This window comes from Micromonospora fulviviridis, from assembly GCF_014648395.1.
GTDB classification, from domain to species: Bacteria; Actinomycetota; Actinomycetes; order Mycobacteriales; family Micromonosporaceae; genus Micromonospora; species Micromonospora fulviviridis.
In genome coordinates this window covers 114,968-226,806 of record NZ_BMRA01000010.1, presented here as the reverse complement: position 1 = coordinate 226,806, position 111,839 = coordinate 114,968, and the positions used below count along the sequence as shown (strand labels likewise).

The 111,839-nt window shown below is 72.7% G+C and carries 109 protein-coding genes and 1 pseudogene (2 of these 110 running past the window's edge); 42 read left to right on the top strand and 68 right to left on the bottom strand.

Annotation, left to right across the window (positions count from 1 at the left end):
• Positions 1-2,159 carry the 3' portion of a hypothetical protein gene (locus IEY96_RS25075; protein ID WP_189197269.1) on the top strand. Its footprint begins 115 nt before the window's first position, so 2,159 of the gene's 2,274 nt are visible here — the last part of the coding sequence; its start codon lies off the left edge, out of view; its stop codon occupies positions 2,157-2,159.
• On the opposite strand, the gene IEY96_RS25070 is transcribed toward IEY96_RS25075, so the two are convergent.
• Positions 2,132-3,700 carry an FAD-dependent monooxygenase gene (locus tag IEY96_RS25070; RefSeq protein WP_229791875.1) on the bottom strand — a complete coding sequence of 523 codons (1,569 nt, stop codon included), beginning with the start codon at positions 3,698-3,700 and terminating at the stop codon, positions 2,132-2,134. The two genes, IEY96_RS25075 and IEY96_RS25070, sit on opposite strands and share 28 nt — an antisense overlap.
• A gap of 144 nt (positions 3,701-3,844) precedes the next feature.
• Between IEY96_RS25070 and IEY96_RS25065 the strand changes: the two genes are divergently transcribed.
• Positions 3,845-4,543 (top strand): cation diffusion facilitator family transporter, encoded by a 699-nt coding sequence (locus tag IEY96_RS25065; protein ID WP_189197268.1) that lies wholly within the window; start codon positions 3,845-3,847, stop codon positions 4,541-4,543.
• A gap of 451 nt (positions 4,544-4,994) precedes the next feature.
• On the opposite strand, the gene IEY96_RS25060 is transcribed toward IEY96_RS25065, so the two are convergent.
• The 4 genes from IEY96_RS25060 to IEY96_RS25045 all read right to left on the bottom strand — a co-directional run bounded on the left by IEY96_RS25060 (position 4,995) and on the right by IEY96_RS25045 (position 7,545).
• Positions 4,995-5,831 (bottom strand): peptidoglycan-binding domain-containing protein, encoded by an 837-nt coding sequence (locus IEY96_RS25060; protein ID WP_229791874.1) that lies wholly within the window; start codon positions 5,829-5,831, stop codon positions 4,995-4,997.
• 59 nt (positions 5,832-5,890) lie between these two features.
• A complete protein-coding gene (locus tag IEY96_RS25055) occupies positions 5,891-6,634 on the bottom strand; it encodes a hypothetical protein (protein WP_189197267.1) in 744 nt (247 codons plus the stop codon).
• Positions 6,635-6,736: 102 nt separating this feature from the next.
• Positions 6,737-7,225, bottom strand: a complete 489-nt coding sequence (locus IEY96_RS25050; RefSeq protein ID WP_189197266.1) for an SRPBCC family protein — start codon at positions 7,223-7,225, stop codon at positions 6,737-6,739.
• Positions 7,222-7,545, bottom strand: a complete 324-nt coding sequence (locus tag IEY96_RS25045; protein WP_189197265.1) for an ArsR/SmtB family transcription factor — start codon at positions 7,543-7,545, stop codon at positions 7,222-7,224. Before IEY96_RS25045 ends, IEY96_RS25050 begins: the two co-directional genes overlap by 4 nt.
• A 95-nt stretch (positions 7,546-7,640) precedes the next feature.
• Here IEY96_RS25045 and IEY96_RS25040 point away from each other — a divergent pair, with 95 nt between their 5' ends.
• On the top strand, positions 7,641-8,012 hold the full coding sequence (locus tag IEY96_RS25040; RefSeq protein ID WP_189197343.1) for an ArsR/SmtB family transcription factor: 372 nt from the start codon (positions 7,641-7,643) through the stop codon (positions 8,010-8,012).
• 12 nt (positions 8,013-8,024) lie between these two features.
• Here the strand turns inward: IEY96_RS25040 and IEY96_RS25035 are convergent, their stop codons facing one another.
• Positions 8,025-9,086, bottom strand: coding sequence for a saccharopine dehydrogenase family protein (locus IEY96_RS25035; RefSeq protein WP_189197264.1), 1,062 nt, complete (start codon positions 9,084-9,086; stop codon positions 8,025-8,027).
• A gap of 96 nt (positions 9,087-9,182) precedes the next feature.
• Here IEY96_RS25035 and IEY96_RS25030 point away from each other — a divergent pair, with 96 nt between their 5' ends.
• Positions 9,183-10,133, top strand: coding sequence for a helix-turn-helix domain-containing protein (locus IEY96_RS25030; RefSeq protein ID WP_189197263.1), 951 nt, complete (start codon positions 9,183-9,185; stop codon positions 10,131-10,133).
• 12 nt (positions 10,134-10,145) lie between these two features.
• On the opposite strand, the gene araA is transcribed toward IEY96_RS25030, so the two are convergent.
• The 9 genes and pseudogenes from araA to IEY96_RS24985 form a co-directional block, all read right to left on the bottom strand.
• Positions 10,146-11,648 (bottom strand): L-arabinose isomerase, encoded by a 1,503-nt coding sequence (gene araA, locus IEY96_RS25025; protein WP_189197262.1) that lies wholly within the window; start codon positions 11,646-11,648, stop codon positions 10,146-10,148.
• Between the two features lie 26 nt (positions 11,649-11,674).
• Positions 11,675-12,664, bottom strand: a complete 990-nt coding sequence (gene yjfF / locus IEY96_RS25020; RefSeq protein WP_189197261.1) for a galactofuranose ABC transporter, permease protein YjfF — start codon at positions 12,662-12,664, stop codon at positions 11,675-11,677.
• Positions 12,661-13,731, bottom strand: coding sequence for an ABC transporter permease (locus IEY96_RS25015; RefSeq protein WP_189197260.1), 1,071 nt, complete (start codon positions 13,729-13,731; stop codon positions 12,661-12,663). Before IEY96_RS25015 ends, yjfF begins: the two co-directional genes overlap by 4 nt.
• Complete coding sequence (locus IEY96_RS25010; RefSeq protein WP_189197259.1) at positions 13,728-15,269, bottom strand: sugar ABC transporter ATP-binding protein; 1,542 nt, start codon at positions 15,267-15,269, stop codon at positions 13,728-13,730. The genes IEY96_RS25015 and IEY96_RS25010 overlap by 4 nt, the downstream gene beginning before the upstream one ends.
• Positions 15,270-15,396: 127 nt before the next feature.
• Positions 15,397-16,386 (bottom strand): ABC transporter substrate-binding protein, encoded by a 990-nt coding sequence (locus IEY96_RS25005; protein ID WP_189197342.1) that lies wholly within the window; start codon positions 16,384-16,386, stop codon positions 15,397-15,399.
• A gap of 127 nt (positions 16,387-16,513) precedes the next feature.
• Positions 16,514-17,206, bottom strand: a complete 693-nt coding sequence (locus IEY96_RS25000) for an L-ribulose-5-phosphate 4-epimerase (RefSeq protein WP_189197258.1) — start codon at positions 17,204-17,206, stop codon at positions 16,514-16,516.
• A complete protein-coding gene (araB, locus tag IEY96_RS24995; protein WP_189197257.1) occupies positions 17,203-18,885 on the bottom strand; it encodes a ribulokinase in 1,683 nt (560 codons plus the stop codon). The genes IEY96_RS25000 and araB overlap by 4 nt, the downstream gene beginning before the upstream one ends.
• A gap of 490 nt (positions 18,886-19,375) precedes the next feature.
• Positions 19,376-20,362: a LacI family DNA-binding transcriptional regulator gene (locus IEY96_RS24990; protein WP_189197256.1), complete on the bottom strand. Its 987-nt coding sequence runs from the start codon at positions 20,360-20,362 to the stop codon at positions 19,376-19,378.
• A 393-nt stretch (positions 20,363-20,755) separates the two neighbouring features.
• A pseudogene (locus tag IEY96_RS24985) lies at positions 20,756-22,279 on the bottom strand (non-reducing end alpha-L-arabinofuranosidase family hydrolase).
• A gap of 734 nt (positions 22,280-23,013) precedes the next feature.
• Here IEY96_RS24985 and IEY96_RS24980 point away from each other — a divergent pair.
• Positions 23,014-24,189 carry a low temperature requirement protein A gene (locus IEY96_RS24980; RefSeq protein ID WP_189197255.1) on the top strand — a complete coding sequence of 392 codons (1,176 nt, stop codon included), beginning with the start codon at positions 23,014-23,016 and terminating at the stop codon, positions 24,187-24,189.
• Between the two features lie 215 nt (positions 24,190-24,404).
• Positions 24,405-25,568, top strand: coding sequence for an FUSC family protein (locus IEY96_RS24975; RefSeq protein ID WP_229791873.1), 1,164 nt, complete (start codon positions 24,405-24,407; stop codon positions 25,566-25,568).
• Positions 25,569-25,598: 30 nt separating this feature from the next.
• Here IEY96_RS24975 and IEY96_RS24970 read toward each other — a convergent pair whose 3' ends face one another.
• Positions 25,599-26,246 carry a TetR/AcrR family transcriptional regulator gene (locus tag IEY96_RS24970; protein WP_189197254.1) on the bottom strand — a complete coding sequence of 216 codons (648 nt, stop codon included), beginning with the start codon at positions 26,244-26,246 and terminating at the stop codon, positions 25,599-25,601.
• A 132-nt stretch (positions 26,247-26,378) separates the two neighbouring features.
• On the opposite strand from IEY96_RS24970, the gene IEY96_RS24965 reads away from it, so the two are divergent.
• The 7 genes from IEY96_RS24965 (at position 26,379) to IEY96_RS24935 (ending at position 33,386) form a co-directional block, all read left to right on the top strand.
• The gene (locus IEY96_RS24965) at positions 26,379-27,512 is read left to right on the top strand and encodes a VOC family protein (protein ID WP_189197253.1); all 1,134 of its coding nucleotides are present in this window, start codon (positions 26,379-26,381) and stop codon (positions 27,510-27,512) included.
• Entirely contained in the window at positions 27,509-28,447 is a 939-nt protein-coding gene (locus tag IEY96_RS24960; protein WP_189197252.1) for a fumarylacetoacetate hydrolase family protein, read from the top strand. Before IEY96_RS24965 ends, IEY96_RS24960 begins: the two co-directional genes overlap by 4 nt.
• Positions 28,444-30,327, top strand: a complete 1,884-nt coding sequence (locus tag IEY96_RS24955; protein ID WP_189197251.1) for an acyl-CoA synthetase — start codon at positions 28,444-28,446, stop codon at positions 30,325-30,327. Before IEY96_RS24960 ends, IEY96_RS24955 begins: the two co-directional genes overlap by 4 nt.
• Complete coding sequence (locus tag IEY96_RS24950; protein ID WP_189197250.1) at positions 30,324-30,680, top strand: DoxX family protein; 357 nt, start codon at positions 30,324-30,326, stop codon at positions 30,678-30,680. The genes IEY96_RS24955 and IEY96_RS24950 overlap by 4 nt, the downstream gene beginning before the upstream one ends.
• Positions 30,677-32,185 (top strand): bifunctional 3-(3-hydroxy-phenyl)propionate/3-hydroxycinnamic acid hydroxylase MhpA, encoded by a 1,509-nt coding sequence (gene mhpA, locus IEY96_RS24945; RefSeq protein WP_189197249.1) that lies wholly within the window; start codon positions 30,677-30,679, stop codon positions 32,183-32,185. The genes IEY96_RS24950 and mhpA overlap by 4 nt, the downstream gene beginning before the upstream one ends.
• Before the next feature lie 145 nt (positions 32,186-32,330).
• Positions 32,331-32,609 (top strand): zinc finger domain-containing protein, encoded by a 279-nt coding sequence (locus tag IEY96_RS24940; protein WP_189197248.1) that lies wholly within the window; start codon positions 32,331-32,333, stop codon positions 32,607-32,609.
• Between the two features lie 315 nt (positions 32,610-32,924).
• Positions 32,925-33,386: a nitroreductase/quinone reductase family protein gene (locus IEY96_RS24935; protein WP_189197247.1), complete on the top strand. Its 462-nt coding sequence runs from the start codon at positions 32,925-32,927 to the stop codon at positions 33,384-33,386.
• 86 nt (positions 33,387-33,472) lie between these two features.
• On the opposite strand, the gene IEY96_RS24930 is transcribed toward IEY96_RS24935, so the two are convergent.
• Positions 33,473-33,874: a hypothetical protein gene (locus IEY96_RS24930; protein ID WP_189197246.1), complete on the bottom strand. Its 402-nt coding sequence runs from the start codon at positions 33,872-33,874 to the stop codon at positions 33,473-33,475.
• Positions 33,875-34,492: 618 nt separating this feature from the next.
• Here IEY96_RS24930 and IEY96_RS24925 point away from each other — a divergent pair.
• Positions 34,493-35,695: a D-alanyl-D-alanine carboxypeptidase family protein gene (locus IEY96_RS24925; protein ID WP_373293641.1), complete on the top strand. Its 1,203-nt coding sequence runs from the start codon at positions 34,493-34,495 to the stop codon at positions 35,693-35,695.
• Between the two features lie 64 nt (positions 35,696-35,759).
• On the top strand, positions 35,760-36,179 hold the full coding sequence (locus IEY96_RS24920) for a PPOX class F420-dependent oxidoreductase (protein ID WP_189197245.1): 420 nt from the start codon (positions 35,760-35,762) through the stop codon (positions 36,177-36,179).
• A gap of 45 nt (positions 36,180-36,224) precedes the next feature.
• Here IEY96_RS24920 and IEY96_RS24915 read toward each other — a convergent pair whose 3' ends face one another.
• Together IEY96_RS24915 and IEY96_RS24910 are read right to left on the bottom strand one after the other, a co-directional pair.
• Positions 36,225-36,683: a PPOX class F420-dependent oxidoreductase gene (locus IEY96_RS24915; protein ID WP_229791872.1), complete on the bottom strand. Its 459-nt coding sequence runs from the start codon at positions 36,681-36,683 to the stop codon at positions 36,225-36,227.
• The gene (locus tag IEY96_RS24910) at positions 36,680-37,273 is read right to left on the bottom strand and encodes a dihydrofolate reductase family protein (protein ID WP_189197244.1); all 594 of its coding nucleotides are present in this window, start codon (positions 37,271-37,273) and stop codon (positions 36,680-36,682) included. The genes IEY96_RS24915 and IEY96_RS24910 overlap by 4 nt, the downstream gene beginning before the upstream one ends.
• A gap of 89 nt (positions 37,274-37,362) precedes the next feature.
• Between IEY96_RS24910 and IEY96_RS24905 the strand changes: the two genes are divergently transcribed.
• Complete coding sequence (locus IEY96_RS24905; RefSeq protein WP_189197243.1) at positions 37,363-37,815, top strand: winged helix-turn-helix transcriptional regulator; 453 nt, start codon at positions 37,363-37,365, stop codon at positions 37,813-37,815.
• Between the two features lie 61 nt (positions 37,816-37,876).
• Here the strand turns inward: IEY96_RS24905 and IEY96_RS24900 are convergent, their stop codons facing one another.
• Positions 37,877-39,190, bottom strand: coding sequence for a M48 family metalloprotease (locus IEY96_RS24900; RefSeq protein WP_189197242.1), 1,314 nt, complete (start codon positions 39,188-39,190; stop codon positions 37,877-37,879).
• Between the two features lie 160 nt (positions 39,191-39,350).
• On the opposite strand from IEY96_RS24900, the gene IEY96_RS24895 reads away from it, so the two are divergent.
• The gene (locus IEY96_RS24895) at positions 39,351-40,580 is read left to right on the top strand and encodes a PucR family transcriptional regulator (RefSeq protein ID WP_189197241.1); all 1,230 of its coding nucleotides are present in this window, start codon (positions 39,351-39,353) and stop codon (positions 40,578-40,580) included.
• A 4-nt stretch (positions 40,581-40,584) separates the two neighbouring features.
• On the opposite strand, the gene IEY96_RS24890 is transcribed toward IEY96_RS24895, so the two are convergent.
• Both IEY96_RS24890 and IEY96_RS24885 read right to left on the bottom strand, forming a co-directional pair.
• Positions 40,585-40,815 carry a cation:proton antiporter regulatory subunit gene (locus IEY96_RS24890; protein ID WP_189197240.1) on the bottom strand — a complete coding sequence of 77 codons (231 nt, stop codon included), beginning with the start codon at positions 40,813-40,815 and terminating at the stop codon, positions 40,585-40,587.
• Between the two features lie 54 nt (positions 40,816-40,869).
• Positions 40,870-41,094, bottom strand: a complete 225-nt coding sequence (locus IEY96_RS24885; RefSeq protein WP_189197239.1) for a hypothetical protein — start codon at positions 41,092-41,094, stop codon at positions 40,870-40,872.
• Between the two features lie 527 nt (positions 41,095-41,621).
• Here IEY96_RS24885 and IEY96_RS24880 point away from each other — a divergent pair.
• Both IEY96_RS24880 and IEY96_RS24875 read left to right on the top strand, forming a co-directional pair.
• Positions 41,622-42,437, top strand: coding sequence for a rod shape-determining protein (locus tag IEY96_RS24880; RefSeq protein ID WP_189197238.1), 816 nt, complete (start codon positions 41,622-41,624; stop codon positions 42,435-42,437).
• Positions 42,438-42,469: 32 nt separating this feature from the next.
• Positions 42,470-42,784 (top strand): TraR/DksA family transcriptional regulator, encoded by a 315-nt coding sequence (locus IEY96_RS24875; RefSeq protein ID WP_189197237.1) that lies wholly within the window; start codon positions 42,470-42,472, stop codon positions 42,782-42,784.
• A gap of 16 nt (positions 42,785-42,800) precedes the next feature.
• On the opposite strand, the gene IEY96_RS24870 is transcribed toward IEY96_RS24875, so the two are convergent.
• A complete protein-coding gene (locus IEY96_RS24870) occupies positions 42,801-43,976 on the bottom strand; it encodes a hypothetical protein (RefSeq protein WP_189197236.1) in 1,176 nt (391 codons plus the stop codon).
• Positions 43,973-44,497 carry a SigE family RNA polymerase sigma factor gene (locus IEY96_RS24865; protein ID WP_189197235.1) on the bottom strand — a complete coding sequence of 175 codons (525 nt, stop codon included), beginning with the start codon at positions 44,495-44,497 and terminating at the stop codon, positions 43,973-43,975. Before IEY96_RS24865 ends, IEY96_RS24870 begins: the two co-directional genes overlap by 4 nt.
• Before the next feature lie 215 nt (positions 44,498-44,712).
• Between IEY96_RS24865 and IEY96_RS24860 the strand changes: the two genes are divergently transcribed.
• Positions 44,713-45,270, top strand: coding sequence for an alpha/beta hydrolase (locus IEY96_RS24860; RefSeq protein ID WP_189197234.1), 558 nt, complete (start codon positions 44,713-44,715; stop codon positions 45,268-45,270).
• Positions 45,271-45,285: 15 nt separating this feature from the next.
• Here the strand turns inward: IEY96_RS24860 and IEY96_RS24855 are convergent, their stop codons facing one another.
• Positions 45,286-45,465: a hypothetical protein gene (locus IEY96_RS24855; protein WP_189197233.1), complete on the bottom strand. Its 180-nt coding sequence runs from the start codon at positions 45,463-45,465 to the stop codon at positions 45,286-45,288.
• A gap of 144 nt (positions 45,466-45,609) precedes the next feature.
• On the opposite strand from IEY96_RS24855, the gene IEY96_RS24850 reads away from it, so the two are divergent.
• Positions 45,610-46,422 (top strand): arsenate reductase/protein-tyrosine-phosphatase family protein, encoded by an 813-nt coding sequence (locus IEY96_RS24850; RefSeq protein WP_189197232.1) that lies wholly within the window; start codon positions 45,610-45,612, stop codon positions 46,420-46,422.
• The gene (locus IEY96_RS24845; RefSeq protein WP_189197231.1) at positions 46,379-46,786 is read left to right on the top strand and encodes a VOC family protein; all 408 of its coding nucleotides are present in this window, start codon (positions 46,379-46,381) and stop codon (positions 46,784-46,786) included. Before IEY96_RS24850 ends, IEY96_RS24845 begins: the two co-directional genes overlap by 44 nt.
• An 83-nt stretch (positions 46,787-46,869) precedes the next feature.
• Here the strand turns inward: IEY96_RS24845 and IEY96_RS24840 are convergent, their stop codons facing one another.
• On the bottom strand, positions 46,870-48,111 hold the full coding sequence (locus tag IEY96_RS24840) for an MFS transporter (RefSeq protein WP_229791871.1): 1,242 nt from the start codon (positions 48,109-48,111) through the stop codon (positions 46,870-46,872).
• 71 nt (positions 48,112-48,182) lie between these two features.
• Here IEY96_RS24840 and IEY96_RS24835 point away from each other — a divergent pair, with 71 nt between their 5' ends.
• On the top strand, positions 48,183-49,025 hold the full coding sequence (locus IEY96_RS24835; RefSeq protein WP_189197230.1) for a LysR family transcriptional regulator: 843 nt from the start codon (positions 48,183-48,185) through the stop codon (positions 49,023-49,025).
• Between the two features lie 31 nt (positions 49,026-49,056).
• Here IEY96_RS24835 and IEY96_RS24830 read toward each other — a convergent pair whose 3' ends face one another.
• Positions 49,057-49,956: a LysR family transcriptional regulator gene (locus IEY96_RS24830; protein WP_189197229.1), complete on the bottom strand. Its 900-nt coding sequence runs from the start codon at positions 49,954-49,956 to the stop codon at positions 49,057-49,059.
• 184 nt (positions 49,957-50,140) lie between these two features.
• Here IEY96_RS24830 and IEY96_RS24825 point away from each other — a divergent pair, with 184 nt between their 5' ends.
• Entirely contained in the window at positions 50,141-50,950 is an 810-nt protein-coding gene (locus tag IEY96_RS24825; protein ID WP_189197228.1) for a GNAT family N-acetyltransferase, read from the top strand.
• Between the two features lie 296 nt (positions 50,951-51,246).
• Positions 51,247-52,062 carry an alpha/beta fold hydrolase gene (locus tag IEY96_RS24820; RefSeq protein ID WP_189197227.1) on the top strand — a complete coding sequence of 272 codons (816 nt, stop codon included), beginning with the start codon at positions 51,247-51,249 and terminating at the stop codon, positions 52,060-52,062.
• A gap of 163 nt (positions 52,063-52,225) precedes the next feature.
• On the opposite strand, the gene IEY96_RS24815 is transcribed toward IEY96_RS24820, so the two are convergent.
• From IEY96_RS24815 to IEY96_RS24760, 12 genes are all read right to left on the bottom strand, one after another.
• Entirely contained in the window at positions 52,226-52,828 is a 603-nt protein-coding gene (locus IEY96_RS24815) for a LutC/YkgG family protein (protein ID WP_189197226.1), read from the bottom strand.
• Positions 52,825-54,234 (bottom strand): lactate utilization protein B, encoded by a 1,410-nt coding sequence (locus tag IEY96_RS24810; protein ID WP_189197337.1) that lies wholly within the window; start codon positions 54,232-54,234, stop codon positions 52,825-52,827. The genes IEY96_RS24815 and IEY96_RS24810 overlap by 4 nt, the downstream gene beginning before the upstream one ends.
• Positions 54,235-54,287: 53 nt before the next feature.
• The gene (locus tag IEY96_RS24805; protein WP_189197225.1) at positions 54,288-55,061 is read right to left on the bottom strand and encodes a (Fe-S)-binding protein; all 774 of its coding nucleotides are present in this window, start codon (positions 55,059-55,061) and stop codon (positions 54,288-54,290) included.
• A gap of 170 nt (positions 55,062-55,231) precedes the next feature.
• Positions 55,232-55,921 carry an alpha/beta hydrolase gene (locus tag IEY96_RS24800; protein ID WP_229791870.1) on the bottom strand — a complete coding sequence of 230 codons (690 nt, stop codon included), beginning with the start codon at positions 55,919-55,921 and terminating at the stop codon, positions 55,232-55,234.
• 82 nt (positions 55,922-56,003) lie between these two features.
• Entirely contained in the window at positions 56,004-56,357 is a 354-nt protein-coding gene (locus IEY96_RS24795) for a cupin domain-containing protein (RefSeq protein WP_189197223.1), read from the bottom strand.
• A 265-nt stretch (positions 56,358-56,622) separates the two neighbouring features.
• Positions 56,623-57,792: a M20 family metallopeptidase gene (locus tag IEY96_RS24790; RefSeq protein WP_189197222.1), complete on the bottom strand. Its 1,170-nt coding sequence runs from the start codon at positions 57,790-57,792 to the stop codon at positions 56,623-56,625.
• A complete protein-coding gene (locus IEY96_RS24785) occupies positions 57,792-58,553 on the bottom strand; it encodes an amino acid ABC transporter ATP-binding protein (RefSeq protein WP_308429948.1) in 762 nt (253 codons plus the stop codon). The genes IEY96_RS24790 and IEY96_RS24785 overlap by 1 nt, the downstream gene beginning before the upstream one ends.
• Positions 58,550-59,404 carry an amino acid ABC transporter permease gene (locus IEY96_RS24780; protein WP_189197221.1) on the bottom strand — a complete coding sequence of 285 codons (855 nt, stop codon included), beginning with the start codon at positions 59,402-59,404 and terminating at the stop codon, positions 58,550-58,552. Before IEY96_RS24780 ends, IEY96_RS24785 begins: the two co-directional genes overlap by 4 nt.
• A 116-nt stretch (positions 59,405-59,520) precedes the next feature.
• Positions 59,521-60,468 (bottom strand): ABC transporter substrate-binding protein, encoded by a 948-nt coding sequence (locus IEY96_RS24775; protein ID WP_189197220.1) that lies wholly within the window; start codon positions 60,466-60,468, stop codon positions 59,521-59,523.
• 94 nt (positions 60,469-60,562) lie between these two features.
• Positions 60,563-61,447, bottom strand: coding sequence for a MurR/RpiR family transcriptional regulator (locus tag IEY96_RS24770; protein WP_229791869.1), 885 nt, complete (start codon positions 61,445-61,447; stop codon positions 60,563-60,565).
• A gap of 95 nt (positions 61,448-61,542) precedes the next feature.
• A complete protein-coding gene (locus IEY96_RS24765; protein ID WP_189197219.1) occupies positions 61,543-62,967 on the bottom strand; it encodes a hypothetical protein in 1,425 nt (474 codons plus the stop codon).
• 193 nt (positions 62,968-63,160) lie between these two features.
• The gene (locus IEY96_RS24760; RefSeq protein ID WP_189197218.1) at positions 63,161-64,414 is read right to left on the bottom strand and encodes a cyanophycinase; all 1,254 of its coding nucleotides are present in this window, start codon (positions 64,412-64,414) and stop codon (positions 63,161-63,163) included.
• 202 nt (positions 64,415-64,616) lie between these two features.
• On the opposite strand from IEY96_RS24760, the gene IEY96_RS24755 reads away from it, so the two are divergent.
• Positions 64,617-65,267, top strand: a complete 651-nt coding sequence (locus IEY96_RS24755; protein WP_189197217.1) for a fasciclin domain-containing protein — start codon at positions 64,617-64,619, stop codon at positions 65,265-65,267.
• Positions 65,268-65,342: 75 nt separating this feature from the next.
• Here IEY96_RS24755 and IEY96_RS24750 read toward each other — a convergent pair whose 3' ends face one another.
• From IEY96_RS24750 to IEY96_RS24710, 9 genes are all read right to left on the bottom strand, one after another.
• Positions 65,343-67,853 carry a glycoside hydrolase family 38 N-terminal domain-containing protein gene (locus IEY96_RS24750; protein WP_189197216.1) on the bottom strand — a complete coding sequence of 837 codons (2,511 nt, stop codon included), beginning with the start codon at positions 67,851-67,853 and terminating at the stop codon, positions 65,343-65,345.
• Positions 67,850-68,539 carry an N-acetylmannosamine-6-phosphate 2-epimerase gene (locus tag IEY96_RS24745; protein ID WP_189197215.1) on the bottom strand — a complete coding sequence of 230 codons (690 nt, stop codon included), beginning with the start codon at positions 68,537-68,539 and terminating at the stop codon, positions 67,850-67,852. Before IEY96_RS24745 ends, IEY96_RS24750 begins: the two co-directional genes overlap by 4 nt.
• Positions 68,536-70,203 carry an FAD-dependent oxidoreductase gene (locus IEY96_RS24740; protein ID WP_189197214.1) on the bottom strand — a complete coding sequence of 556 codons (1,668 nt, stop codon included), beginning with the start codon at positions 70,201-70,203 and terminating at the stop codon, positions 68,536-68,538. The genes IEY96_RS24745 and IEY96_RS24740 overlap by 4 nt, the downstream gene beginning before the upstream one ends.
• Positions 70,190-71,665: a DUF4127 family protein gene (locus tag IEY96_RS24735; RefSeq protein WP_229791896.1), complete on the bottom strand. Its 1,476-nt coding sequence runs from the start codon at positions 71,663-71,665 to the stop codon at positions 70,190-70,192. The genes IEY96_RS24740 and IEY96_RS24735 overlap by 14 nt, the downstream gene beginning before the upstream one ends.
• Positions 71,665-72,603, bottom strand: coding sequence for an ROK family protein (locus IEY96_RS24730; protein ID WP_189197212.1), 939 nt, complete (start codon positions 72,601-72,603; stop codon positions 71,665-71,667). Before IEY96_RS24730 ends, IEY96_RS24735 begins: the two co-directional genes overlap by 1 nt.
• Complete coding sequence (locus IEY96_RS24725) at positions 72,600-73,328, bottom strand: GntR family transcriptional regulator (RefSeq protein ID WP_189197211.1); 729 nt, start codon at positions 73,326-73,328, stop codon at positions 72,600-72,602. Before IEY96_RS24725 ends, IEY96_RS24730 begins: the two co-directional genes overlap by 4 nt.
• The gene (locus IEY96_RS24720) at positions 73,325-74,230 is read right to left on the bottom strand and encodes a carbohydrate ABC transporter permease (RefSeq protein ID WP_189197210.1); all 906 of its coding nucleotides are present in this window, start codon (positions 74,228-74,230) and stop codon (positions 73,325-73,327) included. The genes IEY96_RS24725 and IEY96_RS24720 overlap by 4 nt, the downstream gene beginning before the upstream one ends.
• On the bottom strand, positions 74,227-75,111 hold the full coding sequence (locus IEY96_RS24715) for a carbohydrate ABC transporter permease (protein ID WP_229791868.1): 885 nt from the start codon (positions 75,109-75,111) through the stop codon (positions 74,227-74,229). The genes IEY96_RS24720 and IEY96_RS24715 overlap by 4 nt, the downstream gene beginning before the upstream one ends.
• 73 nt (positions 75,112-75,184) lie before the next feature.
• Positions 75,185-76,492, bottom strand: coding sequence for an ABC transporter substrate-binding protein (locus IEY96_RS24710; RefSeq protein ID WP_189197209.1), 1,308 nt, complete (start codon positions 76,490-76,492; stop codon positions 75,185-75,187).
• A 168-nt stretch (positions 76,493-76,660) separates the two neighbouring features.
• Between IEY96_RS24710 and IEY96_RS33210 the strand changes: the two genes are divergently transcribed.
• Entirely contained in the window at positions 76,661-79,069 is a 2,409-nt protein-coding gene (locus IEY96_RS33210; protein WP_189197208.1) for a glycoside hydrolase family 10-like protein, read from the top strand.
• A gap of 214 nt (positions 79,070-79,283) precedes the next feature.
• Positions 79,284-80,189 (top strand): alpha/beta hydrolase family protein, encoded by a 906-nt coding sequence (locus IEY96_RS24700; RefSeq protein WP_189197207.1) that lies wholly within the window; start codon positions 79,284-79,286, stop codon positions 80,187-80,189.
• A 54-nt stretch (positions 80,190-80,243) separates the two neighbouring features.
• Here IEY96_RS24700 and IEY96_RS24695 read toward each other — a convergent pair whose 3' ends face one another.
• The 3 genes from IEY96_RS24695 to lysX all read right to left on the bottom strand — a co-directional run bounded on the left by IEY96_RS24695 (position 80,244) and on the right by lysX (position 85,403).
• Positions 80,244-81,296, bottom strand: coding sequence for an FAD-dependent oxidoreductase (locus tag IEY96_RS24695; RefSeq protein WP_189197206.1), 1,053 nt, complete (start codon positions 81,294-81,296; stop codon positions 80,244-80,246).
• Positions 81,297-81,414: 118 nt separating this feature from the next.
• Positions 81,415-82,071: a DUF998 domain-containing protein gene (locus IEY96_RS24690; RefSeq protein ID WP_189197205.1), complete on the bottom strand. Its 657-nt coding sequence runs from the start codon at positions 82,069-82,071 to the stop codon at positions 81,415-81,417.
• Positions 82,068-85,403, bottom strand: a complete 3,336-nt coding sequence (lysX, locus tag IEY96_RS24685) for a bifunctional lysylphosphatidylglycerol synthetase/lysine--tRNA ligase LysX (RefSeq protein ID WP_229791867.1) — start codon at positions 85,401-85,403, stop codon at positions 82,068-82,070. Before lysX ends, IEY96_RS24690 begins: the two co-directional genes overlap by 4 nt.
• 610 nt (positions 85,404-86,013) lie before the next feature.
• Between lysX and IEY96_RS24680 the strand changes: the two genes are divergently transcribed.
• Entirely contained in the window at positions 86,014-86,715 is a 702-nt protein-coding gene (locus IEY96_RS24680) for a DUF5994 family protein (RefSeq protein WP_189197203.1), read from the top strand.
• A 169-nt stretch (positions 86,716-86,884) separates the two neighbouring features.
• Positions 86,885-87,073, top strand: coding sequence for a hypothetical protein (locus IEY96_RS24675; RefSeq protein ID WP_189197202.1), 189 nt, complete (start codon positions 86,885-86,887; stop codon positions 87,071-87,073).
• Positions 87,074-87,345: 272 nt separating this feature from the next.
• Here the strand turns inward: IEY96_RS24675 and IEY96_RS24670 are convergent, their stop codons facing one another.
• On the bottom strand, positions 87,346-87,768 hold the full coding sequence (locus tag IEY96_RS24670) for a winged helix-turn-helix transcriptional regulator (protein ID WP_229791866.1): 423 nt from the start codon (positions 87,766-87,768) through the stop codon (positions 87,346-87,348).
• Between the two features lie 96 nt (positions 87,769-87,864).
• On the opposite strand from IEY96_RS24670, the gene IEY96_RS24665 reads away from it, so the two are divergent.
• From IEY96_RS24665 to IEY96_RS24655, 3 genes are all read left to right on the top strand, one after another.
• Positions 87,865-88,746, top strand: coding sequence for an NAD(P)-dependent oxidoreductase (locus IEY96_RS24665; protein WP_189197201.1), 882 nt, complete (start codon positions 87,865-87,867; stop codon positions 88,744-88,746).
• 232 nt (positions 88,747-88,978) lie between these two features.
• The gene (locus tag IEY96_RS24660) at positions 88,979-89,530 is read left to right on the top strand and encodes a DUF3995 domain-containing protein (protein ID WP_189197200.1); all 552 of its coding nucleotides are present in this window, start codon (positions 88,979-88,981) and stop codon (positions 89,528-89,530) included.
• Complete coding sequence (locus IEY96_RS24655) at positions 89,503-90,108, top strand: YdeI/OmpD-associated family protein (RefSeq protein ID WP_189197199.1); 606 nt, start codon at positions 89,503-89,505, stop codon at positions 90,106-90,108. Before IEY96_RS24660 ends, IEY96_RS24655 begins: the two co-directional genes overlap by 28 nt.
• Before the next feature lie 42 nt (positions 90,109-90,150).
• On the opposite strand, the gene IEY96_RS24650 is transcribed toward IEY96_RS24655, so the two are convergent.
• The 3 genes from IEY96_RS24650 to IEY96_RS24640 form a co-directional block, all read right to left on the bottom strand.
• Entirely contained in the window at positions 90,151-91,140 is a 990-nt protein-coding gene (locus tag IEY96_RS24650; protein ID WP_189197198.1) for a BtrH N-terminal domain-containing protein, read from the bottom strand.
• Entirely contained in the window at positions 91,137-91,994 is an 858-nt protein-coding gene (locus tag IEY96_RS24645; RefSeq protein WP_189197197.1) for a MerR family transcriptional regulator, read from the bottom strand. Before IEY96_RS24645 ends, IEY96_RS24650 begins: the two co-directional genes overlap by 4 nt.
• A 253-nt stretch (positions 91,995-92,247) precedes the next feature.
• Positions 92,248-92,817, bottom strand: a complete 570-nt coding sequence (locus IEY96_RS24640) for an alpha/beta fold hydrolase (RefSeq protein ID WP_229791865.1) — start codon at positions 92,815-92,817, stop codon at positions 92,248-92,250.
• A 1,143-nt stretch (positions 92,818-93,960) separates the two neighbouring features.
• On the opposite strand from IEY96_RS24640, the gene IEY96_RS24635 reads away from it, so the two are divergent.
• Complete coding sequence (locus IEY96_RS24635; protein WP_189197195.1) at positions 93,961-94,533, top strand: GNAT family N-acetyltransferase; 573 nt, start codon at positions 93,961-93,963, stop codon at positions 94,531-94,533.
• 176 nt (positions 94,534-94,709) lie between these two features.
• Here IEY96_RS24635 and IEY96_RS24630 read toward each other — a convergent pair whose 3' ends face one another.
• The gene (locus IEY96_RS24630) at positions 94,710-94,988 is read right to left on the bottom strand and encodes an antibiotic biosynthesis monooxygenase family protein (protein ID WP_229791864.1); all 279 of its coding nucleotides are present in this window, start codon (positions 94,986-94,988) and stop codon (positions 94,710-94,712) included.
• Between the two features lie 31 nt (positions 94,989-95,019).
• A complete protein-coding gene (locus IEY96_RS24625) occupies positions 95,020-95,742 on the bottom strand; it encodes a flavin reductase family protein (RefSeq protein WP_373293639.1) in 723 nt (240 codons plus the stop codon).
• Positions 95,743-95,816: 74 nt separating this feature from the next.
• Here IEY96_RS24625 and IEY96_RS24620 point away from each other — a divergent pair, with 74 nt between their 5' ends.
• Positions 95,817-96,356 carry a GNAT family N-acetyltransferase gene (locus IEY96_RS24620; protein WP_189197194.1) on the top strand — a complete coding sequence of 180 codons (540 nt, stop codon included), beginning with the start codon at positions 95,817-95,819 and terminating at the stop codon, positions 96,354-96,356.
• A 42-nt stretch (positions 96,357-96,398) separates the two neighbouring features.
• Here the strand turns inward: IEY96_RS24620 and IEY96_RS24615 are convergent, their stop codons facing one another.
• The 4 genes from IEY96_RS24615 to IEY96_RS24600 form a co-directional block, all read right to left on the bottom strand.
• Entirely contained in the window at positions 96,399-97,037 is a 639-nt protein-coding gene (locus IEY96_RS24615) for a DUF6069 family protein (RefSeq protein ID WP_229791863.1), read from the bottom strand.
• A gap of 95 nt (positions 97,038-97,132) precedes the next feature.
• The gene (locus IEY96_RS24610) at positions 97,133-98,131 is read right to left on the bottom strand and encodes an RNA polymerase subunit sigma-70 (RefSeq protein WP_189197193.1); all 999 of its coding nucleotides are present in this window, start codon (positions 98,129-98,131) and stop codon (positions 97,133-97,135) included.
• Positions 98,132-98,312: 181 nt separating this feature from the next.
• Complete coding sequence (locus tag IEY96_RS24605) at positions 98,313-99,482, bottom strand: YbfB/YjiJ family MFS transporter (protein WP_189197192.1); 1,170 nt, start codon at positions 99,480-99,482, stop codon at positions 98,313-98,315.
• Positions 99,479-100,324: an alpha/beta hydrolase family protein gene (locus IEY96_RS24600; RefSeq protein ID WP_189197191.1), complete on the bottom strand. Its 846-nt coding sequence runs from the start codon at positions 100,322-100,324 to the stop codon at positions 99,479-99,481. Before IEY96_RS24600 ends, IEY96_RS24605 begins: the two co-directional genes overlap by 4 nt.
• 76 nt (positions 100,325-100,400) lie before the next feature.
• On the opposite strand from IEY96_RS24600, the gene IEY96_RS24595 reads away from it, so the two are divergent.
• Both IEY96_RS24595 and IEY96_RS24590 read left to right on the top strand, forming a co-directional pair.
• Complete coding sequence (locus IEY96_RS24595) at positions 100,401-101,033, top strand: TetR/AcrR family transcriptional regulator (protein WP_189197190.1); 633 nt, start codon at positions 100,401-100,403, stop codon at positions 101,031-101,033.
• Positions 101,034-101,046: 13 nt separating this feature from the next.
• Complete coding sequence (locus tag IEY96_RS24590; RefSeq protein ID WP_189197189.1) at positions 101,047-101,388, top strand: avidin-fold protein; 342 nt, start codon at positions 101,047-101,049, stop codon at positions 101,386-101,388.
• Positions 101,389-101,652: 264 nt separating this feature from the next.
• On the opposite strand, the gene IEY96_RS24585 is transcribed toward IEY96_RS24590, so the two are convergent.
• Positions 101,653-102,213: a TetR/AcrR family transcriptional regulator gene (locus IEY96_RS24585; protein WP_189197188.1), complete on the bottom strand. Its 561-nt coding sequence runs from the start codon at positions 102,211-102,213 to the stop codon at positions 101,653-101,655.
• Between the two features lie 89 nt (positions 102,214-102,302).
• On the opposite strand from IEY96_RS24585, the gene IEY96_RS24580 reads away from it, so the two are divergent.
• Entirely contained in the window at positions 102,303-103,172 is an 870-nt protein-coding gene (locus IEY96_RS24580) for an alpha/beta fold hydrolase (RefSeq protein ID WP_189197187.1), read from the top strand.
• Positions 103,173-103,176: 4 nt separating this feature from the next.
• Positions 103,177-103,674 (top strand): HPP family protein, encoded by a 498-nt coding sequence (locus IEY96_RS24575; RefSeq protein ID WP_189197186.1) that lies wholly within the window; start codon positions 103,177-103,179, stop codon positions 103,672-103,674.
• Between the two features lie 233 nt (positions 103,675-103,907).
• Here IEY96_RS24575 and IEY96_RS24570 read toward each other — a convergent pair whose 3' ends face one another.
• The 3 genes from IEY96_RS24570 to IEY96_RS24560 form a co-directional block, all read right to left on the bottom strand.
• On the bottom strand, positions 103,908-104,270 hold the full coding sequence (locus tag IEY96_RS24570; RefSeq protein ID WP_189197185.1) for a hypothetical protein: 363 nt from the start codon (positions 104,268-104,270) through the stop codon (positions 103,908-103,910).
• A 12-nt stretch (positions 104,271-104,282) separates the two neighbouring features.
• Positions 104,283-104,495, bottom strand: coding sequence for a hypothetical protein (locus tag IEY96_RS24565; RefSeq protein WP_189197184.1), 213 nt, complete (start codon positions 104,493-104,495; stop codon positions 104,283-104,285).
• 71 nt (positions 104,496-104,566) lie between these two features.
• Positions 104,567-105,979 carry an MFS transporter gene (locus tag IEY96_RS24560; RefSeq protein ID WP_229791862.1) on the bottom strand — a complete coding sequence of 471 codons (1,413 nt, stop codon included), beginning with the start codon at positions 105,977-105,979 and terminating at the stop codon, positions 104,567-104,569.
• A gap of 63 nt (positions 105,980-106,042) precedes the next feature.
• On the opposite strand from IEY96_RS24560, the gene IEY96_RS24555 reads away from it, so the two are divergent.
• Together IEY96_RS24555 and IEY96_RS24550 are read left to right on the top strand one after the other, a co-directional pair.
• On the top strand, positions 106,043-106,669 hold the full coding sequence (locus IEY96_RS24555; RefSeq protein ID WP_229791861.1) for a TetR/AcrR family transcriptional regulator: 627 nt from the start codon (positions 106,043-106,045) through the stop codon (positions 106,667-106,669).
• Between the two features lie 227 nt (positions 106,670-106,896).
• Entirely contained in the window at positions 106,897-108,399 is a 1,503-nt protein-coding gene (locus IEY96_RS24550) for a copper resistance CopC/CopD family protein (RefSeq protein ID WP_229791860.1), read from the top strand.
• A 113-nt stretch (positions 108,400-108,512) separates the two neighbouring features.
• Here the strand turns inward: IEY96_RS24550 and IEY96_RS24545 are convergent, their stop codons facing one another.
• Positions 108,513-109,934 carry a DHA2 family efflux MFS transporter permease subunit gene (locus IEY96_RS24545; protein WP_189197182.1) on the bottom strand — a complete coding sequence of 474 codons (1,422 nt, stop codon included), beginning with the start codon at positions 109,932-109,934 and terminating at the stop codon, positions 108,513-108,515.
• Positions 109,935-110,179: 245 nt separating this feature from the next.
• Here IEY96_RS24545 and IEY96_RS32870 point away from each other — a divergent pair, with 245 nt between their 5' ends.
• The gene (locus IEY96_RS32870; protein WP_189197181.1) at positions 110,180-110,461 is read left to right on the top strand and encodes a heavy-metal-associated domain-containing protein; all 282 of its coding nucleotides are present in this window, start codon (positions 110,180-110,182) and stop codon (positions 110,459-110,461) included.
• 99 nt (positions 110,462-110,560) lie between these two features.
• Here IEY96_RS32870 and IEY96_RS24535 read toward each other — a convergent pair whose 3' ends face one another.
• Together IEY96_RS24535 and IEY96_RS24530 are read right to left on the bottom strand one after the other, a co-directional pair.
• Positions 110,561-111,484, bottom strand: coding sequence for a M56 family metallopeptidase (locus IEY96_RS24535; RefSeq protein ID WP_189197180.1), 924 nt, complete (start codon positions 111,482-111,484; stop codon positions 110,561-110,563).
• Positions 111,481-111,839, bottom strand: partial view of a BlaI/MecI/CopY family transcriptional regulator gene (locus IEY96_RS24530; RefSeq protein ID WP_189197179.1) — the 3' portion only. Its footprint extends 4 nt past the window's final position; the window shows 359 of its 363 coding nt (coding positions 5-363); its start codon lies beyond the right edge, outside the window; its stop codon occupies positions 111,481-111,483. The genes IEY96_RS24535 and IEY96_RS24530 overlap by 4 nt, the downstream gene beginning before the upstream one ends.

Below are 111,839 nucleotides of genomic sequence, written 5' to 3'. Positions count from 1 at the left end.
CCCACCAGGTCGCCGGTGACCGCAGTGGCGGCTTCCACCGTCCCCGGCCGGGCTACCCGGACACCCGAGGGGCGGGCGGGGTGGTCCTGGAGGCGTACCGCTGGAGCGACCTGCCGTCGGGAACCGCGGTACGCACGTTGTCGCTGGTGTTCCTGCTGCCCTTCATGCTCTGCAACGTGGCGCTCTGGATGCGTCCGGCCAGCCACGGCACGGGCGCGGCGGTGGTGAAGGCGCTGTGCCGGACGTTGGCGCTCACCATGACCGCGCTCTACGTGCTCTCCATCGTCGGGGTGGCGCTGGACCAGGTCGCCTGGAAGTGCATGGCCCTGCCGAGCTGCCTGTCGGGACGGAGCTGGATCTCGTGGCTCGGCGGGCGGCCGACGGGCCTGCGGCTGGCGGTGCTCGCGCTCGTCCCGGCCGCCGCCGTCGGCCTGGTCTGGTGGCTCGGCGCGGGTCGGAGATGGAACTTCCCGGCGTTCCGCGGGCCCACGACCATCTCCGGTACGCACCAGCTCAGCGCCGTGGGGCAGTGGGACACGGCGCCCCCGGTCGCGCGGCTGCGCGAGATCCACGTCGCCGCCGCGCTCGCCACCCTGGACCTCAGCCTGCTCGCCGCCCGGGCCGGCGGTGGCGCCTCCGCGAGCACGGTCGCCCTGGGGGTGGCGACCGCCGCGGTGCTGGCCGCCTGCGTCGCGCTGGTCTGCGCCCATCCGGTCATCGACGAGCCGAAGCGGGTGGCGGCCGTCGACCGGGCGACGAGAGGACTGCGCACCGTGGCGTGCGCGCTCACCGCGCTGGTGCTCGTCGCGGTGGCGGCGGATCCGGCGCCCTGGTCGTCCGGCGACGGCCTGCCCGGATACGCCCTGCTGGTGACGTGGCTCCTGGTCGCGCAGACCGTCCTGCTGGTCGTGCTCTGGGCCGTGGTGCTGCGCCAGCGCCGCGCGCTGCGGGGCGGTTCGAAACTGCGCGGGCTCGGCGCGCCGGTCCTCGGGGCGGCCGCCACCGGGGTCGCGGTGGCGTTCTCCGCCGAGCTGGTCTATCGGGTGGCGGACCTGCTCGATCGCGGCACGCCGACGCTGCACCGCTCGCCCATCGGCCCGCCGCTGGCGTACAAGTGGGCGATCTTCGCGTTCTTCCTGGCGGTGCTGGCCGCACTGGTCTTCGACGCCGTGGTCGTCCTGGTGTCCAGACCCGGGCGGCGCCGCGCCGCCGCAGCCACGGTCGCCCGCGACTTCCCGGACGCGCCGCCCGAGGCCGCACCCCGGCTGCGGCAGGTCGAGAGGACGATCGCCCGGGCCTGGTTCACCGAGCGGCTGGAACTGCTCGCCGTGGTGTACGCCCTGCTCGCCGGGCTCGGCCTGGCCAGCAGCACCGTGGGGCTGCTGGAGCTGTACCCCGGGGACGTCATCGAGCGGTGGACCGGGGTGCCCGCCGCACTGATCAATTTCGGTACCGCGCTGGGCAGCTATGTCATCGCGGCGCTCATCGTCGCGCTCGTGGTCGCCGGCATCTTCGCGTACCGGACGGCCGAGTTCCGCCGCTACGTCGGCGTGCTGTGGGACCTGGGCACCTTCTGGCCGCGGATCGCCCACCCCTTCGCGCCCCGCTGCTACGCCGAACGTGCCGTGCCGGAGCTGACCCGGCGCATCTGCTACCTGACCTCCCGCGGCGACTCGGTGCTGCTCACCGGGCACAGCCACGGCTCGGTGCTGCTCGCCGCGACCGTGCTCCAGCTGCCACCCGGCGTCGGCGACCGGGTGGCGCTGCTGACCTACGGCTCACCGCTGCGCCGCCTCTACGCCCGGCTCTTTCCGGCGTACGTCGACGACGAGGTGCTACGCGAGGTGGGCCGGCGGGTCGGGTGGCGGTGGCGGAACCTCTGGCGCGACACCGACCCCATCGGCAGCTGGGTCTTCTCCGGCCACCGCGACGGCCAGCCGCCCGGCGTCGCCGGACCGGCCGGTTCGGTCGACCGACGACTGCGCGACCCGTGGGACGTCGTCGTCCCGCCGAGCGACACCGTCGCGCCCCCCGTCGTCGGACACTGGCCGGGCGAGTCCGATCCACGCTTCGGCGACGCCGTCCGGGAGCTCGCCGAGCGGTTGCGCCGCGAAGGCCCACCCGGTTCGAGTCAGGACGGCACCCAGCGTCCCAGGTAGGACATGAGCGGAGTCAGGTCGTCGCCCCCGGCCCGGTAGCCGATGTGCCCGTCGGGGCGAACCAGGAACAGGCCCGACGCCCCGGGGCGGACGCCGAGCCGACGGAGCGCCGCCGCGGCTCCTGCCGAGGCCAGGCGGTGCACGGTGACCCGACTTGAGTACCGCTGCGACAGGGCCGCCACCTCGCCGGTGGGCCACGCGGAGGATGGCCCGCACAGCAGCAGGTGCCAGCCGCGCGCGGACGTGAGCCGATGCAGCGAGCCGCCGTCGGGCAGCGGGGCGTCGGGCAGCCGGTCACCGGCCCGGGGACCGGAGCGCGGCCCGTGCGGCCCGTCCGTCGACAGCGGACTGCGGCGGTAGCTGATGCCGAGCTGCGACACGGTGCGGAAGGCGGCGGCCCGTACGAACCTGGGGGCGAGCGCGGCGGGGAGCAGCGCGGGCGCGACCCGGGTGCGAGCGAACCGGATGAGCGGGTTCGTGGAGGTGGCCACGGTGAAGGCCCGGTCGGTGAAGCGCAGCACCATCCGGCCCACCGGCGCCCGCTCCGTCTCGTAGGTGTCCAGCAACGCCGGGTCGGCGCCGTCGCGCAGAACCTGGGCGAGCTTCCACCCCAGGTTGACCGCGTCCTGGATGCCGGTGTTCATGCCCTGCGCACCGGCCGGGCTGTGGATGTGCGCGGCGTCGCCGGCCAGGAACGCCCGGCCGGCCCGGTAGCGGGTGGCGGCCCGGTGGTGCAGCCGGAAGTTGGTCATCCAGACCGGATCGCGCAGCCGCACCGTCCCGCCCGTGTAGGTGTCGGCCAGGGTCTGCACCTCCTGCAGGGTGACCGCCGCGTCGGCCGGGGGCGCGTCGGCCGGTGGACGCATGGCCAGCGCTCGCCAACCGGCCGGCTGCCGGAGCGGGAACAGGAACAGCATTCCCCGTCCGGAGAGGAACACGTGCGCGGCGCCCTCGGCGACACCGTCGGCCTCCAGGTCGGCCAGCACGAAGGTCTGCGGATACGAGCCGCCCTCGAAGCCGATCCCGGCGAGGTGGCGCACGGGGCTGTGCGCGCCGTCGCAACCCACCACGTAGGCGGCCGACACGTGTTCCTCGCGGCCGTCCCGATGGCGCAGGGTCGCCACCGCGTCGTCGGCGGTCTGGGTCAGCCCGACCAGCTCGACGCCCCGCTCCACGTCCACCCCCGCCGTCGCCAGGTGCTCCCCCAGGATGCGTTCGGTCTCGGCCTGCGACAGGAACAGCAGATGGGGGTACGCGGTGTCGGGCAGGCCCAGATCGAACAGCGGCACCTCGCGCTCGCGGCCGCCCACGTGCAGGCACAGCCGGACGGCGGTGTTGCCGCAGGCCACCAGGTCGTCGGTCACGCCGAGGCCGGCGAGGACCTCCAGGGTGCGCGGCTGGACACCCAGCGCCCGCGACTCGTGAACCCGGTCGAGAGCCCGATCGACCACGCGGACCCGCACGCCGAAGGCGGCCAGCTGACCGGCCATGGTCAGCCCGGTGGGTCCCGCCCCGACCACCAGGACCTCGACCGCGTTCACGGGGACACCACCCACGGGATGCTCATGCCTCGACGGTAAGCCCGGACCCGGGTGTCGGAGGCGGCCCGGGCGCGGTGAACCCCCGCGTCGGCTTCCGACCACCACGGCAGGAACCACGCCCCTGCCCGGATAACATCGGTGGGCGTGAGCCTGTCACTGCTGTCCCCGGAGCGTCGGGCGGTGCTGTCGCGGCGCAGCCTGTGGCTCGCCTACGCGACCGCCGGCTACAACCTGCTGGAGGGCCTGGTCGCGATCGCCGCCGGCGCGGCGGCCTCCTCCACCGCCCTGATCGGCTTCGGTCTGGACTCGTTCGTCGAGGTGTCCAGCGCCGCCGTGCTGATCTGGCAGTTCCGCTCCCGCATACCGGAGGACCGGGAGCGGCTCGCCCTGCGGCTCATCGGCCTGTCGTTCTTCGCCCTGGCCGCCTGGGTGACGGTCGACGCCGTCCGCTCGCTGCTCGTCGGTGGCGGCGCCGACGCCAGTCCGGTCGGCATCGGCCTGGCCGTGGCATCCCTGATCGTGATGCCACTGCTCGTGGCCGCCAAGCGCCGCACCGGCCGGGAACTGGGCTCGGCCACCGTGCTGGCCGACTCCACGCAGACCCTGCTCTGCACGTACCTGTCCGTGGTACTGCTCGCCGGCCTGGTCCTCAACGCCGCGTGGGGTTGGTCCTGGGCCGACCCGCTCGCCGCGCTCGTCATCGCCGGGGTCGCGGTCAAGGAGGGCGCGGCGGCCTGGCGCGGCGAGCACTGCGACGACTGCTCGCCGCTGCCGTCCGCCGACGCGGGTGTCCGCCCCGCCACGGACTGCGCCGACGGCTGCTGCGCCGACGGGAAGGCGTGACCACCCGCGGTGGTCGTGTCCTCAGGCGACGGAGGAGTCAGACGGGGGTGGCGGGCTGGCACAGCCGCTCGCCCGTGGCGGGATCCTGGCACAGGTATCCGCTGGTCGTGTGCATCCAGCCCCACAGCCAGTCCTTGAACACCGGCTGCCGGCAGTGCTGGCAGGTCGACCTCTGCCGTTCCTCGGGCTCGGGCTGTTGAACCTGGGCCCCGGTCTCCGATTCGGTTGGCTCCACCGCTGTGGCCTCTGGCCGTCGCTGCGGGCGTGGGATGGGCGGTGCGGGCTCGGCCATGAGTGCTTCCTGTGCTGTTCGAGTGGACCGGGCGGCGCCTCGGGGCCCTGAACCTCGATCGTCCGCCCGCCCAAGGGAGGGTCCTGTCAAGCGTTCTCTGCACAGGAAGAGCGCTGTGGGTCGCGGTGCCGTTACGCGATCGCGCGACGACGGCCCGGATCAGCTCCGCTGGTACTCCTCCCAGGTGAGCACCGGGCTCACGGCCGGCCCGTCGTCGGGGCCTCGGTTCGCCAGCCCGTTGAGCCCGAGGTAGTAGTCACCCGCCTGGTGCTGCGCCGGCGCCGACTGGTCGGTGTCGGCCAGCGCCACGGCGTGGATGTGGTAGGGCCAGTTGCCCTGCGCCGGCGTCCGCAGCCAGGCGGCGAAGCCGACCCGGCGCAGGTGCCGTACCACCGTCGTGCGGTAGGTGCCGGACATGCCGTCGACCGCGAGGTCCAGCGCGCCGCCGCCGTCGTGGGTGCCGGCCGAGGTGGGGTCACTCGTGCTGTACGAGCCCTGGCTGATCGCCATCTGGCGGCCGAGCAGCCGCTCCGCCTCCAGCAGCATCGCCCTGGTCCGGCTGTTCACGCGCGCGCCCCGGAAGTCCAGGACACCACCCGGGGTCAGTGGCCGGACCACGGTGAACCGCTGGTCCCCCAGTGCCCGCAGCGAGGTCAGCCCCGGCAGGCCGGTGGCGTCGAGGCCCGCGTACCCCAGCGATCGCTGGTAGGCGGCGTACGCCGCCACGGTGCTGGTGCCGAAGTGACCGTCCACGTAGGTGGCGCCGAGCAGGCTCCGGTCCCGCAGCGCCCGCTCGACGAGGAGCACGCTGTCCCGGCTGCCGGCCGTGATCGCGGTGTCCGCGCGCCGCGGGTCGATCTGCGCCGCCTTGATCAGCGCCTCCATGTCGACCTCCGGCAGGGCCGCCCTGCCCGGACCCGCCGCGAGCAGCCCGGCACCGACCGCGCCGAGCGTCGCCGCGGCCGCCCGGCCGAGCAGTCGCCTCCGGTCCAGCACGGCCTCCGGTCGATCGCTACGCCCGGGTCGCCGCCCCGGCCCGGCCGACGTCCCCGGCATCACCAGGCCGCCGGCAGGTAGGCGACCGACCAGCCGCGGTACGAGCCGTGGTCGAGGTAACCGGCCACCCCGACCCCGCCGCCGACGGAGGTGCCGATCACCTTGCCCTCCCCCAGGCTGATCGCCACGTGTCCGGTGCCGACGGAGTTGTGGTACCAGACCAGCGCGCCCCGCGGCGGGATGCCGGAGCTGTTCAGGTAGCCATGGCTGCTCTCCCAGTCACCGCCGATCTCCGCGGTGTTCCAGCCCGAGCCGCCCCATCCGTACGCCTGGGCGACGAAGGCCAGGCACAGGTTCTCGTAGGCGGTGGAGCGGTACCGCTGGAAGGCCCAGTCGATCGCGCCGTTGGGCGATCGCGGGTTCGCCTTGGACGACGGCTCGTCACCGACGTAGGCGCAGCTGTTGACGACCTGGCCGTCCGAGCCGGTGTGCACGTAGGCGTCGGAGACCATGCCGCCGTTGGACAGCAGGTCCCACAGCGTCGTCGTGCCGTAGGTGCCGGTCACCGACTGGCCGGTGGTCTGGCACAGCAGCGTGACCGTCGACCCGTCGGACACCGTGCGCCACGCCGCGTAGCCGGTGCCGGGCCCCGACCGGACGCTCAGCGCCGTACCGGAGGTGTTGATCGTGCCGGTGGCCGAGTCGGCGTACGCGTACGCCGTGCCCGGCACGGCCCCGACCAGGACGACGGAGAGCGCGGCGGCGGTGACCGCGGCGACCGGGCCGCGCGGTCGCCCGCGCAAGACATCGACAATCTTCCACATGATTGAGGAAGCTAGCGGCTGCCCGCGGCCCGGTCCACGCCCGTTTGGATATTCTTGCCGTGGATGCTGATTGACCCGAAACTAACCTTCACGTACTCCGGTGAACAGCGCGGCGTACCGGGTGAGGTAGAGCGGCCATCCCTCGTCGTGGCCGACGCCGTCACTGACGGCCTGCCAGCCCGGGCCGTGCCGGTCGAGGTGGCGGTGTTCCAGCTCCACCCGGGTGCGCTGCGGGGCCTCGGCGACGAATCGGACCTCGACCTCGCTGGTGTTGTCCGGGTCCGTCTCGACCTGCCACCGGGGATTGATGTCCCAGCTGAACACCACCCGGTTCGGCGGTTCGTAGGCGAGCACGCGCGCCCAGCGGCATTCGCTGCCGTCGACACCCCGGTCGTAGATGTGGCCGCCGACCTTGGGCTCGAACACCGTCTCCGCGATCGCCGCACCGAGCAGGTTGTGCTCCGGCGGCTTGAAGTCACCGAACCGCTCGGTGAACACGGCGAACGCCCGTTCGAGCGGCGCCTCGACGACGATCTGCCGGCGGACCACCGCGGCAGTTGTTCCGGTCATGGGATCTCCTCGGTCGGTTCTTCGACGACGTCCTGATAGCTGTCCAGCGCGCGGTGCCAGAACGTCTCCAACTGGTCGCGCAGCGCGGCCACCCCCGCCGGGTTGAGCCGGTAGACCCGGCGGGTGCCGGCCGCCTGGTCGGTGACCAGCCCGGCGTCCTTGAGGACCTTGAGGTGCTGGGACACCGCGGGCCGGCTGACCGGCAGTTCGTCGGCGAGCTCGCCGACGGCGCGGGGTCGCTCGGCCAGGCAGGCGACGATGGCGCGCCGGGTGGGATCACCCAACGCGTCCCACCCATCGGCGGTTCGGTAAGTAGCCACGAACGGTACACTACGGCTTACCGATGCGGCGCGTCAAGGTCGCGCGCCGGCCGCGGATCCGGTTCCACCTTCGTATCGATGGCGTTGGTGAAACGATGGAAGACGTGGGAACTCCGAAAACTGCTGCACCCGCCATGTCGCCGCTTGCCGGCGAGCCGATCAAGCGAGCCGATGCCGAACGGCTCGCGGGAGTGCTGAAGGCATTCGCCGACCCGGCCCGGCTGCGACTGCTCAGTCTCATCCAGTCCGCTCCGGAGGGCGAGGCGTCCGTCAGTGACCTCACCGCGCCGCTCGGGCTCTCCCAGCCGACCGTGAGTCATCACCTTCGGATCCTCACCGAGGCCGGCCTGCTCGAACGCGAGAAGCGCGGGGTCTGGGCGTACTACCGTCTGGTGCCGTCCGCGATCGCGGCGGTCGCCGACCTGTTGACGCCGCCCCGCAAGCGGGCAACGAAGAAGGCCCGCTGATCGGGCGGGGGGTCAGGCGAACTGTGGCGCGGGAGTCTCGGGGCAGGGTTCGAGCGAGAGGTGCGCGGACAGCGCGCGGAGGAAGTCGGGCGCGTCGAAGATCCGGCCGGCGGAGGCGACGCCACTCGTCCTCGTCCGGCCGTCGAGGATGCGCTGGACCGCCTCGACCGCCAGCGGCGCGCTGATGGCGTAGATGTCCCGGCCGTGGGCGACGACGCGTCGTCCCGTGTCGCCCGAGCGCACGACGACGTCCACGGTGAACGTCTGCGCCGACCGGCCGTGCTCGTCGACCGCGGTCGGCGCGGGGGTGTCCGGGCCGGCCAGGTCCTGGGCCGCGCCGGTGGTCATGTACGTGGTCACCTCGGGGATAGACAGGTGGCTGGGGACGGTCACGACGTCGGCCATCGTGAACCCACCGAGGACGGTGCGGCGGCCCATCGGGGCGGGGAACTCCCATTCCACGGCCGGCAGCCCACTCTCGTCCACGTGGTACTCCAGCCGGCCACCCGTGTAGCGGACCCGCCGGCCGGCGCGCCGCTCGCGGGAGACCGTGCCGGAGGCCAGCGTCCCGGCCGTGGGGTGCCAACTGCTCAGCCCGTACGCGACGTGCGCCTCGTCGGCCGCCGTCCAGTCGCCCATCGCCGTCGTGACCAGCAGGTCGCCGAGTCCGCCGAAGAAGGCCATCGCCGGGACCACAGCGACGCCCGCGGCCCGGGCGCGGTCGGTGAAGTGCGTGAACGTGTCGACGTTGGCCTCGATCTCGGCCGCCACGTCCACGTACGGAATCCCGGCGCGCAGCGCGGCCTCGATCACGGGGGCCGCCGTCGAGGCGAACGGGCCGGCGCAGTTGACGACCGCCGCCGCGCCCGCCAGGGCCCGGTCGAGCGAGGCCGGATCGTCGACCGACGCCACCCGGTGTGCGAGCCCCGGATGCGACGCCGCCAGCGCCTGGAGCCGGCCCGCGTCACGACCGACGAGAAGCGGGACGAACCCGCGCTCGCGCAACTCCGCCACCACGAACCGCCCGGTGTGCCCGTACGCGCCGAACACCGCCACGGTCTGACCCGATTCCATCTGTGACTCCTCCGAAAAGATCGACTGAGAAGAGCCTCCCAGGGGCGGCCGGCCCGGGACAGTGTCTGGAACGCCATGCCCCGTACAATTTCGGACATGACCACTGTCGCACTCGCCGCCACCGAGGCGATGCTGCACTTCGAGCTCGCCATGGCCTGCGAGGTCTTCGTCCGCGACCCCTCCGGCCTGGCCGACCCCTGGTACGACCTCGTGGTCTGCGGCCCGGGCCCGGTCCGGATCGGCAGGTTCCGGATGGACCCTGACGACGGGTTGGACCGGCTCGCCCGCGCCGACACCGTGATCATCCCCGCCGTGGAGGACATCGACGCGGACCTGCCACCCGACCTGCTCGACGCCGTCCGCGCGGCCCACGAGGCGGGCGCCCGGATGGTCTCGCTGTGCACCGGCGCGTTCGTGCTGGCCGCCGCCGGGGTGCTGGACGGGCTGCGCGCCACCACGCACTGGGCCCACACCGAGGCGCTGGCCGCCCGCTATCCCCGGGTACGGGTCGACCCGGACGTGCTCTACGTGGACAACGGCAACGTGCTCGCCTTCGCCGGCAAGGCCGCCGCCATCGACCTGTGCCTGCACCTGATCCGCCGCGACCACGGGTCGACGGTCGCCAACGCCGTCGCCCGCCGCCTGGTCGTGCCCCCGCACCGCTCCGGTGGCCAGGCCCAGTTCGTCACCACCCCGGTCCCCGCCCGCGACGACCACCCCCTCGGCAACCTGGTGCCCTGGGCGATGGAACGGCTGGACCATCCGCTGACCGTGGAGGACCTGGCCCGCCAGGCCAACATGAGCTCGCGCAACCTGGCCCGCCACTTCAAGTCGGTGACCGGCACCACCCCGCTGCAGTGGCTCTCGACGCAGCGGATCCGCCGGGCCCAGGAGCTGCTGGAGAACACCGACGACAGCATCGACGCCATCGCCCACCTGGCCGGCATGGGGACCGCCACGACACTGCGCCGGCACTTCAACCGCACGGTCGGCGTACCCCCGGACGTCTACCGTCGCACCTTCCGCAGCGCCCCGCCCCCGGCCTGAACGACCGCCGCCTCAGAACCCCCGGGCGAGCCGGTGGTACGCCTGGCTCCAGCGGATCTCCTGGGCGAACCGGCGCGGGTCCGTGTCGGCGTCGATGACGACCAGCTCCGTCCGGCTCATCTCGGCCAGATCGTGCAACTCCTCCACCCCCACGGCCCGCGACAGCACGGTGTGGTGCGGGGCGCCCGCGGTGATCCACGCCTCGGCGGAGCCGGCAAGGTGCGGACGGGGGCGCCAGACGGCCCGGGCCACCGGCAGCCGGCGCAACGGCTGCGGCGGCGACACCACGTCGACCTCGTTGGCGACGAGCCGGAAGCGCTCACCCATGTCGGCCAGGCCGAGCACGACCGCGGGACCCGGCTCGGCGTCGAAGACCAGCCGGACCGGGTCCTCCCGCCCGCCGATGCTCAGCGGGTGGATCTCCACGGAGGGTACGTCCGCGGCGATGCTCGGGCACACCTCGAGCATGTGCGCGCCGAGGACCAGTTCCCGGCCCGGCGTGAGGTCGTAGGTGTAGTCCTCCATGAACGACGTCCCGCCGTCGACCCCGACCGCCATCGCCTTGAGGGCGTGGACCAGGACGGACGTCTTCCAGTCACCCTCACCGCCGAAGCCGTAGCCGTCGGCCATCAGGCGCTGCACGGCGATGCCCGGCAGTTGGCGCAGCCCGCCCAGGTCCTCGAAGTTGGTGGTGAAGGCGCGGAAACCGCCGGCTTCGAGGAAGGCACGCAGGCCGAGCTCCAGCCGGGCGGCGTAGCGCAGGGACTCGTGCCGGTCGCCGCCGGGGCGCAGCTCGGGGACCACCCGGTAGCTGTCGTCGTACTCCTTGACCAGGTCGTCCACCTGCGCGTCGGTGACCTCGCCGACCACCCGGACGAGGTCGTTGACCCCGTAGGTGTTCACCGAGACGCCGAAGCGCAGCTCCGCCTCCACCTTGTCGCCCTCGGTCACCGCGACGTCGCGCATGTTGTCGCCGAAGCGGGCCAGCCGCAGCGACCGCATCGCCGACCAGCCGATCGCCGCCCGCGCCCAGGCTCCCACGCGGGACACCACGCGCGGGTCGCTGACGTGCCCGGCGACGGTCTTGCGGGCCACCCCGAGGCGGGTCTGGATGAACCCGAACTCCCGGTCGCCGTGCGCCGCCTGGTTGAGGTTCATGAAGTCCATGTCGATCTCGTCCCACGGCAGCAGGACGTTGGCCTGGGTGTGCAGGTGCAGCAGCGGCGTCCGCAGCGCGTCCAGGCCGGCGATCCACATCTTCGCCGGCGAGAAGGTGTGCATCCAGGCGATCACCCCGATCGCCCCCTGCGCCGCTGCGTCGCGGCAGACCCGCAGGATGTCGCCGCTGGTGGTCAGGACCGGTTTCCAGACGACCCGGGCGGGGATCTGCGGCGAGTCGTGGAGCGCCGCCGCGATCTGCCGTGACTGGTCGGCCACCTGGCGAAGGGTGTCCTCGCCGTACATGGCCTGACTGCCGGTGAGGAACCAGATCTCAGGCTCAGCGTGCGTTGCCATGGAGTTGCCTTCCGCGAGGTGGTCGGTCACTTGTAGCGGATTCCGATCAGACGTTGGAGCAGGATGAACGCGAAGAGCAGGCCGCCGATCACGATCTTGGTCCACCAGGAGTTGAGGCTGCCGTCGAAGGTGATCAGCGTCTGGATGACCCCGAGGACCAGCACCCCGAGCACGGTGCCGAAGACGTAGCCGGAGCCGCCGGTGAGCACGGTCCCGCCGATGACCACGGCGGCGATGACGTCGAGTTCCATGCCCACGGCGATCAGCGGGGCGCCGGAGAGCGTGTAGAAGGACAGCAGGATGCCGCCGATCGCCGCGCAGAGGCCGCTGATGGTGTAGACGGCGATCCGGGTCCGCCCCACCGGAAGCCCCATCAGCAGCGCGGACTGCGGGTTGCCGCCGATGGCGTACACGTTGCGGCCCAGCCGGGTGTACGCCAGCGTGTACGCGGCGACGGCGACCACCACGAAGGCGACGAGCACGCTGATCGACACGAAGTTGCCGCTGGGGTCACCGATCCGTTCCTGCGACATGCGCGTCCAGAACCCGTCGGTGATCGGGATGGACGAGCCGCTGATGAAGGTGCACATGCCGCGGGCGAGGAACATCCCGGCGAGGGTGACGATGAACGGCTGGATGTCGAAGAAGTGGATCACACAGCCCATGAGGAAGCCGAGCGTCGGCCCGATGAGCAGCGCGGTGAGCAGCACCAGCGCCGCCGGCAGCCCCTCCCTCAGCAGGAACGCCGACACCATCGCGGTCATGGCGACGACCGAGCCGACGGAGAGGTCGATCCCGCCGGTGAGGATCACGAAGGTCATGCCGACCGCGACGACGAGCAGGAAACCGTTGTCGATGAAGACGTTGAAGACGACCTGGACGTTGGAGAACGCGCGGTACTGGGACACCCCGACGCCGTACAGGACCAGCAGCAGAACGAGCGTGGCCAGGACCGGGACGTGCCGCCGGGGCAGCCGCGACCAGGTGCGGGTGGCCATCAGGGACAGGGTTGTCATGCCGGCACCTGCTCCTTCGGCTGCTCGCTCACGGGGGCGGGGGCGGCCGCCGGGGCTCGGCGTCGGGCGAACCGGGCCCGGAAGCCCGGCGCCTGGATCAGGCAGACCGCGATGACCACGACCGCCTTGAACAGCAGCGAGGTCTGGGGCGAGATGTTCATGGCGTACACCGTGGTGGTGAGGGTCTGGATGAGCAGCGCGCCGAGGATGGTGCCGCTGAGCGAGAACCGGCCACCGGCGAGCGACGTGCCGCCGATGACGACGGCGAGGATGGCGTCGAGTTCGACCCAGAGGCCGGCGGCGTTGCCGTCGGCGCTGGACACGTTGGCCGTCATCATGAACCCGGCGACCGCGGCGCAGGCCGCGCTGATCACGTAGACGAGGAAGGTGATCCGCCCGGACCGGATGCCGGCCAGGCGGCTGGCCCTGGCGTTGCCGCCGACGGACTCGATCATCAGGCCGAGGGCGGTCCGCCGGGTCACCACGGCGACGACCGTCGCGGCGGCGAGGGCGAGGAAGATCGCCAGCGGCAGGGTCAGCAGGTGACCGACGCCGATCGCCTTGTACGGCCCGGAGTTGATGGTCAGGATCTGCCCCTCGGTGATCAGCTGGGCCAGGCCCCGCCCGGCGACCATGAGGATCAGCGTGGCGATGATCGGCTGGATGCCGATGACGGCGACCAGCACCCCGTTCCAGGCGCCGAGCACCAGGGCCACCCCCAGGCCCAGGGCCAGCGCGGTCAACACGCCGCCGAGGTCGTTCTGGTCGGGCTGCCGGCTGATGTGCAGGCAGGCGATGGCGCCGCTGATCGCGCAGAGCGAGCCGACCGACAGGTCGATGCCGCCCGTGGCGATCACCAGTGTCATGCCGAGCGCGACCAGGATCAGGGGCGCGCTGAGCCGCAGGATGTCGATCAGGCTTCCGTACAGGTGACCGTCCCGCATCTGCACCGAGAGGAAGCCGGGCCGGTAGACGGTGTTGGCGGCCAGCATGACGACGAGGACGGCGACCGGCCAGAAGAGCCGGTGCGTCGTCAGCGCCCGGTAGCCGGCCTTCCGGTTGCTCATGACGGCATCCCCTCCTGCCCCGCGCCGGCGGCGATGCTCTGCATGATCCGGTCGGCGTCGACGCTCTCGTCGTTGGTGAGTTGCGTGACCATCTCGCGGTCCCGCATCACGGCGATCCTGTGGCTGAGGCGCAGCACCTCCTCCAGTTCGGCGGAGACGAACAGCACCGCCATACCGCCGTCGGAGAGCTGGGCGACCAGCCGCTGGATCTCGGTCTTCGCGCCGATGTCGATGCCCCGGGTCGGCTCGTCGAGGATCAGCAGGCGAGGCTCCGTGATGAGCCAGCGGGCGAGCAGCACCTTCTGCTGGTTGCCGCCGGACAGGTTGCCCACCGGGATGTCGGGGTCCGCCGGCCGGATGCTCAGGGCCCGCACGTACCGCTCGACCAGTTCGTCCTGGCGGCGGCGGGGAACGGGGCGGAGCCAGCCCCGGGCGGCCTGCAGGGCGAGGATGATGTTCTCCCGCACGGACAGCTCGGCGATGACGCCCTCGGCTCGCCGGTTCTCCGAGCAGAAGCCGATGCCGCGGGCGATGGCGGCCACCGGCGTACGCAGCGACGTGGGTGAGCCGTGCACCCGGACGCTGCCGTGGTCGGCGCGGTCGGCGCCGAACAGCAGCCGCGCCACCTCGGTACGGCCCGAGCCGAGCAGGCCGGCGAGGCCGACCACCTCCCCCTCGTGGATGGTCAGGCTGAACGGCGCCACGGCGGAGCGGCGTCCCAGCTCGCGGGCGTCCAGCAGCGGCGTGCCCTCCGCCCGGTCGGCGGGGTCGTGCCGGGGGTGCTCGTCGAGTCGCTCCAGCACGCGCAACTCCTTGCCGATCATCTTCTCCACCAGGCCGAGCTGGGGAAGCTCGCTCGTCGCGTACTCGCCGACGAGCTGGCCGTTGCGGAGGACGGTGATCCGGTCGGCGATGCCGTAGACCTGGTCGAGGAAGTGGGTGACGAACAGGATCGCGATGCCGTCGTCGCGCAGTTGCCGCATGACCCGGAACAGCTGCGCGACCTCACCGGCGTCGAGACTGGAGGTCGGCTCGTCCAGGACCAGGACCCGGGCCTCGATGTCGATGGCACGGGCGATCGCCACCATCTGCTGGACGGCCAGCGAGTAGCTGCCGAGCTGCGCGTTGACGTCGATGTCCAGGTCGAGCCGGGCGAGGAGGCTCCGGGCCCGGCGACGCATCTCGCTCCACCGGACCGCGCCGAGCCGGCGGGGTTCCCGGCCGATGAAGATGTTCTCCGCCACCGAGAGGTTGGTGCAGAGGTTGACCTCCTGGTAGACGGTGCTCACCCCGGCGGCGGTGGCCTGCATCGGGCCGGTGAACGACACCTGCTCGCCGCCGAGCGTGACGGTGCCCTCGTCGGTGCCGTAGACACCGGTCAGCACCTTGATGAGGGTCGACTTGCCGGCGCCGTTCTCGCCCATCAGGGCGTGCACCTCGCCGGGGAAGAGGCGGAAGGCCACGTTGTCGAGCGCGCGTACGCCGGGAAAGGACTTGCTGATTCCCGTCATTGTCAGGACTGGATGGCTGCCTGTCATGCCACCGGACCTTTCCTGAGTGGGGTGAGAGGGCACGCGGGCCCGGGTCGGTGGGGCCGGCGCGGCGGCCGGGCCCGAGGCCCGGCCGCCGCATCGGATGCCGGGGGCGTCGGCCCCCGTGGTCCGGTCAGTACTTGCGGTTGGGCAGCGCCTCCTTGGCCTGCTCCTGGGTGAAGGTCGTCTCCTGGGTCTCGATCCGGGCCGGGACCTGCTCGCCGTTGTGCACCTTCTTGACCAGGTCCATCAGCTGAGGACCGAGCAGCGGGCTGCACTCGGCGATGAAGTTGAACTTGCCGTCGGCGAGGGCCTGCATGCCGTCCTTGACCGCGTCGACGGTGATGATGGTGATGTCCTTGCCGGGCACCTTCCCGGCCGCGGTGATCGCCTCCAGCGCGCCGAGGCCCATGTCGTCGTTGTGCGCGAACAGCACGTCGATCTTCGGGTTGGCCTTGAGGAACTGCTCCATCACCTGCTTGCCGCCCGCCCGGGTGAAGTCACCGGACTGCGAGGCGATGATCTTGAGGTTCGGGTTGGCCGCGATCGCCTCGGCGAAGCCCTTCTTCCGGTCGTTCGCCGGCGCCGAGCCGGTCGTGCCCTGCAGCTCGACGATGTTGACCGGGCCGCCGGCGGCCTTCTTCTGCTCCACCAGCCACTCCCCCGCGAGCCGGCCCTCCTTCACGAAGTCCGATCCGAGGAACGTCTTGTACAGGGACTTGTCGGCCGAGTCGACCGACCGGTCGGTCAGGATCACCGGGATCTTGGCGTCCTTGGCCTCCTTGAGCACGGTGTCCCACCCGGACTCCACCACCGGCGAGAAGGCGATCACGTCGACCTTCTGCTGGATGAAGTTGCGGATGGCCTTGATCTGGTTCTCCTGCTTCTGCTGCGCGTCGTCGAACTTCAGGTCGATCCCGGCCCCCGTCGCGGCCTCCTTGATCGAGGTGGTGTTCGCCGTACGCCAGCCGCTCTCCGCGCCCACCTGGGAGAAGCCCAGCGTGATCTTGCCGTCGTCGCCCTTGTCACCCGTGTCGCTGTTGCCGCAGGCCGCCATGCCGGTGGCGAGCAGCGCGGCGGTGAGCACCGCGATGGCCTTCCGGGACGGCAGGTGGGTCCTCATTCTCTTCACCGCTATCTCCTCGGGGTGAGCGTTCCGCGAGCGGCACGCCGCTGCGTTGGTGGTGGTGTCCGGGGGTGGTGCGACGCGGACGGCCCGGGTCGGGGGCGCCGCGCGATCGGGGCGGCCGTCAGGGGCTCGCGGGTGAGGGGGGTCGCTGTCCGTAGACGTTCTGGTAGCGGTCGTGCAGAGCGTCGACGTCGACCGCCGCCATCGGCAGCGGCTCGCCGAGCGCGCGGGCCAGGTGCGCGGTGCGGGCGATGTCCTCGCACATCACCGCGGCCTTCACCGCTGCCCGGGCGTCCCGGCCGATGGTGAACACGCCGTGGTTGCGCATGAGCACGGCCGGCGAGCGGTGCCCGGCGAGGGTCTCCACGATCCCCTTGCCGATGTCGTCGCCGCCGATCAGGGCGAACGGGCCGACCGGGATCTCGCCGCCGAACTCGTCGGCCTGCGCGGTGAGGTGGCAGGGGATCGGCTCCCCGCGGGCCGCCCAGGCGGTCGCGTACGTGCTGTGGGTGTGCACCACCCCGCCCACCTCGGGCAGCGCCCGGTAGACGTAGGCGTGGGCGGCGGTGTCGCTGGACGGCGCGAGGTCGCCCTCGACCACGACACCGTCGAGGTCGCACACGACCATGTTCTCCGGCGCGAGGTCGTCGTAGTCCACGCCGCTCGGCTTGATCACCATGAGGTCGTGGCCGGGCACCCGGGCGGAGACGTTCCCCGCCGTCCAGGCGACCAACCGGTAGCGGGTGAGTTCGGCGTGCAGCCGGGCGACGCTCTCCCGGAGCCGCCGGATCTGCTGACCGGGCTCGGCACTCATGCGACCACCTCCAGCGGCGTCGTGGCCCGTGCCGCCGATCGGTCGAGGGCGGCGTTGCGGATCGCGCGCAGGCGGGACATGACGTCGTCGCCGCCGCGACCGAAGTGGTCGTGCAGGGACCGGTACTCGGCGTAGAGCGCGTCGTAGGCCCGCGCCCGCTCGGGATCCGGCCGGTACGCGTCGCGGTCCACCCGGCCCATCGCCGCGGAGGCCGCGTACACGTCCGGGTACGCCCCGGCGGCGACCGCGGCGTGGATCGCCGACCCCAACGCGGGTCCCTGGGCCGACCCGATGAGGCTCAACGGGCGGTTGGTGACGTCGCTGTAGATCTGCATGAGCAGCCGGTTGGCGGTCAGGCCGCCCGCGACCACCAGTTCCCGGACCGGCACCCCCGCCGCGACGAACGCTTCGATGATCATGCGGGTGCCGTAGGCCGTCGCCTCCAGCAGCGCGCGGTAGACGTCCGCCGGGCGGGTGGCCAGCGTCAGCCCCACGACGAGACCGCTCAGGTCGTGGTTGACCAGCAACGAGCGGTTGCCGTTCCACCAGTCCAGCGCGATCAGCCCGTGTGCGCCAACCGGCTGCGCCGCGGCCAACTCGGAGAGCCGCTCGTGCGAGTCCGCACCGGCCGGGGCGGCGTGCTCGACGAACCAGCCGAAGATGTCGCCGACGCCGCTCTGACCGGCCTCGTACCCCCAGGCTCCGGGGCTGAGTCCACCCTCGACGACGCCGCACATGCCGGGCACCTCCGCCAACGCGGCGCCGTTGACCACGTGGCAGGTGGAGGTGCCCATGATGGCGACCAGGTGGCCGGGCACCAGGGCCTGCGCGGAGGCGGCGGTGACGTGGGCGTCGACGTTGCCGGCCGCGACCGCGATGCCCTCGGGCAGCCCGGTCCAGGCCGCGGCCTGGACCGTCAGGGCGCCGGCCCGGGCGCCCATCGGCAGCAACGGACCGTCCAGCTTGGCCACGAAGTCGGCGAACCCCGGGTCCAGTGCCGCCAGGAACTCCCGGGACGGGTACCGGCCGTCCTGCCGGATGCCCTTGTAGCCGGCGGTGCAGATGTTGCGGGTCTCCACCCCGCACAGCTGCCAGACGATCCAGTCGGCCGCCTCGACGAACCGCGCGGCGCGCCGGTAGACCTCCGGATCCTCGTCGAGGATCTGCAGGCCCTTCGCGAACTGCCACTCGGCGGATATCTTCCCCCCGTACCGGTCGAGCCAGGGCTCGCGGCGCTCGTGCGCGAGGGCGTTGATCCGGTCGGCGTGCGGCTGCCCCGCGTGGTGTTTCCACAGCTTCACCCAGGCGTGCGGCCGGCTCCGCAGCTCCGGCACCTCGCAGAGCGGGGTGCCGTCCACCAGTGTGGGCAGGACGGTGCAGGCGGTGAAGTCGGTGGCGACGCCGATCACCCGGGCCGGGTCGATGCCCGCGGCGGCCACGGCGGCGGGCACCGCTTGGCGCAGCACGTCCCGGTAGTCCTCGGGGTCCTGCAGGGCCCAGTCGGGCGGGAGTGGCACCCCGTCCGGGAGCCTGGACTCCATCACCCCGTGCCGGTACTCGTGGACCGCGGTGCCGAGTTCCGCCCCGTCACCGACCCGGACCACCAGCGCCCTGCCCGACAGTGTTCCGAAGTCGACCCCGACGACGTACCGGTCCCCCCGTCCGTCCACACCCGTCATCTCCACCTCCGCGTGCCGTGGCTCACATTGTTAGCGCTCACATCGGCGTCGGTCAAGATGCGATCGCAACAGGTCCGTAACAGGGCGGCTACCGACCCCAGCGGGGCGCCACGATCGGGTCGAGCCGCTGCGATGATTGGGTGTTAACGTTCACACCCATCGATTCGTCTCGCCAGTCCTTCTGGGACTGTCACGGCGACGGCGGCCGGCCGGAGGGTCTGTTAGCGCTAACCTGCACGCTCGTCGCCGCAGCGGTTTCGATCCGCCACGGGCGGCCCGGCGGACCCGCCCGGCGCGAGCTGCGCACCGTGGCGCACCGAGCGTGTCGGCCTCACCCGACCACGCGCGGTGGCTCCGGTACGGAGCCTGGCCAGGTCACCGCTGTGAACGGTCACAACTGGTGCCGCTCGGTCGGGTCGGTCGCCTCGGGCTGCGGCACGGCGCGGCGTGGCGGGCTGCGGATCCGGCGCGGCCTACGGCTGCGACCGCGTCAGCGCGGCGGGGCGGCGACGCTCTGCCGGGAGATGAGAGTCGGCGCGACGGTCTGCCGCGACTCGCCCACCGCACCCGACTCGATCTGCGCGAGCAACAGGTCGAGGCTGGCCTGGGCCACCGCGGCGAAGTCCGGCCGGACGGTCGTCAACGGCGGGATGAAGTACGCCGCCTCCGGCACGTCGTCGAAGCCCACCACACTGATCTCGTCCGGCACCCGGCGGCCGTACTCGTGCAGCGCCCGCAGCACACCCAGCGCGAGGTGGTCGTTGGCCGTGAAGATCGCGGTGACCTCGGGCATCCGCGCCAACATCTGCCCGCACCGGTAGCCCGACGCCGCCGACCAGTCCCCCGGCACCAGCGGAGGCACCTCGACACCCGCCGACCGCAGCGCCTCCCGCCAGCCCTCGATCCGCCCGGCGCTGTCGAACCAGTCGGCCGGCCCGGACACGTGCCACACCGTGCGGTGACCGGCCTCCAACAGATGCTGCGTGGCATCCCGCGCCCCCGCCACCTGGTCCACCGTCACCAGCGGCACCGGGCGGCGCGGGTCACCGTCGACCGTCACCAGGGGAACATCCTTCGGCAGGTGCTCCAGCGCCTCACCGGCGGACTCGACGGGGGCGATGACGACGATTCCGGCCACCCGGTGTGCCAGGTGCCGCTCCACCGCCTCGGAGATGGAAACCCGGTCCAGGTCCCGCACGCTGCCCACGGTGACGGCGAAGCCCTCCTCGGCGGCGGTCTGCTCCAGCGCCGCCAGCAACGACGCCGGGCCGTACAGGGTGGTGTTCTGCGCGACCACGCCGATGACCTGTGACCGGCCGGTCACCAGCGCGCGAGCGGCCCGGTTGGGCCGGTAGCCCAGTTCGGCGATCGCCGCCTGCACCCGCAGCCGGGTCTGCTCGCGGACGTTGGGGTGCCCGTTGAGCACCCGCGACACGGTCTGATGGGAGACCCCGGCAAGGCGGGCCACATCCGTCATCGCGGGACCCCGCACGGCCCTCACCCTCCCCGCCAAGCCCCGGCCGCGCTCCGGCGGTCGACGCCGGAGCGGCTGGAGGCACCATCCGCAGCCCTGCCCCGCCCTGGCCGAGCACCCGCGGCAGCACGGCACAAGACCAGCGCCAGTGTACGCCCGGGGCCCCGTCCCGCCCGTCGAGGCAGCGCCTCCCCCGCTGGCCGACGCGGCACGGTCGCCCCCCTCCCCCGCAGATCCGCCCCGGGCCCGTACGGCCGGGCGGGCTCGGCCGTACGCCGAGCCCGCCCGCTCCCGTTCCATCCGATCCTGCCCGCGAGCCGTGGGAACGCCGATCCGATCCCGCACCCGCCGTTGCCGGGGAGCCACGAGCACCCGGGCCGGACCCGCGTCACGCCACTAGCGCTGCAGCGTCAGCACACCCGGCCGGTACGGCAGGAGGCCGTAGTCGCCGCCGGAGTTCGGGGCACGTCCCTGGTAGAGCAGCTGAAGGTTGCAGGGATCGATCGTCATGGTCTGATCGGGGTTGTTGCGCACCAGGTCGCCGTGGCTGATGTCGTTGGTCCAGGTGGCGCCGCTGTTGGCCTTGCCGGCGAAGGGATTGCCCTCGCTCGCGGCCTGCGGCGTCCAGGTGCCGCCCAGGCTGCTGGCCGTGAACGAGCGGAAGTAGCGGCCCTGGGAGCCGATCGCCTCGACCAGCATGAGGTACTGGTTCTGGCCCTGGACCTTGTAGACCTGGACTCCCTCGAAGAGGTTGTTGGTCGAGTCGCTCATGATCACCGTCGATGACGTGCCGAAGGTGCCCGGGAAGTTCCCGATGGGCATGCTGGCCCGGTAGATCTTGCCGTTGTCGCCGGCGAAGAACAGGTACATGTTCGTGCTGTCACCGATGAGCGTCTGGTCGATGGGTCCCGTACCGGAGCCCGAGATGCTTCCGGAGAAGAGCGTCTGCTGCGACGACCACCCGTTCACGTTGGTGGGGTCGCTGGACGTCCGGTAGGAGAACGCGGTGCCGCCCCACTGGTAGGCGAGCACCCAGATGTTCTTCGGGGCGAAGTAGAACAGCGTCGGCGCGACAGCGGAGAAGGGCATCGCGTTCTGGCTGGCCGAGGCCATGTCGGACCAGTTCGTGAACGGGCTGAAGTTCATCGAACCCCACGACGTCCCGGTGTCGTGCGTCGTGGCGTAGACCAGGTGCCGGCCGTTGTACACGACGTGGGTGAAGTCCTTGAGCGAGACCCACCCCGACCTCGGGTTCGCCAGCGCGCCCGTCGACGACCAGCGGTACGTCGACGGAAGAGTGCACGAGCCGGTCGGCGGCGGCGTGGTGGGGGTACCCCCACCGTCGACCCGGACGAGCTGCCACTGCTGGTTGGCGCCGTTCCAGTCGTTCTACTGCACGATGCTCCCGCCGTCGGCGGTCGAGGCGCCCTGCACCTCCACCACCTTGTTGCTGTTCCGGTTGATCAATCGGACGTAACCGCTGTCGGAGTCGGCCAGCCGGAACTGCTGGTTGGCCTGATTGCCGTCGGTCCACTGCACGATGTTGGCGCCGTTGGCGGTCGACCAGTTGTAGACGTCCAGCACCTTGCCGGACAGCCGCGACCGCAGCCGGTAGTAGCCACCGCCCGAGTCCACGAACTGCCACTGCTGCTGGTTGCCGTTGTTCCGCGACCACTGCACGATCCGTGCGCCGTCATTCGTGGCCAGGTTGTACACGTCCAAGGCCTTGCCACTGTTGCGGTTGACCAACACGTACCAGGCGCTCGTGTCGACCGTCGCCGCGGCGGCGGGCGTCGAGACCGCCACCGCGGCGGCACCGCCGACCACCACCGCCGTCACGGCAGCGGCGACGACCCGCGGCAACCACCTTCGCCGCCGCGACGGCGGCGCGACCGATGGAGACCTACCCAAGGCAGACATGATCCTCCTCCTATGACCAAGAGCCGAACGGTCCACCCGGCGACGGGCGCACCGCGACGCACGGCTGGACGCACACGCCGGGTTTGTCAGCGCTGGCGGGTCGCCCGCGTGTCCGAGCCCGCGCCTGAACCAAGGCCGGACGATGCGGGCCTGCCCGGTGAGCCACTGGCATCGCCGTCCTCGTTCATCGACTGTGAGCGATAACATTGTCGTCGTCAAGTCGCAATGTTCCAGATCCAGCACGAGACGGAATCGCATCGACCGACGCCTTAGCCCTTGAATGCCGGGAAACGATCTGGCAACGTTGACGGCCTTGTTGCATGTGCATTCGGCGCGCGCCCGCACACCTCGGGATCTCCGGACCACCGCCGCTCACACCGCACGTCGACGGGTGTTGTTAGCGATAACAGCCGGTCGCAACTCCCGACCGGAGGGAACACCCCCATGACCGTCGACGGCACGGCCCCACCGGCCACCGACGTGGCCGACGTCCGGGTTGGCCATCGCCGCTGCCGTGACCTGCTGCGAGCGTCGGCGCCGCCGCGCTGAACGCCACCGAGGCGGCCCCGGCGTCGGTGGAATCCGGGGCCAACGGCCGACGGGGGCGTCGTGACCGGCAGGTTTATCGCGTTCCGCCCCGGATACTCCGCCTCGTGTTCCTGGCTCGAGGTGTGGGATTGCCGAGGCAGGCGAACGCCGTGCGTGCCCGCGGCGGCGATCCGGACTGATGACGGATGGATGAGCCGGACCGCGCGCGGCGCGTACGGGAAGAGACCACCTGGCACCGGGCGACGATCCTGGAGCTGTTCTTCGATCTCGTCTTCGTGTTCGCGCTGAATCGCATCAGCCTGCGGCTCCTGGACGACTTTCACGCCGGGGGCCTCGGGTTCGGCGAGTTCGCCGAGACCCTGCTGCTGTTCCTGGGGCTCTGGTTCATGTGGCAGACGACTGCCGCGCTGACCAGCCGGGTGCATCCGGATTCGCCGCCGGGTCAGTTCATCGTGTTCTCCTCGATGGCCGGTGCCACCGTGATGGCCGTTTCGGTCCCGCAGGGGTTCGAGGGACGAGCTCTGCTCTTCGCCGGCGCCTGGGTCGCGGTCCGGACCAGCCGCGTGCTGCTCTACCTCTCGGTCAAACGGGTCAGGACCGGCGGCTCGGCGCTACCGGGCCTCCTGTCGCTCGCCGGGAGCAGCATTCCGTGGCTCGCCGGGGCGCTGGTGCACAGCCCGCTCCTGCGGGGCGGGCTCTGGACACTTGCGCTGGCCATCGAGTTCCCCGGGTTCGTGGTGGGCTTCAGTCAATGGGCCGGCAGACAGGTCGCGGGCAAGCACCTGGCCGAGCGATTGCAGCAGATCTTTCTGATCAGCCTGGGTGAGGCCGTCTTCGTGTCCGGCCGGGCGTTCTCCGACAGCGACCTCACCTTCTTCCACGGGGTGGGGTTCGCGCTGGCCTTCGTCGGCATCGTGCAGCTGTGGCGCATCTACTTCTACCGCGCCGGCCTGATCCTGCCGCTGGCCATCGCCGCCGCCCGGGATCCGACCCGGCAGTCCGTGGCGGCCGCCCTGAGTCATCTGGTCATGGTCTCCGGCGTCGTCCTCGCCGGCGTCGGCTTCGAGCTGTACATCGACGGTCCCACCGGGCGACCGGAACCGAACTGGCTCGTGGCGATCCTCGGCGGTCCGGCACTCTTCCTGCTCGGGCGGGCTCCCTTCGAGCTGCAGGTCTTCGGCCGGATCTCCCTGTCACGGCTGATCGGGCTCCTCGCCCTCGGCCTGCTGGTCCCGGCCGTGTGGCATGCTGCTCCGCTGGTCGCGGGTGCCGGCGCCACCGCGGTGCTGTGCGGGATCGCTGTCGCGGACGCGCGGCGTGCCCGGAGGCGAGAGCCCGAGCCACCGGCCCCGCTGATGTGAGTGCCGCCTCTCCGGTCACCCGCGGCATCTCTGGTTCGCTGCGTGCCGATCGTGTTCGGCACCCTCGTGCCGGGCGGGCCCGAGCTTCGCTGGCACGTACCTCACCGCCGCCGCACTCGTCCTGACCGGTGTGGCGTGGCCGCGTCGGACGATCGCTCTGGGCAGCGACAGGAGGGGTCGGAGGTTTGTGAGGGGCGGGTCGGGTAACCCGCGCCATGGCCGCTGACCGGCGAGACCTGACTCGTCCCGGCGCCGCGACCGAGCATGCCAAGGCCTTGGCGGCGCGGGCCCGGCGCCGCGGTGGCGAGGCAGGCCGGCTGAGGCTGCGGCTGTTCACGATCATCCTGCTCGTCGCCGCTCAATGTGGGCTTGCCGCGACGTTGTCCTGGGGGCTGGCGCACGACGTCCTGGGGCGCCCCGCGCCGATCTTCGCGCCCAGCGCGGCCGTCGGCACGATCGTCGCCGCGCTCGGGCAGCGCGCCCTACGCACCGCCGAGATGATGCTGGGCGTGGGGCTGGGCCTGCTCGTCAGTGATCTTCTGATCCGCTCCATCGGGTTCGGGCCCTGGCAGATCGGCCTGGTGGTCATGCTGTCCATCGCCGTCGCCCTGTTGATGACCGGGCGCAGCGGTGCGCTGGTCGCTCAGGCGGGCAGTACCGCTGTGCTGATCGCCACGTTCTCCCACGTAGAGCAGGGACTCGAATGGCAGCGCATCGTCGACGCGGGAGTGGGCGGTGCCGTCGGGCTGGTGGTGGTGGCGTTGCTGCTACCGATCAACCCGATGCGCATTCTTGAGCGGGCTGTCGCACCGGTCGCCGCTACCCTCCACACGCAACTCCGGGAGGTTGCACACGCACTCGCCCAGCGTGACCCGGAACGCGCGGTGCGGGCGCTGGACCGGTTCGGCGGGATGGAGCCCGACGTCACCCGGATGCACGAGGCCCTGGCCGGCGCCGAGGAGGTGACGACCATCGCGCCGGCGCGGTGGAAGCGCCGGACCGATGTCGAGCACTACCGGCACGGCATCCAGCACATCGATCGAATGACCCTCGGGTGCCAGGCCCTGGCCCGCTGGGCCGCGACCACGCTCCAATACGGCGAGCCGGTGCCGGAGGAACTACCCGCCGCCGTGGAGAGGCTCGCCGCGGCGATCCAGCTGCTGCCGCGAGAGGCACGAACGGGTGGGCCGTTCGACAAGACCCGCGCTGCGGTACTGGACTGCGCCCGCCTGGCCGGTCAGGGGTACCAGAGGGGCGCCAAGCCGTTCGCGGACGCCCTGGTGATCCAGCTTCGCACGCTGGCGAGCGACCTGCTGCGGTCGACCGGGTACGAGCCGGCGACGGCCAACCAGATGGTGCGCGAGGCGGCCACGTCCTAGGAGCAAGCTGCACGGGCGGACGAACATCGCCTACGGGCGACGGCCATCCAGGTCGGGCAACGGGCGCTGGCAGATCTCGTGGGCCTCGTCGGCCGCGAGGCCGAGCATGCGCAGCACGTCCTCCGTGACCTGGTCCGTGGCGGCGGCGTCGTCACGTTCGGGGTGGTCGTGCAGCAGTTGCCCGAGGCACAGTGCGGCGCCGGCGACGATCACCGTCGCCAGCTCGGGGTCGCGCACGCTGAACCGGCCCGCGCGGACGGCGTCCTCGATGTCGCGCCGGGCCCGCGGTGCGAGTCCCTTGTCCGAACCCGCCAGGGCCAGGCCGTTGTTGAGCAGGACCTTGCTCAGCTCGGGACTGCGGCGGTGGAGGCGTCCGGTCAGCCGGAAGCTCTGCGCGAAGACCTGTGCCGGGTCGTCCAGCCCCACGGTCAGCTCGTCGAGCAGCGCGCCGTGGCGCTCGAGGGCGTCCTCGACGGCGGCGCGGAAGAGCTGCTCCCGGCTGTCGAAGTGGTTGTAGAACGACCCCATCCCCACGTCCGCGGCCTGGGTGAGCTCCAGGATCGGGACGTTGAGCTTGCCGGCGGCCAGGAATGCCTGGGCCGCGCGCACGAGCGCGAGACGGGTATGCGCTTTGCGCCGTTCCAGGCGGTTCGGGGCGTGCCCTGTCTGCTGCGCCATGCCTGCTCACCTCTCCGGTCTCCGGCCCACCTTACCGCGACCAGCATCAGACATGACGGAATCGTCACCCGCTCTTGACTGACGCTAAACTCGTCAGTGACGATTTCGTCAGAAGCTTGAAAGGAGCCGGACATGATCGACCGGCAGGACCCGCACACGGGTCTGCACAGCGAGCAGGGTGGGCTGCCGGGCGAGCACCCGGGGCGTGCCCGCAACCCGATCGTCAAGGTGCACGACCTGGCCTGGCTGGAGTTCCAGAAGCCCGATCTGGAGCGGGCCCAGCTGTTCGCTCAGGCCTTCGGCTTCACGACGTCGCTGCGCACCCGGGATGAGCTGCACCTGCGGGGCACCGATCCGGGCTCGCCCTGCGTGCTCATCCGCCGGGGGCCCCGTTCGCGGTTCGTCGGCCCCGCCTTCAGGGCCGCCGAGCCGAACGACGTGCTGCGCCTCGCGGAGGCGACCGGGCGGACGATCACCGGTCTGCCGGAGAGCCTCGGCGGGGTGACGGTGGATCTGGCCGACCCGAGCGGGGCGCAGGTCCGCGTGGTCGCGGACACACACGAGCTTCCCGCACTGCCCACACAGCAGCCCCTGACGCTCAACGTCGGGCCGGACGTGGCGCGGGTGAACGCCACCCAGCGGCCGCCGCGCGAGCCGGCCAGGGTGCAGCGACTCGGTCACCTCGTGCTGCAGACCACCAGATACCTCGAAACGCTCAACTGGTACCTCGAACACCTGGGCCTGATCGTCAGCGACTTCCTCTACCACCAGGCACAGCGCGAGCGCGGTCCGGTCATGAGCTTCATCCGCTGCGACCGCGGCAGCACGCCCACCGACCACCACACGCTCGCGATGACCCTCGGCCCGGCCAACCGGTACGTGCACTCGGCCTACCAGGTCCCGGACCTCGACTGCCTGGCCGCCGGAGGGGAGCACCTCCTCGACCGGGGCTATCGACGGTCCTGGGGAATCGGCCGGCACATCCAGGGCAGCCAGATCTTCGACTACTGGCGCGACCCGGACGGCTTCCTGGTGGAGCACTTCACCGACGGCGACCTGTTCGACTGCTCGCTCGAGCCGGGCTGGGCGCCGATGGCCGCCTCCGCGCTCGCCCAGTGGGGTCCGCCGGCCACCAAGGACTTTCTCGGCATGAGACCCGGCCGGGAAGCACTTCGCGAGCTGCGCGCGGTCATCGGCGCGCTGCGCGAGGACAACGAATTCGACCTCCACCGCCTCCGCGGCCTGATGAAAGCGTTCACCTCATGAGCACCTCTGTCCTGCGCACCGCCGACGCCTGGTGGGTGCTCACCCCCACCGGCGCCGCCAGGGTGCACACCAGCGCCACCACCACCGCCGAACTGCTGGCCGACCGGCCGGCGATCGCCGTGGCCGCGACGAGCGGCGAGACGGTACCGGTCGACGACCTCGCCCTGGTCTCCCCGGTGACGGCGCCCTGCCGCGTCGTCGCCCAGATGACGAACTTCGCCTCGCACGTCAAGGACAGCGGCGGAGATCCCGCAACCACCCCCTTGACCTTCTTCCGCAAGACCTCGGGCTCGATCAGTGGGCCGTTCGCCGACGTGGTCCGCCCCGCCCATGTGCGTCTGCTCGACTACGAGGTGGAGATCGGCCTGGTCTTCGGCCGCGAGATGCCGGTCGGCACGACCGTCACCGATGACAACCTCGCGGAGTACGTCGCTGGCCTGGTGGTCACCAACGACATCTCGGCACGCGACGTGCAGCTGCCCAAGACCCAGTTCTACGAGGGCAAGTCCTACCCGACCTTCACCCCGGTCGGCCCCGCGCTGGTGCTGCTCGACGCCGACGAACTCAAGCGGTTCGCCGACCTCCGGCTGAAGCTGTGGGTCAACGGCGAGCTCCGGCAGGACATGACCGTCGCCGACATGATCTACCGCCCGGCCCGGGCGCTGCGGGCGCTGACCCGCTTCCAGCGGCTCGACCCGGGTGACCTGCTGCTGACCGGCACGCCTGTCGGAACCGCCCTGAGCGCGCCGCCGAAGCCGGTCATGTTCCTCGTGTCGCTGCTGCCGCCCGCGGTGAAGTGGAAGATGTTCTTCAAGGGTCAGGCCCGCAACCCCAGGTATCTCAAGGACGGCGATGTCGTCGAGGCCGCCATCGCCACCGACGACGGCGCGATCGATCTGGGCCGGCAGCGCACGGTCGTGAGGTACGCCGAATGACCGGCCCCCTGCTGTGGCCGGACTACGCCACGCCCGCCGACCTGGCCGCTGTCGAGGCCGTGCCGCTGGCGGCGCGGGGCCTGCCCGAGTCGACGTACGCGCTGCTCGCGCGGGCGGCGACGCGCTGGCCGGACCGGACGGCGATCAGTGTGCTGCGGGACGCCGCCCACTGGCGTGAGCCGCTGGGCCGTACCTTCGCCGAACTCCTGGCCGACGTCCACCGGTGCGCGAACCTGTTCCACGAGCTCGGGGTGCGGCGGGATGACGCGGTCGCCCTGATGGCACCCAACTGCGCCGAGCTGATCACCGCCACGCTGGCCGCGCAGCTCGCCGGAATCGCGGCGCCCCTGGGCGGCGGCCTGTCGCGGGAACACCTCGCCGAACTCCTCCGGCGCTCCGGCGCCCGCGTGCTGGTCACGGCCGGGCCCGACCTCGCGCCGGAGACGTGGCACACCGCGCGGTCGTTGGCCCGTGACGGACTGCTCGACGCGATCGTCGTGCTCCGGCCCACCGGCGCGGCGGGCGCCCCGGAGCCGCTGCCCGCCATCGACGGCGTACGTGCCGGCTACCTCGGTGAACTCGCCGCGGCCATGGATTCCTCCGCCTTCCACGGTGACCTGCCCCGGTCAGCCGACCTGGCCGCGATGTTCCACACCGGCGGCACGACCGGCGCCCCGAAACTCGCCGCGCACACCCACGCCAACGAGGTCACCGACGCGTGGATGCTGGCCGCCAGCGCGCTGTTCGACCGGGAGACCGTGGTCTTCGCGGCTCTTCCGCTGTTCCACGTGAACGCGCTCGTGGTCACCCTGCTCGCGCCCCTGTTCAAGGGGCAGGCGGTGGTGTGGGCGGGTCCACTCGGCTACCGCGACCCGGCACTGTACGGCGCGTTCTGGAAGCTCGTCGAGCACTACCGGATCGGCGCCATGAGTGCCGTGCCCACCGTGTACGCGACGCTGGCGCGGTGCCCGGTCGACGCCGACATCAGCAGCCTGCGGTATCCGATGGTGGGCGCCTCGCCGCTGCCCGCCGCGGTCCGGGACGGCTTCCAGGCCCACACCGGTGCAGCCCTCATCGAAGGTTACGGGCTCACCGAGGCCACCTGCGCCAGCGCGCGCGGCTTCGCCGATGCGCCGCGGCCGGGCTCGGTCGGCCAGCGCCTGCCCTATCAGCGGGTTCGGGTGGTCGCCGTGGACGGAACCTGGGAGGACGTGCCCGTGGGCGAGACCGGCGTGCTGGCGATCAGCGGTCCGACGGTCTTCCCCGGCTACGTCGTCGACCGGAACGACGACGGCCCGGTCCTGGATGGGCTTGGCAAGCTGGTCGACGGCTGGCTGGACACCGGTGACCTCGCCCGCATCGACGACGACGGCTTCATCTACCTCACGGGCCGGGCCAAGGACCTCATCATCCGCGGCGGGCACAACATCGATCCCGCCGTCGTCGAGGACGCGCTGCTGTCCCACCCGCAGGTCATGGCCGCCAGCGCGGTCGGGCGCCCCGACGCCCACGCCGGCGAGGTACCCGTCGGCTACGTCACCCTTCTGCCCGGCGCCACCGTCACGGAGACGGAGCTGCGCGACTGGGCGAGCGATCGGGTGCCCGACCGCACCGCGGCGCCCAGGACCGTGACCGTCCTCGACGAACTGCCCGTCACCGCGGTGGGCAAGCTCTACAAGCTCGCCCTCCGGACGGACGCGGTCCGCGAGGAACTCCGTGCCGCGCTCGACCAGATCGCCGGAGTACAGGACATCCAGGCCTCGATCGAGAGCAGCTCCGTCGTGGCCACGGTGAAGATTCATCCCTCTGTCCAGGAGGCGGCCGTCAGGGCGATCCTGGGCCGTTACGCCATCGAATGGCGATTGGTGGTTGTGTCATGACGCTCGCTGCCGGCATCCTGGCGGTACTGCTCGCCCTGATCTTCCTCGCCCTCGGCACGGCCAAGATCCTGGCCGTGCAACCCATGCGCGAGCTGGCCGCCGAGGCCGGTTTCTCCGTCGCCGCGTACCGCCGCATCGGCCTGCTCGAGGCGGCCGGAGCGATCGGGCTGCTCATCGGCCTGATCGTGCCGTTGATCGGCACCCTGGCCGGCGCCGGGTTGCTGCTCCTGCTCGGCGGGGCCGTCGTCGTCCACCTGCGCAAGGGTGACGGCCCGCGCAGGTACGCCCCGGCGGTCGTCTGCGGACTCCTCGTCGCCGCCTACCTCACCCTCCACCTCGTGGCGGCCCGATGAGGACGGCTCCCGTGGTCATCGTCGGCGCGGGCCCCACCGGGCTCACGGCCGCGACGCTGCTCGCCCAGTACGGCGTCGAGTGCCTGGTCCTCGACCGCTGGGAGTCGATCTACCCGCAGCCCCGGGCCGTCGCCCTGGACGACGAGGTCCACCGCATCCTGGCGCGGCTCGGGCTGCGCGACGAGTTCGCCGCGATCTCCCGGCCGCACCTGGGTCTGCGCCTGCTCGACCGGAACATGCGGGTGCTGGCCGAGTTCCGGCGCGACGTCGCGCAGGGCCGGCACGGCTACCCCCAGGGGAGCATGTTCGACCAACCGGAGCTGGAGACGATCCTCCGCCGAAATCTCGAGCGATACGGCGGCGTCACCCTTCGTGGCAACGCCGAGGTCACCGCGCTGACCCAGGACGCCGGCGGAGTCCGCGTCGACCTCACCGACACCGCCACGGGCGAGCACGAGTCGGTCCGGGCCGCGTACGTCCTGGGATGCGACGGCGCCAACAGCCTGACCAGGGCCTCGATCGGCGCCACCATGCAGGACCTGGGCTTCACGCAACGCTGGCTCGTCATCGACGTGGCCACCGAGGCCGACCTCGGGCAGTGGGAGGGCGTGCACCAGCTCTCCGATCCGGCCCGCGCCGGCACCTACATGCGAATCGGGAACACCCGCTACCGCTGGGAGTTCCAGCTGACGCCCGGCGAGACCCCCGACGACTACCGCGACATGGGCCGCCTGCATCCGTTGATCTCCCGGTGGACCGGGGACATCCCCGCCGTGGAGCTGGAGATCATCCGCGTCGCCGAGTACACCTTCCGCGCGCAGGTGGCCGACCGGTGGCGCGACCGGCGGATGTTCCTGCTCGGCGACGCCGCCCACCTCACCCCACCGTTCATCGGCCAGGGCATGTGTGCCGGGCTGCGCGACGCCATGAACCTGGCCTGGAAGCTCGCCGGCGTGCTCGACGGGGCCCTGGCCGAGACCGTGCTGGACACGTACGAGATCGAACGCAGGCAGCACGCCCGCGCGATGATCAAGCTGGCGAAGCTCATCGGTACGGCGATGACGGCCGGCGGCGAGTTGGGCAATGTCATCCGGCGCGCCGTGGCGCCGCGGCTGCACCTCGTGCCGGGCCTCACGGACCTGGCCACGGACAGCCGGACACCGCCGCTGCACCGCTCCGACCTCGTGGTGCGGCCGCGCCTGCGCCGCGGCCTCGCCGGCGGGCTGTGCCCGAACGCGATCATCGACGGCGACCGGCGTTTCGACGACCTGGCCGCCGGCCGGTTCGCGATCGTCACGTCCGTCGAGCCGTCCGCCGCACAACGTGCCGACATCGAACGGCGCGGGGTGGTTGTCGTCGTCGCCCGGCCGGGCAGCGAACTGCGCCGGTGGTTGGCGTCAGGCGCTGCTCGCGCCGCCGTCGTCCGCCCGGACGGCGCCGTTCTCCATGCCGGCCGCCGGCTGACCTGCCGGACGATCGACGCGATCCGCCCGCTCGGCGGGTGATCAGGGACCCGGACGCTCCGCGGTGCTGGTCAACGGCCCCGGCCCGGGGTTCGATGACCGGGCACCACCACCACTACCGGTGGGAGCGCCGCCCGGCTGGACCGGCCAACGGGTTTCGTTTCCGCACGACCGGGAAGCGGATGACATGGCCTCTGATCCAGGCGCATCGGCGAAGCGCACGCTGGGGCGGGCGCGAGAGACGGTTCAGAAGATCCACCAGGCCGCCGTCCGGCACCAGGACCCACACCTGCACCAGTTGGCCGACGACATCAGCGAGATCGCCCTGACGCTGGGGCATGACGCCGGCCCGGTCCAGGAGTGGCGTGTCTGCCCGGTGTGCGGCGCCGAGCCGGGATCGCACTGCATCCGCAAGCCGGGGCACGAGTTGGTGGACGGGATGCATCCGGAGCGGACCAGGCTGTAGCGCGAACACCTGCACGCCACGCATCGGTACCTGACCCACTGTGGTGCGACAGCGGTTCGCCGGGACGTTTCGAGCACACGGTCCGGCGCGAAGGGCTACCCCACCGGCCACCACCGCGACACTCCCGGCAGCCGCGTCGTCGCGATATGGTCAGGCGGCTGGGGTGGCCTTCGACAGGGCCCGATCGGGCCCCCGGACCGGCCCTCCGCACACCAGCCCGACCACCGGCGAGGAGATGCCGGGGAGGCCGGGCATCGCCCGCGACGGGGAGTCGGAATGCCTGGATGGCCGGTGTCGGACGGCGCGGCCCGGAAGATGTACGCCGGCGGCCGGGGCGATGCCACGGCGCGGCGGTTCGCGCGGTTCTGGGCGGCGGTGTTCCGCCTCGGTCTGGCACCGAAGCGGTGGGTGACGTTGGAGGTCCCGGGACGCCGCACCGGGCGGGTCACCGGTTTCCCGCTGGGCATGGCCGACCACGACGGCCACTGGTTCCTCGTGTCGATGCTCGGGGAGCAGTGCAACTGGGTCCGCAACGTCCGCGCGAACGGTGGCCGGGCGGTCATTCACCGGCGTCGCCGTACGCCCTGCCAGTTGATCGAGGTGCCGGCAACCGACCGCGCGCCGATCCTGCAGCGCTATGTGCGAAAGGCGCCGGGTGCTCGCCCGCACATCCCCGTGGACCCGACCGCACCCGTGAGCGAGTTCGAAGCCGTCGCCGCGCGCTACCCCGTCTTCCGGGTCGAGCGCCAGCCGACCCGCGACCGGCCGGGGGCGTGATCAGCGGGTTCTTCCCGCTGATCGACCCACGACCGGTCGACGGGCAGCTCCGGCGCGGCCGACGGCCGTAGCGGCGGCAGGGAGGCTCAGCCGCAGTTGCCCCAGCTGGACCGTCCCGCGCCCTGCCAGCTGGTGCCGTAGAGGACCTCACCGCGGTACATCACACACTTGTCGACGGCGGAGCGCTGGATCGCGGCGTAGTACTTGAAGCTTCCGGAGTCGTCGACCCAGGAACCGCCCTCCACCCGGATCCCGGCGGAGACCCCGGTGGTCGAGCCGACGGCGACCCGCTTGAGGGTGGCGACACAGTTGTACCCGCTCGCGCTGTTGTACATCAGGTAGACGTCGCCCACCTTCGTGCCGTCCGAGGCGTAGATCGACCGGTGGCCGTCACTGGCGTAGGCCCACGAGCCACCGAAGTCGTTGTTGCACGCCTGTGCCGCGGTGAACGGGTTCGTCGCTGCCTGCGCGGGCGATGCGATTGTCACCGCCGCAACGGTCGCGGGGAGAATTGCCATGGCCAGTCGTCGCGCTGATCCGCGCACACGTTCCTCCAGATGCTCCGGCGCGGAAACCGCGCACACGAGCCCTCATGATCCCACAGTGGACAGCGCGCAAGATCACCGACTCGACGGCGCACGCGTCCGCCGCGGGTGGCGCCCACGACGACCGCGCGCCGGCCTGGCGAAGCGGTCCTGGCCGTCGCCGGCGGGCTGCTCACCGGCCTGCTCGTCGTCATGTTGGACGGCCTGCGCTTCCTGTTCGACCCGTCCGGCCGAACGTAACCTCCGCGCCGGTCCGGCCGACATCCGAACCAAAAGCAATTCCGCTGATATCTGTTCGCGACCGTTTCGACGAAATGAGCGACAGACGGCTCCCGCATCCCGTCCTGGCCTCGCCGCGCGTTTCGCGACAGGCCGGAGGAAATCCCAACTGTGCCGATTCACCGTCAGGAGCGCCGTTCGTCGCATCGGTCGGAGCCTCGCGAAACGGCACAAGGCGATCGAAGGAGTGCCGCCCGGATCGAGGCCGGAATTCTCGCCCTTCACGGACCACTTTCGGTAACCGGGCCGTGCCCGCACGGTTGGCGATTACGGTGCATTGACGTGACCATCATTCGCCCTGTCGTGGTGGCGCTCAGCGCCTTCCTGGCCGCGCCCGCCGTAGTACCCGCGTCGCCGGCGCGGGCGGTCGCGCCGTACGTGCCGTGCCCGGCCGCGAAGCCGCCGGCGCCCCCGCCCGCCGCACCGTCGCCGCCACCGGTCGGATCCGCCGACCGCGCCGTCGGCGGTGAGTCGCTGGCGACGCCGGGACTGTCCATCCCGGCCGGTGCGCCGATGGCCCCGGCGGTGACCGCCACCTCGTGGGTCGTCGCCGACCTCAACAGCGGCATGGTCCTGGGTGGATGCGGCCCGCACGAGCACCGGACGCCGGCCAGCGTCCAGAAGATGCTGCTCGCCGCCGCCCTGATGCCCCACCTCGACCCGACCCAGGTGGTCGAGGTGACCCGGGCGGATCTGCAGGATCTCGACCCGGCCAGTTCGGTGATGGGGCTGGTGCCGGGCGGCCGTTACTCGATCGAGAGCCTGTGGCTGGGCCTTCTCCTCAGATCGGGGAACGACGCCGCCAACGTGCTGGCCCGCGTCGGCGGCGGCGCCGCCGGCCGGCAGGGCGGCGTGCAGGCGATGAACGACGAGGCACGCCGGCTGGGCGCCAACCAGACCCACGCGGCGACACCGTCCGGCCTGGACGGTCCCGGTCAGTACACCAGCGCGTACGACCTGGCGCTGATCGCGCGCGCCGCCTACGCCCGCGCGGACTTCCGGCGGTACATCGCCACCCGGGTGGCGGAGATACCGGCGGAGCCGGGACGGCCGGGCTTCGCCATCACCCACGACAACACGCTGCTGGACCACTACCCGGGGACGCTCGGCGGGAAGACAGGCTTCACCGACCTGGCCCGGCAGACGTACGTGGGGGTGGCCGAACGCGACGGGCGGCGGCTCGCCGTGACCCTGCTCGGCGCGGAGACCGCGCCGCTGGGCAGCCTGGGCGAGGCGGCGGCGCTGCTGAACTGGGGTTTCGCGCTCTCCCCCGACGCGTCGGTCGGTCGCCTGGTGGCCCCGGACGAGAAGAAGCACGACCGTCCCGTGGCCCAGGTCAGGGCCGGGCAGCACGGGCAGGCCACGACCGGGCGGTCGACGCCGTGGGCCTTCATCCTCGGCCCGGGGGCCGCCGGCGCCCTGGCCGTCCTGCTCCTGGCGGCCCCGTGGCGACGACGGGCGGCGCGCGCGGCGGCCAAACCGTAGCGGGCCCGATCGGCCCGGCGGTTGCGTACATTGCGGAGGTCACGCCGCCGCGAAGAGGAGAACCATGTCGAAACCGCCGCTGCCCGAAGCCGCGATCACCATGCTCCGGAAGGCGAACCCCGCCGTCATCGCCACGCTCCGACCCGATGGCCAGCCGGTCTCCGCGGCCACCTGGTATCTGTGGGAGGACGGCCGGATCATGGTGAACATGGACGAGGGCCGCCGCCGGCTGGACCACGTCCGCAACGACCCCCGGGTCACCCTCACGGTGCTGGACGAGCAGGGCTGGTACACCCACGTCACGATCGTCGGGCGCGTGGTCGAACTCCGCGACGACGAGGACCTGGCGGACATCGACCGGCTCTCCCAGCACTACGCGGGGAGGGCGTACCCGCGTCGGGACCGCCGGCGGGTCAGCGCTCTGATCGAGATCGACCGCTGGCACGGGTGGGGCGCGCTGAAGGACAACAGCCAGGTCGGCTGAGCCGGCTGTGCCTCAGGAGCCACCGGCACCCCGTGCCGCTGCCGGTCAGCCGACGCCCACCTGCTGCCGCTCCGGTTCGATGACCGCCACGACGCGCGCTTCCCCTCGCGGGTACGACTGGCCGGTGTACTTGGTGGCCAGCCGATCGACGATCGACCAGGCCGCGTCGCCGTCGAGCCACTCGACGACGCGGCCGCGGACGACGACGGGCTGGAACGGGTCGTCGGGTGGCGTCATGGACAGCGCGACCCGCGGATCGCGGCGCAGGTTGCGGGCCTTGCGCGTGCCCGGTCCGGTGAGGATCACGACGTGGTCGCCGTGCGTGCCGATCCAGACGGGGACGCAGTGGGGTGCGCCGTCGGGCAGGACGCTGGCGAGGTGGGCGATCGGGGTGCCGTCCAGCACGCGGCGCACATCGGGGTCGAGCATCGGGATCATCTCCTGGCGTGGGTTCGCGGTGGGCTGCTCGGCAAGGGACGCGGCGGTGCCGATGACGAAGGTCATCGTTCGACCTCGTAGTGGAGGTGGGTGACGCCGGGCGCCGCGACGGCGTCGACGAGGCGGAGACGCACGTGCCCGGGGAGGGCCTGGAAGAAGGGCCGGCCGCCGCCGAGCAGGACCGGCACCTGGTGGAGGACCACCGCGTCGACGAGCCCCGCCGCCAACGCCTCGGTCACGACGCCGCCGCCCATGAGGCCGACGTCCTTGTCGCCGGCGGCCCGGCGGGCCGCGGCGATCGCGTCCGCGATGCCGGTGGTGACGAGGGTCTGCCGCTCGGTCATCTCCGGTGCCGGCCGGTGGCTGAGGACGAACAACCGGGCCGCCGGATGGGGGCTGCCGCCGCCGAAACGGTCGGAGTCCTCGTACGTGTTGCGGCCGGCCACGATCGCGCCCACGCGCCCGGCGAGGGCGTCGAAGACCCGGGCGCTGGGTTCGCTCAGCCGGAAACCGTCGAACACCTGGCTGGGGGTGTCGCCGTCGAAGTACCAGTCGAAGAGCATCGTCCCGTCGCCGAGCCCACGCCCGGCGCCGGGCTCGCGGCCGGTGATGTAGCCGTCGACCGACACGGCGTGGGCGCTGAAGACCTTGCTCATGTCCGTGATCCCTCCTGGAGTTCCTTCAAGAGACCCTGACCATAGCAACCTCAGTTCCTTGAGGGAACCCCGATTGCTAGACTGGGTCCATGCAGCGCACGGACTTCAGCAGGATGGCGTGCTCGATCGCGCGCACGCTCGACGTCATCGGGGAGCCCTGGTCGCCGCTGATCCTGCGTGACGTGTGGGTCGGGCTCACCCGCTTCGAGCAGCTCCAGGGCGACCTCGGGATCTCGCGCAAGGTCCTGACCGAGCGACTGAACCACCTGGTCGACCAGGGCGTGCTCGAGCGCCGCCCCTACGACCAGCGACCGCGCTACGAGTACGTCCTGACCGAGAAGGGCGCCGAACTGGTCGACCTGCTCATGGTCATGACCCGCTGGGGAGACAGGTGGCTGGCCGGCGAGGCCGGCCCGCCCGTGCTCTACCGCCACCACGCGTGCGGCGAGGTCGCCGGTGTCGACCTGCGCTGCGACCACTGCGGCGAGCCGATGCACGCGAACGACGTCGACCCGCTGCCCGGCCCCGGTGCGGCCCGGTGACCGGGACGCGCGTGGCGGGCCGGCACGAACAACCGCCACCCGCCCCGGTGGCGCACGTTCGCTAGAAGCGGTCCCGGGTGCCGAGGAGGACGTGGTGGGCGAAGCGGTGCCACGGCGCGAGTTCGGCGTCGATCTCGGCCCAACGGGCATCGTCCACGTGGAGCACACCGTCGACGCGCGGGAGTGCCTCGATCAGCCGCATTCGCTGGTCCTCGCTGGGGTGGGTGCTCCACAGGTCGGTGGTTCGCCGGCTGAGCTGGCGGGCCAGCGGTAGGTGGCCGGCCAGGTGCTGCCGGGTTTCGGCTGCCGTCGGCTCGAGCTGCTCACTGCTCAGGCGGGGCGCGAGGTGCCACAGGTCCTGCCAGATCCGGCCGGCGAGCAGGACCGTCTCGGAGGACTGGAGGAAGGGTCCGGTGCCGGCCACCCGGCGGGCGATCAGGTCCGCGCGATACTCGGCACGGCGACTGTCGGGCATCGCGACGCTGTCGACGAGCAACTGCGCGGTGGCCCCGGCGACATTGACCAGAGCGAGGACTCCGTGCACGGCCATCCCGAGGAGGACGGTCGTCCCGCTTCGCTGCTCGGCCAGCGCGTTCGCGGCGTGCAGGGTGCGCCGCCAGGGGTTCCGCCCGCCCGTGGCGGCCACCGCCCGGGCACCGAACGCCCTCGCCGGCAACGTCCGCCGCACCCGGAGCGGATCGCCGTTGGCGAGGTGGCCCAGCTCGTGGGCCAGCAGCGAGACGCGGGCCGGTCGCGGCAGCATGAGCCACAGGGGAATCCCGATGACGAGCACCGACCGCTGGCGCAGGCCCAGTCGGGCGACCCCGGCGTTGATGCTCAGGTCCGCACAGATGACGTCGGGCACCGGGGTCCCGGCGGCGTCCGCGACCTCCCGCACCAGACGGTGCAACTGCGGGGCCTCGCGCTCGGCGATCACCCCGCTCCTCGGGACCCGCCCGAACGAGGGCTTGACGAGCAGCAGGACGAGCACGGCGGGAATCGCCAGCACCAGCCGGACCCCCGGCGGCAGGGCATCGGCCACGACCAGCCAGCCGAGGTAGCCCACCGCGGCCACCCCGATCAGGGTCAGCACCACGGACACCGCCACCAGCCAGACCTCACCCGGTGACGGCCCGGTCGGGCGTACCTCCGGGTCGGCGAGCAGCTCCTCATGCGTCGCCCGGTCGAGCTCCAGCCCACGCCGGAACCCCCACCGGCCGATCATCGTGGTGCCGCGCCACGGCGCCAGGGCCGGGTCGTACACGTCGAGGTTCCACCGGCAGGCAGGACACCAGGAGACCGCCGCGGCGTCGACCAGGACCAGGTCCTGGGCACACGCCGGGCATCTGCTCGGCATCGTCGTCTTCGTCGGCACGAGGCCGGAGTGTAGATCGCGATGCCCGGAATGGATGTCCCGTTCCGGCGCGGGACGCGGACCGCTTCGTCGACCCGCGAGCCCGTCGGCGCCGTGCCCGCCCCCATAGGCTGGACGAATCGGGCCGGTGTCCGATCCGGCGACGCCCAGGGAGACCGCGATGACCGAGAGCACCCGCCGACCGGCTGCGGCCGGGGCCCGCGGCGATGACGGGTGGCTGACCGAGGTGGCCCGCGGGGCCAGCGCCGACGCCGGCGGCGTGCCGGTGGAGTTGCTCGGCGACTACCTGCGGCTGTTGACGGACGCGGCGGTGACCGGCCGCCGGCCGCGCCGCGGCGAACTCGACGCGGTGGGGGCGCTCGGCCGACGCGCCGCCGAGCAGGGCGTGTCGGCGGGCCGGGCCGTCCGCCTGTACCTGTCCGCGGCACGGCGGCTCTGGCGGCACCTGCCGCACCTGGCCCGTTCCACCGACAGCGAGACGGTACGCGCGGCGGCGGACGCCGTGCTCCACGTGGTTGACGCCGCCGTGGCCACTCTCGCCGAGGGTTATGCGGCGGCCCGCCGGGAACTGGTTCGCCGGGAGGAGGCCCTGCGCCGGGAACTCGTCGACGACCTGCTGCGCGGGGACTCCGACCTCGGCGGGTTGGTGGAGCGGGCCGAGCCGTTCGGGCTGGATCTGGCCCGCGTGCACCAGGTCGCGCTGGCCTCGCCGGGTCATCGGCTGCCGGACACCGAGGCGGCGATCAGCGCCCTGGAGCGGGTCATCTTCGACCGGTTGGGCGATCGGGACGTGCTGGTGGCCACGAAGGAGGGCTTGCTCGTGGTGATCGCCCCGGCGGACACGGTGACGCCCGACCGGGGCGGGGGCGACGGCGGGCCGGTGGCCGATCTGGGGCGGCTGATGCACGGCGAGTTGGACCGTCTGGTGCGGGGCCGGCCATGGCAGGTGGCGGTGGGCCGCCCGCACCCGGGCCTGTACGGCATCGCCCGCTCCTACGAGGAGGCCCGCGAGGCGCTGACCACGGCGCGGCGACTGCACGCCGACACACCCGTGATCGACGCCCACGACCTGCTCATCTACCGGGTCCTGCTGCGGGATCAGGCGGCGATGGTGGACCTCGTGCAGGCCGTGCTGACGCCGCTGAGCCAGGCCCGGGGCGGCGCCGAGCCGCTGCTGGACACCCTGAACGAGTACTTCGCCTGCGGCGAGGTCGCCACCGACGCGGCCCGTCGCCTGCACGTGTCCGTCCGCACCGTCACCTACCGGCTGGACCGGATCCGGGCGCTGAGCGGCTACGACCCCGCCGATCCGCGGGACAGGTTCACCCTGCACGCCGCCGTACTCGGCGCGCGGGCCCTGGACTGGCCTCGCCGGCCGCTGCCGGCGTAGCGGCTCAGGCCGGGACGGCGACCAGTTCCGGGAAGCCGAGCAGGGCGGCCAACGCGCTGGCCTCGGTACGGGTGAGGGTGAAGCTGATCATGCGGTCGGGATCGTCGGGGTCATCGTGGACGACGTCCCGGCGGTCGCCCGCCTGGTACTCCACGATGCCGATCCGGCGGCCCTGTCCGGTGGTGAAGGTGTGTCGTACTCCGATGCCGGGCAGGGTCGTGCGTTCGATGTTCACGGGGAAAGCTCCTTGCGGGACGGCTGCCCAGGGCCGGCCGGGAGCGGGTCGGCGCTACGGCAACGCGGTGGACGGTCGAGCGGCTGTCCCGACCTCCGGCGGCGCCCGATCGGCCGACCAGGCGGGAACGCAGCCCGCGACGGCGCGGCTCAGGCGGACCACGATGCACACACCGAGCGCGCGGCCGGCACGAACCGCCGCGACGACAACCGCCAGCACGGCCAGCATCGACAGCGCGAGGGGCCGCCCTACGCCGACGGGGTGCTGCTGGTTCCGCATGCGGCCAACCATAGCGTCCGCCGAATCTCGCTCCGGGGGCCCGACGCAGGGACGCCCCCAGGGGGCCGGCCGCGGATCGCGGGCCGCCACGAGCGGTGACGGCAGCCGGACGGCACGCGATGGAGTTCTCCGGCGGCCGGCAATGAAGCGGGCTTTTATTGGCCGGTCGCGCGCAATGCCAACCCTCTGCTTCCGGGCGACGCTGGAGGTCCGACGCGGCACCCGAAACAGCGAGGAGGCGGTGATGATGACCCGCACGCCGGTGGCTACGCCGCCCGTGTCCGCCGGTTGTCCGCCGCTGTCCCGGCGTGGACCGGCCCGGATTCCAGGTCCGGCCGGCGGCGTTCCCCTCCGGGATCGGCCACGTCTCCCCGCCGCCGGCGGACTGCCGACGCCCTGTGCCCCCGGCGGGCTGACGCCGTCGAGCGCAGCGGCCTGACGGTCGCCCAGCACGACTCGGCCACCCGCCCACCGCATCCCGCCCCGTCCACCGGACGGCTGTGCATCGCTACGTAAAAGAGGTCGGTATGTCCGGCAACGTCACTTCCGTTCCCCCTCCGGCACGCACCGGGATGCTGGTCGGCCGGTCCCACACCACCCGCCCGGTGGTGGCCGTCCGTCCCGAGCCGATCGCCGTGGACCTCGGCAGCGCCCAGCTGCGGATCTGGCTGGGACCCGGCGGGGTGCTGAGCGTCCCGGTCGGCCAGGGCCTGCGGACACCGGTCGTGCGGCGCGGCCGGGTCGTCGACGGCCCGGCCTGCGCCACCGAGCTGAGGCGGCTACTGCGCGAGCACCGCACCCCGGTGCCGGTGGGGGCGCTCGTCGTGGCCTGCCGTCCGGTGCTCGCCACTCCGGCCGACCAGGAGGTGACACGCCGCGTGCTCAACGCCGTACTCGCGCCGTCCCGAATTCTCTTCGTCGACAGCGTCCGCGCGGGCGCCATCGGTGCCGGCGCCGCCGCCGGCACCCTGCTGCTCGCCGACATCGGCGCGCAGCTCACCGAGGTGGCCCTGCTGGAGGACGGCCGGGTGGTGGCGGCCCGGCGCGCCGAGGTGGGCACCCGCGACCTGAACCACGCGGTGACCGCCGCCATGCTCGCTGAGACCGCGACCAGGCTGATCCGCGAGCTGCGACAGGAGCCGGCGGTGCGGCCGCTGATCCGCGCCTCCCTGGCCCGCGGCGTGATCGTGGTCGGGGACGGAGCCACCCGGCCCGACCTGACCGCCCGGCTGGTCGCCACGTTGGGCGCGACCGTGCACCGCGCCGCGTCACCGCGCACCGCCGCGCTGACCGGCGCCGGCATGGCGGCCGTCGCGGCGACCCGACACCCCGCCAGCGACTGAACCCGACCTTCCACCAGAGAGGACCACCGACCATGACACACACCCTCGACGACCGCACCGAGACGCTGCGCGAACTGCTGGAACGCCAGTTCGGGGAGCACACCGACCAGCTCACAGAGCTGACGCTGCTCTCTCGGCAGCGTGACCACGGCGGCCACGACCCGGACACCCTCCGCCGGCTGATCGAGGTGGCCCAGCAGGGCATCGCCGACACCGCCCAGGCGCTGAGGCGCATGTCCGAGGGCAGCTACGGCGTCTGCGAGAGCTGCGGCCAGGACATCCCGTCGGCCCGGCTGGAGATCCTGCCCTCAGCTCGCTTCTGCGTACCGTGCCAGGAGCGTGGCTGACCGGGCGGCGGGTGCGTCAGCACCGCCACACCCGCGGACCGGCGTTCTCCGCGTCGCCGCCGGGCCGCGCGTGCCCAACGACCAGTCCGGTGTCGGACACGGCCACGGCCAGGTCCTCCTGCCCGCCGGGCATCCGCAGCTCGACCGCCGCGCCGTCACGCAGGAGGAGGCCGCCGGCGACCACCCAGCCGGCGGCGTTGACCGCGTCGCCGGGACCGTCCGCCGTCAGCGGAGTGAGCGCACCGGTCCGCAGGTCCCACAGGGCCGCGGACCTGGACGGCCACAGGCCGCCCGTCGCCCAGTCGCCCTGTGCCGCGTAGCCGGCGGCGGTCTGACCGGCCGGCGCCGTCAGCTTCCGGCCCCTGCCCTGCTGGTCCCAGGCGTACGCCGCGCTCGCGACGCCCTTCCGGTACATCGCGCCGACGACGGTCCCGTCGTCGGTGATGTCGAAGACGTTGGCGCCGTCCGGGAGGGGCAGCTTGACCGCTTCCGTCGAGCCCGCCCGCCAGAGCAGCACGATGCTGCCCTCGCCGCCGTGGTTGCCGCTCGGCTCCGCGTTGATGACGACGTCACCGGCCGCGTTGATCCCGGGCGTCGGGTACACGTGCCAGTTCCCCGGCGGGGTGCGCAGCCGGGTGTAGGCACCCTTCTGGTAGCGGAAGACGTACTCCTGCCGCCCGTCCTCCACGAGGCCGACCGCGACGCCGGCGGCGTTGACGGCGGTCACCTGGACGGATCTGCCGGGCACCGGCAGCGCCTGCGGCTTCCCGTCCGTCCACAGGACCGGCCGGAAGTCCTGCCCGACGACGTCGTTGCCGACCACGTACCGTCCGGTGGGGTCGACGCCCGCGGCCGTGACGTTCTTCATCCCGGCCGGGAGGGGCAGTTCGCTCGGCTGGCACGCTGCGGCCGGGGCCGTCGCGGTCCGGTCCGCGCCGGCCGGCTCCGGCGCTCCGGTCGCGCCCGGCGCGGGGCCGGCCGGGGCGGCGTCCGGCCGCGCGCCCGTTGTCGTCAGGATCGACGGCGCCGTGAGCAGCAGCGCTGTCGCCAGCGCCACGCCTCCGGCCCCCACAACCGAGCGGCGGCGAAAGGCGCGCCGGCGGCCGGCGCGCACCAACCCGTCGATCTCGATCCGGCTGGCCGGCACCTCGATGGCGCGCAGCCGGTTCCGCAGTTCCTGTTCGTCGTTCATGGCCGAGCCCTCTCCCCCTGTGCGATCACGACCGGACGCCCGGTGCCCAGCGCCACACGCAGCGCGGCGAGTCCCCGTGCGCACTGGCTCTTGACGTTGCCCGCCGAGCAGCCGAGAGCCTCCGCGGTCGCCTCGACCGAGAGGTCACCGAAGTAGCGCAGCACCACGACCGCGCGCTGGCCCCTGGGCAGCGACCGCAACGCCGCCAACAGCGTGTCCCGCTCCTCGATGCCCTGTTCCGCGGGGACGGGGAGATCGGGCAGCCGGTCCCCGAGCAGCACCTTCGACCACCCGCGTCGCCGCTCGTCGAGGTATCGGCGCACCAGGATCCGGTGCACGTAGCCGTCGAGGTTGTCGGCGCCGGCGGCCCGCGTCCAGTTGAGGTAGAGAGCGGTGAGCGTCGCCTGGACGATGTCGTCCGCCTGGAAGGCGTCGGCGCAGAGGAGGTACGCGGTGCGATGCAGCCGCGGTAACCGCGCTGTCACGTACTCGACGTACTCCCGTTCGAGGTCGGGCCGCATCCTGCTCCCTTGTTCCGCGGGCGTGGGCCGTGGTGCTCCGGTCGTCTCTATGTCGCCGGCCGCCGGCAGGAAGGTTGCACCGGGCGCGGATTCGGTTCGCGGACGGGTCCGACTCCGCAGGGCGCCCACGGGCCCCGGCCCGCGCCGCCGCGGCACACCGGCCGGCGCGTCGACGGGTAGGTTGCCGAGGGGGTTCCTGGCCACGGGGAGGTGCCATGTCGGCGCGCCGAGCGGTGCTGGTCATTCCGGGTAGCGGTGGCTGCTGCCATGTGCCCCACCAACTCTTCGCCGCGGACGCGGCGCGGATGCGCGGTGGCGACCTGCACCGCGTGTCGTGGCGGGAAGACGTGCCGGCTGAGCCGGCGGCACGCGGCCCGTGGGCCGTCGCACAGATCGCGGCGGCGCTGCGCGACCTGCCCGAGCCGCTGATCATCGCCAACTCGCTCGGCACGCTCGCCGCCGGTCTCGCCGCCGAACGACGGCTGCCGGCCATCTGGATCACGCCGCTGCTGCACCGCCCGGAGGTGGTCGACGGCCTCCGCCGGGCCGGCGCGCCGTGCCTGCTCATCGGTGGTACGGCGGACCCCAGCTGGCGCCCGGACCTGGCCCGCGAGTTGTCCCCGTACGTGTGCGAGGTGGCCGGCGCCGACCACGGGCTGCGCGTACCGGGTCCGCTGGCGAGGTCGGCCGCGGTGCTGGCCGAGACCGCCACGGCGGTGGAGGACTTCCTGGACGGAGTGCTCTGGCCCACCGCCGCGCCCGCCCGGGGCTGACACCGCCCGTTCCCGTCAGTCCGTCGGCGGCGCGATCAGGTAGCCGATACCGCAGCCGGTGAAGGAACCGCGGGCGATCCGGCGGGCGTGCTCGTCGGCCACCCCGAAGAGGTTGGCGGTCCAGACCAGACCCACGAAGCCGAGCAGCAGGGCGAATCCGATGAGGCCCAGCCCTCGCTGGATGTGCAGAGGCATGGCGCGGCTCCCGAAGGGGTGACGGGTCCGGTGGCGTGGGTGCCAGGGTAGGCGACCATCGGTGCCCCCAGGTGCGACGCCTGGCGGCCGTCAGCCCTTCCGATCGCACTATCGATCAAACAGATTTGATGTATCGTCCGAGTCATGAGTGCGTCCGGGCACGCCGCCCCCGCGTTCCTGCGGTTGGCCGCTCATCCGTTGCGCTGGCGGCTGCTGACCGAGCTCGCCGGCAGCGACCTGCGGGTCCGGGAGCTGGCCACGCTCACCGGCGAGCCGCCGAACCTGGTCTCCTACCACCTGCGGCTGCTGCGGGACGGCGGTCTGGTCGCCGCCACCCGGAGCAGCTTCGACGGCCGCGACAGCTACTACCACCTCGATCTGGACCGCTGCGCCGAAGGGCTCGCCGGCGTGGGCGCCGCCCTGCATCCGGCCCTGCGTCCGGGCAGCGGCACACCACCGCCGCCCGCCCGGCGGCCGCGCCGCCTCGCCGTGCTGTTCGTGTGCACGGGCAACAGCGGCCGCTCACCGATCGCGGAAGCCCTGCTCCGCCGGCACACGGCGGGACACGTCGAGGTGAGCAGCGCCGGGAGCCGGCCGGGCCCACGACTGCATCCCGGCGGCGTGCGGGTCCTCCGCGACCGGTACGGCATCGATGTCTCCGACCAGCGCCCGCGCCACCTGGACACCCTGAGCGGCCGCCGGTTCGACTACGTGATCACCCTGTGCGACCGGGCCCGCGAGGTCTGCCCGGAGTTCCCGCAGCACCCGCGCCGCATCCACTGGAGCATCCCCGACCCCGCGTCGGCCGGTGACAGCGAGCAGGCCGGCCATCGGGCCTTCACCCGCACCGCGGCCGACATCGACAACCGCATCCGCCATCTGCTACCCGTCCTCGAGCAAGGGGGTTCGCGCCATGACCGCAAGCCACGAGTACGCCAGCGTCCGCTACCTGGTTGACGACGTCGCGGCAGCCGTCGACTTCTACACCACCCACCTCGACTTCCGGTTGGGCGCCGACGCCGCACCCGCCTTCGCCGAGGTGGTCCGCGGCCCCCTGCGACTGCTGCTGTCCGGGCCGGCCAGCTCGGGCGCCCGGGCCACGCCCGAGGACGCCGCCGACCCTGGCCGCAACCGCATCCACCTCATCGTCGACGACCTGGCTGCCGAGATCGAGCGGCACCGGGCGGCGGGGCTGCCCTTCCGCAGCGAGGTCGTCGCCGGCCCGGGTGGGCAGCAGATCCTGCTGGCCGACCCCGCCGGCAACCTGATCGAGCTGTTCCAGCCGGCCGGTCAGGCGCGCGCCGGGACAGCCGTACCGTGACCGGCCGGTCGCCGGCGGAGGTCAGGTCGTCCGGGTCGGACAGGTCCCGCGTGGACACGAGCCGCTAGGCAGGAGCCCGTACCTCATGTGCCGGGCCGGGCGCCGGCCCCGCGCGGTTCGAGGCCCGGCGCCCCGGCGCCACCGGGATGGATGAGCGGAGACCGCGTTCGGGGCGAGCGGCGGGACAGCACGCATCCGGTCAGCGCGGCGGCGAGGCCGGCCAGCCCGGCCGCCGCGAAGCCGCCCGCCGGCACGGAGGCGTCGATCGCCAACCCGACGAGCGGGGATCCGAGCGCGAAACCCGCGCTCTGCGCCGAGGATTGCAGGCCGGTGGCCTCACCCCGCGCGCCGGCGGGCGCCAGCCGGCTCACCGCGTCGGCCACCGTGGACAGCGTCGGCGCGGTGAGAAGCCCGGCGCCGACGACGGCCGCGCACAACCAGGGCCAGTCGTGGGCGAGCCCGGCGGGAATCGTCACGAGCCCGAGCAGGCCGAGCAGCAACCACGTGGGCAGCGGCCGGGACAGCGCGCCGTAGATCAGCCCACCGGCGACGGAGGCGACGCCGAAGACGGCGACGACCACGGCGGCCCAGGACACCTGACCTGCTTCCCGAAGCGTGGCGACGATGGCGAGGTCCACGCCGCTGAGCAGCGTCGTGGTGCCGAACGCCATGGTCAGGGCGGCAACGATGCCGGCGCCCAGCCGCTCCCGGCGCGGGGGCCGTCCGCCCGCGCCGGCATCCGCCTCGCCCTCGGCACGCAGCGGCGGATTGAGCAGGGCGATCCCGGCTCCACCGGCCGCGATGGCGGCGCCGACCCCCCACGCCACCACCGAGGGGGACGTCATCGCCGCACCGAGGATCACCACCGCCGGGCCCACGATGTACGACAACTCGCCCTGCACCGCCTCCAGCGCGAACGCGGCCCGGCGGAGTCCCGCCGTCGTCATCGCGGCGATCGCCTGCCGGGTCACCGCCTGGGCCGGCACCATCAGCAGACCCGCCGCGAAGGCGGCGCCCAGCAGTACCGCGTACGGCAGGATCGGCACGCTCAGCCAGAACACGACCTGGAGGGCGACGGTGGCCAGCAGCACGATGCGCAGGCCCCGCCGGTCGATCATGCGGCCGAGCAGCGGCCCGCCCAGCGCCACCCCGGCGGTCAGAGCCGCCGCCACACCGCCCGCTGCCGCGTAACTCATGCCCAGGCCGAGCACGACATACATCGTCAGCGCCATCACGTCGGCGGTGATCGCGGCGCGGGCGAGCAGCGAAACGCCCAGCAGCGCCGCCATTCCGGGCAGGGCGAGCACTTCTCGGTATCTCGTCACCGCATGACGCTAGATCCTCGGCAGGGCCATAGGAACCACTTGATTTGTTGGAGCGCGCATAATCGATTCTTATGGCCAGGGATCTCGAGACCGCGTTGCTCCGCACGTTCGTCACCGCCGTACGGGCGGGCAGCATCAGCCGCGCCGCGACCGCGCTCGGACAGACCCAGCCCGCGCTCAGCCAGCAGTTGCGCAGGCTCGAGAGCGTCGTCGGTCGTCCGCTGCTTTACCGGTCGCCGTCCGGCGTCTCGCCGACCCGGGCGGGTGCGGAGCTCCTGCCGTACGCCGAACGCATTCTCGCGCTCTCCGCACAGGCGCTCACCGAGACCGGGCGCGCGCTCACCGGCCGCTGCGGCATCGGGCTGCTCGAAGACCTCGCCGCGTCCCAGCTTCCGCAGGCCCTCGCCGACCTCGCCCGGCTGCACCCCGGCGCGACCCTGGAGGTGCTCAGCCTGTCCGGCACCGCGATGCGGGAGGCCTACGACGCGGGCCGCGTCCACCTCGTGCTCGACGAGGTGCCGGACCTCCCCGGGTCGCCGCGCTGGACGGTACGCCGCCCGCTGGTCTGGGCGATCGGCCCGGGGGTGGACGTGGCCGCCGATCCCCTGCCGGTGGTGCTGTTCTCGAACACGTGCGCCTGGCGTACGTCGGTCCTGGAGACGCTGGAACGTGTGGAGCGGCCCTGGCGGGTGGCGTTCGAGAGCAACAGCCTGGTCGGGGTGCTCGCCGCGGTACGGGCCGGGCTCGGCGTCGCGGCGCTCATGCCCACGAACCTCGAACCGGCCATGGCCTGCCACGACGCAGACGTCCTGCCCACCCTGCCGGACGTCGAGCTCGGTCTCGCACGGCACCCGCGGACCGACGGTGATCCGCTGATCGACGCCGTGGAGACCGCGCTACGGCGCACGATCTGAGGCTGTGCGGCGCCGCACCGGGCAGGCGCGGTCAGGCCGCGCCATGGGTGTGGACGGGCGCGTCCCCGGCGGCCCGGAGGAAGGCGCGGACCAGCGGAGTCTCACCGGTGCTGCGCCACACCGGGGCGTAGCGCATGATCGGCCCGTCGATGATGGGCAGGAACGTGATGTCGCGGCGCAGCCGGGAGGCGGCCGTGTACGACCCGATGGGTGAGATGACGCCACCGGCGCTGATCGCCGCGAAGGCCTCCGCGAGGGTGGTCACGGTGGCCCCGGACCGGATCGGCCGGCCGGCCGGTGTCACGGATGCGGTGTGCGCCTCCCACACGTAGTCCGGAACGGGCCCGTCCGGATACACCACCGGGTAGTCGCCGAGATCCTCCATCTCGACCTGGCCCCGCCCGGCGAGCGGGTGATCGGGCGCGACGGCGAGCACCAAAGGCTCGGTGAACAGCTCCGGCCCCACGACGAGGTCGGGCTCGCGGACCGGTAGCCAGAGCAGTCCGACGTCCACCCGACCGGAGCGCAACCCGCCGAACGGGTCGGTGGGGAGGATCTCGCGCATGCGCACCTCGCACTGCGGATGCCGCTGCCGGAACAGGTCGAGAACGGCGGCGATCTCCTGGGCGTGCGCGTCGAACGTGCCGATGGTCAGCGTGCCGACCTGCCCGCGAGCGGTGGCGGCAGCCTCGTCGAGGCCCGCCATGATCTCGCCGTAGCCCACGTCGAGCCGGGCGCGGAGCCGCTCGCCGAGCGGGGTGAGCCGCACGCTGCGGCTGGTCCGCTCGAACAGGGCACCGCCGATCCGGCGCTCCTGCTGCTTGATCGACTGGCTGACCCGCGCCTGGGACACCCGGAGGCGTTCGGCCGTACGCCCGAAGTGAAGCTCCGCGGCCAGCGTCAGGAAGATCTCGATGTCGCGCAGCTCCACTCGGCCGTCTCTCCCCCTTGCTCAGCGTCCGAAACCGTCATGACGTACGCCGCCCGGAAGTCTACGGCGGTCGCGAGGGCGCGACCGTGGAGCGGCGGGCGCCGGTCAGCGATAACCGGTGGCTAATGCGGCGATTCGATCTTTCACATTGTTCGGCACCGACGGTCGGGCGATGGTTCTTGCCATGGAACCTCTGCTGGACATCGTGGCGGCACCGGAGTCCGGTGCCCCGCGGTGGCGGGCTCTGGCGCAACGCGGGGTCGTGGCCGGGGTGGCCGGCCTGTGGCCGATCAGCCCCCTCGGGCTCGACTTCCTGCTGCCCATCGCCCCGGCCACGGAGCCGGGCGCCGCCGAGCTGAGGCTGTACGTGCAGCCCGAGTGGCGGCGTCGCGGGGTCGGCTCGCGGCTCCTGACCGCGGTCCGGGAGCAGGCCACCCCGCCGCGCCTGGTCACGAAGGTGGCCGTGGGCTCACCGGGACAGGCGTTCTGCCGGCGGCACGGCTTCCGGCACACCCGATCCTGGCGCCACGAGCTGCTCACCTACTGCGACGTCCACCAGGCATGGCTGGGTGAACTGGTGGACGCCGAGCACCCCGGCTACCGCCTGACCCACTGGACCGGCGACCTCTTCGCCGCGCCTCGCGTCGAGGATCTGATCCGGAGCCCGAGCCGGCCCGGCAACGCCGTGTTGACCGCCGCGGACGCGGACGGCGAGGTGGCGGCCTACGCCCTGGCGGTCGTCGGCGCGCCCTCCGATCCCCGCGCCCACCAGTACGGACCGGCCGTGCTCCCGGGCCACCGCGGACGGCGGCTGAGCCGTTGGGTCAACGCCGCCCTGATCCAGCGGCTGCGCGAGGTCCACCCCCACGTCGACGAGATCGAGACCGCGGGCGCCGAGGACGACCCGCGCCTGGTCGCCACACGCGAGCACCTCGGCTTCCGCACTCTCCGCCGGGTGCACATCTACGAACTGTCGGAAGGAGGCCGGTCCTGAACAGACCCCACCTGGCGCTCCTCGCCGCCACTGCGCTGTTCGCGCACCGTCGTCGGCGAGGTCAGGGCCGTTCGATCCCCCTGCGCGAGCAGATCCGCCGAACCGCCCCACCGGCTCCCCGGTGCCCGCCGGGACGCGGGCGGGCGACACCCGCGGCGCCGGCCGGCCCGGGCCGGGCGAGAGCTCCGCCAGGGGCCCGGACGCACGGGGCCCACGGCGACATCCCCACCCGAACCAGCACTGCCGGCCCGCCCGCCGCAATGTCCGAGACGCCCCCGCACGACCAGGAGACACACATGACGAAGAACGGCACCCGTACGACGTGGACCGGCATGGTCCCGGTGGACGACACGGCCCTGGCCGTCACCGACACCGGCGGTCCCGGTGTCCCCGTGGTCTACCTCAACGGTCAGTTCGCCACGCAGGGATACTGGCGGCGGGTCGTCGCCGACCTGGGGACGGGGTGGCGGCACATCACCTACGACGAGCGGGCACGCGGCAGGTCGAGGCGTTCGGCGGACTACTCCTTCGAGGCCGCCGTCCGGGATGTCGATGCCGTGCTCGCGGCCCGGGGCGTGGACCGGGCGCTGGCGGTGGGCTGGTCCTACGGGGCGGTCGTCGCGGCGCACTGGGCCGGCCGGAATCCGGACCGTGCCGTGGGTGCGGTCATGGTCGACGGCGCCTTCCCGTACGACTGGCTCGACGAGGCCATGGAGCAGCGGATCCGGAAGTTGTTCCGGCGGATGAGCTGGTTCCTTCCGCTGCTGCGCCCGACGGGCCTGGCCCCGCGGATGACCGCCGGACAGCAGGCGGACAGCAACATCGAGCTCGGCAGGCTCTCCCGCGAGCGCGAGCTGGGCCCCGTGCTGGACACCATCGCCGTCCCGGCACGGTACGTGATCGCCTCGGGCACGTCCTTCGGAAGCCGCGGTGACGAGCAGGAACGGATCCGCACCGGCCTCGACGCGGTGACCGCCCGCAACCCGAACATCCGGATCAGCGCGAAGGTCGCCAGCAACCACGGCGCACTGCTCAAGAAGGACTTCCGGGCCATCACCGCGGCCGTACGCGAGATCGCGGCTCTGGACCGGGGTACCGCGAAGCAGAGGTGATGCGGCGGCGGCCGCGGTCGTTCGCGGCGCGCCCGGTGACCGGGTCGGCGTCTTATTGGCAAAGAGGACCGGTCCGGCGAGCGGGTGCCGGCCACGCCAGGGTGGCCCAGCGCGCGGTGCGCTCGACACGGCCGGCCCCGGTCGTGACGCCCGCCGGCCCGGTTCACGCCGTGATGACCACGTGCAGGTGGCGAGGCCCGTGGACGCCCTCCACCCGGTTGAGTTCGATGTCGCTGGTGGCCGACGGCCCGCTGATCCACGTCAGCGGCCGGTGCGGATCGACCCGGGCGAGGGCGTCCGGCACGGTGGCGACGACCTGGTCGGCCCGCAGCACGCACACGTGCACGTCGGGCAGCAGCGTGATGACCCGACGGCCCTGGTCCGGGCCACCGTCGAGCACGATGGTGCCGGTCTCGGCGACGGCGACCGCCGCCGCCGTGACGACCCCGTCCACGGCGGCGACCCGCCCCGTCGGGAGGTCGTCGTCCGGCAGCACGTCGACGCTGTCGGGCAGCCAGTGCCGGGGCAGCCCGGCCGGCACGACGACCTGCCGGCCGCCGAGCACGTCGTCGACCACCCGGGCGACGTCGGGCGTGGCGCACCGGTGCACGGTGGCCCGGTAGTCGGTGAGGCGGTCCACGAACAGGTCGACGTCGGCGGCGACGGCGCCGGCGGGCCGGTAGTCCCGGGGCACCTCGACCGGTGCCGGCCGTGGCTCGCCGAGGGCGGACCGGAGCCGACCGAGGATGAGGTCACGGGAGCTCACCGCTCGACCCACCACTCACGGAAGGTCTGCGGCGGCGGGGCCGGCAGGTCGCGGCTGGCCGTCCAGCCGGACAGTGGAGGCGGCAGACCCCGCCCGCGCGGACCCGCGAGCCGGGCGAGCCTCGCGCCACGCTGCGCGGCCGCGTACAGCGCCGGGTGGTCCATCGTGTACGCGGCGGCGGCCATGGTCGCGGCCTCGGCTCTCGGGTGCGGGGCCTCGGCGCGCAGGTGGACCAGGATCGACGGGATGTCGATCATCACCGGGCAGGCGTCGTAGCAGGCCCCGCAGAGCGACGAGGCGTACGGCAGGGAGGCGTTGTCGGCGACGCCGGTCAGCTGCGGGGAGAGCACCGCCCCGATCGGCCCGGGATAGACCGACCCGTAGGCGTGCCCGCCGGTGCGCTCGTAGACCGGGCAGACGTTGAGGCAGGCCGAGCAGCGGATGCAGTGCAGCGCCTGCCGGCCCACCTCGTCGGCGAGCACCGCGCTGCGCCCGTTGTCGAGCAGCACCAGGTGCACCTGCTGCGGGCCGTCGCCGGGGGTGACGCCGGTCCACATCGAGGTGTAGGGGTTCATCCGCTCCCCCGTCGACGCCCGCGGCAGCAGCTGGAGGAAGACCTCCAGGTCCCGCCAGGTGGGGATGACCTTCTCGATGCCCATCACGGTGATCAGGGTTTCCGGCAGGGTGAGGCACATCCGCCCGTTGCCCTCGGACTCGACGACCGCGACGGTGCCGGTCTCGGCCACGGCGAAGTTGGCCCCGGAGACGGCCACCCGCGTGCTGAGGAACGTCTCCCGAAGGTGCCGGCGCGCGGCGGCGGCCAGGGCCGCCGGCTCGTCGGTCAGCCCCGGATCGACGCCGGGCATCTCGCGCAGGAAGATCTCCCGGATCTCGGCCCGGTTGCGGTGGATGGCCGGCACCAGGATGTGGCTGGGCTTGTCCCGCCCGAGCTGGACGATCAGCTCGGCCAGGTCGGTCTCGACCGGCTCGATGCCGGCGGCCTCGAGGGCCTCGTTGAGGCCGATCTCCTGGGTGGCCATCGACTTGACCTTCATGACCCGGTCGGCGCCCGTGGCCCGGACCAGATCGGCGACGATCCGGTTGGCCTCGACGGCGTCGGCCGCCCAGTGCACCGTGCCGCCGGCCGCGGTGACCGCCGCCGCCAGCTGTTCGAGCAGCTCGGGAAGGCGGGCCATGGTGTCGGTCTTGATCGCCCGGCCGGCGGCGCGTAGCTCCTGCCAGTCCGGCACCTCACCGATCACCGCACCCGATTTGTCGCGGATCGTCGTGGTGGCGTGCCGCAGGTTGCGGCGAAGCTGGGCGTCACCCAACGCCCGCCGGGCCGCGGCGGGGAACGGTTCGTCGCCACGCAGGTGGCCCACCCCGGGCGGGGCGGTCGCCGGCATGCCCAGGAACGTGGTCCCATCTCCGGTGGCGCCGGCGGGCCGGCCCGGGGCCGTCACCGGGCCACCCCCGCCGCGTCCCGGCCGGCGCCGCGGGCATCCGCCTCGGTGCTGGCGAGGATCTCCGCCAGGTGCACGGTCCGCACCCCCGCCCGCAGCCGGGACAGCCCGCCGCCGATGTGCATGAGGCAGGAGGCGTCCCCGGCCGTGCAGACGTCCGCCCTCGTGGCCAGCACGTTGCGCATCTTGTCCGCCAGCATGGCGGTCGAGGTGTCGGCGTTCTTCACCGCGAACGTCCCTCCGAAACCGCAGCACTGCTCCGCCTGCGGCAACTCCACCAGTTCCAGACCCCGCACCGCGCGCAGCAGCCGCAGCGGCTTGTCCCCCACCCGGATCATCCGGAGGGAGTGACAGGTCGGGTGGTACGTGACCCGGTGCGGGAAGTACGCCCCGACATCGGTCAGCCCCAGCACGTCGACCAGCAGTTCCGACAGCTCGTGCGTCCGCGCGCCCACCTCCTCCGCGCGGCTCGCCAGCCGCTCGTCCCCGGCCCGGCGCGCCACCGTCGCGTGCTGGTGCCGCACCGAACCCACGCACGAGCCGGACGGCGCCACCACCACGTCGTACGGGGCGAACACCCGCACGTGCCGGCGCACGAGGCGCAGCGCCTCGTCCGGATAGCCGGTGTTGACGTGCATCTGCCCGCAGCACGTCTGGTCCTCGGGGAAGACCACCTCGTGGCCCAGGCGTTCGAGCAGCCGTACGGTCGCCTTGGCCGCCTCGGGGAAGAGGGTGTCGGCGAGGCAGGTGACGAACAGTGCGATCCGCATCCTCAGCCGCCCATCCTGGGTCTCGCGAAGGAGGACCCGCGGTGCCGGAGTCCCGCCCCTGCATCAGGATGGTACCGAGTGCGCTCGCCCCGACCTGTCCGGCGACCACCGGCAGCCCGCAGGCTTCGGCGGTCAGCTGACAGCGCAGGGCTTGTGGGTATGGGTACGGCTTACCGGGAGAGACCGTCGAGGGCCTGCATGATGACGTCGGTGACGGCCTGCGGCTGGGTGACCATGACGACATGGGAGGCGTCGATCCTGGTGATCGTGGCACCGGCGCGTTCGGCCATGTGGAGCACCACGTCGCTGCCGGCGGCCTTGTCGCCGGTGGCGACGGCGGCCCAGGAGGGCAGCTTCTTCCAGGCCGGGTTCGTCGTCGGTGTGGAGAAGGCCAGCGAGGAGGCGGGGCGTTGCGTGACCGCCATGACCGTGGCGTCCTCCGGAGCGACGTCGGCGGCGAACGCGTCGTGGAACTTCGCCGGGTCGATGAGGAACTCGGCCTCGGTCCCCGACGCGGTCGGGTACTGCGCGGGCGCCAGCGCGGAGGTCAGGACGCTGTCCTTGGAGTTGCCCTCGATGTCCATCAGGGTTTCGCCCTCGTCGGGGGCGAAGGCCGCCACGTAGACCAGGCCGACCACGTTGTCGACCCGCGACGCGGCGTTGGTGATGACGGCCCCGCCGTAGGAGTGGCCCACGGCCAGCACCGGACCCTGCGTCTGCTGGAACGCGCTCGCCACATACGCGGCGTCCTCCGCGATGCCGCGCAACGGGTTCGGCACCGCCTTCACCGCGACGCCGGCGGCCAGCAGCCGCGCCACGACCCCGTTCCACGAGGAACTGTCGGCGAAGGCGCCGTGCACCAGGACAACCGTGGGCGCGCCGGGACGCGAAGTGGCCGTGGACATCATTTCTCGGTTCATCGAGGGTGCGATCCCTCTTCGGTCAGTGGCACTGCGTCACCAGCGGCTCGTTCTCGTCGACGAAGTACGTCGAGAGCATCATGGTGGTGACGTCGTCGGTGATGTTCCGCGCGTTGTGGACGACTTCGGGTGGGATCAGGAAGGGCTGCCCGGCGTGGATGGTCAGCGTGGGCCGGTCGTCGAACTCCATGGCGACCGTGCCGTGGATGAGGAAGCCCACCTCCTCACCGGGGTGCCTGTGCCGGCCCGACGCCAGCCCCACCGGGATCTCGAACAGCGTCTGGACGATCAACCGGCCCGGTACGGAGGCCGGGTGCCGCTGCAGCTCGGTACGCCGGACGGCCGGTGGTTGCCCGACACCAGGAGGCTGCGACATGTACGTCTCTCCTGTCCTGTCCCGTCGATCGCCGGCGCTCGTGCTCACCCGGTGACGAGCGGCATCCGTCCATCCCGCGCACAAGGCGGAGACCGGTGACGCCACCCGGCCCACCGAGGATGGCAGGCGGCGCAGCGACCAACCCCTGGATCACGCGGTGGTCATCCGTTCGTGCGGCAGCGGAACGTGGCGCTCCATCCCGGGCGCGACGAGCAGAGCCGCCGTCCGGTGACCGGAGGGCGGCTCTGCTCGTGTGCGGGCGGCCTCAGGGCCGGTCGGCCGTGCCCACCAGGTTGATGAGGCCGGCCAGCAGCGCCACGCGTGGGACGACGGAGTCGAGGTCGAGCCACTCGTGCGGGCTGTGGTCGGCGCCGCCGATCGGCCCGAGCCCGTCCAGGACGGCCGCGCCCGCCTCGGCCAGGAGGTTCGCGTCGGCGCAGCCGCCGGTGGCGGTGTGCGACACGGGCACGCCGAGCCCGGCACCGACCTTGGCCGCCAGCTCGGTCAGCCAGCGCCCGCCCTCGCCCGGCTCCCACGGCGGCGTGGGCGCGTGCACGGCCAGCTCGGCGCGGACTCCGGAGACGGGCGGGGCGGCGACCAGCCGGCGGATCTCGGCGAGCGCGGCCTCGTACTCGCCGGTGTGCCAGGCGCGCAGGTCGATCAGCATCCGGGCGTGGTCGGCCACCACGTTGGGCCGCCCGCCGGCCTCCAGCAGCCCGACGTTCACGGTCACGCCGGGCCAGCGCCCGTTGAGCTGGTCCAGTGCCACGGTCAGCCGGGCGGCGGCGAGCAGCGCGTTGGCGCCGCGTTCGGGCTCGATGCCGGCGTGGGCGGCCCGGCCGCGCAGGGTCACCTCCAGGTCGGCGACGCCCTTGCGCGCCGAGACCAGGTCGCCGTTGTCGCGGGCGCACTCCAGGCAGAGCGCCACGTCGGCCGCGGCACCGAGGGTACGCAGCAGCGGCCGGCTGCCGGGCGAGCCGATCTCCTCGTCCGGGGTGCAGACCAGCGTCAGTTCCTCGTACCCGTCGAGGTTCAGCGCGGCCAGCACCTCGACGGCGGCGAGGCCGGCGAGCAGGCCGCCCTTGTCGTCGCTGACTCCCGGCCCGTACGCGCGGCCGTCGTGGATCCGGAACGGCCGGGCGGCGGCCGTGCCGGGCGGGAAGACCGTGTCGAGGTGCCCGGCGAGCAGGATCCGGCGGCTGCCGGTGCCCCGGCGGCGGGCGATCAGCACGTCGCCGAGCGGCGTGCCGGCCGGGTCGGTGACCGGTTCCCGCTCGACCGCCAGCCCGGCGGCGAGGCACCAGGTCTGGACGAGGTCGGCGGCGGTGCGCAGCCCGTCGACCTGCCGGGAGCCGGAGTCGACGGCGACCAGCTGGGCGAGGCGGTCGTGGTATGCGGCCAGCCGGTCGCCGGCTGCCGCGAGCAGCGGGTCCATCAGAGCACCTTGTCGAGGAAGGCGCGGGTGCGGTCGTGGCGGGGGTTGCCGAGCACCTCGGTCGGGGTGCCGGACTCGACCACCACTCCCCCGTCGAGGAACGCGACCTGGTCGGCGACCTCGCGGGCGAAGCCCATCTCGTGGGTCACCACCACCATGGTCATGCCGTCCGCGGCGAGCCCCTTCATCACGTCGAGCACCTCGCCGACCAGCTCGGGATCGAGCGCGGAGGTGGGCTCGTCGAAGAGCATCAGCTTGGGGCGCATGGCCAGGGCCCGGGCGATGGCGACGCGCTGCTGCTGGCCGCCGGAGAGCTGGCTCGGATAGTTGCCGGCGCGCTCGGTCAGCCCGACCCGGTCGAGCAGCCGCATGGCCTGCTCCCGTGCCTGCTCGCGCGGGATGCCGAGGACGCGGACCGGCGCCTCGATGACGTTGCCGAGCGCGGTCAGGTGCGGGAAGAGGTTGAACCGCTGGAACACCATGCCGATGTCCCGGCGGCGCACGGCCACCTCGCGGGCCTTGAGCTCGTGCAGCTTGTCGCCGTGGCGGCGGTAGCCGACCAGTTCGCCGTCGACCCAGAGCTGGCCGCCGTCGATGCGCTCCAGGTGGTTGATGCAGCGCAGGAAGGTGGACTTGCCGGAGCCGGAGGGGCCGAGCAGGCACGCCACCTCGCCGGGCCGGACGGTCAGGTCGATGCCCTTGAGCACCTCGACCGGGCCGAACCGCTTGGTGACGCTCTCGGCGCGCACCATCGGAGTCATCGCACGCCTCCCCGGGTGAAGCCGCGCCCGAAGCGCCGCTCGATCAGCCACTGGCCGGCCGAGAGCAGGCTGACCAGGGCGAGGTACCAGATCGCCGCCACCACGAGCAGCGGGATCACCTTGTAGTTGTTCTGGTAGACGGTCTGCACGGCGGTCATGAGGTCGCGCCCGGCGATGATCGACACCAGGGCGGTCGACTTGAGCATGGTGATGGTCTCGTTGCCCATCGGCGGGATGATCACCCGCATGGCCTGGGGCAGCACCACCCGGCGCAGGGTGAGCGTGGGGCTCATGCCGAGCGCGGCGGCGGCCTCGGTCTGTCCGCCGTCCACGGCGAGGATGCCGCCGCGGATCACCTCGGCGGCGTACGCCATCTCGTTGAGCGACAGGGCGAGTACGGCGGCGACGGTTCCTGTGACCACCACGCTGGTGGGCCGGTCGAAAAGGACGGTGCCGGTGAACGGCACGGTCAGGGTGATCCGGGGGAAGAGCGCGCCGAGGAAGCCGAAGAAGATGATCTGGACCAGCAGCGGGGTGCCCCGGAAGACCCAGATGAACGTCCACGAGACGCCGCGGAGCACGGGGTTCTCCGACAGCCGCATGACGGCGAGCACGATGCCACCGGCGGTGCCGAGCAGCATGGCCAGCAGGGTCAGCCAGAGGGTGGTGACCACGCCGTCGAGGACGTAGTCCTTGAACAGGTAGTGGGTGATGGTGCCGGGTTCGAGGTTGGGGCTCGTGAACAGCGCCCGGAGGAACAGGGCGGCCAGCCCGAACACGATCAGCGCGGTCAGCCAGCGCCCGTAGTGGCGGACGGGAACGACGCGTACCGCGGTGGTGTCGGTGGTCATTCTGCGGTGCCTCCTGCGGAGGAAGATGGCGGCGGTCGCCGGGCGCCTCCGGGCCCGCCCTCACGGAAGTGGAGGGCGCCCGGCGACCGCGGATCAGGGGTGGTGGTCCGCCGGGGTCAGTCGATGGCCTGGTCGATGGTGGCCTGCTTGACCGCGATCGGGGTCTGCTTCCACCGGGCGAGGATCTTGTCGTAGGTACCGTCGTCGATGAGCGACTGCACGGCGGCCTGGTACGCCCCGGCCAGTTCCTTGTTGGCCTTGAGGAAACCGAACCCGTTCGGGCTGGCCAGCCAGCCGTTGGGCGCCGACGGGTCGTCGACCAGCTCGGCCTTGCCGCGCAGCGAGGCGGCGGTGTCCACCAGGTTGACCTTGGTGGCGGCGACCGCGTCGACGTTGCCGGCGATCAGCGCCTGCACGGCCTGCGGATTCTCCGGGTACTCCTTGACCTCGACGGGCTTGCCGCCGCAGCTCTCCTTGGCGTACGCGGTGAGGTTCTTCGCCTGGTTGCTGGCCTTCTGCACGGCGACCTTGCGGCCGCACAGGTCGGCGACGCTCTTGACGGCGAGCGGGTTGCCGGTGGCCACCAGGAACCCGGTGCCGGAGGCGGAGTAGTCGACGAAGGTGGCCACCTGCTGGCGCTCCTTCTTGTCGGTGATGCCGCCGGCGATGGCGTCGTACTTGCCGGCCTGGAGGCCGGGGACCAGACCGTCGAAGGGCTGCTGGGAGAAGGTCGCCTTCAGCCCGAGCCGGGCCGAGGCGGCCTGGAACAGGTCGTAGTCCAGCCCCTTGAACTCGTCGGTCTTGCCCTCGACCTTGAAGTCGATGAACGGCTGGTAGGGGGCGTTGGTGGCGACGGTGAGGCTGCCCCGGTCGCGCACCTCGGCGGGGACCTTCTTCGCGAGCTTGTCGTCGGTGTCGACCGCGCCGACGCCCTCGATGGTGACGGAGACGGGCTTGATCTGGTCGCCGGAGGTGCCGGCGGAGGTGGTGGAGCCGCCGCAGGCGGCGGTGGCGGCGAGCAGGGCCGTGGTCGCGCCGACCAGGGCGAACTGGCGGATGCGCATGGGGTGTCCTTCCGGGGGCCAGGTGTCAACCAGCCCCCGGACTGTAACCCACGTTACGATCTCGGCGAGATTACAATTTTCTGTAACGTCGTCGTCAGCCCTCGCCGAGGGCCTGCTGGGCCGCCTCCATGGCCTTGAGCCGGGCGCCGGCCACCGGACCGAGCCGGTCGATCAACGCCGCGACCAGCGTCTCCACCAGCGCCAACGTGGGCGTGAAGCTGTCGTACGGCGAGGGGGACTCGACCCGGCTGGGCAGCACCACCTCGGCCAGGCCGGCCACCGGGGACAGCCACCGGTCGGTGAAGAGCACCACCTTGGCGCCCCGCGCGGTGACGTTGCGAGCCAGCGCGAGGGTCGCCTCCTCGTAACGGCGGAAGTCGAAGAGCACGACGAGGTCGCGTCGGCCCACGTCGACCAGCATGTCGGTGCGCTCCACCGGGCCGGCCGGCAGCAGCCGGCTGTTGCCCCGCACCTGCATGAGGTGCAGCACCAGGTAGTGGGCGAGCAGCGTGGAGAAGCGACCGCCGGCCGCGGTGACCCGCAGCTGCTGGTCGGCGAAGAGACGCACGGCGGCGTCCAGTTCACCCTGCGGCAGCTCGGCGAGCGTCCCGGCGACCGCCTCGGGCAGGGTCGCGGCGGCCCGGGGCAGCGCACCCTCCGGCGGCACGCCGGTGCGCTCGGTCGCCCGGTACGCCGTCAGCGGCGAGGTCTCCCGCTCGGCCAACTCCTCGCGCAGCGCCCGCTGGAACTCCGGGTAGCCGCCGAACCCGAGCCGGGACAGGAAGCGCAACACCGTCGGAGCGCTCACCTCGGCCCGCTCGGCCAGCGCGGCGACCGTGCCCAGCCCGGCGGACGGATAGGAGGCGAGCAGGGCGCGGGCGACCCGGCGCTCGGCCGGGCTGCACTCGCCCAGCCGCTGGCGGATCAGCGCGGCGACTCCCACGCCGTGGGGTTCGTCGACAGGTTCGGGGTTCGGCACGCGCCGAGCCTAACGGCCCTCGGTCGGGGCGTCGGGGACGGCGGGTCCGCGGGGCGGGCGGCACCCCGCCCCGCGGACCCTGGGGGGGTGCCGGGTCAGGACCGGGTGAGTGCGCAGGAGTAGTCCGCGGTGCCGGAGCCGGAGTACGCCTCCAGGTCGAGGTAGTAGGTCGCCGAGCCGGACGCGGTCCGGGTCAGGGTGATCGACTCGTCCGCGCCGGCGCCGTCGTTGACCGACCGGGTCAGCGTGCTTCCGGTCGAGCTCAGCAGGTAGAGGTCGGCATCGTACGCGGTCGGGATCGCGCAGGTGGCGGTGAGCGTCTGCCCGCCGGCGAGGGTCAGCGCGAAGTAGTCCCGGTCGGTGCCGCTCTTCATGTCGCCGGTGACCGTGGCCGGGTACGTCAGCGCGGCGATGTCGTTGGCCGCGGTGCGCGAGTCGTTCGGCTCCACCTCGACGTAGCTGGACCCGCCGGAGGGCGGCGGGGCGGAGCAGTCGGTGACCGGCGTGCCGCTGTAGAGGCTGCCGTCGGGCACCCCGGCCCGCACGCTCTTGAGGTAGTAGCCGCAGGTGGGACGGTTGGCGAAGTCGTACGTCTGGCCGCCGCTCAGCTTCCAGATCTTGAAGTTGGTGTAGGTCAGCGGCTGTCCGGAGACGGCGACCTCGGGCTGGTGGTCGCCGAGCACCACGTACGCGCTGGGACCGCTCAACGTGGCCAGACCGTTGCGGTCGATGTAGAGCGAGGCGCCCTCCTCGACCCCGACGCCCCACGCCTTGCCACCGCTCGCCAGCCCGTCCTTCACGGCTCGGGCGACGAACGCCATGGTCCGGCCCATCCGGTCGCGGGTGACGAAGTGGGAGTCGTTGACGGTGTTGGCGTAGTTCGGCCAGCGGAACATGCCGGTGGTGAAGGTCAGGGACCGGTCGTACGGGTTGGCCAGCGCGGTCGACGAGGTGGCGCTCGCGGCGCAGGCGTCGTAGACGATGTCGCTGTTGACGTGGTGACCGGCGCTGCCGCCGCCGACCCCGCCGCCCTTGGCGACCACCGACTCCACCGACGCCTCCAGCGCGGTGCCCTTCCAGGCCACGTAGTTGCACTGGTCGCCGCCGGCGAAGTAGACGAACTCGGCGTTGCGGATGTCGGTGTTGACCTGGCTGTCGTTGCCGTCGCGGGCGGCGGTCAGGGTGAGGGTGGTGCAGGAGTTGATCCCGGCCAGTCCGGTGATGACGTCGCACTCCGGGGTCCCCGACCCGGAACCGGCGACGACCACCACGTCGATCGCCCCGGTGCCGCCGCGGATGGCGTCGACCGCCCTGCTCATGGTCGCGGTGACGATCCCGCCCGAGCCGTTCATCGTGTACGCCGGGCCGGACCAGGCCGCCCGGCTCACGTCGGTGGCGCTGCCCTGGCGGACCCTGGTGACCTGTGCGTGCGCGGCGGTGGCCCCGATCGGGGCGATGGTGAGGAGCGCGGCGGCGGCCGCCACCAGGGCGACGCGGCGGGGGTTGCGGGCAGGGAACATGGGCACCTCCAAGGGGCCACGGATCAATGAAACAGAAGTTACATCCAGCTATCACAACACTCAATACGTAACCTCTGTTACAGCGCCGCGACCGGCTGCCGATGGTCCGGGCCGGGACGACACCGACCGGCGGTGCGCTGCCGCCACGGGGGCGGGAGCGCACCGCCGGTCAGGACGGCGGGTGCCTACCGGGTCACGCCGGCGCGATGCCGATCACCACGTCGGTGAACGTGGTCGCCGTCGCGCCCCGGTACGCCGCGAAGCCGTGGCCGCGCGTCAGGTGGGCCTCCCACTGCGGGTCCTTCTCGTACGACGTGCCGCCGACGGACGCGCAACCGGCCTGGGCGGCCAGCCCCTCGACCAGTTCGACCATGGCGTAGTCGTAGAAGACGTCCGTGGACGGCGCGACGGCACACGGACCCTCCGCCGGGGTGACCGGCGGCTTGCCCGCGCCCACCACGGTCCGCCACCCGGCGGCCCGGTACGCGTCCCCCGCGGTGAGCCGGCTCCACCGCACGCCCTCGATGCCCCACACCCCGCCGTGGTCGGTCACCCGGGCGCGGCGCAGGTCGAGCACGCTGACACCGCGCTGCCCGAGCACCCGCAGCGCCGGGCCGTGCCCGCCGACGCCCGTCACCTCCAGGGCGGTGTTCTCGTCCAGCCCGAAGACCCGTGGGTGGTGGGTGTCCGAGGCGAGCCGGATGGAGCGCGCCTCGCGGCCCCGGCGGGAGAAGTGGGTGTCCACCAGGCCGGCCGTGAAGAACCCGAACCCGCCGTGCGGCAGGTAGCCGAGCGTGTCCGGGTCGTCGAAGTAGCCGGGCTTCGCGCCGTCCCGCAGGCCCGGCTCGGTCGACCCGCCGGTGATCATGTCCCGACCGGCCATGATCTGGGCTCCGGCGCTGGTGCCGGCGACCACCGCCCCGTGCCGCAGCTTGCGCCGGACGGCGGCCAGCGCCGCGCTGTCGCGCTGCGACGCGCCCCTCGTCATGGTGGTGACGTAGCGGTACTGGTCACCACCACCGAAGAAGAACCCGCTCATCGACTCGATCTGCCGGACCACGGCCGGGTCGTCGGCCGCGGTCGGATGGTCCAGGTCGATCGGGATCCACTGGGCGTCGGCCACGCCGTACGTCCGGAACAGGTCCGCGTAGTAGTCGCCGTTGCAGACGCTGTTGTTGCAGTCGGGGGTGCCGGCGTCGGGGTCCTCGGAGGGCACCGGGGCGGCGGCGGTGAAGATGCCGATCCGGGCCTTTCCGGGGCCACCGGCCAGCCGGACGATGTCGCCGTAGATCTCGCTGTTGTCGTCGGCGAGCGCGCCGCCGACGAGCACCAGGCTGCCGCCGGTGCGGTGGGTGGACGGGGCAGCCGTCGCGGAGGCGGCCGGCAGGGTGAACGTGACCACCGCGCAGACGCCGACCCCCAAGGTCAGCAGGCGGTTCAAGGGCATGACTGCTCCTCACAGGACCGTGAGGGCGGGCCGAGCACGAGCGTACGGCAGCGGCCCGGCAGCCGACAATGATCGACCGACCGGGAACGTGCCGGGCGGGGATGACGATCCGTGGCATCGGGTGCATCCACCGGAGACGTTCGGGCCGAACAAGGGTCGTGACGACAGTCACCGCTTGGGTCCATCGACGAAGGGCTTACCCATGAACTTCTCTCGCGTCGCCGCCCGCGTCGCGGTGGGCGCCACGGCTGCGGCCATGGCCACCACCGCCGTCGCCGTGCCCGCGCAGGCGGCCACGTCGCAGTCCGGGACTCGCTCGCTGGCCGCCGTTCTCACGGCCGACACCAGCGGCTTCGACCGCAACCCCCGGGACTTCGACGTGCTCACCGCGGCGGTGCTGGCGGTGTTGCAGGCGAAGCCGGACTCCCCGGTGAAGGTGCTCACCGACGGCTCGGTCCCGTTGACCGCGTTCGTGCCGAACGACTACGCCTTCCGGGAGCTGGTCCGCGACATCACCCACGCCCGCACGCTCCCCGGCGAGCGGGCGGCGTTCGACGCCGTCGCCGGCCTCGGCACGGACACCGTGGAGGACGTGCTGCTGTACCACGTGGTGCCGGGCGCCACGATCGACCGCAGGGCGGCGCTCAAGGCCGACGGGGCGGAGCTGACCACCGCGCTGGGCGCGACCGTCGAGGTGGACGTCAAGCGCTGCTGGTACGGCCGGCAGGTGCGGCTGGTCGACGCCGACAGCAGCGACCGCGACGCCCGGGTCGTGCGCTTCGACCTCAACAAGGGCAACAAGCAGATCGCCCACGCGGTCGACCGGGTGCTGCGCCCGATCGACCTGCCCTGACGCGCGCGGCCGGCGCCCGGCACCCGCCGGGCGCCGGCCCTCGCGCTCGACCTCGATGCCGGCGCCCGTCCGGTGTCATCCGGTGACGCGGAAGCTGCGGGTCGCGAACGGGCCCAGGGTCACCCGGTGCCCGATCGGCGTCGCCCCGGTCGGCCGCTCCGCGAGGTCACACTCGACCAGGGCGCCGTCGACACCGGACACCGTGGCCACCACCTCGGCGGAGGTGGGGTTGGACAGGCGCAGCACCGCACCGTCGCCATCCTCGGCCGGCTTGTACGCGCACACCTGCGCCCCGTCCACCCGCAGCCCGGAGACCGGCGCGGGCGCCGGCGCGCCCGGCCGCAGCTGCCAGGCGCGCAGCGGCGCTCGCCGCCGGGCCGCCGCGGCCGTCACCGAGCTCTCGTCGGCGTCGAGGCGCAGGCCGATGGCGGCGGTGATCCGCCGCCGGCACTGAGCCTCCGGGGTGGGCAGCTGGGGGCCGGCGCCCGCCGTCCGGGCTCGCAGGTCCGGTCGGGAGAGCCAGCCGACCCCGCGGAGCACGGTGACGGCGAGCGACGGCCGCTCCCCCTCGATGCCCTGCACCTCCGGCAGGCCGGGGGCGAGGACGGCCAGCCCGGGCAGGGTGGCCAGGGACCGGACCGGCGCCACCCCGGCGTCGGCCTCGTACCCCCGCTGCTCGGGCAGCGGCCCGAGTGGTGCCTTGAGGGGCCGTTCGAGCAGGCTGAAGTGGGTGTCGGCGACCCACGTCGTCGCCGTGGCGTCGGTCGGGAAGTGCGCCTGGAGCCGGTGGTCGTCGGCGGTGTTGTCGAACTCCAGCCGCCAGTCGAGCTCGGGCACGCCGGCCCAGATGGTGGCCGTGATGGTCAGCGGCAGCACGACGCGGTCGGTGGAGCGGGCGGCGCGGTCGGCGGTGAGGCCGGCCGGAATGTCGAGGTCGGCGCGGACGACGATCCGGGAGGCGACGTCCGTCTCGTGGACGCGGGCCTCCCGCAGCACGGGTACGACCGCCTCGTCGGTCCGTGGCGGGTCGTAGGTGTAGGTGTCCCCCGCGTCGCCCACGTCGACGAGGCGGCCCAGCCCGGGCAGGTTCCGTCCGGTGGCCGCGTCGACCAGGGTGAACGAGGCGTCCCCGGCGACGGTCAGGGTCCAGCCGTCCCGGGTCACGCTCCGCCCGGCCGACCCGGCCGGCACGACGGCCGGCTCGCCCGGGGCGACGGGGGCGGTGTAGCCGGTCCAGCCGCCGGCCGGCGCGTCGGCGACGAACGCGATCCGGTGCCGGACGGTGTCCCGGGTGTCGGGCAGGATGTCCAGGTCGGCGCAGAACAGCGGGGTCGACTCGGTCTCCAGCAGCTCGTACGGCACCGGGTGGCCGGTGGCGTCGTACAGGCCGGCGAGGGTGTGCCCGGGAGCGGTGTGCACGTCCACGGTGACCGGTCCGGTGACCGGCGCGGCGTGCGGGTTGACCACCACCACGGCGGCGGCGTCGGTGACCGGGTCGCCGGCCGGCCGGGTGTCCAGACCGAGGTCGAGCAGCGCCCGCTCGACGAGGTGCTCGCCCACCTGCTGTGCCCGGGCGAAGCGGACCTCGTTCTCCCGGTGCACCTCGTCCACCGAGCAGCCGCAGATGGAGTCGTGGGGAGCGTTGGCGAGCAGCAGGTCCCAGGCGTGCCGGAGCAGGCCGGTGGCGGTGGCGCGTCCGGCGCGGACGGTCAGCGGCTCGGCCCAGGACTCCAGCAGCGTCTCGGTGGCCGCGTTGGCCTGCTTGAGATACAGCCGGGTGGAGAGGGTGCCGGCGAGCACGAAGGTCAGCCAGTCGCCGGGGTGGCGCAGCTCGCCGGTGACCACCGCCTCGGTCGGCACGGCGTCGCGGACCGCGGCGAAGTACTCGGCGAGGGTGCTCTCCACGGCCGCGCCGTCGCCCAGGCCGGCGGGCAGCGGGCGCGGCGCCAGGTGGTCGCCGCCGTTGAGCAGCAGGTACGGCCCGTCGGCGTCCCGGCCGGCCTGCTTGTCACGGAAGGTGGCGAGCCGGTCGGCCGCGGAGGCCGCCTCCCAGAGCACCTCCGGCTCGTAGTAGCCCTGGTTGACCGCGAGGACCTCGGAGCCGTCGGGGGAGCGCCAGCGGAACCGGCTCCGCTGCGGCGGTGCCCCCCGCCAGACCAGCGCGGTGTCCAGGCCGAAGCCGCGGAGCACCCGGGGCAGGTCGGCGGGGTGGCCGAAGGCGTCCGGGCAGTAGCCGACGTCGGCCAGTCGCAGGCCGAGCTCGGCGGCGACCCGGCGGGCGGTCAGCAGGTTGCGGATCAGATTCTCGCCGGAGACGAGCTGGTTGTCGGCGAGCACGTGCCAGGGGCCGACGCAGAGCCGGCCGCCGGCGGCGTGGGCGCGTACCCGCTCGGCGAGGTCGGGACGGACGGCGAGCGCGTCGAGCGCGGTGACGGTCTGCCCGTCCAGGTGGAAGCGGCGCAGCTCACCGGTGTCGAGCTGGTCGCAGACCCGGGCGACCAGCTCGGCGAGGCGGGCGCGGAACGATTCCATCGGCCGGTACCACTCGCGGTCCCAGTGCGTGTGGTTGACGACGTGGACGGTCATGACATCTCCCGGCTGGTGACGAGGGCGGCGGCGAAGCGTGCGGTGACCACGGCGGGCCGGGTGATGGCGGTGCCGACCACCACGGCGTGGGCGCCTCGGCGCAGCGCCGCCGCGGCCTCCTCGGGGGTGTTGATCCTGCCTTCGGCGATGACCGGCACGGGCAGGGTGTCGGCCAGCGTGCCGACGAGGGCCAGGTCCGGGTCGCGCGGCACCGCGCCGCCGGTGTAGCCGGACAGGGTGGTGCCGACCAGGTCGACGCCGGCGGCCACGGCGGCGTGCCCGTCGGCCGCGTCGGCCACGTCGGCCATCACCAGCACCGTGGGGTGGGTCTCCCGCAGCCGGGCGACGGTCTCGGCGAGGGTGAGCCCGTCCCGCCGGGGCCGACGGGTGCCGTCGAGCGCGACGATCTCCACGCCGGTGGCCGCCACCGCCTCGGCGTGCGCCAGGGTCGGGGTGATGTAGACGCCGGAGGCGCCGCTCTTGACCAGGCCGATCAGCGGGGTGTCGGGCAGTGCGGCGCGCAGTGCCCGCAGGTCGGGCAGGCCCTGGGCGCGGATCGCGGCGGCGCCGCCGCGCAGCGCGGAGCGGGCGAGCGCCACGATGTGCGTCGGGTCGTCGAGCGGTTCGCCGGGGTCGGCCTGGCAGGAGACGACCAGCCGGCCACGGATCGTGTCGAGCACGGTCATCGGGTGATGTCCTCCAGTACGGCGCCGAACGGGCGGTCGGTGTCCACGGCGGACGGCGCGGCGCCGAGGGCGAGCGCGGCCTCGCGGGCGGCGACCACGTCGGCCGGTCCGGCGGGCCGGTCCGGCTCCACGGCCAGGTCACGGGCCCGCTCCCCGTCCAGGGCGCCGTGGGCGGCGGCCAGTTGCACGGCGGCGAAGCGCGGATGCTCCGCCGGCACGTCGGCGACCCAGGCCAGCGGCACCCCGGCGGCCACCAGGTCGCGCTGGACGGTGATCAGGAACGCCGGGTCCCGGACGTCGGACACCGGCCGGCGGTCCAGGGCGGCGCGGGCCGCGAGCGCGCCGGCCGCCTCGCCGACCGCCCACTCGCCGTGGTGCACCCGGTACGCCGCGGCCGCGACCTGGGTGGCGCCGAGGTTCTTGGCGGCGGCGAGCAGGTTGACCGCGCCGCGCGGAACCAGGCTCGCCGCGGGGATGGTGAACGGCGCGGTCTCCCGGTAGACGGGGGCCGGGTGGCCGGTGCGTTCGTGCAGGTCGACGTGGTACCAGGTGACGCCGAGCGAGCCGGGCAGGTGCCGGGCACGGGCACGCCCGGGCAGCGGCGCGAGGTCGTGTCCGGTGACCGGCCGGTCGACCACGATCCGCCGCGCCTCCCGCAGGTACGGGGCCTCGGCGAAGCCGTCGGGCGTGCCGGCGGCCTCGGGCGCCAGGCGCAGGCCGGGAAAGCCGCGCCCGCCGTCCTCGCGGGGCGCCTCGGTGCGCAGCCAGTGCACGAACGCGGCGGTCAGTTCCCGGCCGGCGCGCTCCGCTCCGGCCGGGTCGCCGATCGGGTCGTGTCCCGCGCAGTCGTTGGTCGCCCAGTTGAGCACCACCAGCTCGGGTGCGGTGGCCCGCAGCCGGCGGTAGGTCCAGAACGGCGGCTTGCCGTCGGGGCCGTCGGTGAACATCCGGTACCGGTGGACTCCGCCGTCCCAGCCGGGGATGTCGAAGGAGAGCCGGTCCCGCAGGGCGGCGTAGTCGGCCGGGGCGGGGCCGGTGTGGTCGGCGCCGGGGTCGTGTTCCACCAGGGCGCACCAGGTGAACGACTGCTGGGCGGCCGGATCGGGACCGCCGGGCACTGCGTCCGGTTCGCCGTACGCGTCGCGTCCCTCGGAGCCGGTGACGGTGGCGAAACCCGCGAGAGGGGCGAGGTCGCCGCGTTCGGTGGCGTCGCAGAAGACCGCGGCGGCCAGCACGGTGCCGTCGGAGAAGGTGACGTCGCGGACCCGGCCGGCCTCGACCCGGGCGGCCACCGGCGCGAGCCCGGTCAGCACGGTCACCTTCGCGTCGGCGAGGCTCGTGTCCAGCACCCGCTGGGCGACGGCCGGTTCGAAGCAGAGCCGGCTGACCCAGCCGCCACCCGGGTTGGCCACGCCGCCGTAGTGGGCGCGGACGGTGTCGCGGAACGCGCGGTAGCTGGCCGAGGCGCCGAAGCTCTCGATGTGCGGGTGCTCGTCCAGGGCCGGCAGGGCCTGGGTGGTGACCTGACCGCCGACCCGGGAGTGTTCCTCGACCAGGACCACGGTGGCGCCGGCCCGGGCCGCGGCGAGCGCGGCGGCGACGCCGCCGAACCCGCCGCCGACCACGGCCACGTCGGCGGTCAGGGTCGGCTCAGGGCTGCTCACCGGTGTCCTCCAGGGTGAAGTCGATCTCGTAGGTGCGGTGCCAGGGCAGAGTCACCGAGGCGGGGGCCACGGCGAGGCCGGGCACCGCTGACAGCTGCCGCCACCGTTCGCCGAGCAGCTGCGCGATCCGGGCGGTGACCGCCGGGACGTCGGCCTCGGCGATGTGGTCGTGCCGGGTCGGGTCGGTGCCCAGCTCCCGGCGCAGCCGCGGTCGGGCGTACGACATCCAGACGTGGTCGTCGACGAGCCGGTGGGCGAGCAGCCGACGGGCGGCGGCCTCGTCCAGCGTGCCGGCGGCCCGTCCGACCTGGTACGCGACCAGGGTGGCGAGGGCGCTGCCCACCGTGTTGCCGGCGGTGTTCCAGCCGGCGAATCCCGCCAGCGCGGCGTACGCGCCGTCGCGGGCGAGGTCGGCGACGAGGCGGGGGTCGGCGCCGTTGCCCAGCGCGCAGTCGGCCAGGGCGACCGGTCGCCCGTCGGCGAGCAGCCGCCGGACCAGCGCCGCGGTCCGGGCCGCCGGGGCCGGGTCGGTGTCGTCCGGCGGGGCGGTGGCCCAGTCGGCGTCACCGGGCTGCGGCGGGTGGACGACCAGCACCGTGTCGGCGTCGGCGAGGTCCACGATGCCCGCCCCGGCGGCGGCGGCCTGACTGGCGATGCCCGCGCCGACCGGGACCGGCTCGTAGCGGGCCACCCGGTCCAGGCCGTCGGGTTCGGCGCAGGCGACCGCGACGCGGGGCGCGTGTCCGGCGGCGGCGGTGAGGGCCCGGGCCACCAGCACCGCGCCGATCTCGTCGGCGCCCGGGTGGGCGAGCACCCGGTCGGTCACCTCCAGCCAGCCGGTCCAGGTCCGCAGCCACTCCCACTCGGCGGTGCCGACGGCGGCGACGGCGGTGTCGTCCGCGCCGATGACGAGGGTGTCCAGCACCCCGTGCGCGGCGAGCCCCAGCGCGGCCTGGTTGAGCACGTGGTTGCGCTGCCGCCGACGCAGGAAGTCGCGCCGGATGTCCTGCGGCACCTCGGTGTGCGGCCGCTCCGGCGCGCCCAGATCCCGGTGCAGCGCCGCGGAGTAGGCGTGCAGAGCCCGCCCGTACCGGGCCCAGTAGTCGGGTTCCTCGCCGGCGTCGTCCGCGTCCGGGGTGCGCTGCACGACGGTCGCGGCGTACACCGGGGAGGGCCCGTCGGAGAGGGCGGACCACCGGTTCAGTACCGCGGTGGCCGGGTCGTCGTGCAGTCGGGAGGCGATCAGGCCGCCGAGGCCGAGCGTCTCCAGCGCGACGACGGCGGCGTCGGCCCGGCGGCTGCCGAGCCAGCCGGCGAGCCCGTCCGGGTCACCGGGGCGGCGGCTGGCGGGCAGCAGGTCGGCCGGCGGCACCTCCACGGCGGCGCCGGCGACGGCGGCGACCATCGCCGGCAGCGACCGGCAGACCGGCCGGTCGTCGAGGGGAACCAGGGCGAGACGCATCACCGGCCGGCCTCCCCGCCGTCACGGCCCGCGTCGCTGGTGAGGCCTAGCCCCCGGCAAGCCGCCTCGGCGGCGCCGACCAGCGGAGCGTCGCCGCCGAGCGCGGCGGGGACGAGCGGCACCGCGCCGAGCACCGGCATGCAGGCCGCCGCGAAGGCGGGTTCGGCGGCGGCCACCAGTTCGGGTACGGCCGCCCCGCCGCCGAGCACGATGCGGTCCGGGTCGAGGGCGTTGGCGAGGCCGGCGAGCGCGGTGCCGAGGGCCGCGCCCGCCTCGGCGAGCACCCGTGCGGCGGTGGCGTCGCCACGGTGGGCGCGGCGCACCACCTCCGGCAGCGCGATGACGTCGCCGGTGTGCTCGGCGTAGGCGGCAGCGATGGCCGGGCCCGCGGCGACCGCCTCGACGTGGCCGGTGACGCCGCACGGGCAGGGTCGGCCGACGGCCTGCGGGACGGGGATGTGACCGAGGTGGCCGGCGGCGCCGCGCCGTCCGGTGAGCAGCGTCCCGGCGACGTGCACCCCGCCGCCGATCCCGGTGCCCACGGCGACCCCGATGACGATCGGTAGGCCGCGTCCGGCGCCGTGCACGGCTTCGCCGAGGGTGAACGCCTGCACGTCGTTGAGTGCCACCCCGGGCAGGCCGAGGCGGGCGCGCAGCGCCGCGGGGACGTCCACGCGGGACCAGTCGCTGATCGAGGAGGTGGCGGCGGTGAGCAGCCCGGTGGACGGGTCGACCAGTCCGGGAGCGCCGACGCCGACGGCCACCGGCGCGTCGCCGAGGGATCGGACGAGCGCGGCGACGTTGTCGAGAACGGCGGCGGCGCCGTCGCGGGCCGGGGTGGGCGCCTGGGTACGGGCCAGCACGGCTCCGTCACGGACCAGCGCGACTGCGGTCTTCGTGCCGCCGATGTCGACGGCGGCGACGAGGGGGTGGGTCATGACGTCCTTCGGATCACGGTGATGCGGAAGTCGTACCGGTCGGCGCGGTACATGCTCTCGGCGCGCTCGATCGCGACGCCGGCCTGGTCGTAGGTGATCCGGTCGACCCGCAGCGCGGGCGAGTACGGGGCCACACCGAGCAGCGCGGCCTGGTCCGCGTCCACCACGGTCGCGGCGATCACCTGGTCGGCGTGGTGCGGCTGGACGCCGCGCGCGCCGAGCGCGCCGTAGAGGGAGCCGCCGACGACGGCGGCGTCCAGCTCCCCGACCCGTTCGGTGGGCAGCCAGACCTCCTCGATGCACATCGGGAGCCCGTCGGCGAGCCGGAGGCGGCGGATGTGCGCGACCTCGGCGCCGGGCGACAGGGACAGGTCGCGGGCCACCGCCACCCCGGCCTCGGTCAGCGTGAAATCCAGCAGCCGGGAGTCCGGGGTGAGGCGGCGGCTGCGCATGTCCTCGCTGAACGAGGTCAGCGCGAGTGACTTGGAGATGGTGGCCGGGTCGGCGACGAAGGTCCCCGAGCCCTGGGCCCGGTAGACCAGGCCCTCCTCCTCCAGCCGGCCGACGGCCTGCCGCACGGTGGCCCGGCTGACCCCGAACCGGGCGACGAGTTCCCGTTCGCTGGGCAGCGGGTCGTGCGGCCGCAACGTCGAGCCGATCTCGGCGCGTAGTGCGGTGTACAGCGCCTCGTGCTTCCACGCGGTCTTGCCGGTGTTGGCGGTCACCCCTTCACCCCTCCCTCTCCGATCCCCCGGAAGAACATCCGCTGCAGGGCAAAGAAGACCGCCAGCAGCGGTATGACCGCGATCATCGTGCCAGCGGCGACGACCCGTTGGTCGTTGGTGAAGGTGCCGGAGAGGTACTGGAGCCCGACGGTGAGGGTGAAGTTGTCGGGATTCTTCAGCACGATGAGCGGCCAGAGGAAGTCGTCCCAGGCGAACAGGAAGCTGAACACGCCGACCACGGCGAGGGAGCCGCGCACGCTGGGCAGGGCGACCCGCCAGAAGCGGGCCCACTCCCCCGCGCCGTCGATGGCGGCGGCCTCCTCGGTCTCCTTCGGCAGGGCGAGGAAGGCGGTGCGCATGACCAGGATGGACAGCCCGGAGACCGCCCCGGGCAGCAGTACGCCGAGGAGGGTGTCGACCAGCCCGAGGCTGCGGACGGTGAGGAAGACGTTCACCATGATCACCTCGAACGGCACGACCAGCGAGGCGAGTACGGCGGCGAACACCGCGCCCCGGCCGCGGAAGCGCATCCGGGCCAGCGCGTAGCCCGCCATGGCGCCGAAGAGGCAGTTGGTGAGCACGCTGGCGAACGCGACGATCGCCGAGTTGCCGATGTAGCGCCACACCGGGATGACGTCGGCGACCTTGCCGAAGTTGACGAGCGTCGGGTGGGCCGGCAGCAGGGTCGTGTCGGGGCCGTAGATCGGCTCGCCGGTGCTCTTGAGCGCGGTCGACAGCTGCCAGAGGAAGGGCCCGACCAGCAGGACGGTCATCATCAGCAGCAGGACGTAGCGCAGTGCCGGGACGGCGATCCGTCCCGCGCGGCCGCCTCCCCGCGTCGGCCTTCCGCCCCGGGGCGCGGCGGCGGCGCGCGGGTGGTCCGTACGCTCACGCACGCTCATGCCTCGTTCCTTTCGCCGCGGCGGCGCAGCACGAGCGCCAGCACGGAGAGGCCGAGGGTGCCGACGAAGAGCACCAGGCTCATCGCCGAGGCGTACCCGACCTCCCCGTCGACGCCGAGGCCGACCTCGCGGATGTAGTAGACGATCGACTTGGCCTGCCCGCCGGGTCCGGCGGTGCCGGAGGACATCACGTAGATCTCGGCGAAGACCTTGGTGGCGGAGATGGCGGACAGGGTGCCGACCAGCAGCATGGTGGGTCGGACGGTCGGCACGGTGACGGACCGGAACCGGCGCACCGCGCCGGCGCCGTCGACGCGGGCGGCCTCGTACAGCTCGTTCGGCACGTTCGACAGGGCGGCCAGGTAGATGACCATGTAGTAGCCGAGGCCCTTCCAGACCGTCACCAGCATGCAGGAGAACAGCAGCAGGGTGGCGTCGGTGAGGAAGGGCAGCGGCTCGGCGACCAGCCGCAGCTTCACCAGCACGGCGTTGACCAGGCCGTCGGAGGAGAGCAGCCAGCTCCAGATCAGCCCGACCACGACCATCGAGGCGATGACCGGCGAGTAGAACACGGCCCGGAACGCCCCGATGCCGGGCAGCTTGGCGTGCACGAGCTGGGCCAGCAGCAGCGGCAGCAGCACCAGGGCGGGCACGACGACGACCAGGTAGAGAGCGGTGTTGCCGAGCGCCCGGAAGAACTCGGTGTCCTCGGCGAGGCGGGTGAAGTTCTCCGCGCCGGTGAACTGCCCGCCGCCGAGCGCCTGGGCGTCGGTGAAGGCGAGGACGCTGGTGTTGGCCAGCGGGCCCCAGGTCATCAGGGCAGTGACGAGCAGCGCCGGGGCGAGGAAGAGCCAGGGTACGTACCAGCGACGGCCGATCACGTCGGTGAGCTCCTGTCGTGGAGGGGTGGCGGCGCCGCCCGGCGGGTGACCGTCGGGCGGCGCCGGTCGTCGGTCAGCGGGCGAGCAGCTTGTTGGCCTCGTCCACGGCCTGGTCCAGGGCGGTCTTGGGGTCGAGGTCGCCCTGGACGGCGAGCTGGATCTTGCCGATGACCACCGCCTTGGTCCGGTCGTCCCACTGGACCGGGGTGAGGTTCCGGGCCTTGGCGATCTGCTCGGCGGAGATCTTCCGCGCCAGCGAGGTGGGGTCGGCGGTGTCCACCTGGCTGAAGTACGGGTCCTTCAGAGACTCGGCGGTGGACGGCAGGATCGTGACGATCTTGGCGAAGGCGAGCTGGTTCTCGGCGTGGCTGACGAACTTCGCGAACTCCAGCGCGGTGGCCGGGTTCTTGCTCTTCTTCGGCACCAGCAGGCCCATCACGGACATGTTTGTGGTGCCGTCGGCGCTGGCGATCTGCGGGGCGACGGCGGTGGCCTTGGCGACGGCCGGGGCGTTCTGGCCGACCACCTTGAGGAAGTTCGGCCCGGACGGGAAGAGCGCGACGCGGCCGGCCGAGTACGCCTCGGTCTCCTTGGCGTGGTCCTGGGTCAGCCAGTCCGGCGCGATGGCCTTGCTGGCGTACAGCTCGCGCACCCGGGTCACGTACTGCACGGCCTCGGGGGTGTTGAACGTCCACTTGGTGGCGCCGTCGTTGAGCAGCGGCACGCCGAGCTTGGCCAGGTTGGGGACGAAGCTGTTCTCCAGCGCCGGGTGCCAGCCGTAGAACTGCCCCTTGCCGGCGGCGGAGAGCTGCTTGGCCTGGGTGAGCAGTTCGTCGATGGTCTTCGGCGGGGTGTTCGCGTCCAGCCCGGCCTTGGCGAACAGGTCCTTGTTGTACATGGTGATCTCGCTGGTGAGGTACCACGGCAGGCCGTAGGAGCCGGCCTGGCCCGGGACCTTGAACGCGTCCCACGCGCCGGGCACGAAGTTGGCCTTCACGTCGCCGGCGTTGGCCTCCATGTCCACGAAGACGCCCTGCTTCTCCAGCTTCTGGGCGAAGTTCGGGTTGAGGTTGACCACGTCGGGCAGGGTGCCGGCCTGGGCGTCGTTGGTGATCTTCTCCTGCGCACCCTGGAACGGCAGGTCGACCCATTTGACGGTGGTGCCCGGGTGCTTGGCCTCGAAGCTCTTGATCAGGCCGTTGATGTAGTCGTCGAAGGTCGGCTTGAGCGCCAGGGTGGCGAAGGTGATCTCACCCTTCACCTCGCCCTCGATCTTGCCGGAGCCGGCCGAGCCGGCGTCGTCACCGCTGGACAGGCCGCAGCCGCTGAGCAAGAGCGCGGCCGCCAGCGCGGCGGCGGCGAAGGCGCGGGTACGCCTCATGAGGGTCCTCCATGCATGGGGGGTAGTGGTACGGACCAGTTGGGCAGAGAGTGGACCACGATCACCATTCAGGTCAAGTGCGAGCTCGGTTTTCGGGACCAGTTGTCCGGTTTGAGTCTCGAACCGAAGTCTTGACTTGTCCGTACCACTCGGCTCACGATGAGGCGCATGCCTTCCCCCACACACCTGCGACGGGCCGCCGTCAGCGGGGCGGCCGGCGCGATCCTGCTCGGCCTGCTGACCGCCCCCGCCGCAGCGGAGACCGCCGCCGCCGAATCGGGCCTGCCCACCGTCGTCGCCGCCGACGGCGCCACGGCCACCATCGATGCCATCGACCCCTCCTCGCGGGCCGCCGGCGTGCTCGCCCTCTACACCCCGGACTCCGGCGCGGAGACGAAGACCAACGCCTTCGGCGGCGAGGCGGTGCTACGCGCCGCCGGCGGCGGGACGTACGAGGTGCTCAGCGTCTGCACCGCCTTCGACCCCTGCCCCAAGCCCGGCAACAACGCCATCCCCGCCGACGGGGTGGTGCTGTCGGCGTCCCCGCCCGAGACCGGGGGCACCGACGACCGGCGGTGGCTGCGCGACAAGCTGCACGCCGGCGACCGGGTGCAACTGCGTAACCTCCTGATCCGGCGGGCCGCCACCACCCTCGACGCCACCGACCCGACCGCCGCGACCAACCCCGACGGGGTCGACCCGGCCAAGGGGCAGTGCTTCCCCGGCTGCCGCGGCGCCGAGCAGCTCATCGCGTACACGCCGGCCGCCGGCCGGGAGCGCACCGGCACCAACGACTACGGATACGAGATCACCGTCCGGGACGGGCGGGTGGTCTCGCGCCAGGGCGGCAACAGTGTCATCCCGGCCGACGGCTTCGTGCTCTCCGGGCACGGATCGCGGGGCTCCTGGCTGGAGGGGAACGCCCCGCTCGGCGCGAAGGTGACGGTCACCGGCGCCACGGTCACGGTCGACGTCGACGCGGACAGCTTCCTGCTCGGCGCGGAGCGGGCGGTCACGGCCGCCCGGCAGGCGAAGGGCGCCGCCACCGCCACCTGCCTGAAGATCGACCCGGCCGCCGTCGACGCCGCACTGGCCGAGGCCGGCGACCTGCTCGACCAGGCGCGCGAGGCCGCCGCCGGCGAGCCGGAACGCTCGGCACAGCTGGCCCGCGACGCCGCTCGGCGGGCCGACGTGGCCGGGTACCGGGCCCGCGAGTCCCGCCCCGTCGAGGGCCGGGGCCTGTGGGTGCGCCCCATCGAGACCAGCCCGGAGCAGATCCGCGCCTCGCTGGACCGGATCGCCGCCGCCGGGTTCAACATGGTCTTCCTGGAGACGGTCTGGGGCGGCTACACCATCTACCCGAGCGCCGTCGCCGAGCAGGCAGGCATGCCGGCGCAGCGGCCCGAGATGCGCGGCTTCGACCCGCTGAGGGTCTGGATCGACGAAGCGCACTCCCGGGGCATCGAGCTGCACGCCTGGACGCACACCTTCTTCGTCGGCATCGAGGCCGGCGGCGGGCCGGTGCTCAAGGCCCACCCGGAGTGGGCGGCGGTGGAGCGGGAGGACGTCGGCAAGGCCGGCCCGCAGCCGTCCCGGATGGAGCCCGGCTACTACTGGATGGACGCGGCGATCCCCGCGGTGCGCTCGCACGTGCTGGCGATGTTCGAGGAGATCCTGCGCGGCTACGCCGTGGACGGGCTGCACCTGGACTACATCCGCTACCCGGTCTCCCTGCCCTACGGCGCCGACTTCTCCTACTCCGAGTACAGCCGCCGGACCTTCGCCGCCGAGCACGGCGTCGACCCGTACACCCTGACCCCCGAATCGCCGCAGTGGCCCACCTGGAACGCCTGGCGGGAGAAGCAGGTCACCACCTTCGTCGACCAGGTACGCACCCTGCAGAAGCGGGTGGCCGCCGAGCGGAAGCTCTCCGCCGCCGTCTTCGCCGACCCGACCGACGGGCTGGCCAAGAAGTTCCAGAACTGGGGCGCCTGGGTGGACGCCGGAACGCTCGACTTTCTCACCGGGATGTCCTTCGGCACCTCCGCCGACTCCGTCGGCCACGACACCGCCGTCATGCGCCGGCGGGTCGGCGCGGTGCCGCTCTACACCGCCACGTACGGGCCGCTGCGGGGCTCCTCACCCGACCTGATGCTCGATCAGGTGCAGGCGGTCAACGACGCCGACTCCGACGGCGCCGCCCTGTTCGCGTACAACCAGCTCAACGCCCGCCAGCAGGAGGCGCTGCGCGAGGGGACGTTCCGGGCCCGCTCGGTGGTCCCCCACGCCAACTACCGCGCTGCCGCCCGTACCGGCGTCGCGGCGCTGCGCGCCACCCTGGCGGAGGCCACGGCCTGCGCCCCGGCGGCCACCACGGCCGAGGTCCGGTCCCGCCTCGACGCCGCGGAGCGGCTGCTGGCCGACGGGTTGCCCGCCCAGTCGGTCGACGTGGCCGCCGCGCAGCTGAGCAAGGCGGCCACCGCGGCGGGCCGTTGGGGCGACGCGGTGCAGCCGGACCTCACCCGACGCACCGTACGCGACCTGCACATGTACGGCCGATGGGCCGAGCTCGCCTGATCCTCCAGCAGCAGGGTGCGTCGACTGTCGACGCGCCCTGCTGCATCTCCATCGCCCGGCGGTCACCGCCCCTCGACCAGGGCACCGCCGGCGTCGCGACCCTCTCGCCAGCGGTCATAACACCCGCGTTATTGCTCAACCGGGCTGTGCGCGCGGCACCGTGCCGGTGCTGTCCTTCATAGACGTTCGTGTCCGTGAACCGAAGGAGGTAGCCGTGTTCAGGAGACTCGTGACGGCCGGCGCACTGGTCGTCGCCCTGGTGCTCTCCGCACCCGTCGGCGTCGACGCGGCCGTGCCGGATCCGGGAAGCCCGGGCGGGTACGCCGCCGGCTACGTCGACACCACGGTCCAGGCCAACGGACGAAGCTTCTCAGCCCGGATCTACTACCCGGCGACCGCGGCCGGCAACGCCCGACCCGTCGCCCCCGGCCGCTTCCGCGCCATCGCCTTCGGGCACGGCTTCCTCCAGGGGATCTCCCGCTACTACTCGACCCTCAGCCACCTGGCCACGTGGGGCTTCATCGTCGTCGCCCCCGGTTCCCAGGGCGGATTCTCGCCGGATCACAGCGCCTTCGCCGACGATCTGAACGCCGCACTCGCCTGGACGGCGGCGCAGGACACCACGACCGGATCCCGTTTCGCCGGGCACGTCAACACCGACCGGTTCGCCCTGTCCGGGCACTCGATGGGCGGTGGGGCGAGCCTGCTCGCCGCGGCGCGCAACCCCCGCGTCGTGACCGTGGCGAACCTGGCCGCGGCCGAGACGAACCCCTCCGCCAAGGCGGCCGCGGCGACACTCGGCATCCCGGTGCAGCTGGTCGCCGGCGACCGCGACACCATCGCCGGGGTCGCCGGCCACCAGCGGCCCATCTACGACAGCAAGCCGCCCGCCAAGCAGCTGCGAACCATCCGGGGCGGTTACCACTGCGGCTTCATGGACAGCTCGTCCCTCTTCTGCGACAGCGGGGGCGTCAGCCGAGCCACCCAGTTGCAGCTCAGCCGGCGGCTGCTCACCCAGTGGTTCCTCCGCCACCTCAACGGTGACGCCACGTACGACGAGGCGGTCTGGGGCGGGGCCGCGCAGACCGATCCGGCCATCGCCTTCGAGGGCGTGCGCTAGGGACCGGGCCCGGCCGTCGTGTTCGTCGGCCCGGCCCGCGCCCCGCACGTGCGGTCAGACCGTGGCGGGCGCCGCCAGGAGTGTGCGCAGCTCGCGGACGGCGGCCCGGCCGGCCCGGTTGGCGCCGACCGTGCTCGCGGACGGCCCGTAGCCGACCAGGTGGATCCGGGGGTCGGCGACCACGCGGGTGCCGTCCATGACGATGCCGCCGCGGGGCCCGCGCAGCCGCAGCGGGGCCAGGTGGTCCAGCGCCGGCCGGAAGCCGGTGCACCAGAGAATGACGTCCGCGTCCTGAGCCGTGCCGTCGCGCCACCGGACGCCCTCGGGCACGATCCGGTCGAACATCGGCCGGCGTACGAGGAGACCGCGGTCCCGGGCTTCGCGCAGCAGCGGTGTCCACGCGAGCTCGGACGCGCTGACGATGCTGCCCGGAGGCAGGCCGGCCCGTACCCGTGCGTCCACCCTGGCGACCACCTCGCGTCCGTAGTCCGGGGTGAACGGCCCGTCCCGGAACACCGGCGGCCGGCGGGTGACCCACGTCGTCGACGCCGCGACGTCGGCGATCTCGATCATGAGCTGCACGGCCGACACTCCGCCCCCGACGACCACCACCCGCTTGCCGGCGAACTCCGCCGGCCCCCGGTAGTGGGCGGTGTGCAGCTGCCGCCCGCGGAACGACTCCTGCCCGGGGTAGTACGGCACGAACGGCCTGGTCCACGTTCCCGTGGCGTTGATCAGTGCCCGGGTGGTCCAGGTGCCGTTGTCCGATTCCACGAGGAGGCGACCGTCGCCGGCGTCCCGGACGGCCGTGACGGCCACCGGGCGCCGCACATCGATGCCGAATTCCCGCTCGAAGGCGGCGAAATAGGCCGGCACCGCGTCGGCGGCCGGCTCGTCCGGCGACGGCGGCGGGAAATGCATGCCCGGCAGGTCGAAGATCCCGTTCACGGTTGCCATCCGCAGCGTCGGCCACCGGTGCTGCCAGGCCCCGCCGGGCGCCGGGTCGGCGTCCAGAACCACGAAGTCGAGACCGGCGGAGCGCAGGTGGTACGCGCTGGAGAGCCCCGCCTGCCCAGCCCCGACAACCACCACATCCGTATCCGGCATGTGCGGCACAACGTCCCGGGCTGGTCCGGGCCTTCCCAGGGCAATGGATCTCACATTCCCCGCGCCCGCCGCCGGCCGAGGTGGGGGTGAGCCGTCCCGACCACTTCTCCCGGCCGGCCTAGGACCCGGTGTCACCCGGCGCGGCAACGGTGCCGCCGGCGTAGAGCAGCCAGCCGGAGAGGCCGAGCAGCTGGACCCGCTGCCAGGCGCCCAGCGCCGCGTCCGGGTGGATCAGCTCGACCAGCGTGCCGGCGGTGCCCACCAGCAGCACCGCGGCCACCGCCAGCCCCCAGCGGAACGACGCGCGACGATCGCGCCGGCTCACCAGCAACGCGAGCAGTGAGGCCAGCGCGGCGGTGATCGCCACCGACGAGCTGACCGAGTGCCCCTGGTCCCGCCAGGACAGCGCGCCCAGCTCCGCCAGCCGGGCGCAGCGGGCGTCGGCCGAGGGCGCGCAGTCCATCGAGCTCACCGTGCCGTCCAGCGCGGTGGCCACGCCGAAGGCGACCAGCCCCCACCAGGCCCACCGCGGCCAGCCCCGGGCCCGCCGGGCCAGCGCCAACCCGGTCGCCGACGCGAGCGCGCCGACGACCAGGTCACCCAGGCCGAACACCAGGTGGTACGGCTGGTCCCGGGCGGCCAGCTCGCTGGCGTACCCGTCGAGGAGGCCGAACGACGGGTTCAGCAGCGGTCCGATCAGCCACGAGGAGTAGAGGACCGCGGCCAGCCCGAGCGCCAGCCCCGGCAGCGCCCGGGCCCGGTCGAACCGGCTCACGAGGATTCCCGGACCAGCGGGAAGGGCAGCGTCTCCCGGATCGACCGGCCGGTCAGCAGCATCAGCAGCCGGTCCACGCCCAGGCCCAGGCCGCCGGTGGGCGGCATGGCGTACTCCAGCGCGGTGAGGAAGTCCTCGTCCAGCTCCATGGCCTCGGGGTCACCGCCGGCCGCGTTCAACGACTGCGCGGTGAGCCGGCGCCGCTGCTCCGTCGGGTCGACCAGCTCCGAGTACGCGGTGCCCAGCTCCATCCCGAACGCCACCAGGTCCCACCGTTCGGCCAGCCGGGGGTCGTCCCGGTGCTGGCGGGTCAACGGCGAGACGTCGGTCGGGAAGTCCAGGTAGAACGTGGGCGCCTCGGTGCGCGCCTCGACCAGCCGCTCGTACAGCTCCAGCAGCACCGCGCCGCGCTCCCAGCGCGGGTCGTACGCGACCCCGGCGGCGTCGCAGAGCTTGCGCAGGGCGGCCAGGTCGGTGTCGGCGGAGACCTCCTCGCCGAGCGCCGCGGAGACCGCCTCGTTGACCGTGCGGACCGGCCACTCGCCCCCGACGTCCACGGTGTCGCCCGTCCCGGGGCGGCGCACCACCGGCGACCCGTGCACCGCGACCGCCGCCGCGACGATCAGCTCCCGGGCCAGCTCGCGCATCACGTGGTAGTCCGCGTACGCCTGGTACGCCTCCAGCACCGTGAACTCCGGGTTGTGGCTGTGGTCGACGCCCTCGTTGCGGAACGCCCGGCCCAGCTCGTACACCCGCTCCATCCCGCCGACGGCCAGCCGCTTCAGATACAGCTCGGGTGCGATCCGCAGGCTGAGCCGCAGGTCGTACGCGTTGCTGTGGGTGACGAACGGGCGGGCGTTCGCGCCGCCGTGCACCCGCTGGAGGATCGGCGTCTCCACCTCCAGGAAGTCCCGGTCGGCCAGGGAGCGCCGCAGGCTGTGCAGGGCGGCGCCGCGGGCCCGCAGCAGGTCCCGCGCCGCCGGATCGATGGCGAGGTCGAGGTAGCGCTGCCGGACCCGGGCCTCCGGGTCGGCCAGCCCGTGGTGCTTGTCCGGCAGCGGGCGCAGGCACTTGGCGGTCAGCCGCCAGTCGGCCACCCGCACCGACACCTCGCCGCGCCGGGTCGCGTACACCTCGCCGGTGGCACCCACGTGGTCGCCGATGTCGACGGTGGCACGCCACCGGTCCAGGTCGTGCTCCAGCACCAACTGCAGGTCGCCGCTGCCGTCCCTGATCGTCGCGAAGCAGATGCGCCCGTGGTCGCGGACCAGCAACACCCGGCCGGCCACCGACACGGTCTCCCCGGTGCCGGTGTCCGGCGCCAGCCCGGCGTGCCGCGCCCGGACCGCCGCGCAACCGTCGGTACGCGCGAACCCCACCGGATACGGGTCGACGCCCTCGGCGCGCAGCCGGTCGAGCGTCGCCAGGCGTACCCGGATCTGCTCGGGGAGGTGCACCTCCGCCGGCCCCGGCGGCACGGCCCGGACCGTCGCGGCGGCCGGCGGCACGTAGCCCACTCCGCCGCCGGCCGGCGGCGCGCCGTGCAGCGGACTGGGCCGCCCGCCCGGCAGGGCGACGAAGCCCTCGGCGATCGCCGCGGCGAGGCCCACCCGGGCCAACTCCCGGCGCTCCGCGAAGCACAGGTAGCGCGGCGTCCAGTGCGGCTGGTACTTGGCGTTGGAGAGGTACAGCGACTCCAGCTGCCACCAGCGGGAGAAGAAGAGGAGGGTGTGCCGCCAGAGCCGGATCACCGGGCCGGCGCCGATCCTCGCGCCCTGCTCGAAGACCGACCGGAACACCGCGAAGTTCAGCGACACCCGTTCGACGCCGAGCCGGGGCGCCGTGCCCATCAGCGCCGCGACCAGGAACTCCGTGACCCCGTTCTCGGCCGACCGGTCCCGGCGCATCAGGTCCAGCGAGAGCCCGTCGGCTCCCCACGGGCTCAGCGACAGAAGCGCCCGCACGCGGCCGCCCGCGTCCCGCGCCTCGACCAGCACGCAGTCGCCGTCGGCCGGGTCGCCGAGCCGGCCCAGCGCCATGGAGAAGCCCCGCTCGTGTTCGGTGTCCCGCCAGGCGGTGGCCAGCCTGGCCAGCTCGGACAGCTCCGCCGCCGGGATCTCCGCGTGCCGGCGCACCCGCGCCGTGTAGCCGGCCCGCTCCACCCGGTGCACGGCCTGGCGGACCGGGCGCATGTCCCGCCCGTCGAGGTCGAACTCGCGGGCCAGCAGGATCGCCTCGTCCCCCAGGTGCAGCACCTTCAGCCCGTGCCGGTGGTACGCCTTGGCGCCCGCCTCGCTGGTGCCCATCACCGCCGGGGTCCAGGCGTACGCGCCGGCCTGTTCGAGCCACGCCTCGATGACCGGCCCCCACGCCTCCGGGTCCCCCACCGGGTCCCCACTGGCGAGGCTGACCCCGTTGACCACCCGGTAGGTGATCGCCGCCTTGCCGCTGGGCGAGAAGATCGCCGCCTTGTCCCGGCGGGTGGCGAAGTAGCCGAGCGAGTCGCGCCCGCCGTGCCGGGCGAGCAGTTCCCGGATCCGCTCCTCCTCGTCAGGGTGCAGCACGGCAGCGGCCCGCTGCGACCGGAGCAGGGTGAAGAGGCCGGCCACGAAGGCGATCCCGCCGAAGCCGCCGATCAGCAGGTTGACCCAGCCGGGCGCCTGCCCCTGCCGGGTGACGTCCAGGGTGATGGCGCCGCCGAACACCTTCTCGACGGCGTAGCCGAGCCGGTCCACCCAGGTGCGCAGGCTGCCCGGCTCGACGAGGAGCAGCAGGTAGCCGAGCCCGACCGCGACCGCCGCCAACCCGAGGAAGACTCCCAGGGCCCGTCGGAGGCTGCCGCTGCGCACCCGGGCGTAGAACTCCCGCCGGGCGGCCAGCAGCAGGGCCAGCGCCCCGGCGGCGAAGGCTATGCCGACCCACACCCCGACCGTCTCCAGCGAGGTGAACAGCCGCTCCCCGGCGTCGTCGGTGAGGTCGTTGCTGCCGACCACCAGCAGCAGCACGCCGGCCAGCACGCCGACGGCCAGGCTCAGGGTGAAGTAGACGACCAGCACCCAGTACGCCAGCCGCTTGCGGCGCAGCACCGCCGAGGCGAGGGTGCCGAGGAAGACCGCGTACGCCAGGTTCGCCGGGGCGGGCAGCAGCAGGGCGTCGATGGCGGTGCGGACCGGCTGGATGTCGGAGCGGACGGCGCTGCTCAGCGCGGCCAGCGCGCAGACCACCGCGATCACCCAGAGCAGGGTGGCGAAGGCCCTCGGCACCTGGCGCCGCCAGTCCCGGTCGGCGCGCCGGGCGTCCGCCACCGTCCGCGACGCGGTGCTCGGGGTCAACGTGGCCTCCCTCGTGCCGGTGACGCCCCGGCGTCGACCGGCCTCATCGTAGCCACGCCCGCCGCCGGGCCCACCGGGAAGCGACACGCCGAGACCCGCATCTCCCCGGGCCGTCGTAGCTGCGCGTCGTCCGGGCGGACGCCGACCACGGGTCGTTCGAGCTGAGCTGCGGCTCCCTGTCGCGGCGTCGCCGCCTGACCGGCCCGGACAGGCGTAGGCTGGGGCCATCCCGGAACCGACGACATCCCACTCCTGAGGTGCCCGCCACGCCGGCTCGCCCGAGGGGATGCCATGCTCGTACCCGAAGCACCCGATCCGCCGCGGCCCGACCGACCCTCCGTAGGAGACCGGACGCACTCCCCCGCCCACCGGGCCGGGTGCCGTTGACCCGCGCCGGCGCGACCCGGACCGGCGTCCGCGCCGCGACGCCCGCTCGCGATCGTCGCCCTGTTGATCCGCACCGCCCGCGTCACCCAGCGCGGCGCCGCCGCCGAGCGGGGCGACCGACGACCCGGCCGGACGGGTCGGCGAACCGGCACCCGCCGGGCGGATGGCCCCACCACGCGCACGACCCACCGCTACGCCGCGGTCACGGCGATAAGGATCCACCATGACGCCATCGACCAGCGCCCTCGCTCCCCCGTCGCCGCCAGCGCCGCCTTCGACGCCGCGCCTGCGGACCGAACCCACCCGGTCCGCGCGCACGCTGCTCGACGGCGGCTGGTGGCCCCGGTCGACCGACCCGCTCGCGGAGCTGCCCGGCCTCGTCCTCGCCATCGACCTGCTGCACGGGCCGATCGTCCGGCTGCTCCTCAACACCGACATCTGGGACGGCAATCCACGCCGCCTGACCATCGACGGCAGGGTGGTGCGGCTGGGCTACTTCACCAGTCAGCCCGCCAGCCTGCTGACCGCCATCTGCCGCAACGACGACCGGGTCGACCTGCTGGTCGTCCCGCCGGACACCCCGGTCGACCTGGCCGAAGCGGCGATGGAGCGAGCCGCCACGGCCGGCAACAGGGTCCATGCTCCCCGGCTGCTCACCGTCGCCGCGGAACCGGCACCCGCGCCGGCAGCACCTTCGCCGAGGCAGCGAAGGACCGACAACCTTCCCACCATCGCCACCGAGGAGCAGAACATGACCATCGCCCGGGACACGATCGTCTCCGCACTGCGCCGGCGCGGCCAGCACACCAGGGCCGACTGGGTCGAGCGGGAGCTGCCGGAGCAGGTCGACACCACCCGGCACACCGGGCTGCTCGCGACCCTGAATCTCGACCCCGCCGAGCTCGGCGAGTCGACAGGTCGGTGAGGCCGGCCCTGCCGGGACCGGTGGCCCGGCGGACGCCGCCGCGCCACCACCGCCTGCGGGGACAGGCAGCACCTCGCCACGTCGACCGGTTCCCCGACGTCATCCCGGCCGCCGGGACCGAACCACCCTCATGTCGAATCCAGCAGCAGGACCTACGGAGACAACCCCCATGCGCTACCTCAGCGACGTCAACCTGCGCGCCGTACTCAACGTCCTCATCGGCCGGGCTGGTGGCACCGTGGAAATCAGCAACGAAGAGCTGTACGACGCGATGCTGCCGGACCACAGCCACGGCGAACGCGTGCTCGTCGAGGAAACAGAGACCGGCCTCCGACTGTCCATCGTCGACCGCCCGTAGGCCGGGCCGTGAACCGGACGCGACTGGACCCGCCGTCCCGACCCCGGGTCGGGACGGCCGCCCGGGCTACGCCACGGGTGTCACCCGATCCAGTACCGGTTGAACGGGGGAATCGGGCGGCGTGAGGGCTGAGGCGGACCATGCCCGCGCAGCGCCACGAGCACCTCGTCCGTCGTTTCCGCCTTCAGCAGTCCGGCCCGCCGCGACGCCATCTCACGCACTTCACGATCGCGCCGGGTCCGAACAGCGCCAACCTGCCCATACGCGCAATCTCAAAGCTCGCGACCGGCGACGTCGGATGCCATGGCGTCGGCGCGCGCCTCATACGTCTGGCGACCCGCCTCCCCCTCCGGCCGTCGAGCGACGGGCCGCTCGCGTCCCCAGGCGGCCAGCGGCTGGAGTGCGCCGTTCAGGCGCACGCCGTCCTCGGTCAGCGAGTACTCGACGCGGGGCGGCACCTCGTCGTAGGAGACGCGGCGCACGACACCGTCCGCTTCCATCTCACGTAGGTGGGAGGCCAGCACCTTCTCGGTGATCCCCGGCAGCAGTCGACGCAGCTCGCCGAAGCGGCGGTGGGGGTGCTCGTGGAGTGCCCAGAGGATCAGCACCTTCCACTTGCCACCGATCACCTCCATCGCGGTGTCGATGCCGCAGGCGTGTCCGTCCGGTGCGCCCGGCCGGTTCAGCGTCGTCATGCCCCACCCTCCCGACGTGCTCGCTCACCCCGAGGTAACCACCCACTCCGAAGTGCGTACTTGATCACCACAAGGCCCGCGGCCAGCCTAATCGGCATGGCACCGAACACTGTTGAGAAGACTCCCGTCACGCTGCTGGGCCTCGGCGCGATGGGCACCGCGCTGGCCCGTACCTGGCTTGCCGCCGGCCACCCGCTCACCGTCTGGAACCGCACCCCGGCCCGCGCCGCGGCGCTCTCCGCCGTGGGAGCGACGGTCGCGGACAGCGCCGCTGAGGCCGTCGCAGCGAACACCCTGCTCGTCGTCTGTCTGTTGGACGACGCCTCGGTCGAGGAGGTGCTGGCCGGCACCGACCTGGCCGGGAAGGATCTGGTCAACCTGACCACCAGCACCCCGGCCCAGGCCCGCGCCCGCGCCGAGTGGGCAGGCGCGCGCGGCGCCCGCTACCTGGACGGCGGGATCATGGCTGTCCCGCCGATGATCGGCGTCCCGGAGGCCGGCGGCTACGTCTTCTACAGCGGCTCCCGGGAGCTGTTCGAGCGGCACCAGGAGACGCTGGGCGTCGCGGCCGGCACCACCTACGTCGGCCAGGACGCGGGCTTCGCGGCCCTGCACGACGTGGCTCTGCTCAGCGCCATGTACGGGATGTTCGCCGGGGCGGCGCACGCCTTCGCCCTGATCCGCAAGGAGGACATCGACCCCACGTCGGTGGCCCCGTTGCTCGCCGACTGGCTCGTCGCGATGGCCCCGGCAGTTCACCAGACCGCCGCCCAACTGCGGAGCGGCGACTACACCAAGGGTGTCGTCTCCAATCTCGCCATGCAGGTGGCCGGCACGCCGACCTTCCTGGACACCGCCGAGCAGCAGGGGGTCAGCCCGGAACTGCTCAGCCCCTACTTCGAGCTGATGCGCCGCCGCCTGGCCGAGGGCAGCGGCGAGGAGGACCTCACGGGGGTGATCGACCTGCTGGTGCGCTGACCGGCCTTCCAGGCGACGGCGCTGGTCACAGTCCGCCAGAAGCGGCTGTGACCAGCACTTTCCCAACACGCTCCAGGCCCTGTTCCACGCTCGGCGATCGCTGGCCCGCCACCGGAGGATCTTGTTCCCGTGACAGGCGACCCGCACGTCGCCCACAGCTCCCTCAGGCGGGGGATCCCGGTACCTCCCAGTCGGGAGTTGCCGGCCGGGCCCACCTGCCAGATTTGCGGGCATGAACCTGATCAAGCCGTTGTCGCCGGCGTGGGCTGGGGCGCTGGCGCTGACGCCGTACGCGGTGATGAAGACCTACTGGGCATTCGGTGGTGCGGCCGGGCGGCCCGAGGGGGACCTCGCGGCGGAGTTCGAGCGGAACGGCGCTCCCGAGCCGCTGATCTGGATGGAACGGCACGGACTCGACTTCACCGTGCTGGGGGCGGTGGGGGGCTTGCTACTGCTGCTGGCGCTGGTCCGGCCGTGGGGGATGCGGATCCCCCGGTGGGCGCTGCTGGTTCCCGGCTGGGCGGGTGCGGTGTTCCTTGTTCCGTACGGGATCGGCACCGTGATCGCGGCAACGCTCGGCATGTCGGTCGGCTCCACCGAGGGCTGGTCACCGTGGGTGGGGGTGGTCGGGGGCGTCGCGTTCGCCGGGTTCGGCGGTGCGCTCGCCGTCTCGAGCCGGTCCTATCAGCGCCGGTCGCAAACCGGTCTGGCCCACCGGCTGAGGCTGCGGCACCGGCGCAGCGATAGCCTGCCGTCATGGGGAGCGCCGAACTGGATGAGTTGATCGTCGCGGACGCCGACGCGCTGCGCGTGTGGTTGTCGGCGAACCACGCCACGTCGCCCGGTGTCTGGCTCGCCCTGACCAGGAAGGGCGGCACAGTCACGACGCTGACCTGGCAGCAGGCGGTCGACGAGGCCCTGTGTTTCGGCTGGATCGACGGGCAGGCCCGTAAACGGGATCAGGAGACCTCCTGGATCCGGTTCACCCCTCGCAGGCCCCGCAGTTCCTGGTCACAACGCAATGTCGCCCACGTGGCCCGGCTGGAGGCGCAGGGACGGATGCTGCCCCCAGGTCGCGCCGCCGTGGAAGCCGCGAAGGCGGACGGGCGGTGGGCGGCCGCCTACGCCCCGCCGTCGGAAGTCGAGGTGCCGGCCGACCTGCTCGCCGCCATCGCCGCCGAACCCGCCGCCCAGGCCATGTTCGACGTACTCACCAAGACCAACCGGTTCGCCCTCATCTACCGCGTCAACGCCGTCAAACGGGCGGAGACCCGCGAGCGGAAGATCGCCGAGTTCGTCGCCATGCTGGCCCGTCACGAAACCATCCACCCGCAGAAGGCCAAGCCTGCGAACGCGCCCTGATCGGTTCCGGGCGCCGTGCAGGAACGGTGATCGTTGAGGTGGTCAGTCGGTGCGAATGCCGGTCAGGATCTGCATGGCGTGGCGTTCCCGGTCGGCGAGTTCGGTGAGGATTGCCGAGGCGCGGGTCAGCTGGTCCGGGTCGCTGGTTCTTCCGGCGGCGGCGATGTGGTTGGAGACTTCGGTCCACAGTGGGGCGATCTCGGCGTACAGCTGGTGACCGAGGCGGAGGTTGTCGTCGTCGACGATCGTGGCGCATTCGGCGAGGAAGTCTCGGTACATGTTGCGGAACAGGGCGCCGCCGGTCCCGCCGCGTTCCATCAGCGCCGCGGCCACCGGGAGGTCGCGGGACGGGTCGCTGCAGCGGTCGAGCCACCGCGGCACCTGTCGGGCCGCTTTGCCGATGCCGCGGTGGCCGAGGTTGGCGATGGGTGGCGTGAGGAAGGCGCGTGCGTTGCTGCGGATGGCCGCCCGGATGGCGTCGCCCAGATCAGGCCGGTCGGTGGGTGTGGCGATGGTGTAGGAGAGGTTGCGGGCGGTCATCGGTCCGCGTTCGTTGCGGGCCCGCTCCAAGCTCGTCAGCGTGGTCGTCACGGTGCCGCCCTGCTGGGCGGTGTCGATCAGGTAGGCCTCGGTATCGTCGTAGCCGTACATCGCGACGAAGTGGCCGCCGAAACGGACCTTCGTGGTGAAGTAGTCCAGGTGGTAGGAGTCCAGCTGCAGGCCGACCGGGCGTCCGGCGTCGAGGGCGGCGGCGACGTTCTGCCAGGCCCGGCGGGGCGAGGCGGTCTCCTGGATGTGCAGCGTCAGGCCCAGCCGGTCGGCCACGGTCCGGGTGATCATGGCCGGCTTGGTGCGGCCGCCGAGGAACGGAAAGTCCATGCTCCTGGCATCCCAGTAGACGAAGCCCAGACCTTCGCCGAGGCCGAACAGCATGGGCTCGGACAGGTCGACGCCCTTGTGGTGCAGCAGGGCCCCGAGCGTGGTGGTCTCGCAGTGCCGGCCGGCGGGGAACGCCACGTTCTCGATGATCATTTGGTCTCCTCGGCTGCTGGCCGGGACGGGCCGGACGGGGGTCGGACCGGCCAGGCGATCTCCGTGCGGAGCGCGGCCGTGGGTACGCCGGGCATGGGCGGGACGAGGTAACGCTCCTCGGCCGGGCCCGCCAGCACCCGGTCCTGCTCAGCGATCCACCGCCCCAGCGATCGGTAGGCGGCCTCAATGTCGTCGTAGCCGCCCTCGTGAACGGTCGCGGCGAGTAGACACCCCGGCAGCTGCCCGGGTGCGATCTCCGCGGTCGGCCGGGGCGGACGCGCCACCGGTGCGAACAACTCCACCTCCAGTTCCGCCGCGTCGAGGTCGTCGCTGAGGTAGCGGGTCCCGGTCGGCCCCGTCGGGGCGATCCCCTGCTCGGCGAGGCCGGCGAACAGCCGCGCGAACCCGGGCGCCAGCGCCTCGGCCAGCCCGCTCAGCGGGGCACGCACCAGCGTGCGGGCGATGGGCTGGGCGTCGCGCCACCGTTCGTACACGTGCAGCCAGCCCGGCAGACGTCCCGGTTCGGCCAGCACGGCCCTCAACCGCCCGGCGATCTCGTCGAGTCGGGCCGCCCGCGCGGCCACGCGTTCCCGGTGCCGCTCGATGACGTCGCGTGCCTGCTCCGGGGTATCGGCCGACAGGATCTCGGCGATCTCGGGCAACGGCACCTCCAGCTCTCGCAGCCGCCGGACCAGCCCCGCTCGGACGAACTGGTCGACGCTGTACCGGCGGTAGCCGGTATCCGGATCGACCCACGCCGGGACGAGCAGACCCAGCCGGTCATAGTTACGCAGCACTCGAACGGACAACCGGGTCGCCCGCGCGAACACCCCGATCGGCATCAACCCCGTCACCGACGCCTCCAACAGCCTCAACCCTCCCTCGGGGAGAGGGTCAACCCCCGGCCCGGCCTCCGCCGCACCGACCAGGAACAAAATCATCACGGAACGGCCCCGGCCAGCCCGGCACCAGAGCGCGCTCCGCATCCAGCCGCTGACCGCGTGTCACGGAACGTCACAGTCGGTCGATAGAGACAGCGACTCGCTCTTGCTGATGCGGACGTCGTACGGTCGAGCGGCGGATTCCCGACGAGGGCTGGGCTCTTCGCTAGTCCTGGGTGACGGGTCCGAGGTCGCCAGTACGGATCGTCTTCGCCACCTCGCTCAGGTCGTTGTCCAGCTGGTGGTCGCGCCCGGGCAACCGGTGCAGCTGTGCCTGCGGGATGGCGCGGGCGTACAGGTCGGCATGCGACGGTGGGGCAGTCTCGTCCTGGAGCCCATGGAACACATGCACCGGCACGCCTTGGGGCAGCCTCGCGCCGAGGTCGTGTGGCAGCTCGAACTCGTCGCCGGGCCAGCCGCCCGCACCGACGAACGGAGCGGCGACCAGCACGATCGCCCTGAGCTCCGGCTCCGGTGGCCGCTCGGCGAGCGCGTTGACGAGGATCGTCGCGCCCACCGAATGGCCGACGACGACCGCGCCGTCGTGCAGGGCCGTCATCTCACGCCGGATGGCCGCGCTCCACCTGGCGTAGCTCGGGTCGTCCTCGTCCGGCATGCGCGGGTAGCGGACCTCGTACCCGTCCCCGAGCTCCCGCCTCAGGCTGGCGACCAGCTTGCCGTCCCACTCGTCGTGCGCGCCCGCGCCGCCGCCCTGGATGAACAGGATCTGCCGCATACCTGCCATGACGATCCACCTTCGCGCCCTCGTGACGATCCAGTTCGATACCCGCTGCCGGCCCGTGGGAAGCCCCGGCGACCCGCCAGGTCCGCTCCAGCCGCGCCCACCCTCTGCACACAAGGCCCACTGCGGTGCAGCGTCTATGCGTCGCCGTGGTGATCGCTCACGATGGCGACATTAGCGACCGCAGAGGAGCGGGTGGTGCCCACCTCGCCGACCCCGCCCCGCAGTGCTCTTCACCAGGACAAAAATGGGTCGCCTCGCCAGGCAATGCCGCCCTACCGTCAACTCGATCTTCTTCCGACCCACTCACAGAGGACTTCACCCCGCGTGACGCCGCCTGCTCTCTAGACCTGACACCTTCCCGTGCATCGGTCGCCGACGTCGCCGTCGGCTCTTTTCCCATGCCTTCCGTCAGGTCTTCGGAGAGATCATGTCTACGCGTCCTCATATCGTGCTGTCCTGGCCCCTTCGGCGCACGCGCCTTCCCCTGCTCCCGTTCCGCTGCGTCCACTGCCATTCCAGCCTCGCCAACCCGGGCGACGGCAAGTTCCGCGTCGATGCCAACGGCGAACTCCTCGACATCCGGCTCCTGGTCGCCTGCGCGTCCTGCGACCGCAGCCGGCGCAACCGGCTCGCCCTGGAGCGGGACTCATGCTGGCGACTGTTCGCCTCGCCCCCTCCCGAAAGCCCCTGGCCCGTCCAGCTTTCGGTCACCTTCGGCGGCCCCGTGCCCCGTCTCCCCGAACGGCTCATCACCCAAGGATCTGGGGATCAGCCGCGGAGAGATCGCTCGCCGCGCCAGGATCGGTGTCCCGCTGAAGCGCAGAACTCACAGGGACTTCTGGTGCTTCCTGCTGCGAGCCGCCGCCGTGGGCCTGAGCCGGGGCGAGCGGCGAGGTGGCCGCGCCCCGGTCTGCATCACGCAACGGTCCGCGCGCGGTCGCTCATGAGCGGGCGCGAACGAGCGTATGGGCCGGCCCGATACCGGCGACGAAGGTGAACGCCCTGGTGCGTACATCCGGACCTGCCGATGAGCGAGCAGGTCGTTCGCCCACCCGCCGCGAAAACCCGTTGCGAGTGGCCAGCACCGAATGTCTGGTTGATCGAGCCACCAATCACAGGAGGGACATGACGCCCATGTCGCTGCCCACCCCCACGCTGCACACCACTCGCCTCAGACTGCGTCCCTTCGACGACGCCGATACGAACGACCTCTTCGCGCTGCACAGCAGCGCTTACGTGCTGCGCTACTGGGACGCGCCACCGTGGAGCGATCGCGTGCGCGCCGAGCGGTTCATCACGGCTTGCCGGCAGATGGCAGAGGAGGGCACCGGGGCGAGGCTGGCCGTGGATCGTGACTCCGACGGGGCGTTCATCGGCTGGTGCAGCCTGAGCCGGTGGAATCCGGACTACCGCAGCGCGTCGTTGGGCTACTGCTTCGACGATGCGGCGTGGGGCCACGGCTACGCGACGGAGGCCGCGCGCGCTCTGCTGCGGTGGGGATTCGACACGCTGGACCTGAATCGCGTCCAGGCTGAGACCGATACGCGCAACGTGGCCTCTTCCCGCGTGCTGGAGAAGCTCGGGTTCGTGCGTGAAGGGACGTTGCGGGAAGACTGCGTCGTGAACGGCGAGGTCTCCGACTCGTGGGTCTACGGGCTGATCAGGCGAGAGTGGCGGCCATCGTCCGAGCCGGTGCCGGTCCGCTGAGCCGTCGTTCCCTCACGCGACTTCGCCAGGCATCCGGATGCTTCGGCGCGTCGAGCGGCCAACCGGACCAGGCGACCGAGACGGGCTCGCCTGGTCCGGGACCGCCGTGCGGACGATCCTGATCAACCCCCGCTACGCCGGCCCCAGGTCTGGAACAAACAGCGCACCGACAAGTCCTACCGCTGGAACCGGTAGGCCCGCTCGACCCTCGCCACGTGCACCTGGTAGCGCTCGTACCAACGCTCGCGCGCGAGGTGCTGGGCGGCGCGGTGCTCCGGGTCGTCGTGCCAGGCGCGGAGCGCCTCGTCGTCGGTGAAGAAGACGATCGTCAACTCGTCGCCGTCGTCCGTCGTGGCCGAGCGCCGGCCCAGGTATCCGGGCCGGCGCTCGGCGAGCTCGACCATGCGGGCCAGCGTCGCGGCGTACCCGTCGGCATCGGCGCCGGTCCGGGTCACTGCAGGATGGCGACGTGGTACGGCGGCTCGATCACCGCTCGGCGACCTGGGTGCGACGGGGCGCTCCCCAGCCCTCCGCCAGTCGGGACGGGTGGAGATTGTGGCCGCCGCCGTAGAACTCCAGGAACTTCATGATGAGCGGATCCCACCGGTCCGGGTCGACGTACCGGGTGGAGCCGGGTACGAGCAGATCCTGCTCGACGTGCACCCGCACCACCTGCACGTCGATCGCTACGACGCCGGAGCCCGGCTCGCCGAACGGATGCATCCGGTTCACCACCGCCTCGAGGTGCACCAGACACTCCGCGACCCGAGGCGGCGCCACCTTCTCCGACGGCACGGGCGTCAGGCCCGCGGCGCCGAACTTGTCGGGCTCGTAGCGGTACCCCTTGCGCAGCTTGTGGTCGGGGACGGTCCGCGTCCCGGTCAGCAGCGCAAGCCGGTCGACGGCGGCCACGAGGCCGGAGTGGGCGAGGTTGAGCACACACTCCCCGGTGCGGGCAAGGTTGAGGGTCGTCTGGGACGTCTCGTCCAGGCCGAGCATGCCGGACGACCCCACCCAGAACGCCGATGACATCGGCGCGAGGTTGGCCGAGCCGTCCTCGTTGGATGAACTGATCAACACGACCGGAGTGCCGAAGTAGAGCACTCGCGGTTCGACGACGCGATGCATGGCGGCAACTGTGCCAGCGGACGATCCGTCGCCGCTGGCGAGAAACGGACGGCGAATTCGATCAATGGGCGGGTTCGGCACCTCCCGTCCTCGCCCGGCGCATCCTTTCGCCGCGACTCTTGATCGCTGCCGAGTCTGCTGATTGGCTGGCCGGCATGACTGAGCTCGGACCCGTCGCCTGGCCGCCGGAGCCGATCCGGACCGAGCGGCTCGTGCTCCGCGCGGCCGAGGCCCGGGACCGTCCGGCGTTCATCGAGCTGCTGGCGTCGCCGGAGGTGAACACCTACCTCGGCGGCCCCCGGCCGCGTGACGAGCTTGAGCGCGAGCTGCCCGCGGCGCCCGGGCGGTGGCCCGGGAGTCTCGTCGTCGATCTCGACGGGGCGATGATCGGCCAGATCCTGCTCAGGAGAGCAACCGGGCACCGCCGCCCGGCCGCCGAGGGGAAGGCCGATCTCGGTTACCTGTTCCTGCCGCGGGCGTGGGGCGTCGGGTACGCCGCCGAGGCGTGCGCGGCGGCACTCGACTGGTTCGACGGCGTCCTTCCCGGCGAGCCGGTGGTGCTCACCACCCAGACCGCCAACGTCGGCTCGATGCGCCTCGCGGCGAAGCTGGGGTTCACCGAGGTGGAGAGGTTCCACGCCTGGGACGCCGAGCAGTGGCTCGGCCTACGGCCCCCGGTCACGCCGCCTGCCTGAGCTCGTACTCGCCAGCACTGCCGGAACGGGGTTGCGGGGTCGTCAGTCGGTCCGGGTGCGGAGGCTCCGCGCCAGGGTGGGGATCATCACCGTCGCAGGGACGAGGTGTAGCCCGAGGAGGGCGGTGGTGGTGGCGGTGTCTGCCCCGGCGAGGAGGGGCGGGACCAACGAGATCGCGGTCAGCGACACTGCGGTCCACACGAATCGCTCGGCGGGGCGAGCGCTCCACCGACGAAGAGCGACAGCGATGACGATGCCCATGACCGAGAAGAAGCCGGTCACCACGGCGAACCCGGACAGCGGGATGGTCTCGCCGCCATCGGGAACCTCGAAGTCGACACCAACGGCCTGGGCAAGGGCAGCAGCGAGGGTGGTGGCCACCATCGCCGCGAGCGTGGCGAGGAAGCCGGTGCCGGCGAGCCTGCGGAGTCGGTGGCTGGTCTGGCCCGATGCCGGACCCGCGATGCCCCCGGTGTCGTTCATGCTGGTCATGTCGTTCCTCCAGTATTCGGTAACTGGCGTAGGGGTGTGTTGACTGGCATGTGACGCGGCGACGATGCGCACCCTGGCCCTGCGACGGCCGGGGTTCGGCAGGGCGCGGACGCCGGTGCCGCGGAGCCAGAACGCGGCGTCGCGTCCGAGGACCGGGCCGGGCTCGCTGTCGCGCAGTTCCAGCCGCACCCGCCCGCGGGTGACGACGCCGAACGCGTCGCAGCACTGTGCCGCGACCACTGCGACGCGCGCGCCGCCGCGCAGCGCGAGCGTGCGCCCCGGGCTTACTCCGTGCCGTCCGCCGGCAGGCGCTCCGGCAGCCCGAGCCGCGGGAACTGGTCGTCGTGGAAGATGATGATCTCGGTGATCGCCCCACCGGTGATGCGCAGGACGTCGATCGTCAGCGGCAGGTATGCGCCCTCCCGCTTCCGCCAGTGGTAGAAGGCGACGGCGGGCTGCCGATTCACGGAGGTGGGGACGGCGCGCAGACCCGTCATGCCCTCGAAGCCGTCGTCGACCCAGTTGTTCACCACGGCGTCGCGGCCGACGTACACGCCCGGCGTGGGCGGCATCGAGCAGCGGACGTCGTCGCGCAGCATTGCGGCGAGCCGGCCGATGTCCGTGGCCACGCTGGCGTCGGTGAAGCGGCGCACGAGCTCGCGGGTCTCGGCGTCATCCTCGCCGCCGGTCCAGTCCTGCCGCTCGGCGGGCAGGTGCTCCCGCATGCCGGCGCGGGCCCGCTGCAGCGCGCTGTTCACGGAGTTGACGGTGTCCCCGAGCAGCTCCGCGACGTCCTTCGCCGGCCAGCCGAGCACGTCCCGCAGGATCAGCACGGCCCGCGGGCGCGGCGCGAGGTGCTGGACCGCGACCAGGTACGCCAGTTCGATCGTCTCCCGCGCGAGGGCGACGGTCTCCGGCTCGTCCGCGTCGCCCGCGGGCAGCTCGTCGAGCAGCCGGTCCGGGTAGGGCTGCAGCCACAGCACCTCGCCGCCGGTCGCGGGCTCCGGGCGGCGCTTGGCGAGCAGGTCCAGGCAGGCGTTGGTGGCGATCCGGTACAGCCAGGCCCGGAACGTCGACCGCCCCTCGAAGGTCTCCCGCCGCCGCCAGGCACGCAGGAATGTCTCCTGCACGGTGTCCTCGGCGTCCTCGAACGACCCGAGCATCCGGTAGCAGTGCACGTGCAGCTCCCGCCGGTGCCGCTCCGCCAGTCCCGAGAACGCCGGCTCGTCGACCTCGCCCAACCCGCTCACGCCCAGCTCCTTCAGCCGAATGCCCGCACTCATCACGTCATCCTTCCGCCTCGTCGTGTCCCGTCGTAGGTGTGACGGGTGCGGGCGCGACAACTCATCACCAGGGGTCGGTCGGCATGGCTGATCCGGTGGCGGAGCACGACGCGCGCTACGGCGAGGAGGGCGCGGGTCGGCCGGAGTGGGCGCGGGGATCGTCGGCGTCGGTTGAACCCGGTCACCGGTCCGTCAGGGCCGCACCCTCGACGTCCTGCCGGACCGGTGAATGTCGCGTCGAGGATCGAGGCGGCGGTCTCACGGCGGTAGCGGCCAGGATCGCGGCGGTGCCGCACAGCGCGGCGGTCCAGCCCAGGGTGGCGCCAGGGGCGGTGTGGTCGGCCAGGGCTCCGGCGAGCCAGGGGCCGGCCATCTGCCCCACCGCGAAGATGACGGTGAAGGTCGACAGCGTGCCGGTCACCTTCTCCGGCGGCGTGGCCGCACGGACGAGCGCGGTGACCGCGGCCGGCACGGCCATGAAGGTCACGCCGTAGGCGAGGGCGGAGACGATCACGACGGCCGGGACGGGCATGAGCAGCACGAGCGCGGCGGCGCACGCGACGACGCCCAGCAGGACGGCGAGGAGCCGCCCGCCCGGCCAGTGTCCGGTTGGGCGTCGCCACGCGCTCGGTGCGGCCATGACGGCGAGGCCGAGCAGGATCCAGGTGACGGCCGTCTGCGTCGTCGAGGCGTGCCGATCGTCGAGGTACACCGACAGGAACGTGACGTAGGCGAGGTAGCCGGCTGCGAACAGCAGGTAGACGAACGCGACCGGCCACAGCCGACCGACGGGGGCGGCCGGCCGCCCGCTGCTGACGGTGGTCGTAGGTCGGGCGGCGGTCCAGCTCACCGCCGCCGCCAGCCCGGCGGCGGCCGCGAGACCGACCCAGGCGAGCGGCCAGCGTTGCGGATGCTGGTCCAACAGTGGCGGGATGGCCGCTCCACTGACCACGATGCCGATCCCGGTTCCGGCGAAATAGACCGTGGTCGGGGCCAGGACCGCGCCGGCGATGAACGCCAGAGCTCCGGCGAAGCCGGCCAGCGCCCTGCCGGCAAGCAACGCGGCATCGTGGGCACTGACGGCCGTCACCGCGAGGGCCACGGCGCACAGCACCATGCCGAGTCGGAACGTCGCCCCGAGGCCCAGCCGTCGCGCCAGCGCGGTGGTGACCAGGGCACCGGCGAGGTAGCCGAGCCCGTTGGCGGTGGTCATCGCGCCGGCGCGGGCCAGGTCCCAGCGCAGTTGCTCGGCCATGGCCGGTAGCACCAACCCGTAGGCGAAGCGGCCGAGCCCGAGCGCCGACGCGGTGCCCAGCGTGAGGCGTGCCGACCGCCACCCCCGCCCAGTCACGCAGGCGTCCGCAGGTGCAGGTCGAGGAAGTCCGCGATGGTGCGGGCCAGTGCCACCCGGTGGTCGGACAGCGCGTGGTCGGTCGGGAAGAGCCGGTGTTCCAGCCGGACCACCGGGTACGCCTGAAAGGCCTCGACCAGCGGCCGGTGATGCACCTCGGCGGGAGTGACCGCGTCCCGGCCGGTCCCGACCAGCAACACCGGCCGGTCCGCCAGGCGCGGCGCGAGCCGGTCGAGGCGCCAGGCGTCACCGGCGGCTTCCATCTCCGCCACGAGCGCCTCGCCGCTGGTGCCCCGCAACGGCAGCAACTCGGCGTCCCACGCCTGCACGTACGCCGACCGGAGGGCGGGATCCGCCCGCAGGGCCGCGGCCGCGACGCCGAAGTCGAAGCCGGCGACCGAGACGACGGCTCCCACCGCCGGGTCCGCGGCGGCGGTCATCAGCGCCGCGAAGCCACCGAGGCTGTGCCCGACCACGGCCAGCCGCCGCGGGTCCAGGCGGTAGGCGACAGAGGTGGCGTCCTCGCGTACGGCGGCAACCACCCGGGCGGCGTCTTCGAGCACGGCCTGCCAGGACCAGGAGCCGCCCACACCCCACGAGCCACGGTAGTGGAACACCAGCGTGGCGTAGCCGGCCCGACGCAGCGCGTGGGCCAGGTCGAAGTTGCGCTCGTTGCCGGGAAACCCGTGCAGCAGCACCACGACCGGGTGCGGACCAGAGCCGGCCGGAACGTGCAGGACACCCAGCAGCGTCTCGCCGCCGCTCGCGAACGTCACCGCCGGGGTGGCGGCCGGCGGGCTCACCGTGGCCAGCGGATCGGTCGTCAGGAAGTCAACGGTCATGGTCGCCCCAATACATAGAACCGATCGGTTCGAAGGAAGCTAACAGAAGATCGAACCGATCGGTATGATCACAGTCATGCCCGTACCCAAAGGCACCCCGCTCGACCCGGCGCACACCCGCACGGCGATCCTGCGCACGGCCACCCGCCTGCTCTATCAGCGCGGCCTCGACGGCATCGGGGTGGCCGAGCTGTGCGCCACCATGGGCGTGTCCAAAGAGACGCTCTACCGCCACTTCGGCTCCAAGGAAGAACTTGCGCGCGCGGTCCTCCAGGCCCGTAGCGACCGCATCCTGCGCTGGGTGCACGACGCCGTGGCCGCGGCCGGCGACGACCCCTTCGACCAGCTCGCCGCCGTCTTCGACGCCCTCCAGCGGTGGCACGGGGAACCCACCTTCCGGGGCTGCGCCATCCTCAACGCGGCCACCCAGCACCACGACGGCCCCGCACGCGCGGTGGCCCGCCAGCACCTGGACCGCCAACTCGACGTCCTGATCGACATCGCGCGTCGCGCCGCCGTGACCGACCCCGTCAGCACGGCCAAGCAGATGCTGGCGCTCCGGACCGGCGCCACGATCCTCGCCGACCATCACGGCGACGCCGACGCCGCCCGCGTCGCCAAAGAGGCGGCGCTCGCCCTCCTCCGTACCGCGCGCTCACACACCCCGCGTCGCGGCAGCGACGGCACGGCCTCCACGACCACGGACTGACAGGACGAACGACATGACCGCACCCTCCCTGCACGGCCGCCGGTTCGCCGCCGTCGCGAACGTCGGCGGCGAGATCGGCGCCGACACGGTCTTCGAGTACCAGGAACGAGACGGTGAGGTCCACGCGACCTACCACGGCGGCGGCATACGTCGCGGCTTCCTCGTCGGCACCCGCACCGGCGACACACTCGACATCCGGTACGTCCAACTCAACGACAGCGGCGAGACCTCCACCGGCCACTGCGTGTCGACCATCCACGTCATGCCGCACGGGCGGCTACGCCTCGACGAGAGGTGGGAGTGGGAGTCGCGTCCGGGCGGCGGCACCAGCGTGGTCGACGAGCTCGCACCCTGACCGGCACGGACCCCGTCACCAGCAGGCCCGGCCGCACCACCTTCACCGTGGCCGTGGTCCCGCCGGCGACCTTCTCGTCGTAGCCACGGATCGCCGCCGGGCCGGCCTTGGTTCCCGGGTGAAGCCCTTGCCGCGCCAGCGGTCTGCTCGTCGTGGACGATCTCCCGCTCCCACCGCGGCCAACGCGTCCAGCGGCGGCTACCGGCAACCCGCTTTCGTTGATGGACCACATCGACGGCGGCGCCGTTTCGTTCGGCGGGACGGTCAGTCCGGGACGTCCGCGTCGAGCAGGCGCCGCGCGGCTGCGCGGGCTTCGCGGGCCGGCTCCGGGCTGCCGGCGATTGCCGCGGTGACCATCGCCCCGTTCGCCAGGATGAGCAGCTGCCCGGCGCGCGCCGGAGGCTGGTCCGCGTCCGCGACCAGGGCGGCGATGTGGTCGGCGAAGGCCCGCTTGTGGGTACGGACGATCTCGACGACGTTCTCCGACGCGGCGCCGAGTTCGGCGAACGAGTTGATGAAGGCGCACCCTCGGTAGTCGGGCTGGCCGAACCACTCGTAGAGGTAATCGAATACCGCCAGGATCCGCTCGGTGGGGTTGGTCCGCGCCGACGTGTACGCCTCCAGCTCCGCGCGGATGGCCAGGTCGCGCCGCCGTAGCACCGCCTCGACCAGGTGCTCCTTCGACGGGAAGAGCTGGTAGGTGCGCTTGAGCGAGACGCCGGAGGCGGCCCTGATGGCGTCCATGCCGACCGCCTGGATGCCTCGGTCGTAGAAGAGCGTGTCGGCCGCGTCGAGCAGACGGGCCTCGGCCGTCGTGTGGTCCATGTCAAAGTCCCTTGCGCAGAGAACCGTCGTTCTCCTACGGTAGCAACCAGTCGGAGAACGATCGTTCTCCAGGTTGTCGAGGAGTCGGCATGTCCCCTTTCGCCACCCGTCATCACCTGGTCACCGTCGCCGGCCAGCAGGTCTTCTACCGCGAGGCCGGAGATCCGAGCCGGCCGACGTTGGTGCTGCTGCACGGCTTTCCCACCAGCTCACACATGTTCCGCAACCTGATCCCCGCACTGGCCGACGAGTTCCACCTCGTCGCCCCTGACCACGTCGGCTTCGGGCAGTCTTCGGCACCGCCAGTGGACGGGTTCGACTACAGCTTCGAGCGGCTCACCGAGATCACGCTCGGTCTGCTGGACACGCTCGGCATCGACCGGTTCGCCCTGTACCTGCACGACTACGGGGCGCCGATCGGCCTGCGGATCGCCAGCCGCCACCCCCAGCGGGTCACCGGGCTGATCAGCCAGAGCGGGAACGCCTACACCGAGGGCTTCACGCCGTTCTGGGAAGTCCTGTTCGAGCACGCCAAGGACCGCCAGGCCCACGAGCCCGCGGTCCGGCGACTGCTGGAGGCCGAAGCGACCCGCTGGCAGTACACCCACGGCGTGCCCGCTGACCGCCTCGACCGGATCGGCCCGGAGACGTGGCTGCTCGACCAGGCCGGCCTGGACCGGCCCGGCAACCGGGAGGTGCAGCTGCAGCTCTTCTGGGACTACCAGTTCAACCTGGACGTCTACCCCGACTTCCAGCGGTACTTCCGTCAGCACCAGCCGCCCACGCTCGTCACCTGGGGCCGGCACGACGAGATCTTCGGCTCCGCCGGCGCCGAGGCGTACGCCCGGGATCTGCCCGGCGCGGAGATCCACCTGCTGGACACCGGCCACTTCGCGCTGGAGACCCACGGCGACGAGATCGCAGACCTGATCCGCGCCTTCCTGCGGCGGACGCGGTAGAGCCGTGTCCTCCGCCACCCTGCGGTCACGAACCGGCCGGCGGGAGGCCTGGGTCGTCGCGCTGAGCGCGGGCAGCATGCTGCTCGGCGCGGCGGCCCTGCTCGCCATCACCGAACAGCTGACCGGTCTGGACGTATTCGCGTTGCCCTTCGTCGCGTCGGCGGCGGTCCTGGCCATGGCGCCCCGCGCGCCGCTTGCCCGACCCGCCGCAGTGCTGCTCAGCTATGCCTCCTGCGCCCCGATCGCGGTGGCGATCACCGCCGCGGTGGGCCCTTCGGTGTGGACCGCGACCGCGGCGGCGGTGTCCTCGGTGGTGGCCATGCTGCTGCTGGGGGCGCCGCACGCACCGGCGGCCGTCTGCGCCGCGTTCATCGGGCTGGCCGGCGCCAGCCCCGGCTATCCCGTCCACACGGTGCTGCCGGCCGTGTCGATCGTGCTCGGGGCGGCGCTACTCAGCGCGCGGCTTCTGCCCCACTACGACTACCGGCCGTCCTGGCGCTGAACGGCCCGCCGGCGGTCGACTCCGACTCGGACCGGCAGGTGACATGGGTCAGGCCGAATCGGTGGGACTGGGGCCGGCTGGGCGTGATCACGCCCAGCCGGCCTCGGTCATCCGCACGGCCGGGTAGCTGGTGCGGGCTCACGAACACCTGCCCGGCAAGGTCTGTGACCCGACGGCGGAACGCGGCGTGACGAGAACCCCCTTGGGCGCCAAGGCTTGCCGCCGACACAGGGTCAGTCACTGACGCCAAGGTGCAGCAGCCAGATGCGGTCGCCCTCACGGACGACGAGATCGACGTAGGCCGCCTCGTACCAGTCCTCGGTGTCCACGGTAAGCGCCCAGGACTCGGCGGAGTCGGCCCAGAGCCGCCCCATCAGGGCCACAGCCCATTCCGTGAGCGCTTCGGCCAGGTCCCGCGCCGGCGACTGCTCGGCCCAGGCGCGCGGCTGCCGAGTCGGAACGAACAACCCCGGCAGCGCCTCGCGAACCAGGGCGGACCAGGAACTCACCGACTCCAGCCCCGAGACCCGGCACTGCCGCGGTAGCAGCGCGTTCACCGAGGTGACGACGTCGTCGTCGGTCAGCGGGCCGTCCACGAGTGTGAAGGTTCAGGCGTGGTCAACCTCTTCCAGCAGGTCCTCGAGGACCCGCAGGGCGTGCCGAACCATCTCCGGAACCGCGTCCGGCCTCGCGTCGCGCACCGCTGACAGCACGGCCCAGTTGAATCCGATCACGTCGGTCAGGCTAACGAGCACCGCCAGCAGAGCTGGTTGAGCACGATGCCGCAGATCCGGGTCGCCCGAAGCCGCCGGCAGCAGCACGCGACACCACCGGACGGTCCTCGGTTCCACAGCGGCCCGAAGAGGCGCTCCGGGCAGGCGGCGGAGTCCGTTCAGTGCGCATGGGCCTTCGCACCCGTGGGTGGCTTCAGGTTCGGGACGATGAGCAGCGACACGACCGCCGCCGCAGCGGCCGTCGCCGCAGCGAAGGTGAAGGCACGGGTGAAGCCGACGCTGCTGCTGCCAGCGATACTCGCCGCCGCGATGCTGGACACCACTGCGACGCCGAGGGCGGCGCCGAACTCGTGGAAGGTGCTGAGGAGACCCGAGGCCAGTCCGGCTTCGTGATGAGCGACCTGTGCCAGGGCAGTTGTGGAGGCGGCAACGAAGGCGGCGCCGATGCCCGCTGCGCCGACGCTGATCCCGGTCACCATCGCAGCCGCGCTGTCCCAGAACGCGGGGAGCGCGGTGCCGAGCGCGGCGATCGCAAGGCCAGCGGCGGCGACCGGCCGGGCACCGAGGCGGCCGATGAGGTGACCGGCGACCTGGGCTCCGACGATCGTTGCCAGGGCGACCGGCAGGAACAGCAGCCCGGTGCGCAGAGCCCCGTAACCCTTGTGGTGTTGCAGGTAGAACGACCCGAGGAAGAACACCGCGATCATCAGAGCCGTCGCTGCCAGGATGAGGAACGTGCCGGCGGCAACCGGCCGGCGGCTCAGGATCCGCAGGTCCATCAGGGGTGAGCGCACGGTGCGTTGCACGACGGCGAACACGACGTAGAGGACGACGGCACCGGCCAGCGTCCCGAGGGTCGTCGCGGTCAACCAGCCGCGGTCGCCGGCGTTGATCAGCGCGTAGATCGCCGTGCCGGTTGCGGCGGTGACGAGGATGGCGCCTGGCACATCGAGACGTGCCCGGGTTGCCGGCGACAGGTGCGCCGGCAGCATCCGGGCCAGTGCCACCAGCACGATCAGGCCGATGGGCACATTGATGTAGAACACCCACTGCCAACCAGGGCCTGCGGTCAGTACGCCGCCGAGCAGAACACCGATCGCCGAGCCGCCGCCGCCGAGCGCGGACCACACGCCGAGGGCCTTGTTGCGTTCGTTCCCGTGGAAGGTTCTCGTGACCACCGACAGCGCCGCAGGCGACAGCAACGCCGCACCGACACCTTGCGCGACTCGGCCGCCGATCAGCAGAGCGGCACCCGGGGCCAGACCGGTGACCAGGGACGCGGCCGTGAACACGAGCAGGCCGAGCAGGACCACGCGGCGGGCGCCGAAGAGATCGGCCGCCCTCCCGCCGAGCAGCATCAGGCCGCCGAACATCAAGGTGTACGCACTGACGACCCAGGTCAGTGTGTCGCGTTCCAGGCCGAGGTCCGTGCCGATGTGCGGCAGCGCGATCGCCACCACGGTGACATCCAGGATGAGCATGAACTGCGCGACGCCGAGCAGTGCCAGCAGGCGCCAGCGGCGTGGGTCGGCGGCGAAGGTGTCGGGTTGGTCGACGGCCTGAGCGGACACGGAGTGGCCCCCAATTCGAACAGCTGTGTTTGAGTTGTGTCGGGTACAGTAACTCGTACAGCAGTGTTCGACAAGGGAGTCCGGGTGGCGGCAACGGGGCAGGCGAAGACGCCGGGCAGGCGGGCCGATGCGCAGCGCAGCATCGCGGCGATCCTTGAGGCCGCCGTGAAGGCCCTGAGCCGCAACCCGGAGGCCAGCGTCAGCGAGATCGCCAAAGCCGCGGGCGTCGGCAGGGTCACGCTCTACGGTCACTTCCCGAACCGCGCCGATCTGGTTCAGGCGGCGCTCGCTCGGGCCATCGACGAGGGCCACAGCGCCCTCGACGCGGTCGACCTGAGCGGCGACCCGAGGCAGGCACTCACCCGGCTGATCCATTCCAGCTGGCTACTGGTGAACCAGTCCCGGTCCCTCCTGCTGGCGGCTCAGGAGGTTCTTCCACCTGGCCGCATCCGTGAGCTGCACGCCGGGCCGGTGGAGCGCGTCGAAGGCCTCGTCAGGCGCGGCCAGGAGGAGGGAATTTTCCGCAGCGACCTCTCGACTCCCTGGCTGGTCGGCGTCATGCACAGCGTGATGCACAATGCCGCCGACGAGATCAACGCCGGCCGCCTGGACATGGAGGAGGCGCCGGCGTTCATCACCGCCACCGTACTGGCCGCCTTCACTCCGCCCGGCAGCCGCGTTCCCGCCTGAGCAGCCACCAGCAGTTGGCGGCCCTACTATGTGTGGGTAGTAGTTGCCCTAGGATGGCGACCGCATCCGGTAGGAGCAATGTGTGGGCGTCGGGTCCACGCCTCCTCGGCGAAAGGATCGACAGCGCCTTTCCAGCGGCGTCGCCGGGCGGCCTGACCTTGCCTGCCGCCGCATCGGGTCCTGCCGAACAGTTGTCAGCACGTCGCGCCGCACTCTGGGCACTACGGGTGTGGCTGGCGCTGTTTCCCGCCCTCATCGTGGCGCTCGCGTTCGCCTCCCCCGCCGCCGCGCACTTCAAGCTGTTGAAGGCTGTGCCGGCCGACGGCGCGCGGGTCGATGCCGTTGCGGAGATCCGGCTGACGTTCAGTGCCGCCGGCACGCCCACCGGAGCTGGATTCAAGCTCTCCGACGGCACGGGCAACGTCGTACCGGTGACCAGCCACACCCCCGACGGTGGCCGTACCTGGTTGGTTCACCCGAGCGTTCCCCTGACCGGCGGCACGTTCAAGCTGCGATGGAATGTCGCAGCCCCGGACGCCCACCCGCTGACCGGTGTCCTCACCTTCGCGGTGGCCTCGCCTCCCCCGTCGGCCGGAGCGACCGCCAGTCCCCAGGCATCCAACGGCCCGCACGGACACGCCGGCCATGGCCTGCCCTCGGCCTCGCCACCCGCCCACTCCGGCGGACACGCCGTCGGCCATACCGCTGATGCGGAACAGGAGCCCGTACGGTTCGTCGGCGCCGTCGGGCGGTGGCTTTCCTACGCGGCGATCCTGCTCGGTGTCGGTGGTCTCGTCTTCGCGTTGACCACCTTGGTCGGCACTCGCAGTGACATCCGGGTGGTGCAGGTATGGGTGCGGGCGGCTGGGCTGACCGTGGCGGCCGGAGCGGGCCTTGAGTTGGCTGCACTCGCGGCGGTCTTCAGCGAGCAGGGCACCTTCGCCTCGGCGGCCAGCGTCCCGGCGTTGGCCGCGCTCAGCCAGACGCCGGTGGCCGCCAGTCTGGCCCTGCGGTTCACCGGCGCGGCCGGCCTGCTCGTGTCGGGTTCACTCGAAGCGGCGCTGATCCGGGGTCGACACGCGGTCGGGCGTCACGCCGTTCCGACCGTTGCCGCGATACCCACCGACTCTCGGAACCTGGTGACGCCTGCCGCTGATGGGACGACCGGCGACGGCGTCCGGCGGGTGCGAGCGCGAGCGGTCCGCCCTGTGCTCCTGGGTCTCACCGTGGCCCTGCTACTGGGTTCCTTCTTGCTCGACGGGCACACCGTCACCGCGGAACCTCGGGTCGTCGTCGTGGCGGCCGACGTCGCCCACACCATCGCCGCCGCAGTGTGGGTCGGCGGGGTTCTGCTCCTGGCCGCGCTCCTGCTCGGCCGCGCCCGCACGGGCGCACCGACGGGCGCCGCCGAGATGGCGTTGCGCTTCTCCATACCGGCCACCGCTGCGGTAACGCTCACGGGTGTCGCCGGTGTCGCGCTGACCCTGGCGATCCTGGAGCGGCCGGTCCATCTCGTGACCACCAGCTGGGGCCGGGTGCTTCTTGTCAAACTTGCCCTGGTGGCGGTTGTTGCCGTTGTCGGGTTCCACAACAGCAGGCGTGTGGTGCCCCGGCTCGACGACCCAGGGATGGACGGCACTCTTCGGCTACGCCGCACCGTCCTGGTCGAAGCGCTGCTGATGGTGGCCGTCCTGCTGGTCACCGCCATCCTCGTCAACGCCGAGACGTAGCCGGCACGAGCGCGTTGGTCGACTCGGCGCTCGTCGCAGGTCGGCGCCGGTGGATCAGCCTCCTCGGGCTGATCCACCGGCATCCGGTGGGCGGTCGATGGTGTCGGTTCGGATCAGGCGACGCTCACGGGTTGGGCGTCGTCGGCCGGCTGCCGCCGGGCGCCGCGCAGGGTGAGCCCGGCGGTGACCGCGCCTGCGGCGGCGATGATCCCGGCGCCGATGAAGGCGGCGGAGTAGCCGTCGGTGAGGGCGGGCAGGTCGCCGAGCCGGTCTGCGCCGGCGGCGGAGGCGACCGCGGTCATCGCGGCCAGACCGAGCGCCGAGCCGACCTGGTAGCTGGTGTTGACGATGCCGGAGGCGAGTCCACCTTCCTCGGGTCGGGCGCTGGAGATCGCCGTGCCGAGCGACGGGATGAACGCCAGCGACATGCCCAGCGCGGCGACCAGTGAAGCCGGCAGGACGTCGACGGTGTAGCTGCCGTCGGGGCGTACCAGGGCGAGCCAGCCGAGCCCGATGGCGAGGATCGCGAGGCCGGTGACCACCATCGGCTTCGCGCCGAACCGGGCGATGGCCCGCGGGGCGAGCGCGATCATGCCGATCATGATGAGGATCGTCATCGGCAGCAGCGCGGCGCCGCTGGGGAAGGCGCTGTAGCCGAGGACCTGCTGCAGGTAGAGGTTGAGGAAGAACCACATCGGGATCCAGGCCGCGCCGAGCAGCAGTTGGGCGATGTTGGCGGCGGCGAGGTTCGGAGCGCGGAAGATCGACAGGCGCATCAGCGGCTCGCGCCGGGACGCCTGGATGGCGACGAAGGCGGCCAGGGCGACGACGGCTGCGGCGAGGACCAGCCAGGTCTGCCCGGAGGTCCAGCCGACCTCGGGGGCGCGGACGATTCCGTAGACGGCGGCGCCGAGGCCGACGGTCACCGTCAGGGCGCCGAGGACGTCCAGGGACCCGCGGCGGGTACCCCCGGTGGGCATGAGGGCCGGGGTGGCCAGCAGCGCAAGGACGGCGATCGGGATGTTGATGTAGAAGACCCAGGGCCAGCTGATGTATTCGGTGATGACGCCGCCGAGGAAGACGCCGGCGGTTCCGCCGGCGGGTGCGGCCGCGCCGTACAGGGCGAGGGCCCGGGTGAGTTCCCTGGGTTCGGCGCCGAACAGCATCATCAGCAGGGTGAGCGCCGACGGGGCGATCAGTGCGGCGCCGGCGCCTTGCACAGCGCGGGCGGTGAGTTCGACGGCGACGCTGTCGGCCAGGCCGGCGACGGCCGAACCGATGAGCAGGATGAGCCAGCCGGCGGCGAACATGCGGCGGGCACCGAGCAGGTCGGACAGTCGGCCGCCGAGCAGGAGCAGGCCGCCGAACGCGACGACGTAGGCATTGAAGACCCAGGACAGGTTCTCGGGTGAGAAGCCGAGGTCAGCCTGTATGCGTGGTAGTGCGACGCCGATGATCGAGGTGTCCATGATGACCATGAACTGGGCGAGGGCGATGAGTCCGAGGGCCCACCAGCGCTTGGCGGCGGATGACATGGCAGCGACTCCTTCAATTACCCCTAGGGGGTATGGGTAGTGGCAAAGTTCTACCCCCTACCCGTATTGATCGTCAAGTGATGCGGCCTATATCCACCTTTCGGTAAGGCGATGCTCCGAAGTGTTGAGACGTATACGGGGGTGGGGTATGTTGGGCCCTGTCCAGCCACGCACCGCTGGCCCGTCCCCGGACGGACCCTGCGCACCCGTCGACGGCATCGTCTGCAAACACCGAGGAGATCCACATGTGCGGCAATGAATCGAGCTGCGGCTGCGGCACCGTCACGATCGACAGCGCCCCCACGGCCGCAGACACCACCGGCGCCCGGAGCACCTATCAGGTGTCGGGCATGACCTGCGGCGGCTGCGCCAAGAAGGTGACCGGGCACGTCTCCGAGATCACGGGCGTAACCGATGTCCAGGCCGACGTCGCCGCGGGCACCATCACTGTTCTCAGCGCCAACCCTCTGGACACCGACGACGTCCGCGCCGTCGTGCAGCGGGCCGGCTACCAGCTCGTGGAGTGACCCGGCTACAGGCGCATCCGACCAGCGACCGTGAAGCCGGTTGCGGCGCCGGTTGACGCCCCGCACGCGGGACACGCCGCCCCGGCTGTCACCGGAGGTCTAGAGACACGTGATGACGGCAGCGAGCATGCCGATGCTCACGGGCGCCATGAGGGCAGCCGCGGCGAGCGCGGCGCGGATCGCAAGGTTGCGGCCGTGCGGGGTCCGCGACTGAAGTCGCTGGAGCCGAATTCCCACCTCTCCCCCGGCCATCGACAGGGCGGACGGCGGGTGCGGGGCGCCGGCGAAGCTCAGGAGTGCACCTCGCACGGCCGCCTGGCCGCATTCCCGGACCGCCGCGGCGTCCGCACGCAGCTCCACGAGCAAGCGGACGGCCGCCGGCGCTTCGCGGGTCAGCGGCAGCCAGGGAACCGCCGACGCGAGCCCTTCCACGGCGGACACCAGCAGGTGGTGACGCTCGCGCAGGTGAGCCCGTTCGTGGCTCATCACCGCGGCGAGCTGGTCCGCCGGCAGGTCACGGGTACAACTGGCGAGCACGGTCATCCCGCCGGCGCCACCGATGCTGTACGCCAACGGGGTCGGGTGAGGGATCCACAGCACCGCGGTGTCGCCTGGCCCGGCCGTCGCACCGCTCAGAGTCAGCAGATCGGCGTGGGCGCGCCGGGCCCGGTAAGCCGACCGCGCGCGACGGGTGCACGACACGACGAACTTCGTGAGCGCCGCGAAAATGATCAGAGCACCGGACGCCCCGAGGACTTCATCGAGGGCAGGCGGGCGGCTGGGCTGCGCCCAGTGCCAACAGAGCCGGGCGAGGTCATGCAGCGCCCAGTCGTGGGCGGCGCCAGGGGCGAGCAACGCGGCGACGGCCAGGGCGAAGGTGACCATCACGGCAGTGAGCAGCCCGAGCCAGCCGAGCAACACCGCGACGGGGTCAGCTACGTGGCGGAAGCAGAATCGCAGCGCGACCGGACCGCACCAGGCAGCGATCCCGGCACCGGCGAGCAGTGCCAGCGCGACACTCACGCCTCGGGCTCCCGTTCGTGGAGCACCTGCTTGAGGATGTGCAGTTCCCGCTTCGAGGCTGATCTGGCGAAATGCAGGAGCACCAGATCGGGGTCGGTGCTGGTCTCCAGCACGTGGCGCAGCGTGCGGGCGGTGATCTCCTCACGGGTGCCGGCAGGGCGGTAGCGGTACGCCTTGCCGTCCTTCTCGCGGGCGGCCCAGCCTTTGCGGTGCAGGTTGTCGAGCACGGTGAGAACGGTCGTGTAGGCCAGGGCACGGTCGGTGGTCAGCCCGTCGAGGACGTCTCTGACCAGCAGGGGTTGGTCGGCCCGCCAGAGGACCTCCATGACTGCCGCCTCGAGTCTGCCCAGCTCCG

Excerpts from the sequence above, each read along its gene's own strand:
- IEY96_RS24950 (WP_189197250.1), top strand. The coding sequence starts at position 30,324 with ATGACGCTCGCTGCCGGCATCCTGGCGGTACTGCTCGCCCTGATCTTC.
- IEY96_RS24795 (WP_189197223.1), bottom strand. The coding sequence starts at position 56,357 with ATGTCGCAGCCTCCTGGTGTCGGGCAACCACCGGCCGTCCGGCGTACC.
- IEY96_RS24875 (WP_189197237.1), top strand. The coding sequence starts at position 42,470 with ATGACACACACCCTCGACGACCGCACCGAGACGCTGCGCGAACTGCTG.
- araA (WP_189197262.1), bottom strand. The coding sequence starts at position 11,648 with ATGGCAACGCACGCTGAGCCTGAGATCTGGTTCCTCACCGGCAGTCAG.
- IEY96_RS25040 (WP_189197343.1), top strand. The coding sequence starts at position 7,641 with ATGGAAGACGTGGGAACTCCGAAAACTGCTGCACCCGCCATGTCGCCG.
- IEY96_RS24590 (WP_189197189.1), top strand. The coding sequence starts at position 101,047 with ATGACCGCACCCTCCCTGCACGGCCGCCGGTTCGCCGCCGTCGCGAAC.
- IEY96_RS24850 (WP_189197232.1), top strand. The coding sequence starts at position 45,610 with ATGAGTGCGTCCGGGCACGCCGCCCCCGCGTTCCTGCGGTTGGCCGCT.
- IEY96_RS24650 (WP_189197198.1), bottom strand. The coding sequence starts at position 91,140 with ATGATCATCGAGAACGTGGCGTTCCCCGCCGGCCGGCACTGCGAGACC.
- IEY96_RS24635 (WP_189197195.1), top strand. The coding sequence starts at position 93,961 with ATGTCGCTGCCCACCCCCACGCTGCACACCACTCGCCTCAGACTGCGT.
- IEY96_RS24910 (WP_189197244.1), bottom strand. The coding sequence starts at position 37,273 with ATGAGCAAGGTCTTCAGCGCCCACGCCGTGTCGGTCGACGGCTACATC.
- IEY96_RS32870 (WP_189197181.1), top strand. The coding sequence starts at position 110,180 with ATGTGCGGCAATGAATCGAGCTGCGGCTGCGGCACCGTCACGATCGAC.
- IEY96_RS25005 (WP_189197342.1), bottom strand. The coding sequence starts at position 16,386 with ATGAGGACCCACCTGCCGTCCCGGAAGGCCATCGCGGTGCTCACCGCC.
- IEY96_RS24620 (WP_189197194.1), top strand. The coding sequence starts at position 95,817 with ATGACTGAGCTCGGACCCGTCGCCTGGCCGCCGGAGCCGATCCGGACC.
- IEY96_RS24990 (WP_189197256.1), bottom strand. The coding sequence starts at position 20,362 with ATGACGGATGTGGCCCGCCTTGCCGGGGTCTCCCATCAGACCGTGTCG.
- IEY96_RS24600 (WP_189197191.1), bottom strand. The coding sequence starts at position 100,324 with ATGACCGTTGACTTCCTGACGACCGATCCGCTGGCCACGGTGAGCCCG.
- IEY96_RS24790 (WP_189197222.1), bottom strand. The coding sequence starts at position 57,792 with ATGGACCCGCTGCTCGCGGCAGCCGGCGACCGGCTGGCCGCATACCAC.
- mhpA (WP_189197249.1), top strand. The coding sequence starts at position 30,677 with ATGAGGACGGCTCCCGTGGTCATCGTCGGCGCGGGCCCCACCGGGCTC.
- IEY96_RS24970 (WP_189197254.1), bottom strand. The coding sequence starts at position 26,246 with ATGGCGCAGCAGACAGGGCACGCCCCGAACCGCCTGGAACGGCGCAAA.
- IEY96_RS24915 (WP_229791872.1), bottom strand. The coding sequence starts at position 36,683 with ATGACCTTCGTCATCGGCACCGCCGCGTCCCTTGCCGAGCAGCCCACC.
- IEY96_RS24640 (WP_229791865.1), bottom strand. The coding sequence starts at position 92,817 with ATGCGGCAGATCCTGTTCATCCAGGGCGGCGGCGCGGGCGCGCACGAC.
- IEY96_RS24750 (WP_189197216.1), bottom strand. The coding sequence starts at position 67,853 with ATGACCGTCCACGTCGTCAACCACACGCACTGGGACCGCGAGTGGTAC.
- IEY96_RS24670 (WP_229791866.1), bottom strand. The coding sequence starts at position 87,768 with ATGACGACGCTGAACCGGCCGGGCGCACCGGACGGACACGCCTGCGGC.
- IEY96_RS24805 (WP_189197225.1), bottom strand. The coding sequence starts at position 55,061 with ATGCGGATCGCACTGTTCGTCACCTGCCTCGCCGACACCCTCTTCCCC.
- IEY96_RS24895 (WP_189197241.1), top strand. The coding sequence starts at position 39,351 with ATGACCGAGAGCACCCGCCGACCGGCTGCGGCCGGGGCCCGCGGCGAT.
- IEY96_RS24905 (WP_189197243.1), top strand. The coding sequence starts at position 37,363 with ATGCAGCGCACGGACTTCAGCAGGATGGCGTGCTCGATCGCGCGCACG.
- IEY96_RS24775 (WP_189197220.1), bottom strand. The coding sequence starts at position 60,468 with ATGCGCATCCGCCAGTTCGCCCTGGTCGGCGCGACCACGGCCCTGCTC.
- IEY96_RS24955 (WP_189197251.1), top strand. The coding sequence starts at position 28,444 with ATGACCGGCCCCCTGCTGTGGCCGGACTACGCCACGCCCGCCGACCTG.
- IEY96_RS25050 (WP_189197266.1), bottom strand. The coding sequence starts at position 7,225 with ATGACCGGAACAACTGCCGCGGTGGTCCGCCGGCAGATCGTCGTCGAG.
- IEY96_RS24710 (WP_189197209.1), bottom strand. The coding sequence starts at position 76,492 with ATGAGGCGTACCCGCGCCTTCGCCGCCGCCGCGCTGGCGGCCGCGCTC.
- IEY96_RS24755 (WP_189197217.1), top strand. The coding sequence starts at position 64,617 with ATGAACTTCTCTCGCGTCGCCGCCCGCGTCGCGGTGGGCGCCACGGCT.
- IEY96_RS24660 (WP_189197200.1), top strand. The coding sequence starts at position 88,979 with ATGAACCTGATCAAGCCGTTGTCGCCGGCGTGGGCTGGGGCGCTGGCG.
- IEY96_RS24845 (WP_189197231.1), top strand. The coding sequence starts at position 46,379 with ATGACCGCAAGCCACGAGTACGCCAGCGTCCGCTACCTGGTTGACGAC.
- IEY96_RS24735 (WP_229791896.1), bottom strand. The coding sequence starts at position 71,665 with ATGCGTCTCGCCCTGGTTCCCCTCGACGACCGGCCGGTCTGCCGGTCG.
- IEY96_RS24860 (WP_189197234.1), top strand. The coding sequence starts at position 44,713 with ATGTCGGCGCGCCGAGCGGTGCTGGTCATTCCGGGTAGCGGTGGCTGC.
- IEY96_RS24745 (WP_189197215.1), bottom strand. The coding sequence starts at position 68,539 with ATGACCGTGCTCGACACGATCCGTGGCCGGCTGGTCGTCTCCTGCCAG.
- IEY96_RS24665 (WP_189197201.1), top strand. The coding sequence starts at position 87,865 with ATGGCACCGAACACTGTTGAGAAGACTCCCGTCACGCTGCTGGGCCTC.
- IEY96_RS24680 (WP_189197203.1), top strand. The coding sequence starts at position 86,014 with ATGACGCCATCGACCAGCGCCCTCGCTCCCCCGTCGCCGCCAGCGCCG.
- IEY96_RS24920 (WP_189197245.1), top strand. The coding sequence starts at position 35,760 with ATGTCGAAACCGCCGCTGCCCGAAGCCGCGATCACCATGCTCCGGAAG.
- IEY96_RS24935 (WP_189197247.1), top strand. The coding sequence starts at position 32,925 with ATGTACGCCGGCGGCCGGGGCGATGCCACGGCGCGGCGGTTCGCGCGG.
- IEY96_RS24730 (WP_189197212.1), bottom strand. The coding sequence starts at position 72,603 with ATGACCCACCCCCTCGTCGCCGCCGTCGACATCGGCGGCACGAAGACC.
- IEY96_RS24675 (WP_189197202.1), top strand. The coding sequence starts at position 86,885 with ATGCGCTACCTCAGCGACGTCAACCTGCGCGCCGTACTCAACGTCCTC.
- IEY96_RS24595 (WP_189197190.1), top strand. The coding sequence starts at position 100,401 with ATGCCCGTACCCAAAGGCACCCCGCTCGACCCGGCGCACACCCGCACG.
- IEY96_RS24580 (WP_189197187.1), top strand. The coding sequence starts at position 102,303 with ATGTCCCCTTTCGCCACCCGTCATCACCTGGTCACCGTCGCCGGCCAG.
- IEY96_RS24965 (WP_189197253.1), top strand. The coding sequence starts at position 26,379 with ATGATCGACCGGCAGGACCCGCACACGGGTCTGCACAGCGAGCAGGGT.
- IEY96_RS24835 (WP_189197230.1), top strand. The coding sequence starts at position 48,183 with ATGGCCAGGGATCTCGAGACCGCGTTGCTCCGCACGTTCGTCACCGCC.
- IEY96_RS24765 (WP_189197219.1), bottom strand. The coding sequence starts at position 62,967 with ATGTTCCCTGCCCGCAACCCCCGCCGCGTCGCCCTGGTGGCGGCCGCC.
- IEY96_RS24870 (WP_189197236.1), bottom strand. The coding sequence starts at position 43,976 with ATGAACGACGAACAGGAACTGCGGAACCGGCTGCGCGCCATCGAGGTG.
- IEY96_RS24960 (WP_189197252.1), top strand. The coding sequence starts at position 27,509 with ATGAGCACCTCTGTCCTGCGCACCGCCGACGCCTGGTGGGTGCTCACC.
- IEY96_RS24940 (WP_189197248.1), top strand. The coding sequence starts at position 32,331 with ATGGCCTCTGATCCAGGCGCATCGGCGAAGCGCACGCTGGGGCGGGCG.
- IEY96_RS24820 (WP_189197227.1), top strand. The coding sequence starts at position 51,247 with ATGACGAAGAACGGCACCCGTACGACGTGGACCGGCATGGTCCCGGTG.
- IEY96_RS24885 (WP_189197239.1), bottom strand. The coding sequence starts at position 41,094 with ATGCGGAACCAGCAGCACCCCGTCGGCGTAGGGCGGCCCCTCGCGCTG.
- IEY96_RS24780 (WP_189197221.1), bottom strand. The coding sequence starts at position 59,404 with ATGACCACCGACACCACCGCGGTACGCGTCGTTCCCGTCCGCCACTAC.
- IEY96_RS24610 (WP_189197193.1), bottom strand. The coding sequence starts at position 98,131 with ATGAGTGCGGGCATTCGGCTGAAGGAGCTGGGCGTGAGCGGGTTGGGC.
- IEY96_RS24720 (WP_189197210.1), bottom strand. The coding sequence starts at position 74,230 with ATGAGCGTGCGTGAGCGTACGGACCACCCGCGCGCCGCCGCCGCGCCC.
- IEY96_RS25015 (WP_189197260.1), bottom strand. The coding sequence starts at position 13,731 with ATGAGCAACCGGAAGGCCGGCTACCGGGCGCTGACGACGCACCGGCTC.
- IEY96_RS24810 (WP_189197337.1), bottom strand. The coding sequence starts at position 54,234 with ATGCCGGCGACCGCCCCGCCCGGGGTGGGCCACCTGCGTGGCGACGAA.
- IEY96_RS25000 (WP_189197258.1), bottom strand. The coding sequence starts at position 17,206 with ATGAGTGCCGAGCCCGGTCAGCAGATCCGGCGGCTCCGGGAGAGCGTC.
- IEY96_RS25030 (WP_189197263.1), top strand. The coding sequence starts at position 9,183 with ATGACCACTGTCGCACTCGCCGCCACCGAGGCGATGCTGCACTTCGAG.
- IEY96_RS24585 (WP_189197188.1), bottom strand. The coding sequence starts at position 102,213 with ATGGACCACACGACGGCCGAGGCCCGTCTGCTCGACGCGGCCGACACG.
- IEY96_RS24695 (WP_189197206.1), bottom strand. The coding sequence starts at position 81,296 with ATGCCGGATACGGATGTGGTGGTTGTCGGGGCTGGGCAGGCGGGGCTC.
- IEY96_RS24785 (WP_308429948.1), bottom strand. The coding sequence starts at position 58,553 with ATGACTCCGATGGTGCGCGCCGAGAGCGTCACCAAGCGGTTCGGCCCG.
- IEY96_RS24655 (WP_189197199.1), top strand. The coding sequence starts at position 89,503 with ATGGGGAGCGCCGAACTGGATGAGTTGATCGTCGCGGACGCCGACGCG.
- IEY96_RS24880 (WP_189197238.1), top strand. The coding sequence starts at position 41,622 with ATGTCCGGCAACGTCACTTCCGTTCCCCCTCCGGCACGCACCGGGATG.
- IEY96_RS24760 (WP_189197218.1), bottom strand. The coding sequence starts at position 64,414 with ATGCCCTTGAACCGCCTGCTGACCTTGGGGGTCGGCGTCTGCGCGGTG.
- IEY96_RS24825 (WP_189197228.1), top strand. The coding sequence starts at position 50,141 with ATGGAACCTCTGCTGGACATCGTGGCGGCACCGGAGTCCGGTGCCCCG.
- IEY96_RS24980 (WP_189197255.1), top strand. The coding sequence starts at position 23,014 with ATGGATGAGCCGGACCGCGCGCGGCGCGTACGGGAAGAGACCACCTGG.
- IEY96_RS25035 (WP_189197264.1), bottom strand. The coding sequence starts at position 9,086 with ATGGAATCGGGTCAGACCGTGGCGGTGTTCGGCGCGTACGGGCACACC.
- araB (WP_189197257.1), bottom strand. The coding sequence starts at position 18,885 with ATGACGGGTGTGGACGGACGGGGGGACCGGTACGTCGTCGGGGTCGAC.
- yjfF (WP_189197261.1), bottom strand. The coding sequence starts at position 12,664 with ATGACAACCCTGTCCCTGATGGCCACCCGCACCTGGTCGCGGCTGCCC.
- IEY96_RS25010 (WP_189197259.1), bottom strand. The coding sequence starts at position 15,269 with ATGACAGGCAGCCATCCAGTCCTGACAATGACGGGAATCAGCAAGTCC.
- IEY96_RS24865 (WP_189197235.1), bottom strand. The coding sequence starts at position 44,497 with ATGCGGCCCGACCTCGAACGGGAGTACGTCGAGTACGTGACAGCGCGG.
- IEY96_RS24975 (WP_229791873.1), top strand. The coding sequence starts at position 24,405 with ATGGCCGCTGACCGGCGAGACCTGACTCGTCCCGGCGCCGCGACCGAG.
- IEY96_RS33210 (WP_189197208.1), top strand. The coding sequence starts at position 76,661 with ATGCCTTCCCCCACACACCTGCGACGGGCCGCCGTCAGCGGGGCGGCC.
- IEY96_RS24855 (WP_189197233.1), bottom strand. The coding sequence starts at position 45,465 with ATGCCTCTGCACATCCAGCGAGGGCTGGGCCTCATCGGATTCGCCCTG.
- IEY96_RS24545 (WP_189197182.1), bottom strand. The coding sequence starts at position 109,934 with ATGTCATCCGCCGCCAAGCGCTGGTGGGCCCTCGGACTCATCGCCCTC.